Raw genomic sequence first — 112,656 nt, 5'->3', positions numbered from 1 at the left:
CGTGGCGAGCACCCGAGCCAGACTCACCGACGCCTCCGAACGGCGCTGTCGGCTCGTCGTTGATGGTCTGGTCGTTGATGTGCACCGACCCCGTGGGGACCCGGTCGGCCAGGTCGAGCGCCGCCATGACGTCGCGCGTGATGATGCCGAGCGACAGCCCATAGGACGAGTCAGCGGCGAGTGCGGCGGCCTCGTCCACGTCGGCGAAGGACACGACGGGCGCCACCGGGCCGAACACCTCCTGCGCGTAGGCAGGCGCCTGCAGGGGCACCGAGGAGAGCACCGTGGGGCGGTAGAAGAGGTCCTCGAACGTGCCACCGGCGAGCAGAGAGGCCCCGGCCTCCACCGACTGAGTCACGATGCTGTGGACCCGGTCGCGCTGCCCGGCGTCGATGAGAGGGCCGTAGCCGACACCCGGACCGAGAGGGTCTCCCACGGTGGTCGCCGCGGCGATCCGCGTCAGCTCGGAGAGGTAGTCATCCACGACGGACTCGTGGACGAGGTGCCGACCGCTCGCCATGCAGATCTGTCCGGCGTGGCGGAACGACCCGAAGGCCCCGGCGGCAGCTGCCTTCGACACGTCCGCATCGCCCATGACGACGAGAGCCGAGTTGCCACCGAGCTCCAGATGAACGCGTTTGAGCTGGTCGGCGCAGGCGCGGGCGATCGCCCGGCCGGCCGGCGTCGACCCCGTGAACGAGATGACCGGCACCTGTGGGTGTGCCACCACGGCCTGGCCGACGTCTGCTCCCCCGGGGAGCACGTGCAGCAGCCCCTCGGGCAGCCCGGCCTCCTCGAAGACCCGGGCGATGAGCACGCCGCCGCTCACGGCGGTCCGCGGATCGGGTTTGAGCACGACGGCGTTGCCCAGGGCGAGGGCGGGCGCGACCGCTCGGATCGCGAGCAGCAACGGTGCGTTGAAGGGCGCGATGACGCCCACGACGCCGACCGGCCTGCGCCGGGCGAACGACAGGCGGGGTGCGCTCGACCGGAGGAGCTCACCATACGGTGCGCTCGCGAGGCCGGCTGCCTCGTAGCACTCCTGCGCCGCGACGCCCTGGGCGCGGCAGGCCATGGCCAACGGCGCCCCCGACTCCCGGGCCGTCCACTCGGCCGCCTCGTCAGCATGGTGCTCGAAGAGCGACCCGGCGCGCCGCAGGACCGCGGCGCGCGCGTCGTAGCCGAGTGACGCCCATCGTCGCTGCGCGACCACAGCCGCGTCGACGGCCCGCTCCACCGCCACGGCGTCAGCGACGCCGACGGTCTCGAGTCGGGTCCCGGTGGCCTTCTCGGTGACGGCCGCCTGCGACACCCCCGGCCGCCAACCGGCGCTGAAGTAGCGCCCCGACCATCGGGTGGCGTCCAGCAGCACTGAGCTCATGCCGGCGTCCCGACGGTGGTCGCAGCGGAACCGACCACGCCGTCCGCCAGCATCCGCTCGACCTCGTCGGCGCTGAAACCGAGACTGTGGAGCACCTCGTCGCTGTGCTGCCCGAGCTCCGGCGGAGGGCACTGGTGCGGCAGGTACGCCCCGTCGAAGGTCACCGGCAGGTGCACGACCTCGAGCCCCGGCACGTTGGGGTGCGGCAGCGGCGTCACGAGGCCCACGGCGCGCACCTGGGGATCGTCGGCCACCTCGTGCACGGGCCGCACGGGAGCGCTCGGGACGCCCGCCGCCGCGAGGCGTTCGAGCAGCTCGTCGCTCGCGAACGCCCGCGTCGCGGCAGAGACGGCCTCGTTGACCTCAGCACGGCGTTCGGCGCGCTCCGGATTGGACGCGAAGCCGGGCCGCTCCAGCAGCTCGGTGGCCCCCAGTGCCTCGACGAGCCGGGTCCACAGCGTCTGGTTGCCGGCAGAGATGAAGACATGGCCGTCCGCGACGGGGAACGCACCGTAGGGCACGACGCCCGGGTGGCCCGATCCCAGGTTGCGCGGCGCCGGGTTGCCGGCGCGCGCCCCCATCACCTTCTGGTCCACCCAGGACACCGCGGTCTGCAGAAGCGACACCTCCACGTGACTGCCCTCCCCGGACAGGTCACGACGGCGGAGGGCATCGAGGATTCCGATGACCGCCCACATCCCGGTCCCCTTGTCGAGGATCGACAGGGGCACCCGCATCGGCGGGCCGTCGCCCGTGTCCAGCATGCTGACGATCCCCGAATACGCCTGCAGGAGAGGGTCGTACGCGGGTTCACTGGCTCGTGGGCCAACCGAGCCGAAGCCGCTCATCTCGCAGTAGACCAGACGGCGGTTGAGCTCGCGCAGGCGCTCCGCGTCGAAGCCGGCCTTCGCGAGCGCACCGGGACGCAGGTTCTGGACCAGGACGTCGGCGCCGGCGAGGAGCCGTTCGAGCACCTGCACGCCCCGACCGTCCTTGAAGTCCAGCGCCAGGCTCTTCTTGTTGCGGTTCAGGCCGAGGAACGCCATCGGCTCGCTCCCCCAGTACGGGGGCGCCCAGCCGCGAGTGTCGTCGCCGGCGCCCACGCGCTCGACCTTGATGACCTCGGCGCCGAGGTCACCGAGGATCTGGCCGGTCGTGGGTCCGGCAACGCTGGTTCCCAGCTCGACCACCCGAAGGCCGACCAGCGACCCGGGTGCGGTCCCGGTGGGGATCTGGCTGTCCATCGTCGACTCCGTCGTTGTCATGGCACGTCCCTCCGTGCACGTCGCTCAGGGCCGCTGGCGCAGCGGACCCCGTCGATCTCGTCTCGCGCCGGCGAGGTGATCGGCTGTCTCCACGGACTGGGGCACCCGGCATACGTGGAGGGCCCGAGACGGAAGTGCTGCGCCTGATCCTCGGTCTCGACGAGCGGCATGTCCATCGGGTAGAGCGCCTCGGCGCCCGGCCTGGGTCCGGCCTTGCTGACCTTGCCGTAGAGCGGGTGGCCGACGACCTCCTCGGCCAGGTGAGCGGCCTCGACGAGACTCGCGAGGTCGATGCCCGTGTCGATGCCCTCGGTCTCGAGCAGGTCCACGAGGTCCTCGGTGGGGATCATCTTGGTCGCGCGTCCGTTCCCGCAGTACGGGCACCCGCCCATCCCGCCGATCGAGGCGTCGAGGACCAGCGTGTGCTCCGTCGAGAGCGACCTCAGCGCTGCGTACGCCGATGTCAGGGCACTGCCGCGGCCGTCGTGCAGGTGCAGGTGGAAGGTGTGCACCTGGGGCCACTCCTGGCGGATGGCCTGGAGTTGGTGCTCCACGGCACGAGGGGAGTTCCAGCTCATCGGGTCGCCGATCCACACGGTCTGCGGCGTGATCCCGGCCGCCTCCCAGGCGTCCATCTGCAGCCGGATCAGATCCTGACGCCGCTCCTGGGAGAACTGTCCCAGCCAGTTCGAGCCCCACGCGGCGTTGATCGCCACGACGGCCTCGGTCACGCCCCGTTCGACCGCAGCCTCGACCGTGGCGGGCACGGCGGAGATCTCCTGGGCCTGGGTCCGCGCCGTGTTGCGCTGGACGAAGACGTCGCAGAGGTGGACCGTCGTCCGGGCAGCCGCCTCCTGGGGCGCCAGCGGCGGCACGTGCCGGGCGCGACGCTCGGCACCCTTCTGGTTGAGCGCCAGGGCGGTGTAGCGGACGCCCGGCACGGGCGTGAAGCCCGCGATCACCTGCTCGATGTGCTCCATCTGCGGCACCCACCTGGGGCTGACGAACGACCCGACCTGGATGGTGCGCAGCCCGGTGCGCGAGAGGGCGTCGAGAAGGCGGATCTTGGCCTCGACCGGGATGTCGGCGCTCTCGATCTGCATGCCCTCACGCATGCCTTCCTCGATGATCTCCACACGTGGCAGGCCACTCATGAGTCCGCCCTCCGGCCGTGAGCCGGAGTCGTCACCGGGCGACCGGCGAGCACGTCCTGGAGGCCGGTCAGGTCACCACCTCGCCAGAGGGAGGTCACCTCGGAGAGGAGGGCTCGGGTCCGTTCGGAGGTCCAGCCGACGGAGGCGCAGGCGTCGATCGCCTTGTCCTCCAGCTCCCCCGGGGTCAGCGGGTTGCGGGAGTCCCCTCGGCTGATGTCGACCCGACGCGTCTGCGTGCCACCGTCGCGGGTCCGCACCGTGAGCACCGTGAACGGCTCGGTCGACGCCGGGTCGTCCGGGTCGGCGGCCTCGCGCACGACGGCGGCGTCCATCAGGGAGCGGACTGCCGGGTCGAGGACTGCATCGTCGGAGAAGTCGTCCAGCCGCACGAGTCCCGTTCGCAGAGCCCGAGCCACGGTGTAGGGCAGGCTGAACTTGCCCTCCAGTCCACTGCCGGGAAGGTGCGGCAGAAGTGGCTTCAGCCCTCCGCGGTGCACGATGACCTCGACCGACGAGATCTTTGTGAGGTCGAGCCCCGGGCGCAGGTCGAGCACCGCGTCGATGGCACGGTGTGTCGCGTAGCACGACGGGTAGCGCTTGACGGCCCAGTCGTCGCTCCACCCGTCCTCCCAGCGGCTGAGACGTTCGGGGAGCTGCGACAGCGTCGCCGCGTCCGTCTCACCGAAGAGCGCGAAGAAGCCGCCGGGCGCCTCGAGCTGGGTGACCCGGGAGGTGAGCCCGCGCTCGGCCAGCGCCACGGCGGTGACCGCGTCGCGGGCGGCCAGCCCCGCGTGCAGGGGCTTGGTCATGGTGCCGAAGTTGGCCCGGCTGCCTGAGGCCGTCGAGGCAGCCAGTCCGATGGCGTGTCGCGTCGTCTCGACGTCGAGCCCCGCCAAGGTGGCCACCGCGGCCGTGGCCGCGAGGCGGCCGGTCGTCGAGGTGTTGTGCCAGCCGCGGCCGTAGTGGACGTCGAGCGGCAGCACCTCCGAGACGGCGCGGAAGACCGCCGAACCGACGGCGTACGCCGACACGAACCGGTCGGTGGTCACCGGAACCAGGCCGGCCCGTGCGACCAGGGCCGGCAGGAGCACCGCCCCGGGGTGCATGGGCATGGTCGGCGAGGCGTCGTCCCAGTCCAGCGCGTGGGCTGCGGTGCCGTTGACCAGTGCCGCAGTCGACGGACCGACGCACAGGTCCGAGCCCCAGATGCTGCAGTCCCCTGGGGCCGGCTCGGCGTCCAGCAGACCGAGCAGGGCGCCCACCGCTGGCGTGCCGCCACCGGCGACGGCCACGGCCACCGTGTCGACGAGGGCTGTGAGCACCGCGTCGGCGCGCGCCCTGCCCGCGTGCCGCGCCGCCGCCTCGGCGGCGAACGACGCGACCGCATACGTGGCCCCCCTGTCGGCGTCAGGGCCCAAGTCGGGGCCTCTCTTCCGGGAAGGCGGGGCGGGACGCGCTGAGACGGGAGCGGTCATGGCTCAGAAGCTCTTCGGCATGCCGAGGTCCCGGTGCGCGATACCCGCGAGAACGAGGTTGGTGGAGATCGGGGCGATGAGCGGACCACGAGCAGCGCGGAACTTCTGCTCGATGCCGTACTCGGAAGCCAGCCCTGCCCCACCGAAGGTGTCCATCGCCGCGTTCGCAGCGTTCCACAGCGCCTTCGACGAGAGCAGCTTGGCGGTGTTGGCGTAGAAGCCGTCCCGGCTCCCCTCCTGGAAGACCTTGGCCGCGTGCCAACGCATGAGGCTCGCCGCACGCAGCTCGGTGAAGGCAGTGGCCAGCGGGAACTGGATGCCCTGGTTCATGCCGATCGGGCGGCCGAACACCTCGCGCTCCTTGGAGTACTGCACGGCGCGGTCGAGGAAGTAGAGGCCCGAGCCGATGTACTCGCTGGAGACGAGCAGGCGCTCGGAGTTCATCCCGGAGAGGATCACCCGGAACCCCTTGCCCTCCTCGCCGATCCGGTTCTCGACGGGCACGCGCAGGTTGGTGATCGTCAGCTGGTTCGTGTGGTGGCCCGACATCACCTTGATCGGGCGGTACTCGATCTGGCCGTTCTGCTTGGCCTCTCGCACGTCGACGAGCAGGACGGTGATGCCATCGGTCTTCTTCTCGACGTCCTCGTACTTCTCCGTGCGCACGAGCAGGAGCATGAGGTCGGTCTGGTGGAAGCGAGACGTGTAGATCTTGCCGCCGTTGACGACGTACTCGTCGCCCTCCCGACGCGCGAACGTGCGGATGCGGGTGGTGTCCGTGCCGGCGTCGGGCTCGGTGATGCCGAACGACTGCAGGCGCAGCCCGTCGTTGGCGATCTGCGGGAGCCACTGCTGCTTCTGCGCGTCCGTGCCGTGCCGGAGGATGGCTCCCATCTGGTACATCTGCGCGTGAATCGCTCCGGCGTTGCCGCCCCACCGGTTCAGCGTCTCGAGGAACAGTGCCGCGTCGGGGATGGTCCCGCCTCCGCCGCCGTACTCCTCGGGGATGAGCAGGGAGAGCCACCCACCGTCGGTCAGCTCCTTGACCCACTCGGTGGGATAGCGACCCGACTCCTCCACCTCGATCCAGTACTGCATGTCGTACTTCCGGCCGATGTCCGACACCGTGTCGCGCAACGCCTCCTGGTCCTCGGTGAGGATGTCCTCGGCAAGCCAGTCCTGGGCCATGGCGGCCTCCTTCTCGTTCTCGGGGGATTGCGCAGGGTTCGTTCCGCCCGCGCGCGGGTGATCAGGCAGTCGCCTCCACGGCGACCTCGAGCAGCAGGGGTTCGGTCCTCTCCCGCAAGGTGGGAAGGATGCGGTCGAGCTCGTCGACCAGCTCCTCGTGGGTGGTGACTCGCCTCGTGGCGCAACCGAACCCGGTGGCGATGGTGGACACGCTCACGTCATCGAAGTGCGGCCATGGCGGCTTGCCGCCGTGGGCTGCGGCCAGCCGGTCCATCACGGCATACCCCCCGTTGGACAGGACGATGAACAGGGTGCCGACGCGGTAGTGCTGCGCACTCCAGAGCCCCTGCACGTTGTAGAGCGAGGCACCGTCGCCGAGCAGGGCCACGACGGGCCGGTCGGGCTGCGCCATCCGCACGCCGATGCTCGCCGGGAGGGCGAAGCCGAGGCCGCCCTGCGCCACGGTGACGAAGCCGAACGGCCGTCGCGCGGGGATGAGATCGAGCATGAGACGGCGGGTCGAAGGGCTCTCCTCGAAGACCGTCGCGTCCTCCGGCAGGCGCTCGGCCAGGGCGGCGTACACGTGCTCGGCCCGCAGGGTGCCGTCCTCCGGGATCGTCACCGGCCGGCCAGGGGTGGGCGGCGCGGTGGCCGCCCTCGAGGCGACGCGTGCGGCCAGGCCGCTGACGACCGCGGCCACGTCACCGAGCACGGCCAGGTCTGCTGCGCTGTAGGTCGCCTCTTCCGGGTCCGACGTGACGACGACGACGGACGTGCCCGCCTCGACGAACGGCCCAGGCTCCCAGGTCCCCTGGCGAAAGGCGGGGCCTCCGACGACGAGCACGAGGTCGTGGCCCGCCAGGGTCTCTCGCAGGGCCCCGCGCGTGGGCGGCAGGTGGCCCCGGAAACGCGGCGAGTCCTGGGGGAAGCCGGACTGCGAGCCGTGGGCCTCCTGCCAGACCGAGCAGGCCAGACGTTCGGCGAGGGCCGTCAGGCCGCTCCACGCCTCCGCTGAGTCGGCGCCTGGGCCCACGACGAGGGCCGGCCTTTCGGCAGCGTCGACGAGCGCGGTCAGCTCGGTGGCCAGCTGCTCGTCCACCCCGCCCGCGACGCGCAGGCGGGCCGGAGCGGGCAGTGCGATCGTCTCGTCGGCCGGCTCGGACCAGTCGCTCATCGGCACCACGACGACGGCGGGGCCCCGCTGCAGGGCCGCCTCGTGAACGGCCCTGGCGATGGCAGCCGGCACGTCGGCCGGCCGGGCGGGCTGACGGAGGGAGACGGGGTAGCTGCCGGCCAGGCCCTCGAGACGTCCGGCCAGGAAGGGGTCGGAGGCCAGATGGCGACGATCCTGCTGGCCGACGAGGATGACGAGCGGAGCCTTGTTGGTGCGGGCGGTCGCGATGGCCCCGACCGCGTTGCCGAAGCCGGCCGTGGTGTGCAGCAGCACGAGCGACGGAGACCCGGTGGCGAGGGCATGGCCCGAGGCCATCCCGACGACCGACCCCTCGTGGAGGCCGAGCACGAACTCGAAGTCGTCCGGCAGGTCGGTGAGCAGGGCGACCTCGGTCGAGCCCGGGTTGGCGAACATCCGGGTCATCCCGAAGTGGCGCAGCACCTCGAACGCTGCATCGCGCACGGTCGTCACGTCCTGCTCCTCTCTGCTGGAGACCGGGGCTGGTGACGCCCCGGACTCCGCCATCGTCAGGGGACGCCCCAGCCGGTGGCAGACGTTGTCGCACCCAGCGGAAGAGCCGCCCGGCAGAGGGTCCTTCCTCTCACTGGGTGAGGCGGTGTCTGACCGTCCGGAACCGAGCCCCCTAACGTCGCCGACGTCCCGCTCGAGCAGGAGGAACCATGTCAATGACCACGGGCACGCCGTCACCGTCGACAGCCGGCGCCGCGTCGAACACCGCTCCGGATCCCGACCGGGGCGCCGCCCTCGACGACATCCGAGTCCTCGACATCGCGACCCTCTTCGCCGGACCGTCGGCGGCCACCGTCCTCGCGGACTTCGGCGCCGACGTCATCAAGGTCGAGCACCCACGCAAGCCGGACCCGGCACGGACGCACGGCCAGAGCAAGAACGGGATCGGCCTGTGGTGGAAGATCCTCGGCCGCAACAAGAGCGCGGTCACCCTCGACCTGTCGCATCCCGAGGGTCAGGAGGTCTTCCTCGAGCTGGTCCGCACCGCGGACGTCGTCATCGAGAACTTCAGGCCCGGGACGCTCGAGCGGTGGGGCCTGGGCTACGGCCGGCTCCGCAGCGTGAACCCCCGCATCATCCTCACCCGAGTCACCGGGTTCGGGCAGACCGGACCTCGAGCCACCGAGCCCGCCTTCGGCACCATCGCCGAGGCGATGAGCGGCTTCGCCCACTCCACCGGCCAGCCGGACGGGCCGCCGACCCTGCCGCCGCTGGCCCTCGCGGACAACATCAGCGGCCTGGCGGCCGCGGTGGCCACCCTGACGGCCCTGCACCGTCGTGAACGCACGGGCGAGGGTCAGGTCATCGACCTCGCGATCATCGAGCCGATCCTCGCGATGCTCGGTGCGCAGGTGACCGTCTACGACCAGCTCGGGATCGTCACACAGCGGCGGGGCAACCGGTCGGAGAACAACGCGCCGCGCAACACCTACCGCACCGGGGACGGCGACTGGGTCGCGATCTCGACGAGCGCTCACTCGATCGCCGAGCGGGTGATGGAGCTCGTCGGCCGCCCGGACCTCGTGCGGGAGCCGTGGTTCCACGACGGCTTCCAGCGGGCCCAGCACGCCGACGTGCTGGACGAGGCGGTGGGCTCATGGATCGCCCAGCGACCCACGTGTGAGGTCGTCACGGAGTTCGCCCGTGCGGACGCGGCGCTCGCCGTCGTCAACGACGTGTCCCAGGTGGTCGCGGACGAGCAGTACGCCGCGATCGGCGCCATCGCCACCGTGGAGGACCAGGACCTCGGGCCGGTGCGGATGCCCAACGTGCTCTTCCGCATGTCGGAGTCCCCCGGGACGATCCGACACACCGGGCGTGGCCACGGTGCCGACACCGACCGGGTCCTCGCAGAGCTCGGAGTCGACGACGAGCGCCTCGCTCGGCTGCGCCACGCGGGCGTGGTCTGAGTGCTCGCCGAGATCGCCACTTGGCTGTACGTGCCCGGTGGTCGGCTGTCCGAGCTGCTGCCCAAGGCCGCCCGGACGGCCGACGGCATCGTCATCGACCTCGAGGACGCCGTCCACCCATCGGCCCGTCCCGGCGTGCGCACGATGCTGCCGGCCGCTCTGGCTGCACTGGCCACCGGCGCCGGCGGGGGTGGACCAGCCGCACGTGAGGGAGCGGAGGTCCCGGTCGTGGTGCGTGTCAACCCGGTGTCCTCAGCCGACTTCGGGGCGGACCTCGCAGCGGTCGGTCCCCTTCTCGCCGACGGACGGATCCAGGGCATCCGCCTGCCCAAGGTGGAGTCGCCGACAGACGTGCGCAGGGCGTATGCCGTCTCGCGTCGGTTCCTGGACCTGCCTCACCTCGTCCCCCTCATCGAGTCGGCCCTCGGCCTGCGCCACGCTCCCGAGATCGCGGCCGAGACCGGGGTGCACTCCATCACCCTGGGCGAGAGCGACCTGCGCGCCGACCTCGGGCTGCCGCGCGACGGGAGCGACGGCGGCCTGCTGCTCGCCCGTCTCACCGTCGTGCAGGCCGCACGAGCGGCCGGCCTTCCTTCTCCCGTCGCGAGCGTCCACCCCCACGTGACCGACCTGGACGGCCTGCGCCGGTCGTGCGAGAGGCTGCGTCAGCTCGGGTTCTACGGCCGATCGGTCATCCACCCCCGCCAGGTTCCCGTCGTGCGCAGCGCCTTCGCCCCCCGCACCGAAGAGCTGCGGTGGGCCAGCGAAGTGATCGAGAGAGCCGTCGCGATGGAGCACGCGGGGTCAGCCGCTACCACCCTGGACGACGGGAGCTTCGTCGACCCGGCGATCCTGCGGCAGGCCCAGCTCATCCACGAGCGGGCCCACGCGTGAGCACCGGACTCACGGCAGACGGGGCGACGGTTCGCGTCGTCGACCTCGCCCAGCCGCTGCATGCAGCCATCCCCACCTCCCCCAACCACCCGGGCTTCCGCCATGCCCTCCTGCGCAGGCACGGCGACGCGGTCCGGGTCGACGGCACGTCGGGAGCCAACGACCTGCTCGTCATGGGCACCCACACCGGCACCCATCTCGACGCCCTCGCCCACATCAGCCACGAGGGCCTCTTGCACGGTGGCACCTCCGCCGCCGAGGCGCAGACGGGCGGCCGGTTCCTCGACCACGGCGTCCACACCGTGGAGCCCATCGTGTGCGTCGGGCACCTGCTCGACGTGCCGGCCGCGCTCGGACTCCCACGGCTCGACCCCGGCCATGCTGTCACGGCCGACGAGCTGGCCCGCGCCCTCGGCGACCGCCGCCCCGCGCCCGGCTCGGCGCTCCTCGTGCGGACCGGCTGGGCGCAGCTGTGGGACGACCACACTGCCTTCCTCGACCACGAGGGCGGGGTGCCCGGACCCGATGAGGACGCCGTCGCCTGGTTGGCCACACACCGGCCCCGGGTCGTCGGATCCGACACCACCGCCTTCGAACACATTCCGGCGGGACGCGGCCACGCGCGCCTGCCCGGCCACCGGATCCTGCTGGTGGAGAAGGGAATCCCCATCATCGAGATGCTGAATTTGGAGGAGCTGGCCGGTCTGGCCCCCACGGCCTTCACCGTCGTGGCTGCACCTCTGCGCCTGGTCGGTGCGACGGGGTCACCCCTGCGCCCGCTGGCACTCGTCAACTGAGCGTCCCAACCCACCCCGGAGGGCCGCCCACAGGGCCGAGCGCTCCACCCTCGATCGTCCGGAGGACACATGGCCGCCGCTGGCACCACACCCATGGAGGGCACCGCGGTTGCCCGGCTCGCAGAGTTCGCCGCTGCCGTGGCGGCTCGACCGCCGGAGGGGGCGCTCGACGATGCCCGTCAGCGGCTGCTCGACGTCGTCGGGATCTCCGTCGCGGCATCGGACACCACCCCGGCGCAGGTGGCCCGGACGCTCGCTCGCCGCTGGGGCGGGCAGCCGACGGCGGCGGCGATCGGCCTGGACCTCGACGTCCCTGCGCCGTCGGCCGCCCTCGTCAACGGGACGCTGGCACACGCCCTGGACTTCGACGACACCCACGTGCCCTCGATCCTGCACCCGAGCGCCTCCGTCGTGCCGGCAGCTCTGGCCGCGGCCGAGGAGGCCGGAGCCACGGGTCGGGTTCTCCTGGCCGCCATCGCAGCCGGGAACGAGATCACGATCCGCCTCGGCAACGCCGGCTACGATCCCGCGATCAACAACTCCGTCTTCTTCGACCGTGGCCTGCACGCCACGTCGATCTGCGGGGCGGTCGGTGCCGCTGCTGCTGCCGGCGTGGCCATGGGGCTGGACACCGAACGCCTCGCCCACGCGATGGCGATCGCCTGCAGCATGGGGGCCGGGCTGCTCGAGGCCAACCGCGCCGGAGGCTCGGTCAAGCGGATGCACTGTGGCTGGGCCGCACACAGCGGCGTGGCCGCCGCCCAGGCGGCGGAGGCCGGGCTCACCGGCCCCCCGACGGTCCTCGAGGGGCGGTTCGGGTTCTTCCGCGCCTACTGTGGCGACGTCTACGACGAGGGCTCCCTGCTCGAAGGGCTCGGCACCGAGTGGGAGACGGCCTCGTGCTTCGTCAAGCCGTATCCGACGAACGTCTTCACCCACACCGGGATCGACGCCGCTGTCGGGCTCCGCGAACGGGGGCTGCGTCCCGAGCAGGTCGAGTCGGTCCGCATCGGGGTGGCGGGGGCGACGCTGCGCACGATCGCCCAGCCGCGCGAGGCGAAGATCCGCCCCGAGTCGGGCTATCACGCGCAGTTCAGCGGTCCGTTCACGTTCGCGCTCGCACTGCGAGGTGGCGGCGGGTTGGGGGTGTATCTCGACGACTTCACCGACGCGGCGGTGCGCGATCCGCTCAACCTCGCCGTGGCCGCTCGGGTGGAGCACGGCTCGGACCCGCGGTGTGAGGCGATCTACCCGCGGCACTTCCCGTCCGTCGTCGAGGTCCGCACCGTCGACGGGCGGATCCTGCGCGAAGAGGTGCTGACCAATCGCGGCACGGCCGAGCGTCCGCTCAGCGATGCCGAGGTCCAGGTGAAGTACGACCTCAACGCCCGTCGGCTCGGGGCCGGGGCCGACGTCCTCGCGGAGCGCATCGCGCGCGTGCTCGACCGCCCCTCCGTGGCCGGCCTGCTCACCCTGTGAGCGGTGCTGCAGGCCGGCGCACGGCGCGTCGGGTCCTCAGATCGAGGCCGTCACCGCGTCGTAGGAGTAGAGCCAGTCGTAGCGGTCGGCGATCGGCTCGTCGCTCCACTCCCGCTCGAGGTAGGCCTGCGCACTCTCATCGGTCGCGAGCTCGCGGCTGTGGAACCGGTCGGTGTTGGCCGTCGCGCCGCGGACCATCCGGCTCGTGCGGCCGATTCGTGCCTCCTCGTAGCGCTTGAGGGCGACCACTGGGTCGTCGCCGAAGGCGTCGAGAGCGCGGGCGAGCACGACACCGTCCTCGATGGAGTGGACGGCCCCCTGGGCGAGGAAGGGCAGCGTCGCGTGGGCGGCGTCTCCGAGCAGGCTGATCCGTCCCGACGTCCAGGAGGGAATGGGATCACGGCTGACGAGCGCCCACTTGAGCAGACGGGGCGAGGTCGTGATGAGGGTCTGGATGTCCTCGTGCCAACCCTCGAAGTCGGCGAGGCACTCGTCGACCGTGCCCGGCTCGTTGCCCCCGGCCGCGGTCCACGTCTTGCCCTCGATCGTGGCGACGAAGTTCATCAGCGAACCGCCGTGCAAGGCATACGTGACGGCGTGGCCGCCCGGCCCGATCCACGTCGATCCGACGGGTGCCTGCAGGTGCCTCGGGAGGTCGCCCATCGGGATGAGACCGCGCCAGGCCACCATGCCCGAGAACTGCGGGTCGGTCGGGCCCCAGACGGTGTTGCGCACGACCGAGCGCACTCCGTCGGCCCCGATGACGACGTCACCGGTCACCCGGCTCCCGTCTGCGAGAACGACGCTCGCGCTCGACGCGTCCTGCTCGACACCCACGACCCGGGAACCGAGCCGGATGACCTGCTCCCCGGCATCTCGCACACCGTCCTCGAGCGCCTTGAGCAGGTCCGGGCGGTACACCGTGAGGTACGGATAGCCGTAGCGCTCCACCGCCATCGGGCCGAGGTCGAACATCGGCCACGGACGTCCGGAGTTCCACAGCCGGAACTCCTTGCGCTCCGGGTCGCACGAGCGCGCCCGCAAGGCCTCGAAGACGCCCAGGTGATCCAGCGCCCGGTTGCCGTTGGGGCTGATCTGGATCCCCGCGCCGACCTCGGTCAGCTCCCGCGCCTGCTCCAGGACCGTGACCTGCACCCCGCGCTGCAAGAGCGCCAGTGCGGCCGTCATTCCACCGACTCCACCGCCGGCCAGGACAACGTGCATCTGCTTCTCCTTCAGAGTTTCTCGGTGCGCAGCAACCCGAGTGCGGCCAGGACCGGCTCGTCGCTCGATCGCACGAGCCGGGCGGACTGGGACACCAGGTGCTGGTAGGGCCTCCATGCGGGAACAGCCACGATGTCGCCGCGCTCCCACGCGAGTGTCTCGCCGTCGACGACCGTGTGACCGGCCCCCTCGACGACGGTGAAGATCGAGTTCGCCGTCGTGCGCTGCCGGGCAGAGGTGAAGCCGGCACCGAGCTCCTGCACGTGCAGTGCGACCGTCGGCATCGCCGGGCCCCCCAGCTCGATCTCACGGTCGGCCATGCCGTGCCAGGGCGCCTCCGTCTCTTCTGCGAGACGTGCGAGCGAGTCCTCCCAGCGGAACGCGATGGGCGACGTCTCGACATCGCGGGGCTGTGCCTGGACGCCGTCGGGATGCTTCTCGAAGAACATCGGCTCGAGGAGGTGGACGAGCGGCACGTCGAGGATGTCGACCCAGTAGCAGTCGTCGGGGCCGCTGGCGGAGTGCTCGTGCCAGGCCCAGCTGGGCGTGAGGAGCACGTCACCCGGGCGCATCTCGACCCGGTCGCCGTCGACGACGGTGTAGGTGCCGCAGCCGTCGAGGATGATCCGGAGGGCCGCGGGGGTGTGGTGGTGCGCGAGCGCGACCTCGCCGGGCTTGATCAGCTGGTATGCCGCCACGAGGGTCCGCACGGTGGCGTAGAGGTTGCCCTCGACGGGGTTCGTCAGGGTCAGGTTGCGGCGGTCGGCCATCTGGTGGTCGACGAGGCGGCCGGCCACCTCGAGGACGGCCTTGACCTCGGCATACCGCCAGAGGTGCGGCAGGAAGTTCCGTCGTGGCTCCGGCCAGAGCGCCGGAGCGCGACGGTGCCAGCCGCCCTCGACGCTCAGGTCGTCGAACACGGCATACAGGTCGTCGAGGTTGTCGATGTCCTCCACGGACGTGGAAGGGGTCGAGGTCATGTCGGGCTCCTCAGTGCTGCTTGACGATGGGTGGGTCGTAGGGGCGGGCGAACACCTCGGTGCGCCCGTTGGTGCCCTGGACCACGTCGACGCTCATCTCGCCGACGCGCTCGATGCTGATCCGGATGGTGTCGCCGTCGGTGACGGGTCCGACCCCGGCGGGGGTGCCGGTCGCGATGATGTCCCCTGGGTGCAGGGTCATGACCGCCGAGGCCATCTCGACCATCCCGGGGATGTCGAGGACGAGGTCACGGGTGTTCGCGTTCTGCCGGAGCTCGTCCCCCACCCAGAGCCGCATCCCGAGCTGCGTGGGGTCGCCCACCTCGTCCGCCGTCGTGATCCACGGGCCGACGGGGCAGAAGCTGTCGTACGCCTTGCGGAAGACCCGTTCCTCTCGCCCGCGCACCACCATGTCGAGCAGGCAGGCGTAGCCGAAGACGTGCGCCTGCCAGTCGGCCCGCGGGATGTCCCGGCCTCCCGCGCCGATGATGACGGCCAGCTCGGACTCGTGATGGACCTCGCGGCGGGTCACGGCGGGCAGGACGACGGGCTCGCCGGCTCCGGAGAGCGACGACGGCGGCTTGAGGAAGAACCCCTGCACGTCGGCGCGGTACTGCGCCTGCATCTCGCGGCCGTGGTCGTGGTAGTTGACCGGGAATGCGATCACCTTGTTGGGCCAAGGCACCGGGGTCCGCAGGGTGACCTCGGACAGTGGGCGGGCGGGTCCCCGGGCAGCCGCCCGGGCCAGCACCGGGCGGACGGCCGGGAAGTCGCGGATCAGCCGGTTCATCGCGACTGGCGGCCACTCCCCCGCGCTGAGCTCCAGCGCGTCCGTCACGTCGACGATGCCTTCCCCGACGACCACACCGATGCGGTCATCGTCGAAACGGGCGATCCTCATGGCGCTCCTTCGGACTAGGCAGATGGTTCCTGCCCATCCTGCGAGCGCGGCTGTTCCCCCGTCAGACGTCCTCGCACCTACCGGAACACCCCGTCAGACGGGTCGCTCCGCACGGCCGCCGACCGCTGCCCCGATCTCGTTCGCGATGGTGAACACGTCGTCCTTGACCTCGGAGTACCGCTGCAGCGTCAGGCGGGTGGAGGATCCCGAGATGCTGAGCGCGGCAACCACCTCGCCGTCACCGCCACGGATGGAGGTCGCGGCGCCGCTCAGTCCCTTCTCGCGCTCGTCGATGGAGACCGACCAGTGTGTATCGCGGATCCTGGCCAGCTCCTCGTCGTCAGAGATCGAGCTCTTGCTCTTCCTGGCGGCGGCACGGACCTCCTCGAGCACCGTCCTCGGCGCGAAGGCCAGGAGCAGCTTGCCGGAGGACCCGATCCCGAGCGGCTGCAGTCCACCCGTGGGCACGACGGGCCGCAGGGCCGCCCGACCCTCGACAGAGGCGAGGCAGACGCGATGGGAGCCGTGCCGGATGTAGAGGTGCACGCTCTCGCCCGTGGAGTCCCTCAGCCGGTGCATCCACGGCTCGGCGACCCCGCGGATCACGAAGGAGTCGGCTGCGCTGGCGCCCCAGGAGAGGAGTCGCGGGCCCAGGGCGAACAAGCCCTCGGGGGTACGACGGGCGATCCGCAGCTCCGTCAGCTCCGTCAGGAGTCGGTGGACCGACGACTTGGGCAGTCCGAGGTCCTCGGCCACCTCGGCAAGACGCATCGGGCGACCGGCCCGAGCGAGACTGTCGATCGCCTGGGTCGTCTTGACCAGCACGGACATCGATGATGCTCCTTCTCTCGAGGTGCCGCCGACCGCAGGCCCCTGCCGCCCGCTGTGAGGACGGAGCCGCGGCGCCGTCCCGTGCCGGCGGTCAAGGGTATGCGGCAGCGGCGCCCGCAGGGGACTTGACGCGTCAGGCGTAGCGACGCACCGGGGGCAGGCCGACACGACGACCCAGGCCGCGGTGCCCGAGGCCACGGGAGGTCAGCAGGGCGGCCTCGACGACCACACGGGCCAGCGCTGCTGCGTTCAGAGGTTCCTGGGACAGCCTGACCGACACGGCGGCACGGACCTGACCGTCCTCGTCGAAGATCGGGGCAGCGATGAGCATGCCGTCCCCAGGCACGCTGGATCGACTCACGGCATACCCGTGACGGCGGACGTCGCCCAGGCGCTGGCGCAACACGAAGTCCCCGCTGTCGTCCAGCTGCCGACCAGGCTCGCCGGCCAGCTCATCGAGTGGAAGGTGCGCGAGCATCGCGACGCCGCCCGCACCCTGCGCCAACGGGACTCGTCGCTCGGGCTGCCAGGAGCCCGAGGCCTGGTGGCCGCAGATGAGGTCGCTGAGGATGGCGTGGTCGCGATCACGCGACCACAGCGCGACGGGCGCCCCGGTGGCCGAGTAGAGGTCGACGAGGAAGGGCCGTGCCACGTCTCGAAGACGGCGCACCTCGGGCACTCCCCAGCCGAGCCGCCAGAGGCGGCGACCGAGCCGGTAGCGCCCGCGGGACGCGCGCTCGACGGCTCCCCACTCGACGAGGTGCGCCAGCATCCGGTGGACCGTCGCCGGCGGGAGACCGGTCCGGGTGCACACCCCGGCGATGGTCTGCTCTGGGGTCTCGGCGCCGAAGCAGTCGAGGATGTCAAAGGCTCGGCCCAGGACAGAGCGCTTGTGGTCGCCTTCGAGCAGGTTGCCGGACTCCATCGTCACTCCCATTATTCGGAACATGATTCCAATATGCTGAACGGTAGGACGCGCGGCGTCTCGTGTCAACGGCTGGGGAGCATTCCTGACCACGACTGTCGAGTGCCACGGAACCCCGCGCGAACCCGGGGATGGCCGGTCAGCGGGTGTCGCGCTGGGCGCGGAGGAAGCCCACGAGCAAGGCGTTGAACTCGTCCGTGCGCTCGAACGGAACCCACAGGCCGGTGCGGCCGTACAGGTGCACCTGGACGTCCGGGATCCGGCTCAGCAGGAACAATGCGTTGTCGTAGCCCTGGACGCGGTTGTCTCGGCCCCAGACGACGAGCGTGCGTGCCCGGATGCGGTCGACGTCGCGCCACACCTCTTCGGTGACCGGGCGGTTCTGCGTGCCCCGCCCCTCTGGAGCGCTCGTCATGAACTCCGGCTCGATGCTCGCCCGGTAGCGCTCCTCGACCAGGTCGTCAGTGATCGACGACGTGTCGAACATCATCATCTCGAGGTACGACCGCATCTTGGTCCGTGAGGGGCCGTCACCGCCGTAGTAGGACTGGATGACCTTCTGGCCCTCGGACGGCATCGGCGTGAACAACGGGAGCCCCCCGGCCGAGCTGACGAGGACGAGGTCGTCGACGACCTGCGGGTGCTCGATGGCCAGCATCATGGCCGCGGCGCCACCGGTGGCCATGCCGAGAATGTGGGCCGAGTCGATCTCGAGGGCGGCCAGCATGTCGGCGAAGACCTTCGCGTAGAAGGCGTAGCGGCCCGCACTGATCTCGGGCTTGTCGGAACGGCCGTACCCCGGCAGGTCGACGACGAGGACCCTGAAGTGCTCGGCGAGGCCGGGCACGTTGGCCCCGAAGTTGCCCCAGCCGTACGCCCCTGGGGCGCCGCCGTGGACGCAGAGCAGCACGGGACCCGACCCGGCCTCGTGGTAGTGCACCCGGACACCTCCGGCGTCGACGAAGCGGCTCGTCGACTCCGCGGTGATCGGCACGGTCGCTGTCGCGTTCGGCAGACTCTTGGACATCAGATCTTCACGTGGGCGGGGATCGGGTGGCCGAAGAGGTTGAGACCGTAGGCCTGGAAGATGGGCCCGGCCCCGTTCTGGACGTGGTGCAGCGCGGCCTGGGTGTCACGCCACCGACGCTGGAGGGCGCCGCTCTGGTGCAGTGACCCTCCCCCGCTGAGCCGGAAGACGCTGTCCGCAGCCGCAGCCGCACGCTGGCTCGCCTGGACCTGGTTGCGACGCACCTCTGCGCGCAGCTCGAGCGGCACGACCTCTCCGCGCGAGACCATCTCGAAGACGCGTTCGACGTCCCACAGCACGTGACGCACGCTCGCGTCGATGTCTGCGGCCGCCGCACCCATCGCCGAGAGCTGGAACGGGTCGAGGGCTGCCCGGCCGCCACGCCCCTGCCGCGAACGGGTCATCGCGACGTACGCGGCCAGGGCGCCCTTGGCCATCGCCAGGGTTGCCGTCGTGATGGCTCCCGAGAACATGACGTTGCGGGGCATCCGGAACAGCGGCACCGACTCGCGGCTGGGATCCTTGCCCCCCGTTCCGTCGGTCACGCCCTTCGTCTCGATCGTGCGGTAGTCAGGGACGAAGGCATCCCGCACCACGAGGTCCTTGCTGCCGGTGCCCCGCAGTCCCATGACGTCCCAGGAGTCCTCGACGATCTGGTAGTCCGACCGTGGGAGGAGGAAGTGGACGGCGTCCGGCTCGGCGACGTTGCCGTCCTGGTCGGTCACGAGGCCACCGATCATGACCCACTGGCAGTGGTCGGTCCCGGACGAGAAGTTCCAGCGTCCGTTGAAGACGTAGCCGCCCTCCACCGGCCTGGCCCGACCCATGGGCGCGTAGGGCGAGGCGACCCAGGTGTCCGGGTCGTCGCCCCAGACCTCCTGCTGCACCCGACGGTCACCGTGGGCCAGCTCGTGGGGGTGGACGCCCACGACCCCGGCAACCCACCCCGCACTGGGGTCGTGCGACCCGATCTCGAGGACAGCACGGAAGAAGTCCACGGGGTGCGACTCCAGGCCCCCGAAGTCCTTGGGCTGGAGCATGCGCATCACGCCCGACGCCCGCAGGGCCGAGGCCGTCTCGTCGGTGAGCCGCCCGAGCTGCTCTGCTGCTGCTGCGTTGGTCTCGAGCAGGTCTGCGATCTGTTCGATGTGGTCCAGGACGGCCATGGCCGCTCCTCTCGTTGATCCGGTCACGGGGTGCGGTGGTGTCCCCAGTAGTGGGCCACGTCGTAGCGCGTGGGAAGCCAGGTCTCGTCATCGATGAGGATGCCGTCGATGCCGTACTCGATCCCGAAGCCGGAGGGTGACCGGACGTAGAAGGAGATCATCTTGTCGTTCGTGTGCTTCCCGAAGGTCGACAGGATCGGGGCCGCTCCGGCGAGGACCTTGTCGTAGTTGCGGCCGAGGACGTCGAGGTCGTCGATCTCGAACATGAGGTGGCCGACACCAATGGGCCGGCTGGGCGCCGCCGCGAACGCGAACGAGTGGTGCCTCGGGTTGCAGTGCGTGAAGACGCCGGTGACACCCCCCGGCATGTCGATGTGGTCGCTGAGGCGGAAGCCGAGCAGGTCGAAGTACAGCCGACGGTAGGTCTCCTCGTCACGTACGACCTGGAAGGCGTGTCCGAGCCCGAGCTCGCGTGCCACGAAGGACGCACCGATCGGGGACACGAATGTCTCGGTGGCGTTGCGAAGCCCCCAGAACAGCTCGACGTCGTAGTTGTCGTCGGGGTCGCGGAAGCTGGCCAGCCCGTCGACGCCTCGGTCGGCCGCCGCCTGGGCGTCACGCTGGGTCACCTCGTAGCCCGCCGCCCCGAGTCGTTGCGAGATCTCCTCGAGCGCGCACTGGCTGCCCACGTCCCACCCGAGGGCTATGACGCCGTCGTTGTCGGCGCGGCGGATGTCGACCCGGTGGACGTACTGGTCCATCCGCAGGGTGAGCCGGTCCTCGCTGCGCTGGGCGACCTGGAGGCCGAGCAGCTCGGCGCCGAAGCGCTCCCAGGCCTCGAGGTCGGTTGCCGACACCACGGCATACCCGAGGGCCTTGACGCGTGCATTCATCGTTGGTCCTTTCTTCGACGTTGTCTGGTCGTCATGCTGCGTCCTGGACGCGGGTCCGACCAGCGGACCGTGCCAGATGGCGGAATGTCTTCGACGACAGTCGAAGTCACCGGCACAGCCTCGCGGCCGCCGAGGCCGCAGCCCGGGACAGCGCCTCGACCCACTCCTGCACCTGACCGGTCGTGGCGCCGGCCGGGAGCCCGGACATCCGCATGGCGATGGGCGGCGTGTCGTCCGGCCCCGGGACCGGCACGACGATCGAGTGCAGGTGGTAGGTCTCGCCCGGGTCGAGGTCAGGCTCGTAGAGGGCTGCCGTGTCGGCGATCATCTGCTTCATCAGCCGCTCGTGCTTCGGCAGTCGATCCGTCGAGGAGTAGTCCGACATCAACGAGATGCGGTCCACCGACGGGTCCGGCATGAGCGACAGCGAGAAGCCGCGCTCGCGGACTCGGTCGAGGTTGCGTCGGAACGTCTCGACGGTGGCGACCCCTTGTCCCGGCGCGCGGGCGAGCCACTCCTGCACCTCCGCCTCTGAGGCGTCACGCAGGAACACCGACCCGAGCGGCGGGATGAGTGGCACCCGGTGCCCGACGGAGGGCGTGGTCCGCTCCTCCGACTGGTTCGAGGTGAGGACGAACACGACGTCACCCCCCACCTTGGCGAGCACCGCGCAGTCGACGCCGTGGGCCGCGCTCAGCTGTTCGATGTCGTGCCGCGCCAGCTCTGCCAGCCGCACCGCGTGGATGAGGTCGGGGTGCGACGGCGCGACGAGCGACGGAGGGGCGAAGCGCCCGTAGCCCCCCTGGAAGAAGAGCAGTGGCAACGAGGGCCTGGCCACCGAGAGGTGGCGGACACGGCCGACGACGATGTAGTGGTCCCCGCCCTCGAGGACGTCCTGGTAGGTGCACTCGATCCACGAGACCGCTCCGTCCAGGATGGGCGCCCCGCCGGGGGCCGGCGTCCACGCGATGTCCTCGAACTTGTCCTCTGCACGCGAGGCGAACCGGCGACAGGTCTGCTCCTGGTCAGAGGCAAGAACGTTGACGCAGAAGGTCTTTCCGGTGCGCAGCCGGGCGAAGCTGCCCGACTCTCGTGTCGGGAGGAATGCCACGAGGGGCGGGTCCAGCGAGACCGAGGTGAACGAGCCGACGACCATGCCTGCCGGTGTGCCGTCCTCGGCGATCCCCGTGACCACGGCCACGCCGGTCGGGTAGTGCCCGAGGGTCTCGCGGAACAGTGCTGGGTCGATGTCCTCGTCACCCACAGTCACCGTCGTGTCGAGCTGGGTCATCGGTGCCTCCTCGTGTGTCGGACCACCTTCTGGCGGCCGCGACTCAGTCTCGCCGTCCGGGCGAGCGCTACCTAGGCTCCTGTCCCGTCGGGCGGGACGTTTGCCGGAGGCCCTCCCTCGGGGCGTGCGAGAGCCGACAAAGCGGCAGTCGCGAGCTCGACGTCCTGGTCCGGAGTGGCGCCGCTGACCCCGAGTCCTCCGACGAGACGGTCGCCCAGGTGCACGGGCAAGCCGCCGGGTAGGGGCGTGGGACTGAACGGCAGTCCCTCGCCGAGCAGGACGAAGAGGTCCGGATGAGCCGCACGCAGCTCGAGAAGGCTCTCCGATGGCCGAGCGAAGGCTGCCGCGGTCCGGGCGGCAGTCAGGACGTCGTCGCGGGAGACCGTCACCCTCCCGTGCCCGCGCTGACCGGCGCCACGTCGCGCTCGTCGTCCGGCTGCTCGGCACCCGCAGAGGCGGGCTTGCGGATCAGGGTGTAGACCCGGCTGCGCAGCTCGGCGAAACCGGGAAGCGCCTTGGTGGCCAGCTGATCCCGAGGGGCGGGCAGCTCGACCGGGATGAGCGCTGCGACGCTCGCCGGCTTGCCCGACAGGACCAGGACGGTGTCGGCCAGATAGACGGCCTCGTCGATGTCGTGGGTGACGAGTACCACCGTGATGCCGAGGCGCTCCTTGAGCCGGATGACGAGGTCCTCCAGGTCGGCACGCGTCTGGGCGTCGACCGAGGCGAACGGCTCGTCCATGACGATGGCGTGGGGTCGGAAGGCGAGCGCGCGTGCGATGGCGACGCGCTGCTGCATGCCTCCCGAGAGCTGCCACGGGTACGCGTGGGTGGAGTCGGCGAGCCCGACCTCGGCCAGCGCCGCGCGTGCCTGCTCGAGCCGCTCGCCCTTCGGGACGCCGGCCGAACGAAGCGGTAGGGCGACGTTGTCGATGACACGCAGCCAGGGCATGAGGGAACGGCTGTAGTCCTGGAAGACCACGGCCATGCCGCGTGGGGTGTCGCGGACCACCTCGCCCTCGAAGACGACCCGGCCCTCCGTCGGCTTGCGCAGGCCGGTCAGGCACTGGAGCAAGGTCGTCTTGCCCGCGCCGGAGGGCCCGACGATGCAGAGGAACTCCCCCTTGGCCACACTGAAGTCGAGTCCCTGCAGGACCGTGTGCGTCCCGTAGGAGTGACCGAGTCCGGTCACCTCCAGGACAGTGCTGTGCGCTGCGCTCCGGTCATCGGTCTCGTTCATGAGCCGCCTCCTTCGTGGTGGGCCATCATGCCCTTGTGCCAGCTCAGGACCCGGTTCTCCACGAGGCCGAAGAGCTTGTTGAGCAGGTAACCGACGATGCCGAGGGCGATGATGCCCGTCCACATCGCGGGGATGTCGAACTCGCGCTGCGAGTTGAGGATGAAGTAGCCGATGCCGCCCGGGGTGCCGACCATCTCCGAGATCACCATCGCGACCACCCCGATCGCCAGCGCCGTCCGCGCCCCGGCGAAGACCTGGGGCATCGCCGTGGGAAGGATGATGTGGCGGATCCGGTCCCAGGACGAGAGCCGGTAGCTCCTCGACACGTCCCGGAGCACCGGCTCCACGGAGCGGACGCCGTCGATGGTGTTGAGCAGGACCGGCCACGCACTGACGAGCGCGATGATGGCGATCTTCATCGGGGTCCCGATGCCGAGCAGCAGCATCATGATGGGCAGCACGGCCACGCCCGGGGTGGCCCGGAGGAACTCGATGATCGGGCGAACCGCCTCCTCGAGCGCGCGGACCGAGCCGAGCAGCAGACCGAGGGCGACACCACCGACGACGGCGATGGCGAAGCCGGCGCCGAGCCGGGCAACGCTCGGCCCGATCTCCGTCGGGACGTTCTGGAAGATCCAGAGCGCCTTGAACTCGGTGAGGATCGTGTCGAGTGGCGGGAAGTAGAACGACGTGCTGTTCGCGCTGGCGAACCACCAGATGACGAGGAGCAGGACGGGGAGCCAGATCTCCCAGAGGACCTTCGAGCGCAGCGACTTCATGTCAGCCTCTCTCTCGCTGCGAGGGGTGCCACCACAGGATCCGACGTTGGGCGGCGAGCAGGATGAGGTTGAGCGCGACCCCGAGCATGGACGCCGTGAAGGCGTACACGAACATCTCGTCGGGGTTGTTGACCGTGAGGGCGTTGAACAGGTTGCGCCCGAGGCCGTCCGTCCCGCCGAGGAACTCGGCCGAGATCGCCAGGAGCAGGCTGATCGTCGCGGCGATCCGCAGCCCGGTGGTGAGAAAGGGCATGGCGCTCGGCAGGTAGACGGTGCGGATCCGGTCCTTGAGGCTCAGATGGAACGCCGCGCTGACCTGTCGCAGCTGCGGCGACACCTGCTGCACGGCATACGTGGCCTGCACGAGCATGGGCCAGACGGCGCCGAACATCACCAGGATCAGGGCCATCGCGCGGGTGCCGCCGAAGAGCAGCAGGACCAGCGGCAGGATGGCCACTCCCGGGATGGTCCGGCCGAAGTCGACGACGAACTGGGAGCTGAGGGCGACCTTGCGGCTCGACCCGTTGAAGAGGCCGAGCGGCACGCCGACCACGATGGACAGCAGGAGCCCGAGGTTCGCGGTGAGCAGCGTGTTGCCGACGGCGGTCCAGTAGTCGCCCGTCCGGGCCATCTCCAATGCCGTCGTCACGGTGCGCCACGGCGTCGGGACGTCTGCCGCCCGACCCGGTCCGACGGCGAACAGGTGCCAGATGACGAGGGCGATGATGATCGCCGCCGTCTGCCGGGCCAGGCGCCCGCCTGCGCTCCCGCGCTGGGGTTCCGATCGCGCCATCGCGAGTCTCCTTCCTTCCCGGGTCGCGGCAGCAGTGGCTGCCGCGACCCGTGCGGCTGCGATCTACTTGCCCGCGACGAGCAGGTCGGCCGCCTTGGGGGCCTTGGCCTGGTCGAGCAGGCCGTACTTGACCAGCCGGGCGAGGGCCGTCTGCACCGAGGACGGGCTGATCGCCTCCGTGCCGAACTCCGGGTAGTGCGCCTTCTCGAGCAACGCCTTGGGCGCCTTGACGTAGGTCGAGGCGACCCGCACGCGCGTGGCCTGGTCGGCGTTCACCGCGGAGTTGGCCTTGAGGATGGATTGCTCGAACGCCTTGACGGTGTTCGGGTTCTGCTTGGCGAACTCCTGCGTGGTGACGTAGGCGTAGGCAAGGTCGGCGCCGGCGGCGGTGTAGCCGGCCAAGCGGTGGATCGAGCTGTCGTCGAGGGCCGCGGTTCCGGCAGGTTCTGAGGTCGTGGTGACGTCGACGTTGCCGGCCTTGAGGGCCGAAAGGGTGTTGGGCACCTCGACGAACTTGATCTTCGACGAGTCACCGCCCGCCTCGTCCACCGCCGAGCGGATGTCCACCCAGATCTGGCTGTTGATCTGCGGGATGCCGAACGTTGCGTTCTGGACGTCCTGCATGGTCTTGATGGGGCTTCCGGCCCTCACCCAGAGGTTGCCGACTCCGAACCCGTCCTTCGGGGGCGTGCCCTTGGCGCCCGGTGCCACGAGCACGAGCGGCACACCCTTGCTGCGGGCCACAGCCGGGACCGTCATGTCCATGAGAGCGAACTGGACCTTGCCGCCGAGCAGCTGGGGCATGCCCTCGGCCGGCGTCGCGACCTTGGTCAGCGTCACGTTGAGGCCCGCGGCCTTGAAGGTGCCGTCAGCGTTGGCCGCCTGGGCGCCCAGGGCGTTGAAGCTCGGGAACACCGCGACGGAGATGTCCGCCTTCTCGACGCCGCCCCCGCCACCGGTAGCGGCCTGGGAGTCGGAACCGCACGCGCTGGCGAGGCTGACGGAGGTGATCGCGACCAGCGCGACGACTGCCCGGCGGGTTCTGCCTGATGTGACCATGTTCGTTTCCTTACTCGGCGCCCGCTGGGCCCGGTGTCATCTCGTCTGCGTTGACGTCGGCAGGTCGGCGACCTCGCCGCTGCCATGATCGCCACGCCTGCGGCAAAGATGGGTGCGTCTCGTGCCGCCCTCCGGAACATGACGGTGACACGGCCCCGCGCCCCCGTAACCGGCTTGCCTCACCCTGCGGAATACCGCTCCATGATCGGCGAGAGTTCCGCATAATGGGACGCACGTCCCACACAGCCGAACGTTGGGGCAATGTGTTGACCAGCGCATCTCGAGGATGAGGTGGCGTGGCGAAGGAGAGCCGATGACCGTTTCCGCCCGAAGCCCGCACGTCGTGCGTGACCCAGCGCAGCAGCCGGACGGGGTGCTCCCGCAGCGCGTGCCGCGACCGGGAGGCACGCTGCAGGACGCCTCGTCGGAGTGCGAAGACCGGCAGATGACGTCGGTGGGCAAAGCGCTCGAGCTGCTGGCCGCCTTCCGAGGCACCATCCCCGAACTGGGTGTCAGTGAGCTGGCTCGCCGCGCCGGCATGCCGAAGTCCACGGCCTTCCGCCTGCTCGGCGACCTCGAGCGGGCCGGCTTCGTCGCGCGTTCGGGTGCCAAGTACCGGCTTGGCCTCTCCTTGTTCGAGCTCGGCAGCAGGGTCGGCTTCTGTCGGCCGCACGGCCTGCGTGACGTGGCGATCCACGACCTGAGCGAGCTGCACATCAACACCGGCCTCACGGCGCACCTTGCGATCCTCGAGGGAACGGACGTCGTCTACGTCGAGAAGGTGCACGCCGGCAACCCCGTGCGGCTCGTCACCGTGCCCGGCGCCCGGCTGCCGGCGTCGTGCACCGGGCTGGGCAAGGCGATGCTGGCCTTCAGTGACGGCGCGACCGTCCGCGCGGTCGTGGAGGCCGGACTGCCCCGCCGCACCCGCAACTCCATCACCGAGCCCGGCCGGTTCGTGCGCGAGCTGCGCCGCATCCGCGAGGCCGGGGTGGCCTACGACCGCGAGGAGGGCACCCTGGGTCTCACCTGCGTCGCCGCCCCGGTGATCGTCGAGGGACGGGTCGTCGCAGCCATCTCTGCGTCGGGCCCTCCCCACGGGACGAGCTGGCCGCGCATCGAGTCGCACGTTCGCCATGCCGCGAGCGGCGTGAGCAGGGCGTACGCGCTCAACGTGTCCCAGGTGTCCTGACGCGCCGGGCCCGACGGGACTCGGAGCGGCAGCACACCGCGAGGGACGAAGAGCTGGTCCGGGCCTGAGGCCCGGACCAGCTCTTCGTCACCATCGACCGGATGTCGACGGGCACGTTCAGAGGCGAGTGCCCGGGGGAAGGTCGTGCCCGTACAGGTTGAGGCCGTAGACCGCGTAGACGGGGTCGGCCACGTTGGAGGCGTGGGCCAGCCCGGTGTGCGCGTCGCGCCAGAACCGCTGGATCGGGTTGTCCAGACGCATGGCGTGCCCGCCCGCGTGGGCCACGATCCGGTCCACGGCATCGACCGCGCGCCGCACTGCGCGCACCTGGTTCCGCCTGATCTCTGCCCGCACCGCCACGTCGATGGGGACGTTGCGTTGGGCGAGGTCCGAGAGCCGCTCCATGTCGGAGAGGAACTGCACCCGGCTCGCCTGGATGTCCGAGGCCGCTCCCCCGAGAGCGGCCAGCTGGTGCGGGTCCTGGCTGACCTGGTGCCCGGCCCTGCTCACCCGGGATCGGCTGTGCGAGATGAAGGCCGCGAGCGCACCCTCCGCCAGGGCGAGGGTCGCGCACGCGATCGTTCCGCTGAACATCGTGTGGAACGGCATCCGGTAGAGGGGCACGTCCGCGCGCCCAGCCTGTTCCGCTGCAGCCCCGGTCTCGAGGTCGATGGGGTCGATCACACGGTGGTTTGGGACGAACGCGTCCTTGATGATGACGTCCTTGCTGCCCGTCCCACGCAGGCCGACGACCTGCCACGAGTCGGGGACGATCTCGTAGTCGGGGCGCGGCAGGATGAAGTGCCGGATCGGGTTGGGCTCGGTGACCTGCCCCTGCTGGTCGGTGACCATGCCACCCAGCACGACCCAGTCGCACAGGTCCGTGCCGGAGGAGAACGGCCAGCGTCCGCTGAAGACGAAGCCCCCGTCGACGGGACGGGCCCGGCCGAAGGGCGCGTAGGGCGAGGCCACCCAGGTGTCCGGGTCGTCACCCCAGATCTCCTGCTGCATCTGCCGCGTGCCGACCGCCAGCTCGAACGGGTGCACCCCGACCACGCCGGCGACCCACCCGGAGGACCCGTGCCGCGAGCCGATCGCCAGGACGGTCTCGAAGAACTCCACCGGGGAGCTCTCGAGCCCGCCGAAGTCCTTCGGCTGCAGCATGCGGACGACGCCGGTCTCCTCCAGGCGCTTGCGCGTCTCGTCTGGCAGGCGACCGAGGTCGTCGGCCTCCTCCGCCTGGTCCTCCAGGTACACGGCCAGCTCCTCGACGCGCTCGAGCACGGTGTTCATCGCTGTGTCCTTCTCCTCGTGGCTGCGGTCCGGTCAGCTGTTCGCGACGAAGTCGGCGACGAGCCGGTTGAACTCGTCGGCGTGCTCGAGCTGTGCCCAGTGGCCGCACCGGTTGAAGAGCACGAGCCGCGAGTTCTTGATGAGTGCCACGAGCTTGAGGCTGTGCTCGTAGCCGACGACCCGGTCGTCGCGGCCGTGCACGATGAGGGCCGGTGCGGAGATGCTCGCCAGCTCCTCGTCGGTGGCCGTGCCGCGGCGGGGCTTGCCGATGCCCGCAGCGAAGTTCTCCAGGTGCACGCGGTTGGCGGTGGCGTTGTCGTAGCGCTGCTGTGCCAGCGCCTCACTCTTGCTGCCGCTGTCGAAGGTCATGATGTCGACGAGCTTGGCCATGACCTCGACCGACGGCTCGACGTAGCCCTGGTGGAGGATCTTCAGCCCCTCTGACGGACCGTCGGCCGGGGAGAAGAGGCGGACGCCGCCGGCGCCGGCTCCCATCGTGACCAGGTGGGACACGCGCTCGGGGTGCACGGCCGCGAACTTCAGCGTCGTCGCGCCGCCCATCGAGTTGCCCACCACGGCCGCCTTCTCGATGCCGAGCGCATCGAGCAGGTCCCGCACGGCAGTCACGTGGTCTCGGTTCTCGTACGTGACGGGCGATGACTTGCCCCAGCCGGGCATGTCCGCTGCGATGACCCGGAACTGCCTGCTCAGCGCCTTGAGGTTGGGACCGAAGTTGCTCCAGCCGGTGGCACCCGGACCGCTGCCGTGCAGAAGGAGCAGCGGATGTCCGTCCCCCGCCTCGTTGTAGTGGATCGTGCCGCTGGGCGTCTCGACCGTGCGGCTGGTGCTCTGCTCGGTCAGTTCCACAGTCGTGGTGGTCATCGGCCAACTCCTCGTAGCGGTGTGAGGGCCGGAGTCAGGCTCGACACCGGCGTTCAGAAGCAGCATTGCGCAGGCGTCTGCGGTTAACGAGCCGGCCGTGCCACCTCATGGAACGCCCAGCCGTGCCATCCGCTTCAGTCGTGCGGCGCGCCGGCCCGTTCCGCTACGGCGGCGCACACCCACGTCGCAGCGGTGGCCGCGATGAGGAGGTCGGTCATCGGGACCGGGGTGGCTCGCTCCCCGAGCCCGACCAGGGGCGCGACCGCGGCCCCGGCGACGAACTGCCCGAAGCCGATGACGGCGGAACCTGACCCGGCGGCATCGCGCGCGTGGCTGATCGCAAGGCCGATCGAGTTGCCGAAGATGAGGCCCATGCTGCCCACCAGCAGCACGAAGACGGGCACGAGCGCCTGCGGCGGCGCCGCCAGGAACACGACGAGCGACAGGGCGACGACCGCGGTCGTGAGCAGGGCCAGTCCCACACGCAGCATGCGGGCCGGACCTCGGGTGCGCACGAGTCGCGCGTTCACCGCATTGGCGCCGATCATCGCGAGCGAGTTCAGCGCGAACAGGGCCGCCCCTTCGAGCTCGCTGACGCCGACGTAGTCCTGGTAGATGAAGGGCGAGGCCGAGATGTAGCCCATGAGAACGGCGAAGCTGAACGTCTTCACGAGGGCGTATGCCGTGAAGCCGGGACGGCGCAGCACCGTCCCGAGGTGAGGGCTCCTCGCGACTCCCGCAGTCGGTGAGGCGAGTGCGGCACCCGGGGATGCCGCGTTGCCACGCCGCGCCGGCGCGGTCTCGCGGATGGCGAAAACCGCGACGAGGCTCATGACCACGGTGAGGCCTGCGAGCACTCCCAGCACCCCGCGCCACCCGACCGGACCGGCGAGCAGTCCCCCAGCGACCGGGGCCACGATCGGCGCGAGTCCGCCGAGCACAGCGAGCACGCTGAAGATGCTCGCCGCCTCGGCTCCACTGAACAGGTCTGCGACGATGGCGCGCGCGATCACGATCCCGGCGGCGCCTCCGAGCCCCTGGAAGAAGCGGGCGGCAAGCAGGACCTCGATGGTCGGTGCGTGGACCGCGACGAACGAGGCGACGACGCACACCAGGGAACCCGCGACCAGTGGTCGCTTGCGCCCACGGCGGTCCGACAACGGGCCGAAGAAGAGCTGCCCCAGGGCCACGCCGACGAGAAACGTCGTGAGCGTGAGCTGAACGCCTGAGGGCGCTGTCGACAGGTCGTCGGCGATACGCGGGAAGGACGGCAGGTACATGTCTGTCGCGAACGGCGAGATCATCGACAGGAGCGACAACGACACGAGCAGGAGTGCGCGGGCGCCACCTCGGGGGGACGGCGCCGGGCCGGGGGTGACCGGCACGGGGGCACCCGCGGCCGGCGCGGCTACCGCGACGTCGATCGTCGTCCGACTCTCGCCCCGCACGGCGCCCACCATGCTGCTGCTCTCGCGTCTCATCAGTGCCTCTCGTCGTCGTCTGCTGCACGCGTCGAGCGCCCGCGCCCCAGCGTGCTGCGCCGGCGCAGGACGCACCATCACCGCGTGCCGTCGAGCGGAACGGACGTTCTCGCCGTCTGCTGAACGGAGCGGGCCCGGCCCGACGGTGCACACTCGCGGACGCCGCTCGCGCGCCGGGGCGCGTGGCGAGGCACCGGGCGCGGCTCCCCGCCAGCGGTCATTTGATCCGCTTCTCATCCAGGGGGGCTGAAGTCCAGGGCTGCGCATGGCGGTGCGACAGCGCGCCAGCAAGAACGGACCACGCGTCACGTCTCGTCGACGTGACGCGTGGTCCTTTCCATGCCTGGGGAGTCAGTCAGTGCGCCTCGCGGTTCAGGCTGAAGCGGGCTGCGACTCCGGAGATCAACAGGGCCCAGCCCGTGAGAACGAGCGCGGCGGTGGTCGGGCTCAACATCCCGTGTGCGGCCGTCCCGACGCTGGTGAGTGCGATGGCTGCCCCCGCCGGAAGCCATTGGGCCACAGCAGGAAGAGCACTGGCGAGGATGCCGGCCTCGATGATCATGACCCAGGCGATGGCACCGATGATGGCCACGACCGTGTTGCGGGTCAGGGCACCGAGTGCCACGCCGACCAGCCCGTAGAGGGCGGACGCGACCGTCGCGCCGACCCAGAGCTGCACGACGTCGACAGGGAGCGAGTGCACCCCGCGGGCGCCATAGATGACCACGGCCTCGGCGTACGCTACGCCGAAGGTTCCGGCGCCGAGCAGCGCCCCGAGACCGAGCACGGTGACGGCCTTGGCCGCGAGCACCCTTGCGCGACGGGGCTCGCCGAGGAAGGTCTGCATGATCGTGCGGTGACGGTACTCGCCGGCGACGACGAGAACGCCGATCGCCAGCATGACCATCGAGGTGAGGGCGGAGACCGACAGCGTGTGGTTGACGTGGTCGATGGAGCCGAAGGCCGGACCACCGGGGCTGGGGACGAGCGCGTTGGACGCGACTGACGCGGCACCCAGGACGAGCGTGACGGCCAGGCCGGCCCAGGCTGCGGGAGTGGTGCGGAGCTTGTAGAGCTCAAGGGAGACAAGGGTTTTCATGACCAGACTTCCTCGGTGTCGCTGGAGTGGATGAGGGTGTGGAAGACCGACTCGAGGTCGGTGTCGTCGGCGACGATGTCGTGGACCGGGCCTGCCGCGGCGAGTGCGCCGTGGTGGATGACGACGAGGTCGTCGGCGACGGCGGCCACCTCCGAGAGCAGGTGGCTGGAGAGGAAGACGGTGCCGCCACGGTCCGCGAAGGAGCGCAGGAAGCGCCGCATCTCGCGTATGCCGTCGGGGTCGAGGCCGTTGAGCGGCTCGTCGAGGACGAGCACCGACGGGTCCCCCACGAGGGCCGAGGCGAGGGCGAGGCGCTGGCGCATGCCGAGCGAGAACCCGCCGACGCGCCGGCCGGCCGCAGGCCCGAGCCCGAAGCGCTCGAGGAGGTGGTCGGCCGTGCGGGCAGGGACACCGGCCTGCATCGCGGTGAGCCGGATGTGGTTGCGGGCGGACCGGTTCGGGTGGAAGCCCTGGTCGAGCACCGCGCCCACGACACGGGTCGGGTGGGGCAGGTCGCGGTAGCGGACCCCGTCGACGGTGGCGGTCCCGCTGGTCGGGTCGGTCAGGCCGAGCAGGATCCGCATGCTCGTCGTCTTTCCCGCGCCGTTGACGCCGAGGAACGCGGTGACCCGGCCGGGCAGCGCCGTGGCGGTGAACCCGTCGAGGACGGTGACGGGGCCGTAGTGCTTGGTGAGCTGGTGGAACGAGAGGGTTGGCATGGTGCTGAGCTCCTGTGTCGGGAGGCCGGTTTGGCTGGCACCAACGATCCGGCCCGGACGGGGTGCGGGTCGTCGCCCTGGCGGCCGAACCCCGACGTGCGCCTGAGGGCGAGGCCGAGAGGTCTCAGCGCGGCGGCATACGCCTCCGGGAGTACGCCCCAAAGCCGATCCCGCAGGGCCCGACCCTCCCTACTGTTCAGGTATGGACACGTCGACGCGGCGACGCACGTGGCGGATCGACCCCCGCGTCACCGACGCGCTCGTCGCAGTCGCCCTCTTCGTGCTGCTGGTCCTCTCGTTCGGCGCCTCCGTCCGCGCCGGCCAGCGACCGGTCGACGCCGGGACTTGGGTGCTCGGCGTGCTCCTGACCGCGCCGTATGCCGTGCACCGACGAGCCCCGTGGCTCGCGCTCGCCGTGACGCTGGGCGCGTTGCTGGCCTTCTCGCTGCTGCACTACGCGCCCTACCCGGGGCTCAGCGCGTTCGCGCTGCTGTTCGGGCTCGCATTGCACGGCCGCCGCCGCGACTCGCTGCTGGCGCTCGGTGCGACGGCCGGCGCCTTCTGCATCGCGCTCGCCGCGCAGCCCGCCGGCGTCGTGGCCTTGAGTGACGTGATCTCGACGATGCTCGCCACCGCCGTTGCCTGGCTCGCCGGCGACAACCTCCGTCAGCGACGGCTGCGGTGGGCGGCCATGGAGGACCGGGCGCGGCTGCTCGAGCGGGAACGCGAGGACCGTGACCGCGCCGCGGTGACGGCGGAACGGCTGCGCATCGCCCGCGAGCTGCACGACGTCGTCGCCCACTCGATGTCGGTGATCGCGGTGCAGGCAGGGGTCGGCCGGCACGTCATCGAGACCGACACGGCCGCGGCCAGTGACGCGCTCGGCGTGATCGAGTCGACGAGCCGCGACACGCTCACCGAGATGCGGCGGATGCTCGGGGTGCTGCGTGACGGCGAGGCCGCCGCGTCGCACCCGATGCCCGGCCTCGCGGACGTCCGGGCCCTCGTGGCCGACACGCGCCGGGCAGGGCTCGGGGTGACGATGGACTCGACGGGCTCCTTGGCCGACCTTCCCGCCGGCGTCGACCTCGCGGCATACCGGGTCGTGCAGGAGGCGCTGACGAACGTCCTCAGGCACGGGGGCCCGGTGGCCCGCGTTCGCGTCGCATGCTCGGAGGGGCGCGTCGAGCTCGAGGTGGCCGACGACGGCCGGGCGGACCGCAGGCGGACGAGCCCGCGCGGCACCACGGTCGCACCCCTCATGCCGGGTGCGGGCCAGGGACTCATCGGCATGCGGGAGCGGGTCGAGCTCTACGGCGGCACGTTCGAGGCCGGTCCGCGACCCGGCGGCGGCTTCCGCGTCCACGCGACCCTGCCGTATGCCGCGGAGGCGCGATGAGCCAGCCGGTGCGGGTCGTCGTGGTGGACGACCAGGCGCTCATCCGGGGAGCCTTCCGCGTGCTCGTGGACTCCGCTCCCGACCTGGAGGTCGTGGGCGAGGGCGAGAACGGGGTCGAGGCCGTGGAACTCGTGCGCCGGCTCGAGCCGGACGTCGTGCTCATGGACATCCGGATGCCGGTGATGGACGGGCTCGAGGCGACCCGCGCCATCGCCGCGCTCGACTCCGGCACGCGGGTGCTCGTGCTGACGACGTTCGACCTCGACGAGTACGTCTTCGGGGCGTTGCGCGCCGGAGCGAGCGGCTTCCTGCTCAAGGACACTCCCCCGGTCCAGCTGCTCGACGGCATCCGCGTCATCGCCCGTGGCGAGTCGTTGTTGGCGCCGAGCGTCACGCGACAGCTGATCGAGGAGTTCGTGCGGCAGGAGCCGGCCGGAGCTGGCGGGAGGCCGGCCGCCCCCGCGTCCCTGACAGGGCTGACCGAGCGCGAGACGGAGGTGCTGGTGCTGGTCGCCCGCGGCCTCTCCAACCAGGAGATCGGGGCGCAGCTGTACGTGACGCCGGCGACGGCGAAGACCCACGTCGGCCGGCTGCTGATGAAGCTCGGGGCCCGCGACCGGACCCAGCTGGTCGTGATGGCGTACGAGACCGGCCTCGTCGAGCCACGATCGTCCTGAGCGGTCGGAGGTCAGCGGCTCGCCGTCGGCTGCTCCCTGGAGCGGATGCCCGGACATCCGCCGGATACGCACTCGTACGGGCCCGTCGTCCGTGTCGTCCAGCCCCCTCATGCTCGTGGTCCGGAGGTGAGCGTTTCCGGGCCACGGGCTCACCGTGCAAGTCCTACCCCGGGCCCGCCGCCCCCGTGGCGCTGCTGGGGGCGAGCACGTCGCGTGGCATCAGCTCCGCTGACGCCAGGACTTTCGGCATCGCAGTCACGCCTTCCTTCAGGCGATGATGGCGTGCCGGTCCTCGCTCTTGCTGGCGATGGAGATCTTGCGCGGCTCGGCCTGCTCGGCGACCGGGATCTGCGGGGTGAGTACGCCTCCGACATAGCTCGCGCTGATGTGTTGGGTGTCGAGGTTGTCGCCGAGGATCAGCTGGCGACTGAACACCCCCCGCGGACGCTCGGCGGCGAGCAGCTCGGCGTCGCTGGCGCGGGACGTCCTCTCTGCTCTGACGGTGACGACGTCGCGTTCGACGTCCAGGTCGATCGATCCGGGGTTCACGCCGGGAAGGTCGAACTCGACGTGGAACGTGTCCCCTTCGCGCCAGGCGTCCATCGGCATCACCGAGGGACCGGCCAAGGTGCCGGGGGTTCCGTTCCCGCCGACACCGCCAAGACCTACTCCCCCCACGAGAAGAGCATCCTGGTCCGCGCCATTGGATCGGCCGGCTTGTGATTTTCGAGCCCGCCCGCGTCCGGCCCGCTTCCGGTGGGTACTAACTACCTGCCGAGAGAGGGAGGGCCATGTCAGGGGACGCACGCGGCGCGCAGGTCGAGGACAGCGAGGCCAGCTCGTCGTGGGCAGCCGGCGACGTCGACTTGGAGACCACGTTGAGCGAGATGGGTCGCGCGGGACTCCATCGCGCGTCGGACGAGGAGATCGTGCATGCCATGAGGCGAATGGTGGCTCACGTCGAGTTCCCTTGTCTCGGAGCCAAGTCCGTCTTTCGCCAAGATGGCGTCACGTATGCCGTCCTGGGCCACATGGACGACCCCGACGTCCCAGCCGACCTCCTTCGAGGGCTCACCGCCTTCGCAGCGGACATCGAGGGCGACGACGGTTTCCACTCCTTCATCGCAGTGTTCCGTGCCCCGGTGCCGGCGGATGAGCAGACGTTCGAGGCGTCCCTGTTCTCCCTGCTCCAGCGGCTCCACGACGCAGACCGGCAGCCTTGGGCGCCGGGCGTGGACGCCGATCCGGCGAATCCGCACTTCGCGTTCAGCGTCGGCGGGACCGCATACTTCATCGTCGGACTGCACCCCACGGCCTCACGCGTCGCTCGCCGGGCCCCATTGGCGACACTGGTCTTCAACCCGCATGAGCAGTTCGAGACGCTGCGCGATGAGGGCCGGTACGACGGCATGCGCTCGACGATCCGCCGGCGCGACGTCGACCTGCAGGGATCGGTGAACCCCATGGTCGCCGACCACGGCGAGAGCACCGAGGCGCTGCAGTACTCGGGCCGACGACACGACGCCGGGTGGGCGCCGCCACTCGACACCGACGACGCCGTAGGAACGACCACCGAACACCCGGAGGGGGAACGAGCATGACCATGGCGAAGAACGTGCCGTCGCACACCGGCCAGCGCGGGCAAGCAGGCCAGGCCCCGCAGCTCGACGCCCGGCCAACTGGCGACATCCCCGGCCAGGCCAGCATCGGCGGACGATACTTCGGTCCCGGCGGCCCTGTGCCTCAGGTGGTTCGGGACCAGGAGGTCGTGGAGATGATCCGGCTCGCGCCCCAGACGGGAACCGCCTTCCTACTGGGAGCCGGACAACGCCTCCTCGTCGTCGACCCGACGGGTGGTCAGGTCAGCGACTTCTTCGCCGTCATGGCAGATGACCGCGACGAGTGGCTCAGCTCCGGCCGCACCATCGACTACGCCAGCTCGACCCTGGTCACGACCGGCACCGTGCTCTACAGCAACCGCAGCACACCCATGGCCACGGTCATCGAGGACACGTGCGGGCGCCACGACCTGCTGCTCACGCCGTGCAGCCAGCAGACGTTCGACCTCCTCTACCCCGACCTCGAGGGCGCTTACCACCCGAGCTGCTACGAGAACCTGTCGACACAGATGGCGCGCTTCGACGTCGACCCTGACCGCATCTCCACCACGCTCAACATCTTCATGAACGTGTGGGCCGAGCGGAACGGCGAGCTGCACATCGACCCGCCCACGTCACGGGCCGGGGACCGGTTCGTGCTGCGTGCCGAGGCAGACCTCATCGTCGGGCTGACCGCCTGCTCCGCCGAGAAGTCCAACGGCGGCGTCTGCAAACCCATCGAGTACGCCATCGAGTCGTGATCGGCGGTGCGGCTGGCCTCACCGGGTTCGACACCGATGCTCCGGCCGGCCGTCGATGTGGACCCTCACTCGAACTGCCGGCCTGGCCCCGACAGGTGCGCTTCGAGAAGTCTGGCCCTGGGCCACATCGACGCCGCCCGAGCCCTCCTGACTCAGGCCGATGCCCACAGTGAGCCGTCGTCCACCCTCGCCCACGACGACGCCTGCCCGAGGCGCACCTCCCGCCCGGTACCGAGCATGTGCTCGCGAACAGCCAGACCATCGGTGCAGCTATGGAGGGATGCGGTGGCGCTCGCTCGTGTCTGCGTCAGCAGCGGAGAACTCTCAGTCGATCGATCGCCAATTTCCGAGCGGCCGCCGCCCTCCCGTGTCAGGCTGATGGCACGTGTCAATCCGTCGGAGAGGTGTCCAAACAGCCGACGGCGACGTGAAACGGCGGGATCGATCCGCTCCCGAGATGACATGCGGCCCGTTGACCACGCACCTGCGCAGCGCTTGACTTGAGTCAACGAGGAGCCTGGGATGGACAGCCAGATCGAGCCGAGCGGCATTGCGTCAGACTTTGCCGCGCTCAGCTCGTATCTTTCCGACGGAACGGAACGTGACGTCGGGCTGCACCGGCTCGTGCAGCTGGCTGTCGGATCAGTCTCGGGTTGCGACTGGGGAGCCGTGACGGCGTGGCCGGCTCACGCCACTCCTCGCAGTCTGGCGTGCTCTGACCCAGTGGCGTTCTCCGTCGACGAGTTGCAGTACGCATTGGGCGAGGGCCCTTCCCTGGAGCCGGCGGCGAGCACCGCGCCAGTGTGGATACCCGATCTCGCGCGCGACGTGCGCTGGCCTCGGTTCTGCATGGCAGTGCAGGCCGAGACTCCCGTTCGGGGGCTGCTGTCGTTCGATCTCGACGACGATTCCGGTCGAGCGGCGCTCAACCTCTACAGCTCGCGGCCGGATGTGTTCGGCACGGAGGCGGCCACTCTCGCAGCCCTCTTCGCGACTCATGCCAAGTTCCTGCTCCTGCACGCCGAGCCCCCGGACGACGCCGATGGTGTCCAACGCGCACGCCTGACCAGTCGTCAGATCGGCATGGCGATAGGGATCCTGGTGGATGTGCACCAGGTGTCAGAAGAGAGCGCGTTGGCCATGCTCCGCGTCACGAGCCAGCATCTCAATCGGAAGCTGCGCGACGTCGCCGGAGACGTGGCTCGCACTGGACGGCTGCCGGCTCGGGACTCGCGGCCACGTGACCGGGCGCCGTGAGTCAGTCGCACAGGTCGTGCTCCCGCTCCCACACCACCTGGGCGAGGACGAGCCTGTCTGCCAGAGGCATCGTCCACAGGCCGTTCACGTACCCGTCGAACTCCCAGTAGTCGAAACTGCCTCGGTATCCCACGAAGTCGAGCCACAACGCCCGCACGGGCCAGCTGCCCTCGCGCACCGACCGGAGCAACCGTCCGCCGACGCTCGACGCGTCGTCACTCGTCAACCGAGCCGGGAGGTCGCACATGGGACCACTGACGTGGAGGTCCCGTCGCGCTTGCCGTTCGGCATGGACGAGACGCACTTGCCCGAGCCGTTGTTCCGCCGCGTGCGCACGCGACATCGCAATCGCAAGACGCTCCCGAGCTCTGCGGGCGTCGTGTTCGCTGACCTGCGTCACGGAACGAAGGCCCTCGAGCCGGTCGCGGCACTCGGCCGCGCGCACTTCTGCGGCGCAGGCGGCTAGGTGCAGTTCTGCGATGCGGCCGGTCAACCCCATGCTCCCAGTATGCCCGCGCGGTCATCAGGTGTCAGCGTGCTGATGGCGAACGAGACTAGGCTGGGTGGTTCAGAGGCGGAATGGTGCAGTGACGTCGTGGCCCCGTCCCGATGGACGACCTGAGGAGCATGATGGACGAGCGGCCTTCATCCCACTGCAGACGTGACGTCGTTGTCGTCGGTGCCTCCGCTGGCGGGGTGGAGGCACTGCGCGCGATGGTGGCGAGTCTTCCGCCTGACCTCCCTGCGACCGTGCTCGTCGTGCTGCACGTGCCGTCGTACGGAAGGAGTGTCCTGCCCGACATCCTCACGCGTTCCGGCTCGTTGCCGGCGCGGCACGTGACGCAGCTGCTCGAGCTCACACCCGGGCAGATCCTGGTGGCGCCGCCCGACCTGCACCTGGTGGTCGTCGACAACCACGTGGTCGCCACGCCCGGCCCCCGTGAGAACGGTCACCGTCCAGCCGTCGATGTGCTGTTCCGGTCAGCCGCACGAGCGCTGTCGCAGCGAGTCGTCGGCATCGAGCTCTCCGGTGCGCTCGACGACGGGGCCGCCGGCATGTGGGCGATCCGCAGTCGTGGCGGCTTGGTCGTCGTGCAGGACCCTGCCGACTGCCTCTACCCCGAGATGCCCCAAAGCGTCTTGGACACGGTGCGCCCTGACCACGTCGTGCGAGCATCTGAGATCGGCGCGTTGCTCGATTCCCTATGCCGGCAAGACGTTCCCGTGGTCTCGCTGCCGCCGCCATCGCCGTTGATGGTGGCGGAGACCGATATGGCTCACATGGAGGAAACCGTCATGGATGCTGCAGATCGTCCCGGCGAACCTGCTGGCTTCTCGTGCCCCGACTGCGGCGGCACGCTTTTCTATGTGCGCGAGGGCACCATGTCGCGCTACCGGTGCCGGGTGGGCCACGCTTGGACGACACGAGGCCTGATCGGTGAGCAGTCGGTTCAGGTCGACAACGCGCTGTGGGTTGCCTTGCGCGCGCTCGAGGAGAAGGCTGCCCTGGCCGAGCAGCTGGCGGATCGCGCTGCCGAGCAGGGGAGCCTCCTGAGCTCCGCACGCTTTCGCGGCCAGGCGGCCGATAGCCGTGAGGCAGCGGGGCAGGTGCGCCAGCTCATCGAGGCTCGGCCTGCCATAACGGCGGACCTCGCCGATGAGTGAGGACCCGGTGCGGACATCGGAAGAGGGCGAGGACGTCGACACTGTCGACGCGGCTGAGTTCGAGGCCTTCGAGAGCCTCCTCGTCTATCTCAGGGAGTCGCGCGCCTTCGACTTCACCGGCTACAAGCGACCGAGCCTCCTGAGACGGGTGCGACATCGAATGCAGGGTGTCGGATTCCAGTCCTTCGATGGTTACCAGGACTACCTCGAGGCCAACCCCGACGAGTTCGTCGCGCTCTTCAACACCATCCTCATCAACGTCACGAGCTTCTTCCGTGACCGTGACTCCTGGGAGCACCTGAGCAGCCGCGTGCTTCCTGAGATGCTCGAGGGTTCTCACCGGGAGATCCGGGTGTGGAGTGCCGGCTGCGCGGGTGGACAGGAGGCCTACTCCCTCGCCATGGTCCTGACGGAGGCCATGGGTCCTGACCAGTTCCGCGAACGCGTCAAGATCTATGCGACCGACGTCGACGAGGAAGCTCTCGCCTACGCACGTGCCGCCACGTACACGGAACGCGAGATGAGCAGCGTGCCGGAGGAGCTGCGGCACAAGTACTTCGAGTCCGGGATGCAGGGCATGGTGTTCCGCCAGGACTTGCGTCGAAGCGTCATCTTCGGGCGCAACGACCTGACACGCGACGCCCCGATCTCACGCATCGACCTGCTGTCGTGCCGCAACACCCTGATGTATTTCAACGCCGAGACACAGTCGCGCATCCTGTCCCGACTGGCGTTCGCCCTCAAGCCAGAAGGCACCCTCCTGCTCGGCAAGGCGGAGATGCTGCTCAACCACTCCGACAGCTTCACCCCGCTCGACCTCAAGCGTCGGCTCTTCCGCCGGACCACTGTGTCCTCGGTCGACCCAGGCATGGTGAGCCGCCACCCAGCGCCGGTCATGCGCTTTGCCGTGCCCGACGCCCTGCACAGCCTGCGCACCGACACCTTCGCCGCAGCACCCCTCGCGCAGCTTGTGGTCGACGCTCACGGCACGCTGGCGATGATCAACGAGGCGGGCAAGCTGCTGACCCGGCTCGCCGACTCGGACATCGGCCGCCGGTTCGTGGACCTTGACCTGTCCTATCGGCCCATCGAGCTACGCCCAGCGCTCCAGGAGACGCGCGAGACTCGTCAACAGCGTCAAGTCCGCGATGTGGCATGGCCGCGCTCCGAGACCCCCTTCTTCGTCGACATCGACCTCATCCCGCTGGTCGACGACCACGATGGTTATGCCGGGACGCTGATCGCGCTCACCGATGCGACGCGCTACCACCAGGTGCACCAAGAGCTCGAGCAGACGACGAAGCAGTTGCAGGCCGCCTCGGAGGAGCTGCAGTCGACGAATGAGGAGCTCGAGACCACCAACGAAGAGCTCCAGTCGACCGTCGAGGAGCTCGAGACCACCAACGAAGAGCTCCAGTCGACGAACGAGGAGCTCGAGACGATGAACGAGGAGCTCCAGTCGATGAACGACGAGCTCCAGGGTGCCAACGAGGAGCTCCGCGAGCGCAGCTCGCAGGTGGCCGAGCTGAACGACTTCATGGAGTCGATCCTCGGGAGCATGAGGTCGGCCGTGATCGTGCTCGACCGGCAGCTGACCATCCAGACCTGGAACAAGAACGCCCAGGACCTGTGGGGGGTGCGTGCCGACGAAGCAGTCGGCACGCACCTGCTCACCCTCGACATCGGGCTACCGACCGAGGCCCTCAAACCCCTGCTTCACTCGGTCCTGTCCGACGTCACCGACGCGCAGCAGCTCGTCCTGGATGCCATCAACCGTCGCGGCAGACGGGTGCGGCTCAACATCACGGTGGCAGCGCTCATGTCACCCGGTTCGGAACCAACCGGTCTCCTGCTGGTGATGGACGCGACGCCGCTCGACTAGGCGGTCGCAGGGCAGGGAGCTGCCGCTTCGGTCAGGCCTCCTCGGCCGTCCGCCGGTCTTTTTCGGCGGCGTCCCAGTCCAGAGCGGCTGCATCACGGTGGATCCTCGCGTCTTGCCGCAACCGCGCGGCTGCGACGTCATTCCCGTTGCGCGCCGCCAACGCCTCCATGGCGGAAGCGACATGTTCGTGGGCGAGCGCGGCACGCTCATGAGCGAGGCTCGAGCGCGAGTGGGCCAGCTTGGCGCGGCGAAGCGCCTCTGCGGCGAACCTCTCGGCGTCTCGGACGTCGTCCTGGCTGGACGGCGCGCCGGCGAGCAGACGCTGCCGCCGCGCCACCAGCTCCTCGACGCGCCTGGCTGCGGCCGCTGCGGCCGCTGCGGCGAATGGAACCGGCTCGTCCACCCAACCATTCTAGCCGTGACCTCAAGGCACCGTACGAGTGTCGAGACCCTCTCGACCGGAGGATCAAGGCGCCGTCCTCGGGGCAGGCCAGCGACCGCGCCGGCGAGACCGCCACAGGGACCGTTCCCCCCGTGTGCCCATCGCAGGCTCAATCGATCACCGGGGCACCGCGGTTCAGCGGCATCCCGTCTCGCCCCCGCCCGGCGACCTCGCGCGACCTGTGACCACTCCCAGTCCTCCCCCCGTTCCTGATCCCAGCGCTGGGCGTGGCCCCTGCCGCGTTCGACCTCACGGTCGTCCAGCAGTTGCGGAGCAGACGAAGCGCCGATGCCGCTACGCTCTCGGCCGCTTAGTCGCCGAGCGGGCCACATCGCCGACGAGCTGACCAGCACCCGCGGCCATTCGCGACTGATGGACGAGTGCAGACTCGCATCTGGCGCCGCTTCCTCTTGAGGTGGAATGCTGGCCAGGTGGCGACCTGCTTAGGCGGGCGATCGGGAATGGGGCCCGGCTATGCGAGACGAGACAAGCAGGGGGCATCTGGCCATCGAGTCCGGCCTCGAGTCAACCCGGAAGATGCCGGGCCCGTGCAGCTGACCAGGGCGGACACCGGTGTGTGCGCGGTGTTGCACATCCGCGGATCGGTCCGCCCCACTGACGCTTCGAGGTTGAGCGAGGCGGTGACCAAGGCGATGGTCGAGAACCCGACGTGCGTGCTGTGCGAGATGTCGGAGGTGACCTGGCTCGATCCGGCGTGTGTTGCCATCTGGGTCGGGGCGCAGTGGTCGGTGCCCTGGCCGGGGCCGGTGGTGTGGCTCGTCGGTGCGCAGGACCAACCGGCAGACGCCCTCCGCGCGGTGGGCGCCGCCCTGTTCCTCTCGCTCGCCGACTCGGCTGAGCTCGCCCTGGCGCAGATGCCGGCCCAGCCCCCGAACCGACGTGAACGGCTGATCTTGGCGCCCGTGCCCATTGCCGCGCGCCGGGCACGATGGTTCACCACCGAGGTCTTGGGTCTTTGGGGGCTGGCAGCGCTGATCGGAGACGCCACGCTGATCGTCAGTGAACTGGTGACCAACGGAATAGAGCACGCCGGCTCGGACCTCGAGCTACGGCTGGAGCAGAGCCATGACCTACTGCACATCGCGGTACGCGACCGCGGAAGCCCCAGCGCTCGTCCACCGACGAGCGACGCAGCCACCTCCGCTGTAAGCAAGGGTGCCGGGATACAGGAGCGCGGTCGCGGACTGGAGATCGTGCGAAGTCTGGCCCTGGCGAGTGGCCGCACGCGCCGTCCCGCGGGGGGCAGCGTCTACTGGGCGACGCTGCCCACCGGCGACAGAGCCACGCCGGTCCCCGGCACCGCGGGCTTGATCGGGTGACCACTCCGCACCGGACGGGCAGTCACGGTTTGCCCATGTAGTGCGGCGCAGCGGCCCGGGGCAAGCTACCAGCTGCGGAGGGTGAAGGCTCTCCTCGCGCGCCTACGGCCGGCCCGGGGTGAAACTGGGGCGACCGTAGGCTCCGACACCTGGCGGCGACGCGCCGGTGCGGTTCGGATCCGCTGACCGGGGGGCGGATAAGGCGGATCCGCAGTCCCATTGTCCCAGCGGCATCCCGTCACCGGTCCCCCCATCTGGGGGTGAGAGCCCACCAGACCGCGCCAGGTGGACTGCCGGTTGTTCCAGCCTGGTTCGGGCCATCACCCCCGAGCAGGAGGAGTTGGACCAACTTCGTCATGCCTTGTGCTGTCGCGCAGAAGGTCCGCGATCTGGAGTGTGCGCTCGAGCGCATCCGCGACGTCGGCGCAGCCATAGGGATCCTCATGGCAGGGCACGAGGTGACGGGCAAATGAGCCTTCGAGATCTTGCATCGGAGCAGTCATCACCAGAACCGAAGGGTGCGTGACATCGCTTTGGACGCGGCCCCTGCGGCCCGACGGCGGAGACAGGGACGCCCCCTCCGGCGCCACACTCACCGGCTGGCGCGAGCCAAGGGCGTCCCATCCAGGGCGTACCGAAAGGCCACCAGCGAGTCGAAGACCTGCAGGACGCCCGCCTCCTGAAGTTCACCAACCGAGAAGCCCCCGGTGCGGACCCCGAGGGTCGGGATGTTGAGCTTGGCCGCCGCCTGCGCGTCGTAGATCGAGTCGCCCACCATGATGGCGCTGGCGCCCCCGACCTTGGCCAGCGCCGCCGACACGATGTCCGGCTCGGGTTTGCTCTTCTCCACATCGTCCGAGGTCGTCCAGGCATCGGCGAGGGACTTGCCGTCGATGAGGTCCAGGAAGGCCTCGACGTGCTGGGTCTTGCCCGAGCTCGCAAGAACCAGCCGGAAACCCCGCTCCTTGACCTCGGCCAGCAGCTCGTGCGCGCCCTCGAAAGGCTGGATCTCGCCGATGAGCTCGTCGAACTCCTCTGCCCACGCCTCGCGCAGATCGTCCCCATGCGCTTCCTCGACCTGGCGACCTGCGACCGCCGAGACGAACAGGTCCCCACCCATCCCGATGCCGCGGTGGATGCGCCACATCGGCCGGGTGATGTCATAGCGGCGCAGGGCGCGGAACCACGCCAGCGCATGCTGGTAGTTGGTGTCCACGAGGGTGCCGTCGACATCGAAGATCGCCGTATCCGCCATGGCATCTTCATACCCCAGGGGGCGACCATCACTAGCCTCGCACCCGCACTGGTCCATACGCGATACGTCGCCGTGAGGTGACCTCGACGACAGGTCGCTGCAGTCGCCCGGGGAGGAAGGCCGCCGGCGCACGCCGACAGCCTTCCCCAGCCGTCGTGGACGGCCTCGTGGAATCCATCGAGATCCCGGCCACCGAGGACCTGCAGCCCGTCGACGGGTGGCAGGCCTTTCTCCAAGTGCTCGGTCACAACGTGCGTCGCGTGGCTGTCGAGCACCCTGCCGCCTTTCCCCTCATCGCGACCCGTCACCCCGCAGCGCCGTGGCTCCGTCCGCCGCTGCGCAGCCTCCGAATGGTCGAGGCGTTCCTCACCGGCCTCCAGGCCCGCGGCTTCTCGGAGATACAGGCGGTTGGTGCTTACCGATCCTTCACCAGCTTCCTGCTGGGCCACCTGCTCCTCGAGGCAGCCATGCAAGGTGCCCCGCTCGCGCCCGCGGAGGAGCCCTTGGACGAAGGCGACGCGACCCTGCCCGACCGTGACGCCGAGCTGGACGTGCGCGAGTTCCCCACCGTGGCGCGACTACGTCAGCCCCTGCCCGGAGCCCGACGCGGGCATGAGCGAGGGCGTCGCCGGCATCCGACAGCAACCCACCCACGTGGTCACGCAGCTGCACGCCTGCCTCGGTCGGCGGGTCGACCTTGCCGAAGCTGTCTCGACCGGCCGACCAAGGCGCCCCCGCCGTCCGGCGATCATCGGCGTCATCCAACGGGGAACTACGCGAGCACTGCGAGAGCCACCGCGAACGGCGGCCAGCCGGAGCCCAGCGCGACCCCGCAGTCATGCCATTACGTACCAGCAGCCGAGGTTCTTGCTCCGAGGAATAGGACACGCGGAACCATCAGGGCCGACCGCATGTGCCGCCATTGCCTAGCGAGTCTCCCAACCGCCAGCACGTGTCGCCCTAGGGGCTGAGCATGGTGGGCTTGGTGGGCATGGTCGTACGCACGAATGACGGCGTCCCGGGTGAGACCCCCTCCACGAGGCAGCGCCCGGGACACCGGCATGACCGTACCCACTCGCCGCTTCTGATCGTCAGGGCGAGCGCTTTCTGCACCCGACGCCCAGAGCTGCGGCCTCGACACATTGTCCCGAGAATGAGTTGCGGATTGCGTTATGCGAGGAGAACCGCGGCAACCAACGCCACCGTCGTGAGAACCATGAGCGCCATGGGGCCTGACGGGCGTAGGTGCCCCCGTCCCGATGTCGCGACGGTGCCTGCGTCCGTCGCGATTGCATACCCCTCCCCCGCCGTCAGCGCAGGTCATGCACCCAAGCGCGGCGGACCGACCCTTCGTGCACCCCGGATTTCCCCACGATTTCTCCACAGCGCGGGGATCCTGTCAGGTTTGCGCAGGTCATCGGGTCGCAGCAACGCCTTCGGAATCCGCGCCGGCGGATACCCCGTCCCCGTACATGCAAGAGGCCCTGACCGGCGTTTCCGCTGGTCAGGGCCTCTCGGCGCACTGGGTGGCAGGTGAAGGATTCGAACCTTCGTAGCTCTCGCGACGGATTTACAGTCCGTTTCCATTGGCCGCTCGGACAACCTGCCTTGGTGCGTCTGGAAGGATAGCAAGAGATCGGGCGCGGTCCGAATCGGGATCTCGACGACGCTTTCGGCGTGTCCGCAGGTCCCCGGCCTCCGCATCCGACAGACCAGCCACCAGCACGCGGAAGGACCCAACACCGATGGCCGACTCCTCCTTCGACATCGTCAGCAAGTTCGACAAGCAGGAGATCGCAAACGCGGTCAACAGCGCCAGCAAGGAGATCGCGACACGCTACGACTTCAAGAACGTGGGCGCCTCCGTCGACCTCGCCGGCGAGGTCATCAAGATGAAGGCGAACACCGAGGAGCGTTGCCTCGCCGTCCTCGACGTCGTCCAGACGCACCTCGTCAAGCGCAAGGTCAGCCTCAAGCACCTCGACGTGCCCGAGCCCGGCCCGCGCATCTCCGGCAAGGAGTACCACCTCGACGCGCCCCTCAAGGAGGGCATCTCGCAGGAGAACGCGAAGAAGATCAACAAGCTGATCCGCGACGAGGGCCCCAAGGGCGTCAAGAGCCAGATCCAGGGCGACGAGCTGCGCGTCTCGAGCAAGAGCCGCGACGACCTCCAGGCCGTCCAGCGGATGCTGCGCGAGGCCGACCTCGACGTCGCACTCACCTTCACCAACCAGCGCTGACCAGCCGGGCTCGCCTGCGCTGCAGACGAACCCACCGCGTCAGATCACGTATGCCGTCCACCTCGGTGGGCGGCATACGTGCGTCTCAGACGGGGCGGGCCAGACCGCGCAGGTCGGGGAACACCTCGACCGCCAGCGGCCACCAGAAGAGGTGCCCGCACAGCTCGGCGTACTCCTCCGGCGTCACCCACCGGGTCTCGTGGATGCCGTCGTCGCCGTCGTGGATCGCGGGCCGCACATCGTCGAGGCGCGCGCGGAACACCTGGAGGAACGGCTTGTCGCGGCCGAACACGTTGTCGTCGGTGCGGGGCGTGAACCGTTCGTAGCCACAAGGGACCACGTCCGAGTGACGCAGGCTCAGGCCGGTCTCCTCGAACGTCTCGCGAACGGCGTTCTCGACCGGGGTCTCGTCCTCCTCACGCCAACCGCCGGGCGAGCCCCACTGGTCCCGGCGGACGCTGTGCACGACGACGAAGTCTCCCCTGCGGTCGCGGACGAAGACCATGGCGGCGAGCACCCTTGCGGGGTCCATCGGTTCGTCGGAGGCGACGAGGTCGACGTCACTCGCGCCGTTGGGGAACGACACGTCGAGGATGCGCCGCACGCCGCGGTCACGCTTGCGCTTGCGCAGCCGGAGGCCGGACGCGTTGAGCCGACGAGCCAGGTCGACCCCCGTGGTGGGCGTGGCCCCGGCGTCAACGGCGGACTGCCACCGCCCCTCGGGCACGTCGTAGTGGTCGCCGTCGAACGAGCGCGGGTGCAGCTGCGCGGTGCGGGCGACGGCGTGCAGCTCGTCGTAGGACGTGTCGCTGACGAGGTGTGCGAAGAGTCGACCGTGGGCGGGCCAGATGGGCTCATCGATCCACACGGTCATGGGTCCGAGCCTAGGCCAGCACAGCCGGGCAGCCTGCGACCCCAGCCCCTGTGGATGACGCCCGCGCCGCAGCTGCCCCCCGACCTAGCCTCGAACGAACGCGGCCACCACCGGGTCGGCCACCGATCGAGGAGTAGACACATGTCCCGTTCCGTCGTTGACACCGAACGCATCGCCGCCGCAGCAGGCGACATCCACCGCCTGGCCGACACCATCACGTCGAGCACCGCCGAGCTGCGCGGTCGCCTCGCCGGCATGGGCGCCGACTGGCAGGGGCCGGCCAAGGTCGAGTTCGAGCGCGTCATGCACGACTACCAGCGCATCCAGGCGCAGATGACCGAGGCCCTCGCCGACGTCGGCCGACTGACCCTCAAGGCCTCGAGCGCCTACGCCGAGCACGAGAACGCGACCCGGGCCCTCTTCGCCCGGTGACCGCCATCGCCTGACCACCATCGTCTGACGTCTCGGCTGGCCCCTTCCGGACGGACCTCTCCCGACTCGGTCCCTGCTCCATCCCGACTCCCCCGACGACCCGGCGCTCGACCCCCTGGCGGCGCCGGGTCCGCGCCGGAGGCCGCGCTCCCCTGGCCGGGTCGAGCGCGCCTCCGGCGCACACCTGAGCCGATGACGGCACGGGTACGCCGAAGGGCGGCTCCCCAGCAGGGGAACCGCCCTTCGGACGTGACTGTGTCGCGTGAGCGGCGGGGCTCAGAAGCCCATGCCGCCCATGCCGCCCATGTCGTCGCCACCGGGCATGGCCGGCGCGTTCTTCTCGGGCTTGTCGGCGATGACGGCCTCGGTCGTGAGGAACAGCGCGGCGATCGACGCGGCGTTCTGCAGCGCCGAGCGCGTCACCTTGACCGGGTCGATGATGCCGGCGGCCAGCAGGTCGCCGTACTCGCCGGAGGCCGCGTTGAGACCGTGGCCGGCCTCGAGACCGCGCACCTTCTCCGCGACGACGCCACCCTCGAGACCGGCGTTGATCGCGATCTGCTTGAGCGGGGCCTCGGTCGCGACGCGCACGATGTTGGCACCGGTCGCCTCGTCACCCTCGAGCGTGAGCTCGTCGAGCGCCTTGGCGGCCTGGATGAGGGCCACGCCACCACCGGCGACGATGCCCTCCTCGACGGCAGCCTTCGCGTTGCGGACGGCGTCCTCGATGCGGTGCTTGCGCTCCTTGAGCTCGACCTCGGTGGCCGCGCCCGCCTTGATGACGGCGACGCCGCCGGCGAGCTTGGCGAGGCGCTCCTGGAGCTTCTCGCGGTCGTAGTCGGAGTCCGACTTCTCGATCTCGGCCTTGATCTGGGCGATGCGGCCCTCGATCTGCGAGCGGTCCTCGGCATCTTCGACGATGGTCGTCTCGTCCTTGGTGACGACGACCTTGCGAGCGCGGCCGAGCAGGTCGAGGGTGGCGTTCTCGAGCTTGAGACCGACCTCCTCGGAGATGACCTGGCCACCGGTGAGGATGGCGATGTCGGTGAGCATGGCCTTGCGGCGGTCGCCGAAGCCCGGAGCCTTGACGGCGACGGACTTGAAGGTGCCCTTGATCTTGTTCACGACGAGCGTCGCGAGGGCCTCACCCTCGATGTCCTCGGCGATGATCAGCAGCGGCTTGCCGGACTGCATGACCTTCTCGAGCAGCGGGACGAGGTCCTTGATGCTGCCGATCTTGGAGTTCGCGACGAGCACGTAGGCGTCGTCGAGGACGGCCTCCATGCGCTCGGTGTCGGTGACGAAGTAGGCGGAGATGTAGCCCTTGTCGAAGCGCATACCCTCCGTCATCTCCAGCTCGAGGCCCATGGTGTTGGAGTCCTCGACGGTGATGACACCTTCCTTGCCGACCTTGTCCATCGCCTCGGCGATGAGGGCACCGATCTCCTCGTCGGCCGCCGAGATGCTGGCGGTCGAGGCGATCTGCTCCTTGGTCTCGATCTCCTTGGCCTGTTCGAGCAGGCGGGCGGTGACGGCCTCGACGGCCTTCTCGATGCCGCGCTTGAGCGCCATCGGGTTGGCGCCGGCGGCCACGTTGCGCAGGCCTTCCTTCACCATCGCCTGGGCGAGCACGGTGGCCGTCGTCGTGCCGTCACCGGCGACGTCGTCGGTCTTCTTGGCAACTTCCTTGACGAGCTCCGCGCCGATCTTCTCGTACGGGTCGTCGAGCTCGATCTCCTTGGCGATCGAGACGCCGTCGTTGGTGATCGTGGGGGCGCCCCACTTCTTCTCCAGGACGACGTTGCGGCCCTTCGGGCCGAGGGTCACGCGGACGGCGTCGGCGAGGATGTTCATGCCCCGCTCGAGACCGCGGCGTGCCTCTTCGTCAAAAGCAATGGTCTTGGCCATTCGGGTGGTTCCTCCCACACGAAACGTTGGTGGTGGACCGCACGACGCCCGCGACGGACGGGACCGGTCTCCCCAGCTTCATGTCGCTGCGGACCCGACCCCTCGGCATACGGCCCATTTCTGTCACTCCCCGAGGGAGAGTGCTAACGCCATTATTGGCACTCTCGGGGTGAGAGTGCAAACAAAACGAGGGACCGGCCCTCTCTTCGCACCGCGCCCTCCCCAGGAGGTATGCCGTCCGCCCACCCGGGCGCACGGCATACGCCCTCAGTCGCCCAGCCGCGGCGGGGTCTGGCAGGTGGCGTCAGGCGGCCGGCTCGAGTGCGGCGACGAGGCGGGCGGCATACCCTGCGGACTCCTGGGCAGAGGCGTACGTCGTGCGCGGCCAGAAGAAGCCGCGCAGGCCGTCGCCCTTGGTCCGCGGCACGACGTGCACGTGCAGGTGCGGCACCGACTGGCTGACGACGTTGTTCATCGCGACGAACGAGCCCTGCGCCCCCAGGCCGGTCACGGCCGCGGCTGCGAGACGGCGTGCGGCGCCGAGCAGGCCCGCGTGCAGGTCGTCGGGCAGGTCGAGCAACGTGTCGACGTGCACCCGCGGCACGAGCAGGACGTGGCCCTTGAACACCGGCCGCCGGTCGAGGAACCCGACGAAGTCCGGCTCGTCGAGCACCCGGTCACTGGGCAGGTCGCCGGCGACGACGGAGCAGAAGACGCAGTCCATGGCCACAGGCTGCCACGCAGCGTGGCCCCCGTCGCGCAGGCGTCGACGGGGGCCATCACTTCGGGTGCGTCGGGGTCAGCAGATGATGAGCAGGAAGCAGCCGCCGTCGGAGGGCGTCGGAGAGCTCGTGGGCGTCGGCCGCGGCGAGGTCGGCATGGGCTTCGGCCCGCCCTTGGTCGGCGACGGGCTGGGCGCGGCGGTCGACGACGACGGGCCCGGCGTCGTCGGCGCGGGGACCGGCGGGGGCGCCACGGTCGAGGTGGTGGTCGCGTCGGGAGCCGGGGCGCGGGTCGTGGGGACCTGCGACGTGGCGTCGGAGGCCGGCTCGACGACGGCGGTCGCGGCAGGCTGCGTCGAGGACGTGCCGGGGAGCGGCGCGGCGGTGCTCGACGTGCCGGGCGCGTCCGAGGTGCCTGCAGAAGTGCCTGGGGAGGTGCCCCAGCCATCCTCCGACGGCGTCTCGGCGAAGTCCGAGCCAGGGACGTTCGGGAAGACGCCGGCGCTCATCGCCTCGTCACGCCAGCTGTCGCCCGACCAGAGCACGACGGCTCCGGTGGCGAGGAGAGCGAACGCCGCGAGGGCGGCCACGATGACGGCTCGGCGGCGACGACGGCGGCCCGGGGTGGGCTGGAAGTCGGTGGAGGGCTCGAAGGACATGGCTCACAAACGTAGAGGAACTGGGCTTCGACCGCCTGTCCGGAGCGTCGCCGCTGCCCGGCTACTACGGTGGGACGGTGCGCGAGGAGACATGGATCACATCGAGGTCCCGCTCATGACCGGCAAGCCCGGCTTCGCGGCGGCCACCACGGCGTCCGCCGGAACGGGGCCCCAGCCCCACGGCTTCGTCGAGATCGCCGACCGGGTGTTCGTGGCGCGCTACCGACAGTGGGACGTCAACGTGGGCCTCGTGCTGGGCCGCGACGGCGCCGTCGTCATCGACACCCGGGCCAGCGACGTCCAGGGCAACCAGGTGCTCGATGACGTGCGCCGCCTCGGGCGCGACATCGAGGTGCGCCACGTCGTCAACACCCACGTCCACTTCGACCACACCTTTGGCAACGCGGCGTTCGACGCGGCCACGGTGCATGCCCACGACAACGTCGGCCGCACGCTCGCCGGCTCCTCGGAGCGCATCAAGGAGGCCCTGCGCGCCGACCCCGTGGCCGCGCCGGAGTTCGGCTACACGGAGCGCGACGCCGCCGAGGTGCTGGCCACTCCGGTGCGCGGGCCCGACTGCACCTTCGGCTCCAACGCGACCATCGACCTCGGTGACCGCGTCGTCACGATGACGTATGCCGGCCGCGGCCACACCGACGGAGACGTGGCCGTCGTCGTGCCTGACACCGACGCGATCTTCCTCGGCGACCTCGTCGAGGAGAGCGCCCACCCCTCGTTCGGCGGCGACTGCTGGCCGCTCGAATGGGCCGACACCCTCACCTCGCACCTGGTCCAGGCCGACGAGGGCGCCGTCGTGGTGCCGGGCCATGGACGACCCGTCGACGTGGGATTCGTGACCCGACAGCGAGACGACATCGCCGCGGTCGCGGCCGTGATCCGCGAGCGCCGGCTCGGCGGCGACTCGCTAGAGCAGGCCCTGCATGAACTCGACCCGCGCCTGCCCTATCCGCTCGCCGACCTGGAGTCCGCGATCCGCAGAGGCTGGGAGCACCTCGCACCGCCCACCCCCTGACCAGGGACGGCAGGCCGACTCCCGGTCAGCTGGCCTGAGACCGCGGTGGATCAGCGGCGCCTGGTGCCCACGATCCACCGCGCTCTGCAGCAGCGGGTCGCACGAGGTCGACGTGCGCCACGGAACCGACCGGGCAGGTGACGTGCGACCGGCTGAGCCGAACGGTGGTCTCGCCCGAAATGGCGGCGTCGATGTCACGTTCCAGGTCCTGCCACCGGGGCTCGGCCGTGGCGTGGACGAGGCGCCCGTCCAGCTCGACCACCGTTCGCTGCTGGCGGTACTCGACGTCGCGGTGCGTGGGGCCTCGGCTGGTCACGACGCGCCGCTGGCGACGACCGGCAACCGGCTGAGACCATGGACCCGAAGTGCCGAAGGTCCCGCCAACGCTGCCGGCTCGAGGGCGAGCAGCGCCGCCCACGCGCGCTGTCGCCAGGGCAGAGGCCCGGTGTGGGCGACATAGACACCCGGGTGGACCACAGCCCACTCGCGGCGCCGGAGAAGGCGCTCGATGTCGTTGTCGGTCAACGCGCATGACAGCGCCTGGCGTCGCGAGATGACGCCGGCTTGCGAGCGCAGCAGCGGGTCGAGGGCGGGCACGTCCACCCGTCCAAGGTGGCACCCACCGCGTCCACCACGAGGCCGGGTCCCGGCCCTGTGGACGACGCTCGAACCCTGCTCGGGGGTGTGGACGCATGCGCACCGAGGCCGACCCCGCATGACTGCGGTGGATCTCCGGCACCAGGTGCCCACAATCCACCGCGCTCGCCGGATCCGGCAGTTGCGCTTGCGGCCGCTCGGCCGTCCGCAGTCGGCGATGAGCTCGGTCAGCGGTCGAGGGCGGAAGGGAAGGCGTCGGACCACGACCGCAGGGCGACGCCGCCGTCGGCGGTGCGGTCGACAGAGGTCGCGGCGAGCAGCGCGTGCACGATGGCCCGCGCGACGCAGTCGGCCCCGGCCTCCATCAGGACCGTCAGCTCGATCTGGTCGGGCGCCGGCCGCGCGCCGGTCGCCAGGGCGAACAGCGTGTCGCCGTCGAAGAGCGTGTGGACCGGCTTGAGGGCACGGGCATAACCGTCGTGCGCGACCCCGGCAGTCTTCTGGCACTGGGCTTTCGAGAGGGTGACGTCGGTCGCGACGACACCGATCGTGGTCGCGAGACCTGGCAGCCCGGCCGCCCGGCCGGGCGCCGCCTCAACCCGCGTGCGGGCGTCGTCGAGCTCGGCTGCGCTCGGCGGCTCGAGGTGGCCGAGCTCGTCACCGATGGCGAGCCCGACGGCATACGGAAGCCCCGTCACGGGGTCGACGGCCGAGCCGACGGCGTTGACGGCAACGAGGGCTGCGACCGTGGCGCCCGACTCGAGCACGACGCTCGCGGAGCCGATGCCGCCCTTGAAGCCGCCGACCTTGGCCCCCGTGCCGGCGCCGACACACCCCTGCGCCACCGCGTCGGACGAGGCGCTCGCGTATGCCGCCCTGCCGTCCTCCGCGCCCGGAGTGTGGCGCCAGGTGCCGCTGCGGCCCAGGTCGAAGAGGATCGCGGCGGGAACGATGGGAACGCGCTGGCCCGGCTCGGCAGTGGGCCAGCCCAGGCCGTCGTCGGCGAGCGCGGCCATGACCCCGTCGGCCGCCGCGAGCCCGAAGGCGGAGCCGCCGCCGAGGACGACCGCGTTGACCCGGTCGACGAGGTTGCGTGGGTCGAGCAGGTCGGTCTCACGGGTGCCGGGCCCACCGCCGCGCACGTCGACGCCGGCCACGACCCCGCCCTCGGGCGCGACGACCACGGTGACGCCGGTCAGCCAGCCCGGCTCGTCGCGGGTGCAGTGGCCGACTCGGAGGCCGCCCACGTCGACGAGGGAGTTGGTCGGCCCGGGTGGGGGAACGGGCACCGGGTCGGCAGCGGTCACTGCGGGTCTCGCAGGTCGAACTCCATGAGGCGGCCCGGCGAGCTGAAGCCGAGCCGCTCGTAGAACTCCTGCGCGCGGTCGTCGGGGGCGTTGAGCCGGATCCACTTCACGTCGGTGGTGCGCGACCACTCGATCATGGCCTCGGTGAGGGCGCGACCGACCCCACGGTCGCGGCACCCGGGGGCGACGAAGAGGCCGCCGACGTGCAGCCACGACACGTCGCGACGGCCGGGCCACGGCAGGGCGCGGATGCGGCGCGTCTCGAGGATGCCGGCGTGCTCGCCGCGGCTCTCGGCGATCCAGGTCGGGCGGTCGGGCCGCTCGGCCAGCCAAGCGTCGACGAAGCGGTCGAGGTAGCCGGCCTCGGACGGCATACCGAGCTCGCGGGCGAACTGGAGGTGCAGTGCCGCCACGATGAGCGCGTCGTCGGCCGACGCGCGACGGATCGTCACCTCAGCCATGAGGGAAGTGAACCACGCAGTCGGTACAACGGCACCCAACCCGGGCGACTCCGGCGATCCGGCCGAGGCGGCGGGTTCGCACGACGCTCGGCAGCCGCTGGGTCACGTTGGCTGCCGTCGTCGTCGGGTCAGACGTTGATGCCCAGGCGGCGGGTGGTGCGCGCCCGCTGGCGGCTCGCCCGCATGCGGCGCAGCCGCTTGATGAGCATCGGGTCGGCCTCGAGGGCGAGCGGGCTGTCGAGCAGCGCGTTCAGCACCTGGTAGTAGCGCGTGGAACTCATGTCGAAGAGCTCCTTGATGGCCTGCTCCTTCGAGCCGGCGTACTTCCACCACTGGCGCTCGAACGCCAGGATCTCGAGGTCGCGCGCGCTGAGGCCGTCCTCGGACTCGGGGCGGTGGGGCTGCGCCGTGGCGTGGTCTGTGCTCATGGTCCCGTCTCAGTGCGGTCGTACGCGGTCGTGCGTTGGCTCCGGTCTTCACCCTAGGGGCAAATGACAGGCATGTCATTCAGGTCGGGCGTGTTGCCCACATGTCGACGGAAGGCTCCCGCGGGGGCGTGGAACACCCGTCCCAGGGGCCACGCAGGCCCCATCCGTGACGCCTCACCGGTGCGCCTCGTCGCGTCGTCCGGCCGCTCCCCGAGCCACACGCGTACGCGATCGGCCGCGGGCTCTGGGAGCCGTCAGGCCATCGTGTCGAGGATGGCGTTGACGTCCTCCTTGGTCGTGTGGGGGTTGACGATGGCGAAGCGGGTCAGGGTCTCGCCGCGGAAGGTCGTGGGCACGACGAAGGCGAACTCCTGAGCCAGCAGCCGGTCGGTCCACGCCTGGTAGTCCTCGGGGGACCAGCCCAGCCGACGGAAGACGACCACCGAGAGGTCCGGCTCGCGGACCGCCTCGAGGTAGGGGCGACGCCCGATCTCGTCGGCCGCGAAGCGCGTCACCTCGACGGTGCTCTCGATGGCCTCGACGTAGGCGTCGGTGCCGTGGACGGCGAGGGAGTACCAGAGCGGCAGGCCCCGGGCCCGTCGCGTCAGGCCGATGGAGTAGTCGGTCGGGTTCCACTCGGCCGACTTCGTGATCACGTCGAGGTAGCCGGCCTCCTGCGTGTGTGCCAGCCGGGCCAGCTCCGGTTCGCGGTAGATGAGGGCGCAGCAGTCGAAGGGCGCGAAGAGCCACTTGTGCGGGTCGACGATGAACGAGTCGGCGTGCTCGATACCGGCGAAGAGGTGCCGCACCGACGGAGCGGCGAGCCCGGCGCCGCCGTAGGCCCCGTCGACGTGCAGCCACAGGCCGAACTCGCGGCACACCTCGGCGACGGAGGCGAGGTCGTCGACGACCCCGAAGTTGGTGGTGCCGCTCGTGGCCACCACCGCGAAGAACGTCTCGGGGCCGTTCTCCACCAACGTCTTTCGCAGCTCGGCGCCGGTCATCCGCAGCTTGTCGTCGACCGAGACGCCGCACACCTCCGCGTCCATGACCGCGGCCATCGAGACCACGGACGAGTGCGCGTTGTCGGTGGCTGCCACGCGGTAGGGGCGGACGCCGCTGCCGCTCTCCTTGGCCCGGGCCCGTGCGGTGTGCCGCGCCACGACGAGGGCGGAGAGGTTACCGACCGTGCCACCGGGCACGAAGACCCCGCCGGCCGACTCGGGCAGCCCGGCGAGGTCGCTGATCCAGCGCAGGGCCTGGTTCTCGGCGTAGACCGCGCCCGCACCCTCCATCCATGAACCGCCGTAGATCGACGAGGCGCCGACGACGACGTCGAAGGCCGCGGCCTCGCGGGTCGGCGCGCACGGGATGAAGGAGAGGTAGCGCGGGTGGTCGGTCGACAGGCAGGCCGGCGCGAGGGTGTGCTCGAAGAGCTCCATCGCCCGGATCGAGCCGAGCCCGGCCGGCGTGATGGTCTGGCCGGCCGCCGACTGGAGGTAGTCCTGGGTCTGGGCACCGTCGAGCGGGATGGGGTCCATGAGGAGCCGCTCGCGGGCGTAGCTGAGGACCTTGTCGACGGCGATGTGGTCGGCGTCCTTGTCGAAGCTGTGCACGCACAGATGCTAGGCCCTGCGGGGGGCCCGCCCCGACCGCGAAATGTCGGGGCCCTCGGCGTCAGCCGATGAGCGTGGAGCGCAGCTCGTCGGCGTTCGAGACGACCGCCGAGGGCCGCACCGACTCGAGCGGCTCGGGCAGGCCGGCGCCCCACGTGACCGCGACCGTGTCCATGCCCGCAGCCTTGCCCGCGAGCACGTCGACGACGGCGTCGCCGACGTAGACGGCGCCGTTCGCGCTGCGGCCCATCCGGTCGAGGGCGAGCAGGAGCGGTGTCGGGTCGGGCTTGTGGCGCTCGGTGTCCTCCATCGCCACGAGCACCTCGACGTGCTCGGTGATGCCGAGGATGTCCATGGCCTGCTGGGCCGACTCGCGACGCTTCGAGGTGGCTACGCCGACACCCACCCCCGCCGCCCGCAGGTCGGCGAGCACGGCGACGACGCCGTCGTAGCCGCGGATGAGCCGTTCGGTGTTGTCGGAGTTCCACTGCAGGTAGGTCGCGTAGAGCTCGTCGGCATGCTCGGGCGAATGGTCGCGGAAGGCGCCGATGAGCGGGCGCCCGATCCACGAGCGGATGACCTCCGGGTCCTCCTCCCGACCGATCACGGTGCGGAACGCGTACTGGTACGACTCGACGATGAGGTTGATCGTGTCGGCGAGCGTGCCGTCGAGGTCGAAGACGGCAGTGGACCAGCGGGGAGACGTCACCGGCCGAGCCTAGGGCAGCCGTGTGGCGACGGGACGGGGCGGCCGCATACCGGGCGGATGGTGCTCGAAGGCGGGTGATTCGTACATTCCCGGCTGTCCTCTGCCCATCCACCGCCAAGGACCGGCAACATGCATCCCATGACTGAAGCCACCGCCGTCGACTGGTCCGCCATGACGCAGCGTTCGCTCGACGAGCTGCGCGACACGGACGCCCTCTACCGCCCCACGAGCTTCTGGGGTCCGGGCCTCGACGCCCTGCTGTCCGACATGGAGACCCGCGGTCTCGAGTCGTTCAAGTCGTGGCCGACGGCCGCCTGGTGGTTCTACCCCCGCTACGGCGTCGGCTTCACGTATGCCGTCATCGACAAGGTGCTAGCCACGGTCCAGACCGCGCTCCCCGACGCCCAGCCCGGCTGGATCCGCTCGGCGCTCGCCGCCACGCACGAGGCCCGGCGCGACTTCGACGCGGTGCGCCTGGCCTGGAACCAGGCGAGCTGGCCGTGCGACCTCAACGGTCTCGGCGAGTCGAAGGTGGGCACGCCGTTCCAGTACTACCGCTTCACGAACGCCGAGCACGGCTGGACCCGGCCCTACCTCAACTACGCCCTCTGCATGGCGGCCCTGTCGATGCACGTCGACGCACCACCGAAGCGTTTCCTCGAGATCGGCGGCGGCTTCGGCGTGCTCGGCGAGTTCCTCATGTCACGCGACCCCGACGCGGTCTACGTCAACGTCGACATCCCGCCCCTGCTCACCGTCGCGTCCTGGTACCTGCGCGAGCTGTTCGGCGACCGGGTCGCCGTCTACGACGAGAGGGTCGCGCCGAGCGGGCCCATCCAGCTCGAGGGCTCCGCCGTCCTGCCGAACTACCGTCTGCCCGACCTCACGGGAGAGTTCGACGTCTTCGTGAACTCCTTCTCCTTCCAGGAGATGGAGCCCGACGTCGTCGAGAACTACGTCGACCTCGTCGTCGCGCGCGGGGTCCGGTGGGCCGTGTCCCTCAACTCGCGGCTCGGCAAGCCGGTGAAGACCGGTGACGGCATCGGCGTCGTCGACCCCGTCACGTCCGCGCGCATCATCGCGATGTTCGAGCGTCGCGGCTTCGAGCTGATGGGCACCTACAACAGCCCGCTCATCCACTCTGCAGGCCAGCTCGCGGTGCTCCGGCGGCGCTGACGCTCAGGCCAGCCAGGCGCCCCGACGCATGACCTTGGTCGGGCGGGCCGCGTCGTCGACAACCACGACGTCAGCGCGCGACCCTACGGCGAGCGAGCCGCGGTCGGCCAGCCCGAGCGCGCGGGCCGGCGTGCGCGTGGCGGGGCGGACGGCATACGGCAGCGGGATGCCGGTGCCGACCGCGCGAGCGACGATGTCGCCGACGTGGCTGGTTCCGCCGGCGATCGAGCCGGGCGTGGTGCCGTCGGGGTCGCGGCGCAGGCGCGCGACGCCGCGGTCGACGACGACCGACAGACCACCGAGGACGTACGCGCCGTCCCCCACTCCCGCGGCCGCCATCGCGTCGGAGACGAAGGCGACGTGCTCGGCTCCGACGAGGTCGAGCACCGTGCGCACGGTGTCGTCGGACAGGTGGGCGCCGTCGGCGATGAGCTCGACCGTGACGTGACCCCGCGCAGCCGAACGCAGCAGTGCCGCAACGGCGCCCGGCTCGCGGTGGTGCCACGGGTCCATGCCGTTGAAGAGGTGGGTGGCGATGTCGGCACCGGCGTGGACGGCCTGTTCGACCGTCGCGTAGGAGGCGGTGGTGTGGCCGATGGCGGGGTGGACGCCGGCCGACGCGAGCCAGCGCACGAGGTCGAGCCCGTGGTCCCGTTCGGGGGCGAGGGTGACCTGCCGGATGTGCCCCCGGCCGAGCTCGAGGAGGCGCTCGACCTCGGCGAGCGACGGGTCGCGCAGGAGCGTCGGGTCGTGCGCACCGCAGCGCGCCTCGGCCAGCCACGGACCCTCGAGGTGGATGCCGTCGACCAGACCGTCGTCGCAGAGCTCGGCGAGCATCGCGACACCGCGCTCCAGCTCGCGGGGCGTCATGGTGACGAGGCTCGCGAGCAGACTCGTCGAGCCGTGGGCGTGGTGGTGCCGGGCCGCGGAGGCAGCCGCCTCGTCGCTGAGGTCGGTGAACGCCGCGCCGCCGCCGCCGTGGCAGTGGATGTCGACGTATGCCGGCAGCATCGTCCCGCTCACCCGCTCGGCCGCGTGGGCCTCGCCGGGCGGCTCCGTGCCGGGCTCGAGGGGAGTGACAGCGGCGACGCGCTCCCCCTCGACGCGCACGAGCACGTCGGGCAGCACGGCCTCGTCGACGAGGGCGGGTCCGCGCAGGGTGAGGTTCATCGGGGTCGATTCTGTCGCACGGACGGCGGGGGTAGCGTGTGGCCGTGCCGGTGAAACCCCTTTCCGAGCTCGTCCACCCGACGTGGGTGCCCGGCCTCGAGCCGGTTGCCGACACGATCACCGAGCTCGGTGAGTTCCTGCGCGCCGAGGTGGCCGCGGGCCGCGGCTACCTGCCCGCCGGCGACCACGTGCTGCGAGCCTTCTCGCTCCCGCTACCCGACGTCCGCGTCCTCGTCGTCGGCCAGGACCCCTACCCGACGACCGGCCACCCCGTCGGCCTCAGCTTCAGCGTCGCCCCCGACGTGCGCCCGGTCCCCCGCTCGCTGCAGAACATCTACCAGGAGCTGGGCACCGACCTCGGCGTCGCGACGCCGGCCAACGGCGACCTGACGCCGTGGTTCGACCGAGGAGTGATGCTTCTCAACAGGGTGCTCACCGTCCAGCCCGGGCGCTCCGCGAGCCACCAGGGCAAGGGCTGGGAAACCGTGACCGCACAAGCCATCTCGGCGCTGGTCGAGCGTGGCGGACCTCTCGTCGCGATCCTCTGGGGTCGGCAGGCGCAGTCGCTGGCACCGATGCTCGGCCCTGTGCCGCGCATCGAGTCGGCACACCCGTCGCCCCTGTCGGCCCGGTCGGGCTTCTTCGGTTCACGACCCTTCAGCCGCACCAACGACCTGCTCGCCCAGCAGGGCGCCACCCCCATCGACTGGAGGCTGACATGACCCAGCCCACGCCCGGAGGCTCCGGACCCACCGTCTGGACCCGCTTCGTCGCCATCGGCGACTCCTTCACCGAGGGCATGTGCGACGACGACCCGTCGTTCGGCCACGACGGCGAGTTCGCCGGCTGGGCAGACCGGCTCGCCGCGCACCTGTCGGAGATCGCCCACGCCGACGGGCTCGACTTCGGCTACGCCAACCTCGCGGTCCGCGGCCGCAAGCTCGCCGACGTCGTCGGGTCGCAGCTCGAGGACGCCCTGGCCCTGCAGCCAGACCTCGTCAGCATCGTCGGTGGCGGCAACGACATCCTCCGGCCCAAGGCCGACCTCGACGGGCTCGCAGCCCGGCTCGAGGCGGCCGTCGCCCGCGTCCGGGCGACTGGGGCCGACGTGCTGATGGCAACGCCCGTCGATCCCGCAGATGCCCCGCTGGTCAAGGCAACCCGCGGCCGGGCCGCCATCCACACCGCCAACATCTGGAGCATCGCGCGGCGCAACGGCGCGCATGTCATCGACCAGTGGGGGCTGCCTGCACTGCGCGACTGGCGCATGTGGGCCGAGGACCGCATCCACATGACCACCGAGGGGCACCGACGGGTCTCGCTGGCGGCGCTCGAGGCACTCGGGCACACGCCGGCCGAGACCGACTGGGCCACCCCGCTCGACCCCGCTCCCCCGATCGGACGCCGGGAGACGCTCCAGGCCAACGCACAGTGGGCCAAGGAGTACGTCGGGCCGTGGGTGCACCGCCGGCTGACCGGCCGCTCCTCAGGTGACCACCGACAGGCCAAGCGCCCAGACGTCACGCCGCTGGACTGACCGCGCGGCACCACCCGAGGCGCCCACCTGTCCAGCGGGCTCCCCTGCGCTCACAGACCAGGGCGGGGGTCCTGCCGCCGCCCCCGGCCCATACCGCCGGTCCTTCGGAACATGTCCGGAACGTCCTGAGGATTTGCTGAATTTTTACGATTCCACCTCTGGTGCGAGGTAGGTCGCAGGTGATTAGGTCTCCCTCGGGCCGTGCGCGGGGGCGCCGGCCGCCCATCTCACACCCAGCGTGCGGCTCCCGATCGGGGCCGCACGTGTGTGCGCACTGACGGCCACCCGTGCCGTCGAAACAAGGAGGTTTCGTGCGTAGGACATCTTTGGGGCTGCTCAGCCTCGCCCTGGCCGCAGGGATGGGGGTGTCCATCGGAGCCCCGATGGTCGGCGCCCTTCCCACCGCCAGCCCGAACAACGTGCACGTCGGCGACGCCCCGGCGACCAAGGGGAGGGACGATCTGCCGAACCCCCAGGAGGACAAGCGCCGCGCACTCAAGGACGAGGCGATCAAGCAGGTCCTCAGCGGCACGGCCACGCCGGTCCAGAAGGGCAAGAGCACGGTCGTCAAGGTCAAGGGCAAGGGGAAGGGGAAGGGCCCCGTCGACCAGTACGTCGAGCTGGGCCGCCAGGGCACCGACAAGATCTTCGTGATCCTCGCCGAGTTCGGCAACGACCGCAGCGCGGCCTACCCCGACATCGACTCGGACCCGGCCACGCCCGGCCCGACGACGTGGGAGGGCCCGCTGCACAACGCGATCCCCGCGCCCGACCGTTCGCTCGACAACTCGACGAACTGGCAGCCGAACTACACTCGCGACTACTTCCAGAACCTCTACTTCGGTGCCGGCGGCCCCATCGGCCAAGGCGGCGCCCAGGAGAGCGTCAAGCAGTGGTACGAGCGCCAGAGCTCGGGCCGCTACAGCATCGACGGTGAGGTCTCCGACTGGGTCAAGGTCAAGTACAACGAGGCCCGCTACGGCCGCGACGTCTGCGGCTCGCACGTCTGCAACAACACGTGGTCCCTCGTGCGCGACGCCGTCAACCAGTGGGTCGCCGACCAGAAGGCCGCGGGCAAGACGCTCGACCAGATCAAGGCGGACCTGGCGCAGTACGACCAGTGGGACCGCTACGACGTCGATGGCGACGGCAACTTCAACGAGCCCGACGGCTTCATCGACCACTTCCAGATCGTGCACGCAGGTGGCGACCAGGCCGACGGTGACCCGATCCAGGGCGAGGACGCCATCTGGTCGCACCGCTGGTACGCGGCTACGAGCGCCGACGGCCCCGGCGGGCAGGTCGGCACTCCCATCGCCGACACCGGCATGTGGGTCGGTGACTACACGATCCAGCCCGAGAACGGCGGCATGTCCGTCTTCACCCACGAGTACGGCCACGACCTCGGCCTGCCCGACCTCTACGACACCGCCACCGGCGCCGACAACGGCGTCAACTGGTGGTCGATGATGAGCCAGAGCCGCCAGGCCGGACCGAACGACCAGTCCATCGGCTCGCGCGGCTCCGACTTCGGCGCGTGGGAGAAGCTCTTCCTCGGCTGGCTCGACTACAAGACCGTCACGCCCACCGCCAAGGGCACCAAGGTCATGCTCGGCCCGCACGAGTACAACACCGACAAGACGCAGGCCGTCGTCGTGCCCCTCCCGAAGAAGAACGTCGTGTCGTCCCTTGTGGCCCCCAAGTCGGGTTCGAAGGACTTCTACGGCGGTCGCACCAGCGCCACCGAGGCGACGCTGGCCCGCTCGGTCACCCTCGGCGCGGGCACCTCGACGCTCTCCTTCGCGACGAACTACGCGATCGAGGACTGCGGCTGCGACTACGGCTACGTGGAGGTCAACGACGGCTCCGGCTGGACGGCGATCCCCGGCACGGACACCCGCGCCGGCGAGGGCAACGGCATCACCGGCTGGAGCGGTCCCGCCGAGGGCCAGATGGGCTGGAAGGACGCCTCGTTCGACCTCTCCGCCTACGCGGGCAAGACGGTCCAGCTGCGCTTCCGCTACCACACCGACCCGGCCTACACCGAGCTCGGCTGGTTCGTCGACGACGTCAAGGTCGTCTCCAACGGTGCCACGCTCGTGGACACCGGGGCCGAGGGTGGCCTGGAGGGCTGGACGGCGAGCGGCTGGTCGTCGGTCGGCGCCACGACCTCGTGGGCGTACGACAACTACTACATCGCCTCCTACCGGAACTACGCGTCGTTCGACAGCTACCTGCAGAGCGGCCCGTACAACTTCGGCTGGCTCAACACCAACGGCGACAAGGTGGAGCACTTCCCCTACCAGGACGGCCTGCTCATCAGCTACTGGGACACCTCGCAGGCTGACAACAACACCGGGGTCCACCCCGGTGAGGGCCTCATCCTCCCGGTCGACGCCAACCCCGAGCCACGGGCCCTGTCCGACGGCACGGTGCTCCGTCCGCGCATCGCCGGCTACGACGCGCCGTTCTCGACGCAGCAGTCCGACACGTTCACCTTCCACAAGAACGGCGCGCCGTTCCTGGTGAAGGGGGCTGCGGCCAAGCCGGTCTTCAACGACGGCGGCACCTTCTGGTACTCCCAGACGGCGACCACTGGCGTGAAGGTCCCGAACAACGGCGTCAACATCGGCATCGAGAACCAGTTCGGCACCTCGATGCAGATCAAGGTCTGGAAGCGCTGACGCCTCCCCCCTTGTGACGCAGTGAGGCCCGCCCCCTTCGTGGGGGCGGGCCTCTCCGCTTGTCACCTTCTACGGCGTGCGGTTCCGTTGCGCTGGAAGGGAACCGGGCGGCATACGCCCTCGGGGTCGTTGTGCCTCAGACGGACTCGGCGAACGCCTTCTCGAAGATGTCGAGGCCCTCGGAGAGCAGCTCGTCGCTCGCGGCGAGGGGCGGCAGGAACCGGAAGACGTTGCCGTAGGTGCCGCACGTCAGCGTGACGAGGCCGGCAGCGTGGCAGGCCTTGTTGACGGCCCCGGTGAGCGCGGCATTCGGGGTGAGGTCGCCCTCGCCGTTGACGAGCTCGATCGCGAGCATCGCGCCGCGGCCACGGATGTCGCCGATCTGCGGGTACTGCGCGGCCAGGGCCTCGAGGCGCGGCACGAAGAGCGCCTCGACCTGCTTGGCGCGGCCACAGAGGTCGTCGGCCTTCATCGTCTCGATGGCGCCGAGCGCCGACGCGCACGCGACCGGGTTGCCGCCGTAGGTGCCGCCGAGGCCGCCGCCGTGGACGGCGTCCATGATCTCGGCACGCCCAGTGACGCCGGCCAGCGGGAGGCCGCCGGCCATGCCCTTGGCCGTCGTGATGATGTCGGGCACGACGTCCTCGTGCTCGCTGGCGAACCAGTCGCCCGTGCGGCAGAAGCCGGTCTGCACCTCGTCGGCGATGAACACGATCCCGTTGTCGCGGCACCAGTCGGCGACCTGCTTGACGAATCCCGGTGCGGGCACGATGAACCCGCCCTCGCCCTGGATCGGCTCGAGGATGACAGCGGCGAGGTTGTCCTCCCCCACCTGCGCGTGCACCTGCTGGACGAAGACGTCGAAGCTCTCCTTCGCGCAGTCGGCGGGGCCGCCCGGCCAGCGGAACGGATAGCTCATCGGGGCGCGGTAGACCTCCCCGGCGAACGGCCCGAACCGGTGCTTGTAGGGCATGTTCTTCGCGGTGAGCGCCATCGTCAGGTTGGTGCGGCCGTGGTAGGCGTGGTCGAAGGCGACGACGGCGTTGCGGCCCGTGTGGTGGCGCGCGACCTTGACGGCGTTCTCGACGGCCTCGGCGCCCGAGTTGAACAGGGCGGTGCGCTTCTCGTGGTCACCGGGGGTGAGGTCGTTGAGGGCCTCGGCGACCTCGAGGTACTCCTCGTAGGGGGTCACCATGAAGCAGGTGTGCGTGAAGTCCTGGACCTGCGCGGTGACGCGCTCGACGACACGCGGCGCCGCGTTGCCGACGGTCGTGACGGCGATGCCGGAGCCGAAGTCGATGAGCTGGTTGCCGTCGACGTCGACGAGGATGCCGCCGCCCGCCCGCTCGATGTAGACGGGCAGGCCGGTCGAGACACCGGCGGACACGGCGGCGGTCTTGCGCTGCTGGAGCTCGGAAGACCTCGGGCCGGGGATCGCGGTCCGGAGGACGCGCTGCTGGGGGACGCTGCTCATGCGCGTCAGTATGCCGCCGGGTGGCCATCGAACGGAACCCGGCCTTCGCGCCCCGGGCGCGCATTCCGCACGCGAACGCCGCGTTCGACGACGAACTCCGCGGTAGAGCAGGGCGTTAGCCACCGAACTCGGCGTTCGGAGCTGCCGGCGAGTTCCCGAGGAGCCCGTGCACGGAAGTGGGCACTCGACCTGAAGGTCCAGTCGAGTGCTCACTTCCCGACACCCCCGGTCGGCGGCACGCCCTGTCGTCGTGCCGCCGACCCCGTCGCCTACAGCTCGACGCCCTCGCCGAACCGGCCGCGGTGGTCGGCCGGGATCAACGGCTTGTCGGCGCGAGCCTTGATCTGCTGGACGGCCCACGTGTTGCCGTCGGGGTCGCCGAACCCGAAGAACGTGCCGCCGTCGCGGGGGTCGATGGTCTGGACCTCGGAGCACTCGACGCCGCGACCGACGAGCTCGGCACGCGCGGCCCTCGGCGTCGGCGACGACGAGCTGCACGCCCTTGAGCGAGCCTGGAGCCATCTCCTGCTGGGCCGGGATGTCGCCCACCACGATCGAGCAGCCTGATCCGCGCGGCGTCAGCTGGGCGACGTGCATGTGCTCGTTCTTCGTGTCGTGGTCGAGGTCGAACCCGACCTGGTCGCGATAGAAGGCGATGGCGGCGTCGAGGTCGCTGACCGGGACGATGACGACCTCGAGGGTCCAGTCCATGGCGCTCAGGCCTGCGCCGACGAGGAAGCCGCGGTCGACGATTCCGCGGCGCCGAGCAGCTCCTCGAGCTGCTCGTAGCTGTCGACCATGCCCTTCTCCATGCCGCTCTCGACCATCATGTCGCGGCCCTCGACGCTCGGGCCGACGCTGTGGCCCTCGAGCCGGCAGCGGCCGTCGCCGAGGTCGACGAAACGCATGAACTCGATGGCGACCTCGTCGGGCGCGCCCTCGAACTCGAAGGTCTGGATCGCGAGGTCGTTGTCGCGGACGGTGTGGAACGTGCCCCGGAAGCCGTAGACGTTGTCGCCGTCGCGGTGCGTGTAGCGGTAGCTGCCGCCGGAGGTGAAGTTCCAGTGGTCGATGACCATCTCGTAGCCCCGCGGGCCGAGCCACTGGCGGACGAGCTCGGGGTCACGGTGGGCGTTGAAGACGGCCTCGACGGGGGCGTCGAACTCGCGCGTGAAGTCGATCCACGGCTTGCCGGCGGGGGCGTCGATGTTCAGTGGGTTGCTCATGACTGGTGCTCCTTGTTCGTGTCGTGCGTGCTGGTGCGAGGTGCTTCCTGCGTGGTGGTGCGCTCGAGAAGGGCGTCGAGACTGCGGAACCGCTGCTCGGAGAGGAGGCGGTAGCGGTCGATCCAGGCCGTCAGGGCCTCGAGGCGGGCGGCCTCGAGGTGGACCGGTCGGCGCTGGGCGTCGCGGGTGCGGCTCACGAGGCCGGCCAGCTCGAGCACCTGGATGTGCTTGCTGACGGCCTGCTTGCTGATCTCGAACGGTTCGGCGAGCTCGTTGACGGTGGCCGGGCCTCGGCTGAGCCGGGCGATGATCGCGCGCCGGACGGGGTCGGCCAGGGCCGCGAACGCGCGGTCGAGGTCGGCGTCCGACACCGGCGAGAGAATCATTGTCAACCAACTCCTTGATCAATCGATAGATTGATTACACGCCGACTCAACCCCGATGTCAACCCCCCAACCCCATCGAGAAAGCGTTTCGTCCGGACGGATCGCTTTCTCGATGGTGTCTGGGCTCGTGTGCGTCGAGCGCGCGCGAGCGGCCGAGCGATCCGGCATACAACCGCAGATGCGTGTGTAGAGTGGCCGTCATGCCGCAACTGCGCATCACCGAGGCCGCTGCGCTGCTCGGCATCTCCGACGACACCGTTCGTCGGATGGTCGACTCCGGCCGGCTCGACGGCGCCTACGACGAGGCCGGTCGCCGCACCGTCGACGGGGCCCAGCTGGCCGCCGTCGCCCAGGAGCTGGCCCACCCGGCCGCGGTCGGGGCCATCGGCGGAGCCTCCGCCCGCAACCGGATGCGAGGCATCGTCACGGCCATCACGAAGGACACCGTGATGGCCAAGGTCGAGTTGCAGTGCGGCCCGTTCCGCATYGTCTCGCTCCTCTCCAGCGAGTCGGTCGACGACCTCGGCCTCGAGGTCGGCTCGGTCGCCGTCGCCAGCGTCAAGTCGACCCACGTGGTCGTGGAGGTCCCCGTATGAGCACGAGCACGCCGGCACGTCACCGCCGCTCCCTCACCGCCGGCGCCGCTGCTGCGCTCGCGACGCTGGTGCTGGCCGCGTGCGGCAGCACCAGCCCCACCAGCTCCGCCGACGGCACCGGACAGCCGGGGAAGTCCGGTGCCTCGGCGGCCCAGACGCAGGGCCTCCAGGGCACCGTCACCGTGCTTGCCGCCGCCTCGCTCACCGAGTCCTTCGACCAGCTGAAGAAGGACTTCGACGCGGCCAACCCCGGCGTGACCGTCGAGACGTCCTACGGCTCGAGCAGCACGCTCGTGCAGCAGGTCAACAACGGCGCCCCCGCACAGGTCATCGCCCTCGCCGGCACCGCGGCGGCCGACCCGCTCGACAAGGGCCTCGTCAAGGACACGAAGAACTTCGCGACCAACCTGCTCGAGATCGCCGTGCCGCCGGACAACCCTGCCGCGGTCGCCTCGATCAACGACCTCGCCAAGCCCACGGTCAAGGTCGTCCTGTGCGCCGACACCGTGCCGTGCGGCAAGGCGGCGCAGGCGACGTTCACAAAGGCGCGCGTCGTGCCCAACGTCGTGAGCAAGGAGGTCGACGTGAAGGCCACGCTGGCCAAGGTCAAGCTCGGCGAGGCCGACGCCGCCGTCGTCTACCACTCCGACGTCGTGGCGGCGAAGGACGCCGTCAAGGGCGTCGAGATCGCCGCCGACGTCAACACCACGCTGTCCTACCCGGTCATCACGCTCGCCGACGACGCGGCCACCAAGGCCTTCGTCGCCTACCTGCTCAGTTCCAAGGGGCTGGCCACGGTGCAGTCGTTCGGCCTCGGCGCGCCCTGAGCCCCACGGGCCTCGGCGCCCGGAAGGATGCCGTGACATGAGGTATGCCGGCCGCTGGCGCACGAGGGTCGCCCTCGGCGTCCCGGCGGGGCTGGCGCTGCTGCTGCTCGTCGTGCCGCTGGTCGCCCTGCTGCTGCGCGCAGACTGGGCACGCATGCCAGCCGACCTCGCCGGACCGAGCGTCCTTCCGGCACTGCGGCTCTCGCTCACCACGACGACCTCCACGGCGGTGCTGTGCCTGCTGCTCGGCACACCCCTGGCGTGGTTCCTCGCCCGCTCCGACCACCGGGCGACGAGCTGGGTGCGGGCCCTGCTCACGGTGCCGCTCGTGCTGCCACCCGTCGTCGGCGGCGTCGCCCTGCTCATGACGTGGGGCCGCAACGGCCTGCTCGGCCAGCACCTCACGCCGTTCGGGATCCAGATCCCCTTCACGACAGTGGCCGTCGTGCTCGCCGAGACGTTCGTCGCGATGCCCTACTACGTGCTCGCCGTCGAGGGTGCGATGCGAGGCCTCGACCCGCGCCTCGAGTCGGTTGCGCGCACGCTCGGGGCGACCGACCTGCGCTACCTGCGCACGGTGGGGATCCCTCTCGTGCTGCCGGGCATCGCGAGCGGGCTCGCCCTCGCGTGGGCCCGGGCGCTCGGCGAGTTCGGCGCGACGATCACCTTCGCCGGCAACTTCCAGGGCCGCACGCAGACCCTGCCGCTCCTCGTCTACGTCGAGCTCGAGCGCGACCCGCAGGTGGCGATCTCGATCTCCATCATGCTGCTGGCCGTCAGCGTGCTCGTGCTCGGCGTCCTTCGCGGGCGGTGGCTGCGATGAGCCTCGACGCGCGAGTCCGGCTGTCCCGCGGGACGATCGAGGTCGACGTGGAGCTGCGGGCCGAGCCCGGTCAGGTCATCGGCGTGCTCGGCCCCAACGGCGGCGGCAAGACGACGGCCGTGCTCGCCCTCGCCGGCGTGCTGGCCGTCGCCGAGGGCCACGTCCGCGTGGATGGGCAGCTCTGGGACGACGGGCGCCGTGCCCTGCCGCCCGAGCAGCGCGCCGTCGGGCTGATGCTCGCCGACAGCCTCCTGTTCCCACACCTCTCCGCGCTCGACAACGTCGCCTACGGTCCGCGCAGCCGCGGCGTCGACCGCCGGAGGGCGCGCCAGCGGGCCAGCGCTGAGCTCGACCGGGTCGGCCTGGCAGACCGCGGAACTTCACGTCCGCGTGAGCTGTCCTCCGGCCAGCAGGCCCGCGTCGCCCTGGCCCGCGCGCTCGCGACCGACCCCTCGCTTCTCCTGCTCGACGAGCCGCTCGCCGCTCTCGACCCCGACACGAGGGCACGCACCCGCAGCGACCTCGCGACCCGCCTGACGGCATACGGCGGCGTCACGGTGCTCGTGACCCACGACCCCCTCGACGCCCTCACCCTCGCCGACCACCTCGTCTTCGTCGAGGACGGCCGCGTCACCCAGTCAGGCACGCCGGCCGACGTGCTCAGCGAACCACGCAGCCCCTACGTCGCCACCGTCGTGGGACTGAACCTGTATGCGGGAGAAGGTGACTCGCGCGGTCACGTCACCACCGACGACGGTGGGGTCGTCGTCACCACGAGCCCGACCGAGGGGCGCGTCTGGGCCACGATCCCGCCCAGCGCGGTGTCGGTGCACCTCCACGAGCCCGAGGGCTCACCGCGCAACACGTGGCACCTGCGGGTGGCGTCGGTGACGGTGCAGGGCCAGTCGGCGCGTGTCGGCCTCGTCGGCGCCCTCTCCCTCACGGCCGAGGTGACCCTCGAGTCCGTGACCGCACTCGGCCTGCAGGTCGGCCAGCAGGTGTGGGCCGCGGTGAAGGCCACCGAGGTGCGCACCTACCCCCGCTGAAGCTCCGCGGGGTCGACCGCCGCGTCGGGCCGGCCGGCCACGCGCCGCACGCGGAAGAAGGCTGCGACCGACGGGAGCTGGACGGCTGCCGCGACGACGAGGGCGACGGGGATCGAGGTCCGCGCCGCGAGAGCGCCCAGCGGAGGACCTCCTGCGACCTGCCCGATCGCGTTGGCCTGGCTGTTCATCGAGAGCACCGTGGCACGCGTGGACGAGTCGAGGTTGCGGTTGAGCCAGGTCGCCTCGATCGGGCCGGCGAAGGCGCGGCTCGCGTTGTGGAGCCACAGTGCGGCAAGCACCAGCCACAGGCTCCCGAGGAGGGCGACGCCGACGACGGCCAGCACCTGCGCGACGGCGGCGAGGGCGACCGGCAGGCCGGGGTTTTCGTCAACCACGCGTCGGGGCAGCCAGCGACTGCTCGCGAAGGAGGCCGCGAGCGAGACGAGGGATCCAACCAGGGCGAAGGCCGTGAAGGCCACGGCCTCGTCGCCGCCGAACACCTCCGGCATGGCGAACGTGTCGAGCACCCGCACCTGCCACAACCGGTCGAAGACCTCGCTCGACAGCCCCACGAGCAGACTGACGAACAGGAACACGCGAACCACCCTGCGGCCACGGGCGATCCGCGCACCGGCCACCAGCTGGTCTCGCATGTGCCCGAAGGTCTCGCGCTCTCCACGCGGGGTGGGGTGGAAGTTGCGCTCGGGCATCGTGAGCAGCAGGCCGATGGCCAGGAGCATGAGCGTGACGCCGGCGACGACGATCGGCACCCGGAGGGAGATGAGACCGAGCGCGCCGGCGGCCAGCGTGCCGACGAAACCGAACGCCAGGTCCAGCTGCGTCTCGCGGGTGAACACCTCCGACACGGCCTCCTCCCCCACCTCGTCGGTGATCCACGCCTGCAGCGCGCCCGACGTGAAGGTGTAGCCGATGCCCCAGATGACGTTGCCGACGAGCGCCGCGGCGAACGTGGCGAGCACGCCCTCGACGGCGAAGCCCGCCCCGACGAGCAGGAAGCCGATGATGACCGACACGCGCCGGCTCCACAGGTCCGCGACGATGCCGGTCGGCACCTCGAAGACGAAGCAGGTCGCCTCGAGCACGGTGCCGACGAGCACCATCTGGAACGGGTCGAGCCCGACCACGCGGTACTGGAAGACGAGGTTCAGGGTGAAGCAGGCGGCATACGCGAAGGCCGCGACCGCGGTCAGCACGTAGAAGGTCGGCCTCGCCGGGGTCTCGCGCAGCGGGTGCCGCAGCAGCGTGAGCACGGCTCGACAGTACGGCCGCGGCGGTGTCCCCGTCCTGCGGTTTCCGAGGAGGTATGCCGCCCGGTGGGCTCGGGCGACCGCGCTCGGCCGCGCTCGAGTGACCGCTCTCGACAGCGGCGAGCGCCGCCGGCGAGCGGCGACGCCTGTCTCACACTTTGGACGAAATGCTCGGACGTCCTAGTATCTAGGCCATGCCAGCGACGAGGCTGATGCCGACCGACGAAGCCACCGACCTCATCGAGCTGACCCGCGAGATCTGCCGCAAGGACCTCGCGCCGAGGGTCGACGACGCCGAACGCGCCCGCGCCTTCCCCGAGGAGACGTTCCGCACCCTCGGCCGCGCCGGGCTGCTGTCGCTGCCCTACCCCGAGGAGTTCGGCGGCGCGGACCAGCCCTACGAGGTCTACCTCCAGGTCGTCGAGGAGATCGCGTCGGTCTGGATGAGCGTCGCGGTGGGCGTCAGCGTGCACGGCCTCACGGCATACCCCGTGGCGACGTTCGGCACGCCCGAGCAGCAGCAGGCCCTGCTGCCCGGCATGCTCTCCGGCGATCAGCTCGGGGCCTACTGCCTGTCCGAGCCGCTCGCAGGCTCCGACATCGCCTCGATGACGACCCGCGCGACGCGCACCGACGCCGGGTGGTCGCTGAAGGGCACCAAGGCCTGGATCTCGCACGCGGGCCACGCCGACTACTACACGACCTTCGCCCGCACCTCCGACGAGGGCGGCAAGGGGCTGTCGACCTTCGTCGTGCCGGCCGACTCCCCGGGCCTCACCTTCGCCGAGCCGGAGAAGAAGATGGGCTTGCACTGCGACCCCGTCTCACAGGTCATGTTCGACGCCGTTCCCGTCGACGGCGCCCGGCTCATCGGCAACAAGGGCGACGGCATGAAGATGGCCCTCTCAGCCCTTGATGCGGGTCGCCTCGGCATCGCCGCAGCGGCCACCGGACTCGCGCAGGCAGCGCTCGACGCCGCCGCCGAGTACGCGTCGGAGCGCCAGCAGTTCGGCCGCCGCATCGGCGAGTTCCAGGGACTCGCGTTCCTGCTCGCCGACATGGAGGCGGCCGTCACCTCGGCCCGCGCCACCTACCTCCACGCCGCCCGCCTCAAGGACGCCGGCCGCGGCTTCAGCAAGGAGGCCGCCGTCGCCAAGCTCGTCGCCACCGACGCCTCGATGAAGGTGACGACCGACGCCGTCCAGGTGCTCGGCGGAGCCGGCTACACCGAGGACTTCCCGCTCGAGCGCTACATGCGCGAGGCCAAGGTGACCCAGATCTTCGAGGGCACCAACCAGATCCAGCGGCTCGTCATCTCGCGCCACCTTCTCGCCCGCTGACCTCCCAGACATCCCCCCAAATCCAGCGAAAGGCCCTGCCATGCAGCTGAACTCGTCCACAGTCGCCGTCATCACCGGGGGCGGCTCCGGTCTCGGTGGGGCCACCGCCCGCAGACTCGTCGCCGACGGCGCCACCGTCGTCATCATCGACCTCGAGGGCTCCACGGCCCCGGCTCTCGTCGAGGAGCTCTCGGCCCAGCGCGCCGGCAGCGCCCACTTCGTCGCCGCCGACGTGCGCGACGAGGCGCAGGTCCAGGCCGCGATCGACAAGGCGACGTCGCTCGGCGAGCTGCGCATTGCCGTCAGCTGTGCCGGCATCGCGACTCCGGGCCGGGTCATCGGCCGCGGCGGCCCGCTCGCGCTCGACACCTTCAAGACCGTCATCGACATCAACCTCGTCGGGTCGTTCAACGTCATGCGTCTCGCGGCCGCCGCGATGCTCGGCAACGAGCCAGTCGACGGCGACCGCGGCGTCATCATCAACACCGCCAGCATCGCCGCCTTCGACGGTCAGATCGGGCAGGCCGCGTATGCCGCGAGCAAGGGCGGCATCGTCGGCCTCACGCTGTCGGCCGCACGGGACCTGGCAGACAAGGCGATCCGCGTCATGACGATCGCGCCCGGCACGTTCGAGACGCCGATGCTCGCCGGCCTGCCGGGCGAGGTCAAGGAGATCCTCGAGAAGCAGGTGCCGCACCCGTCGCGTCTCGGCAACCCGGTCGAGTACGCCTCGCTGGTGCGCCACATCGTCGACAACCCGATGCTCAACGGTGAGGTCATCCGCCTCGACGGCGCCCTCCGCATGCCGCCCCGCTGACCATCGGTCGGGGAAACCACGCACTCCCCCCATCGAGTGCCCACTTCCCGACACGGAACCCCCGTCGAGTGCCCACTTCCCGACACGCAAACCTCCGTCGAGTGCCCACTTCCCGACACGGCGTCGCGCAGATGATCGTGCGTGAGATCGGGCGTCCCGTGCGCTCTGGCGACCCGAGCTGCGCGATCTCGCGCGCGATCATGGGGCCTGTCTCGGCACAATGAGACCGTGAACGAGCCCGGCGGAGACCTGGTGATCGCGCCCGGCCCCGGCCTGCGGCGCGGGCTCGTCATCCCCGCAGTCGAGCTCGTCGAACGGTTCAGCCGCTCCTCGGGGCCTGGTGGCCAGGGCGTCAACACCACGGACAGCCGGGTCGAGCTCGTCTACGAACCGGGATCCTCGACGGCCCTCACCGACGCCCAGCGCGAGCGTGCGCTGGGCGCCCTCGGCCAGCGCCTCGTCGGAGGTCGCGTCACGGTCGTGGCGAGCGAGCACCGGTCCCAGTTGCGCAACCGGGCAGCCGCCCGCGAACGGCTGGCTGACCTCCTGCGTGCGGCCCTCGCCCCGCCACCGGCAACACGCCGAGCAACCCGGCCGACACGTGGCTCCCAGCAACGGCGGCTCGACGGCAAGAAGCGGCGAGGCGATGTGAAGTCCGGTCGTGGTCGCATACGGCCGGAATGACATCACTCGTCGGGAAGTGAGCACTCGACGGGGGGTGGGCGTCGCGAAGTGAGCGCTCGACGCACGAACCAGCCGGCATACGTTGGCCTCTCGACGCGCGCGAGGCGGCAAACATTGGCCTCTCGACGGTTGGGAGGCGGCAAACATTGGCCTCTCGACGGTTGAGGGGTCAGGTGTTGTGGGGTGGGGCGAGGGTGGTCGTCTCGACGACGGCATCGACGTCGATCGGGCCGTAGACGTGCGGGAACGTCTCGCCGGTGGCCGGGTCGCCGACCTCGTGGACGACCTTCGAGGTGAGGCGGGACTCGTCGATGTGCAACAGCACGAGCGGCTCTGCCACATCGGCGTAGAAACGTGACCGCACGACCGGCCACTGCTCCTCGGACGACGCGTGGATGAAGCCCTCCTCGGCGAGCGAGACCCCGCGCGTCGACCGGGTGTAGCTGCCGTCGCGGCGGGCCTGCTGCCAGTCGGCCTCTTCGGCCAAGTGGTAGATCATCCGCCAAGCCTGCACCCTCAGGGCCCCGTCGCAGGACACTGGGAGGAGATCGTCCGGCAGACGACAACCTCGGCGCGCACTCACCGCGTTGAGAGTGCGTCCATCCACGCCGGCCCAGGGGGTGTCCAGTGGGAACCATCGATCGCGAAGCGGACTTCTCGTCCTACGTGAGGGCGCGCCAGAAGTCCTTCGCCCGCTTCGCCTACCTGCTCACGGGCGACCCATATGCCGCCGAGGACCTCGTCCAGTCGGCCCTCGCGAAGGCGTACGCCAGGTGGGACCGCATCAGCGTCCTCGAGTCACCCGACGCGTACGTCCGCAAGATCATGGTCAACGAGCACACCTCGTGGTGGCGGCGGGCCTGGCGCCACCGGGAGCGCACCGACAGCGAGCTGATCCGCGTCATCGACCCGGCAGGGATCGATGCGCCGTCGCACGACAGCGAGCTGTGGGCGCACGTGCGCTCCCTCGCGCCCCAGCAGCGGGCCGCCGTCGTCCTGCGCTTCTACGAGGACCTCAGCGAGGCCCAGACCGCGGAGATCCTCGGATGCTCCGTCGGCACCGTCAAGAGCCACACGAGCCGCGCGATCCGGTCGCTGCGCAGCACGATGAAGGAGGTCACGCCGTGAACACCCACGACCAGGAGCACGAGCTCCAGACCCTGCTGCGGCAGGAGGCGGACCGCGTCGAGGTGCCCGGCGACTTCGCCCCCGTCGCGATCGCCAAGCGCCGCCGTGACCAGCGCAACCGCGCCGTCGTCGCCGCCACCGTCGCGGTGGCCGCCATCGCCATCGCCGTGCCGACTCTGTGGTCGGGGCGTGGCACGCTGCCGGCACCGGCACTCACGACGACCTCGGTTCCCTCACCCACCGGGTCGCTGCCGTCGCAGACGCCGACACCCACCCCGCCTCCGACGAGCGGAGCCCCGGTCGGATCTGTCGCGACCCGCTCCAACACGTATGCCGTCGACGACACCATCCGTGTCGGCGGCACCGTCATCCACCTCGAGAAGGGCACCGTCGTCGAGAGCTTCGCCGTGCTGTCCAACGGCGGTTTCGTGCTCCTGTCACACCTCTCGACGCCCAACGCGCAGTCCGAGCTCGAGATCCTCTCACCGACCGGCAGGACGCTCCGCGCCCTCGGCCTGGGCGGCTCGTACGTCGTCTCGCCGGACGGATCCACGGTCCTCGCCAAGAGCGGCACGTCGAACACGATCTCGGCCTACGCCCCCGACGGGTCGGTGCTCGGGCAACGCCAGGACCAGCGCGAGGCGGGTGCCGTCGTGGGCGACCTCGCCTACCTGAACGGTGACGAGAGCCAGGGATCGCTCGAGTGGAACCTCACCACCGGAGCCACCCGCAAGCTCCCCGCGCACGTCGTCGCGGTCTCGGCCGACCGGACGCGCGCAGCCCTGTCGTGGACCACCGCGACCGCCACCTTCGAGGACTTCTGCTGGGCCGTCGTCGACCTCACCCGGCCGGGCTTCCCGAAGACGGTCGAGCGCTGCGGGCAGAGCGGCAACCCCACGATGTTCCAGCCGACGGCCTTCTCCAGCCAGGGCACCTACCTGGTCGGGTCGCACTACGTCGACGGTGGCTTCTGGTTCAGCGCGGGCGTCGTGCGGGTCAGCGACGGCAGCGTGGTGGTGGGCGGCGACGGTGCCCACCTCGTGTCGGCCTGGAGCTGGCACCTCGAGGCGGACGAGTCGACCTTCGTCGTCTCGCGCAACACCTCGACGCCGGTCACCCCCGCGACGCGGAACACGCTGCAGCGCTGCACGCTCGAGATGAGCTGCACCCAGGCGCAGCCCGCGCTGGCGATCAAGGACCCCAACGGCTTCAGCGAACCGCGCTACGTGGTCCCCCGCTGACGATCGTGCCTCCCGCGCCGACTCGGCCGTCGGGAACTGAGCACTCGACGTGAGTCGCCCGCCGGGAAACTGAGCACTCGACGTGAGTCGCCCGTCGGGAACTGAGCAGTCGACGTGACTGGCCCGTCGGGAACTGGGCACTCGACGTGAACTTTTGCCTTGAGTGCCCAGACCGTCAAAGAGGACGTATGCCGTCCGCCCAGCAGGGCGGACGGCATACGCCACGCTGTCGGCGCGTCAGGCGGTGGCGCGGCGCTCGCGCATCCCGACGAGGGTGAAGGCGAGGGCGCCGAGCGCGACGAGGCAGAGCAGTGCCAGACCGAACCCGTAGCCGCTGAAGACCTTCTGGTAGGTCGCGCCCATGACGAGCGGCGGGAAGTAGCCGCCGAGACCGCCGGCGGCGCCGACGAGTCCGGTCACGGTGCCGACGCGCTCCGGGGGGGCGAGCCGGGCCACCCACGCGAACACGCCGCCCGTGCCGAGGCCCAGGAAGAAGGCGATGGCAACGAACGAGATGCCGGCCGGCCACTCGAGGGGCGGCTGGAGGGCGAGCACGACGGCCAGCGCAGCCGTGCCGGCGAGCGAGACGGCGAGCACGGTGCGCGGGCCGATGCGGTCGCTGAGGATGCCGCCGAGCGGGCGCGCCACGACCGCCGCGATGGCGAAGCCAGCCGTGCGCGTGCCGGCTGCCGTGAGGTCGAAGGAGTAGACGTCTTTGAGGTAGGTCGGCAGGTAGGTGGAGAAGGCGACGAACCCGCCGAAGGCGACGGCATAGAGGAACGACATCCGCCAGGTCACCGGCAGCTTCAGGGCGGCAGCGAGCTTCGGCACGACCGGGTCGGTGTTGGGCCGCCACGTCGGTGAGTTGCGCATGCCGAACCAGCAGATCGCCGCCGTCGCGACGAGGGCGAGGGCCATGATGACGTGCGTCGCCGTGTAGCCGAACCACGTGACGAAGCGCGGGGTGAAGAAGGCCGACAGGGCCGTGCCGCCCATGCCCGCGCCGAAGACCCCGGTGGCGAAGCCGCGCCGTGCCGGGGCGAACCACGCGTTGACGAAGGGGATGCCCACGGCGAAGGTCGTGCCGGCGATCCCGAGGAAGAAGCCGAAGACGAGCAGCAGCGCGAACGACTTCATGTTGCCGGCCAGCGCGACGAGCAGCACGAACGGCACCGAGAGCAGGGTGAGGGCGGGGAACATCAGGCGTCCGCCGAACCTGTCGGTGAGCGCTCCGACGGGGATGCGGCCCAGTGACCCGACGAGCACGGGCGTCGCGACGAGCAGGGCCTTCTGGCTGCCCGACAGCTGCAGCTGCTGGGTGTAGCGCACGCCGAGCGGGCCGATGAGGTTCCACGCCCAGAACGTCACCGCGAAGGCGAACGTGGCCAGGGCGAGGTTGCGGGTGTGGCCTACCAACGGCGCCGTTGTCGTCGACGCGGTCGTGGTGCTGGCACTCATGAGTTCTCCTGTGAGCGGTGTTTCGAGGTGGTCATCAGCGGTCCCGGTCGCTCGTGCCCACGCCGGACCAGCCGGGGCGGCTCGAGCGCGAGCCGGTGCCCCGGACGTCACGCGACCGGTAGACGATGTAGGGCCGGAACAGGTAGTGGAGCGGGGCCGTGAAGGCGTGGACGAGCCGCGTGAACGGCCAGAGCGCGAAGAGCAGCATGCCGACGATCGCGTGCACGTGGAACTGGATCGGCGCCTCCTCCATGGCCGCGACGTCGGGCTGGAGGAGGAAGACCGACCGGAACCAGGGCGACACCGTCTCGCGGTAGTTGTGGGCCTCGCTGCCCGCCCCGACGCTGACGAGCGTCGTCCAGAGGCCGAGCACGATGGCGGCCACGAGGAAGACGTACATCAGCTTGTCGTTCTTCGTCGTCGCCATGAAGACGGGACCGGTGCGGCGCCGGCGGTAGACGAGGATGAGGATGCCGACGAGGGTGCACAACCCGGCGAGACCGCCGAAGAGCAGCGCGTTGAAGTGGTAGAGCCCCTCGCTGACGCCGACCGCCTCGGTCCACGACTCGGGGATGACAAGGCCACCGACGTGCCCGATGAAGACGAGCAGGATGCCGAAGTGGAAGAGCGGCGAGCCGATGCGCAGCAGACGCGACTCGTAGAGCTGCGACGAACGCGTGGTCCAGCCGAACTTGTCGTAGCGGTAGCGCCAGATCGTGCCGCCGACGAGGCTCGCGATGCAGAGGTAGGGCAGCACGCCCCAGAGGAAGGTGCTCATGGCCGTGCCTCCACGGGTGCGCTCGACGAGACCGGTTGCAGCGGAAGGAGTCTCGGGTCGTAGGGCTCGAGACCGACGCTCTCGGCCGGTTGCGGGCCGGTCATCCCGACCATCACCATGACGGCTGCACGATCGACCGGCGACTCCCCAGGAAGGGTCGCGCACACGGCGACGGTGGCCGCGGCATACGGACTCTGCTTCTCCTGCAACGCGATCCGCAGCAGCTCGAGGCTCGCACGGTACTCCTGCAGCAGGGTGGTCCCGGCCTCTGCGTCGGCGCACGCAGCGAACTCGAGCACCATCGGGAGGTAGTCGGGCAGCTCGCCGTGCGTGTCGACGAGGAAGCCACTGCGCCGGTATGCCGTCTTGAAGCGTCCCAGCACCTCGCCGCGTCGGCGGGTGTCGCCGTCGGTCCAGTAGGACAGGTAGAGCGCGTGCTTGCGGCTGAGGTCGAAAGTGTCGACGTAGGCGCGCTGCAGAACCTCGAGCGGCTGCGACCCGAGGTGCTGGACGAGGGACTCCAGCTCGACCGCCCCGGCCGAGCCCGCCTGCTCCGCAAGGGCGTCCGTCAGCATCGGCAGGGCGGCGACGAGGTCGGCGTCGGGGTAGTCGAGGCAGCGGCCGGCGACGAGGTGCACGACACGGTGGTCGTCGTGCGCGCGGCGTTGCTCGTCACGGCGCGCCCGGGTGCGCAGGCCGATCACGGCTGCACCTCCCGCGCGGCGGCCCGCTCGCCCTCGGGGAACAGTCCCGGCGGCGTGCCGTTGCCGTCCCAGTTGAGCAGGTTGACGCGTCCGCGCAGCTCCTCCGCCGAGGTCGCCGAGTCGGTGGTCTGGCGCTGCTTGAGCGCGTTGAACGTCTCGACCGCCACCGGCGCCGGGCGGCCGCTGGCCTCGCCGAACGGACCCGACTCGTACATGCCCGGACCCTCGTCGTAGTCGAGCGAGCAGCCGAGCTCCTCGAGCTCGTGGGCGCGCTCGACGTGCGCGGTGGGGATGACGTAGCGCTCGTCGTACTTGGCGATCGCCATGAGGCGGTACATCTCGTAGAGGGTCTCCTCGTCGAGCCCGACCGCGGCCGGGATCGACGGGTCGCCGTCGCGGCCCAGTGACACGTCGCGCATGTAGGCGCGCATGGCGGCGAGCTTGCGCAGCACGCCGATGACGATGTCGGTGCGCCCCGCCGTGAAGAGCTCGGCGAGGTACTCGACGGGGATGCGCAGCGACTCGATGGCCCCGAACAGGACGTCGCGGCTCTCGGCGTCATGGCCTTGTGTCGCAAGCAGGTCCACGACCGGTGACAGCGGCGGGACGTACCAGACCATCGGCATGGTGCGGTACTCCGGGTGCAGCGGGAGGGCGAGGCGGTACTTCTTCGCCAGCGCGTAGACGGGGCTTCGCCGGGCGGCGTCCATCCAGTCGTCGGGTATGCCGTCGCGCCGGGCGGCGGCGACGACCTCGGGGTCGCTGGGGTCGAGCAGCAGGTCGAGCTGGGCCTCGTAGAGGTCGCCCTCGTCGGGAGTCGCCGCGGCCGCCGTCACCCGGTCGGCGTCGTAGAGGAAGAGCCCGAGGTAACGCAGCCGCCCCACGCAGGTCTCGGAGCAGACCGTCGGCAGGCCCACCTCGATGCGCGGGTAGCAGAAGGTGCACTTCTCGGCCTTGCCGCTCTTGTGGTTGAAGTAGATCTTCTTGTACGGGCAGCCGGTGATGCACTGGCGCCAGCCGCGACAGCGGTCCTGGTCGACGAGGACGATGCCGTCCTCCTCGCGCTTGTAGATCGCACCGGAGGGGCATGACGCCATGCAGGACGGGTTGAGGCAGTGCTCGCAGATGCGCGGCAGGTAGAACATGAAGGTCTGCTCGAGCTCGAAGCGGATCTTGTCCTCGGACTCGCGACGCACCTTCTCGACGATGGGGTCGAGGTGCCCCATCTGGCTCGCGCCGCCGAGGTTGTCGTCCCAGTTCGCCGACCACGTGACCTTGGTGTTCTCGCCGGTGATGAGCGACTTCGGCCGCGCCACGGGGAAGTCGTCGCCGAGCGGCGCCTCGACGAGGGTCTGGTAGTCGTAGGTCCACGGCTCGTAGTAGTCGGCGAGCTTGGGCTGCACTGGACTCGCGAAGATGCCGAGCAGCTTCTGCACCCGGCCGCCGGCCTTGAGCTTCAGGTTGCCGCGGCTCGTCAGGGTCCAGCCGCCCTTCCAGGTCTCCTGGTCCTCGTAGCGACGCGGATACCCCTGTCCGGGACGGGTCTCGACGTTGTTGAACCAGACGTACTCGGTGCCGGCGCGGTTGGTCCACGCCTGCTTGCACGTGACCGAGCACGTGTGGCAGCCGATGCACTTGTCGAGGTTCATCACCATGCCCATCTGGGCCATGACACGCATCAGTACGTCACCTCCTGCGAGCGCTTGCGCACGGTCGAGACCATGTCACGTTGGTTGCCTGTCGGGCCGAGGTAGTTGAACGTGTAGGACAGCTGGGCGTAGCCGCCGATGAGGTGGGTCGGCTTGACCAACAGACGAGTCACCGAGTTGTGGATGCCGCCGCGTCGCCCTGTCGCCTCGGACTTGGGGACGTCGATGGTGCGCTCCTGCGCGTGGTGCACGTAGACCACACCCTCCGGCATACGGTGGCTGACGATGGCCCGCGCCACGAGGACGCCGTTCGCGTTCGTGCACTCGACCCAGTCGTTGTCGCTGACGTCGATGGAGCCGGCGTCCTGGGGGCTCATCCACACCGTCGGCCCGCCTCGCGAGAGCGAGAGCATGAGCAGGTTGTCCTGGTACTCCGAGTGGATCGACCACTTGCTGTGCGGGGTCAGGTAGCGCACCGTCACCTGCTTCGCACCGTCGGGGCCGAGCTTCGGCTCGCCGAAGAGCCGGTGCATGTCGAGCGGCGGGCGGTAGGTCGGTAGCGCCTCCCCGACGTCCTGCATCCAGTCGTGGTCGAGGTAGAAGTGCATACGCCCCGTGAGGGTGTGGAACGGCTTGAGCCGCTCGATGTTGACCGTGAACGGCGCATACCGTCGCCCGCCGGTCTCGGAACCGGACCACTCCGGCGAGGTGATGACCGGCACGGGCTGGACCTGGGTGTCGGCGAAGGAGACCCGTTTCTCCTCCGCCCCTTCGGCGAGGTCGACGAGCTTCTTCCCGACCCGCTCCTCGAGCGTGCGGAAACCCTGGACCGCGAGGTGACCGTTGGTCGTGCCCGAGAAGGTGAGGATCGCCTCGGCGAGCTTCTCGTCGGTGTCGATCGCGGGCCTGCCGTCGCCGGCGCCACCGAGCATGACGCCGTTCTTCCTCGCCAGGCGCTGGGCCTCCTCCGCCACGTTGAACGTGACGTTCTTGACCGTGAAGCCCAGCGTGTCGGCCAGCGGGCCCACCGTCGCGAGCTTCTCGGCGATGGCCGTGTAGTCGCGCTCGACCACCTGGAAGACCGGCATCGTGCGGCCCGGGGTGCCGGGACTGCCGGTGGTGCGCCAGTCGACGACCCGACCACCCGGCTGGGCGGTCTCGCCGACGGTGTCGTGCTGCAGCGGGACGCTCACGAGGTCCTTGACGACGCCGAGGTGCGGCTTCGCGAGGTCCGAGAACCGTTGCGCCAGAAGGTGGAACAGGTCGAAGTCGCTCTTCGCCTCCCACGGCGGGTCGATGGCCGGGGTGAACGCGTGCACGAACGGGTGCATGTCGGTGGAACTGAGGTCGTGCTTCTCGTACCACGTCGCGGCGGGAAGCACGATGTCCGAGAGGAGCGTCGTCGACGTCATGCGGAAGTCGGCGGAGAGCAGCAGGTCGAGCTTGCCCTGCGGCGCCTCGTCGTGCCACTTCACGTCGGACGGCCTCGGCGTCTCGGGATTCTCGCTGCCCATGACGTTCGAGTGGGTGCCGAGCAGGTGCTTGAGGAAGTACTCATTGCCCTTGGCCGAGCTGCCCATCAGATTGCTGCGCCACAGCACGAGCGTGCGGGGCCAGTTCTCGGGGGCGTCGACGTCCTCGATCGAGGCCTTGAGACTCCCGTCGTGCAGGGCCCCGGCGACGTATGCCGCCGCGCTGGGGGCGCTGCCCGCCTCGACGGCGGCCTCGGCATCCTGCGCCACCTGGAGGGGGTTGGTGGCGAACTGGGGGTAGAAGGGCATCCAGCCGAGGCGGGCCGACTCGGCGATGGTGTCGGCCGTGTGCTTGCCCTTGAGGTGCCCCTTGGCCAGCGGAGAGCTCAGCGCGTCGGCGGAGTAGCCGTCGTTGCGCCACTGGTCGGTGTGCATGTACCAGTACGCCGTGCCGATCATCGTCCGCGGAGGGCGTGACCAGTCGAGGGCGTTGGCCAGGCTGATCCACCCGGTGATCGGACGGCACTTCTCCTGGCCGACGTAGTGGGCCCAGCCGCCACCGTTGCGGCCCATGCAGCCGGTGAGGACGAGGAGCGAGAGGATCGCGCGGTAGGTGGCGTCGCCGTGGAACCACTGGCAGATGCCGGCGCCCATGATGATCATCGAGCGGCCTTGCGACTGCTCGGAGTTCGTGGCGAACTCGCGGGCGATGCGGATGCACTGCTCGGCCGGCACACCCGTGACCTCGGCCTGCCAGGCGGGCGTGTAGGGCGACTCGACGTCGTCGTAGCCGCTCGGCCACTCCCCCGGCAGCCCGTCACGCGCGACGCCGTACTGCGCGAGCATGAGGTCGAAGACCGTCGTCACGAGGTGGCCCGCGACCCGGCGGGCGGGGACCCCTCGCCGCAGCACCGAGCCCGACCCGTCGGGCTCGAGGAAGGCGGGCAGCAGCACCTCGACCTGCTCGGCACCTGGAGCGGCCATGGTGAGCGCCGGTCTGACGCCCTCGAGGTCGAGGTTCCAGCGGCCCTTCCCGGAGTCGGCGTAGCGGAACCCCATGGAGCCGTTCGGCACCACCGGCTGGCCGCTCGACTCGTCGAGCAGTACTGTCTTCCAGGCGTCCTCGTCGGGCGCGTCGGCTCCTGCACCGCCCTTGGCGGCGAGACCGGACAGGTCGGCCGCCATGAGGAACTTGCCGGGCACACACGGTCCCGCGGACGCCCCACCCGGCGCGGCGGCATACGCCCCCTCGGCGGGGTCGAGGCGGATCAGGAAGGGCAGGTCGGTGTAGGTGCGCACGTAGTCGGTGAAGAAGTCGACCTCGCGGTCGACGAAGAACTCCTTGAGCAGCACGTGCCCCATCGCCATCGCGAGCGCCGCATCGGTGCCGGCCTGGGCAGGCATCCATTCGTCGGCGAACTTCGTGTTGTCGGCGTAGTCGGGGCTGACCGTGACGACCTTCGTGCCGCGGTAGCGGACCTCGGCCATCCAGTGGGCGTCGGGCGTGCGGGTGACGGGGACGTTCGAGCCCCACATCATGAGGTAGGTCGCGTCCCACCAGTCGCCCGACTCGGGCACGTCTGTCTGGTCGCCGAAGACCTGCGGGCTCGCGACAGGCAGGTCGGCGTACCAGTCGTAGAAGCTCGTCATGACGCCGCCGACGAGCTGGATGAAGCGGGTGCCCACGCAGTGCGACACCATCGACATGGCCGGGATCGGCGAGAAGCCGGCGACGCGGTCGGGGCCGTACTCCTTGATGGTGTGCACGTGTGCCGCTGCGGCGATCTCGACGGCCTCGCCCCACGAGGCGCGCACGAGACCGCCCTTGCCGCGGGCGCTCTGGTAGCGCCGGCGCTTGTCTGGGTCGGTCGTGATCTCGTGCCACGCGGCCACCGGGTCGCCGAGGCGGGCCTTGGCCTCGCGGTACATCTCGAGCAGCACACCGCGCACGTACGGGTAGCGCACCCGCGTCGGCGAGTAGGTGTACCAGGAGAAGGCCGCACCTCGCGGGCAGCCGCGCGGCTCGTACTCGGGCCGGTCAGGGCCGACGGACGGGTAGTCGGTCTGCTGCGTCTCCCACGTGATGATCCCGTCCTTGACGTAGACCTTCCACGAGCACGAGCCGGTACAGTTGACGCCGTGGGTCGACCGCACGACCTTGTCATGGCTCCAGCGGTCGCGGTAGAAGACGTCGCCCGCGCGACCACCCTCCCTGAAAACTGCTCTGCCGTCGGCTGACTCGTCCCATCGGGTGAAGAACCGGCCGGCCTTCAGCAGAGCCGATGAGGCGGGCCCGTCGAGACCGGGACTCGCGGGCCCGGACAGGCTGGCGCTGCCTCGGTTCACCTTGGACGTTCTCTCAGACACAGGTCGCGCTCCCTTGCGCTCCGTTGCTGGAACAGGCAGCCGCGAGGGCTGCCGTCGGTTGCACCTTGGCACGGGTGTGGCCTGTGTGACTAGGGCTACGACCCGATGTAGTTCTCACCTGATACTCCTCCTCCGGATGGGGTGAACGTGTCGACTTCGTCCCACTCGGGGCCGCCGAGATGGATCGCCGCAGCGGGGAAGAGCCCGTTGTCCTCACGGTCGATGTGCTCGCGCAGGAGATGCTCGAAGCGCACGAAGAGGTCCACCTGCCCGTCGCCGATGCGGGCGAGCAGGTCGTCGAGCTCGTGGTGCTCGGCGCACAGACCCTTGATGTGGTCGGTGAAGAGCTCGTCGCGGGCCATCACGGTGAAGAGTCCCGCCTCCTCGGCCGCGACGTGCGGGTCGAGGTGGGCGGCGAGCGCCTCCACCGCTGCGCGCCGTCCGGACTCGTCGTCGATCGAACGACGCAGCTCGCCGAGGTGGTTGACGATGTGCTCGTGCTCGGCCATGAACCGTCCGATGACCTCGAGGTCGGCGCATCCGCAGTAGCTGCACATCATCGGCTCCTGTTGCTGGTGGTCACGGGCGCACCTGCACGATCCCGTGCGCGCCTCGTTCGGCGTCGGCCATGACGTGGCTGACGAAGGGGTAGCGCCCGGGCTCTGTGAAGACGGTCTCGACGAAGCCGCCCTGGCTCGGTCCGAGCGACAGCGACTGGCTGCCGCCGGAGGCGCCGCGCTGCAGCAGCCACGCTCCCTCGGCGTATGCCGTGTCGAACTGGGCGCCGACGACGTGGAAGCTCGTGGGTCGATTGGGCCCGGCGTCCAGCACCCAGAAGCGAACTCGCTCGCCGACCCGTGCCGGCAGGGGCGACGCGTCGTACTGGTCGGCCACGCCGTTGAAGGCGAGGAGGTCCGGGGCGTCTGCCCGGGCCTTCGTGGCGTCGACCTCGTCGGCCGAGCCTCTGGACGTGCTGGCTCCGAGGTAGATCTCCGACTGCACGATCACGTAGGAGCGGTCGACGGCCGGCAGGGCGGGCGGTTCGATCACGACCGCCCCGACGAGGCCGGCGGCGAGGTGGGCCGACATCGGCATCGTCGAGCAGTGGTACATCCAGACCCCGGCCCGGGTCGCGGTGAAGCGGTAGACGAGCTTCCCGCCCGGAGGGACCGTGCGCATCACCTCGTCGGGCGCCCGCGAGCCGGCGTGGAAGTCGACCGAGTGACCGATCGTGGCGTGGTTGACGAGCGTGATCTCGAAGACGTCACCGACCCGCCCGTGGAGCGTCGGGCCGGGCGAGCTGTCGTTGAACGTCCAGCGTCGCTGCCACCGGCCTGGCGCGACCTCCTGCTCCGCCTCCCCGACGGTGAGGGTCACCCGATGGGTGCGCTCGGCCGTCAGCGGTGGCAGTGCCGCCCCGGCCGGCGTGGCGGCAGTAGCCACCGCTTCGTGACCGGCGTGGGTCATGCCGTCAGGCCCCGGCACCGGCCCGGCCGCCGTGGCGGCTCCGCCTGCCGGGGCGCCCGGGGTGCCCGTGGCGCGGATGTGCAGCACCATGCCCATCTGTCGGTGCCCGACCACGGAGCACCAGCCGTCCATCGAAACCCGGACGACCGCGACCTCGACGGCGGCCGTGGCGCCCGGCGCGAGACGGGGCGCGCGTGTCCCGTCGGCGAGGACGAGGTCGTGGGTGGTCGTGTGGTCCTCGTTGACCAGGTGGATGACGAGTCGGTCACCGCGCGGGACCTCCACCGTGTCCGGCGTGAAGTGCATCCCCTCCGCCACCACCTGGACGGTGGTCGTGTGACCCGTGGAAGGCACAGCGCCGGCGGCGTCGCCCGCGGCTGCTCCGCCCAGACCGAGGCTGAGGACGACCACCAGTGCCATGCACGAGACGGTTGCCGGCAGCTGGGCCGATGACCAGAAGGGCTTCTCCTGCTTGCGGATTCGGGTGATCGGCGACTCAGGGCCGGCCGCCTCTATCGCCTTGCGCGCCCGGACGGACGCCAGCACCGCCAGCACCGTGAGGGGCAGGAAGGCCGCGACGCAGAGACCGACGACGACGGCAGCGGCAGCCCGAGTCGCGTCGGGGAGCGGCAGGAGGAAGAGCAGCAGACCGAGGTTGTGGCCGACCACCCGGGTCGGCGCTCCCCGTTCGAACCGTGCGAGGCCGGCACGCACCGCCGACGGGCCGCCACCGAGGACGCTCGGGACGAGATGGCTGAGGGCGGCCAGCACGAGCTGGAGCGCGAAGCCGACCGCCAGGGCGACCGCAACCGACTCGTAACGGCCGCCGACACTCGTCCAGTCGGGCTGCAGCGCCACCAGGGTCGCCACCCCGACGATGCTCGCGACGAACCAGGTGAGCGCGCACGCTGCGGAGACCGTGGCGAAGCGACGGGGCACGCTGCGACGGGCGGGAGCGATGAGGGCACGAGCCCACCAGCCGAGCCCAGCGGCATACGCAAGGAGTCCGATGACGGCGAGCGGGCGCAGGTCGGCAAGAGCGCCGGCCACCGCAGCGACGAGGCCGGCCAAGAGGCCCGGAAGTGCCTGGCGAGCAAAGGTTTCGGCGCGGCCGTCCATCCTCGCCCGCAACATCGTCGGCCACAGCGTGACGAGCGTGCCCGTCACGACGAGGCCGAGCCAACCCAGCGCCATCGTCACCGAGTGGGCGACGAGGAGCCGCGAGTGCCACGGGTCTGCCGGGTGCCGGGCCAGCAGCACACCGAAGGTGGCGCCGACCGGCATGCAGGCCGCGGCGGCGAGGTAGTAGCGGATGGTCACGCGGAAGCGGCCGGGAAGGGCGGAACGGAGGCGGCGCCAGAGCGCGATGCCGTGCCAGGTCACGGCAGCCGCCGCGAAGGTCGCGCCGCCGAGCGTCACGGGCCACACGCCCACCGGCACCCCCACGAGCACGAGGGACGACCCGAGCAGGAGCAGGGCGAGCCGGCGCCGCTGCTGGCGTCGGTCGTCGACCCCGGGAGGCGTCTTGAGCAGCGCCTGGGCGAAGTGGGTGCTCCACACCATGACCGCGTGGGTCACGGCTCCGAGCAGCACGAGGTGGATGACGAGCCAGTCGGCTGCAGGGAGACCTCGACCGAACGCCGCCACGACGAGGGCGGCGTTCAGCCACAGGGTCGTGGGGTGGTCGCGCAGGGCCCACGCCCCGCGGCCGGGCAGGTCGGCAGCCACCGGGCGTGGCGCCGGTGGGGCGCTCGTCTGCTGGTCGCCGAGGGACATGGGCCGAGGGATCGAGGCGGTCGGCAGCTCAGGCGCGGCGGGTCAACCGGAGCGTCCACGCCTCCGGGCCGCGCACGAGGTAGGTGACCTCGATGCCGGGCCCCTCGCGCTCCGCGATCTGGGCCAGCAGCGGCTTCGGGTCGTGCGGCGCCACCAGGCGCATCGAACCACCGGCCGACACGGCGCCCAGGGCGCCGAAGACCGTCGCGTGACGCAGGGCGTGCGGGATCGGGCGGACGTCGAGCTCGGGCTCGCCGCTGTCGACGCAGCCGCACGCGCACCCGGGCTGGCTGACGTCGGAGACGGGAAGGGGGGTGGGTACGGTCACGAGAGCTCCTTGGAGATGCGGGCGGGACGACTATTTAATACACTGCCCATGTGAAAAATAGCCGACGCAACGCGACCGCGCCAGTCAGGGTGCCCTTGCCTGCTCGCGCACACCCCGACGCGGCACCCGATCGCAGCGGCCCGGTGCCCCTTCCCGAGCTCTCACCGGCACGCGAGAAGGTGCTGTCGGCGCTGGCGACGCACGAGGCCACCGGCGGCCCGGCCACCATCGCCGAGCTCGCCGAGGTGCTCGGCGGCCATCCGAACTCCACGCGTGCACAGTTGGGCAACCTCGTCGACGCGGGCCTCGTCGAGCGGGTCGAGAACGAGAGCGGGGCGCGCGGACGCCCGGCCCACGGCCACCGCCTGACCGAGCGGGGGCGCCTCGTCGTGGACGCGGTCCACGTCGCCCGCCCCGTGTCCACCGACGAGCTCGTCCTCGCCATGGCCGAGCACCTGGCGACGACACCCGACGCGGAGGTGCACGCCCGAGCCATCGGACGCCACTGGGCCGCGCAGCTGGCCGACGTGCCGCCGGCCCGTGGACGGAGCGCCGACGCGGCGACGCTTCCGGTCGACCAGGTCGTCTCGGTGCTGACGACGGCCGGCTTCTCACCCCAGGTCGACCCGACCGGCGACATCGCACTGCGCACGTGCCCCGTGCTCCGCTCCGCCCGCCAGCACCCGGAGGTCGTGTGCACGATGCACGCCGAGATGCTGCGGGCCACGCTCGAGCAGTCGGGAGCCGACGACGTCGAGGTGGGACTCGTTCCCTTCGCCCGCGAGGGTGCCTGCCTCGTCCATCTCACGAGAGCGGGTGGCCGGTAAGAACCAGCGCGCGCACTGCCGCCAACATGTCGTGGCCGCGTCGGTCACCTGACAGGAGGAACGACATGACTCGCACGAGAACGCTTCGGCGACAGATGGTCTCGCTGGTGGCCCTCGTTCTGGGGGCTCTACTGGGCGTCGTGTTGGCGTCGGGCATGGTGTCGGCGCAGGCTGGCGACACCCCGACGGCCGCACATGCCCATGCGGCCGTCGCCACGACCCAGAAGACGGTCCGCGCCACCTTCCACGACCAGATGCGCAAGCTCTGGGAGGACCACGTCACCTGGACCCGCCTGGCGATCGTGACCTTCGCCGACGGGTCAGCAGGCTTCGACGCCACCGCCGCCCGGCTGCTCAAGAACCAGAGCGACATCGGGAACGCCATCGCGCCGTTCTACGGGGTGGCGGCCGGCAACCGGCTGACCGCCCTGCTGCACGACCACATCACCATCGCGGTCGAGGTGCTCCAGGCCGCCAAGGCCGGCAACACGGCTGCGTTCACCGCTGCCAACGCCCGGTGGTACGCCAACGCCAACGACATCGCCGACTTCCTCGCCAGGGCCAACCCGCGGGCGTGGCCCCGGCAGGTCATGCGCGCCGACATGAAGACACACCTCGACCAGACCCTCGCCGAGGCGGCTCACGAGCTCGGTAGCCAGTACGCCGCGAGCGTCACCGACTACGAGGCCGTGCACGCCCACATCCTGATGATGGCCGACCAGCTGAGCGCCGGCATCATCGCGCAGTTCCCGTCCCGGTTCCGCTGAGCCGGGCAGGCTACCCCACCCATCGAGAAAGCAGTCCGTCCGCGGCCGGATTGCTTTCTCGATGCGCGCTGGACGTCAGGGGGTGAGGTCGACGATGCGGAGCTGGTGCCTGAGGATGGCCAGCCGGGGCTCGACGCGCGCCAGGCGCACCTTCGACCAGGCGTGCAGCAGCGCCATGAGCAGGTCGGCACGGTAGCCCTCGGGAGAGGCCGCGAGAGCGGTGACCCCGATGTCGCGCAGCCTCGTGCGCCACCGCCCCCTTGTCGCCCTGGTGCGTCTTCGCGACGACGGGGTTCGGGAGCCTGCTCGACGTCGGGTCGTAGGTGAGGTCGTAGAGGATCGTGCACCGGCTGCCGGGCTTGTCACGCGCCACCCGCGGACGACTGGAGGCGACGATGGCCCCGGGACGCACGCCCGACCGGAGCACCCGCTCGATGAGCCGGGCCGACTCGTCGGGGTCGGACAGCACCCCGAGGCTCGGCAGCCCCGGGTCCTCGTGCTCGGTGTGCAGATGGACCCGAAGGTCGGGAAGGAAGACCTCGTAGCCCGGCTCACCGAACCCGGCGCCGGGCGACACGGCCGGGTCGGGACGCGACGGTGGGTAGAGCTCACCCGCGAGCACGACCTCGACAGGGTCAGCCCGCTCACCCAGGGCCTCTTCAGCCTCGTCGGTGCTGGCTGCGACGACCGCCCGGCAGCGAACCAACCAGCTCGCGTCCTTGGCGCGCAGCTGGTCAGCCCGGCACTCGAGGAGCCTGAGCCGCCCGTCGCGAAGCTCGGGGACGTTCGCGCGCAGCGAGGAGTCGAGGCGGCCCGGCACCATGCGCGCGGCCAGCCAGTCGGGCAGCTGGGCGAACGGCGTGAGGGCGTCGACGGCCTCGTCGCGGCGGCGACGTTTGCGGCGATGCTCGATCGCCACCTGCTCGCTCACTGCGTCGGCCGCCGGGGCTGGGACCGCGCCGGTCCATCGCCGTGGCTCGACGAGCTGGTCGCGCCACGCGTGCGCGTGTTGGTCGACCCCGGCCGGCGGGGCGCATGTCATGCTCCTGCTGCATGCCCGTCGGGCCCCCTGGCTTGACGGGCACGCTCGCGCTCCGGCGCAACCCCCCTCCGCCGGAGCCCTCGGCGCAGCCCGTCCCACCCCACCCGGACGGGCTGCGCCACTTCTCGCGCTGAGGTCGGGGGCGCTACAGCGTCGGCTGCCCGGTGGCGACCACGAGAAGGATCTCCTCGTGGATGCCGAGCTTCTGCGCGAGAGGTGCACTCCAGTACGCCTGGAGGAGCTCGTCGACGGCCTCCTGCACCGTGACCGAGTTCGCAGGCGCTCGGGGCGGCGGCTCCGGTGCAGGTGAGGCGCCGGCCGAGCCGGCCGGAAGGGCCAGCGCCCCGACGGCAGCGACGGTGAACAGTGCTCGGCGGAGGGGCCTGGCGGTGGACTGGCGGATGTGGTGAGTCATCCCCCCACGGTCACGCGATCCGGCCCGTCCCGAAATCCGGCCTTCGGCGCACGACGTTCGCCGTACGCGTTTCTGCGCATTCCGACATGACGCCGCCGGGCCTAGCCTTGGCATATGGAACCGACTGCGACTGGTGGTGCCATGACGACGAGCCACTGGACGTTGACCGACCAGGACGTCCGGAACTTGCTCGACGTCCTCGAGCCCGCGCCCGCAGCGTACGGCGACGACATCTTCTACGCCGACGTGCTGGCCGGGCTGCAGCGACTCATCCCCTGCGACGATCTCACCTTCCAGCTCATGGACGTCCGGGACCAGCACATCCGCCTGCTGACCGTGTCGGACGACGGTGTCGAACGCGAGGAGAGCTTCGGCACCGAGGACGACGAGTTCACGCAGGTCTTCTGGCAGGAGTTCTGGAAGTTCGACGGCTGCGCGGGTCCGTTGCTGACCAACGACTACACGACCGTGCAGCGCCGGTCGGACCTCTGGACCAGCCGTGACTACGCCAACACCCCGCTCGGCTCCTTCTTCGTCAACGCGCTCGGGATCACGCAAGAGGTCCTCCTCCCCCTGACACCCCAGGGCGGCCCTGACCGCCGAGTGCTGTTGTTCCGCAACGGCGGTCCCGACTTCACCGAGCGTGAGCTGATGATGCTCCGGCTCGTGCGTCCGCACCTTGCGGAGCTCCACGCCCGCCGAGACCGCGAGCTGCGCGGCGAGCCGAACCTGACACCACGCCAGTGGGAGATCCTGCGGCAGGTCGCCACCGGCGCGAGCAACGCGCGCATCGCCTCGAACCTGCTGCTCTCCGAGGGGACCGTGCGCAAGCACCTGGAGAACATCTTCCTGCGGCTGAACGTGCTGAGCCGCACCGAGGCGCTGGCGCGGGTCCGCCCGTTCCTCGACGCCGCCTGAGCCGCCCCCCCAGGAGCTCCCGGCATCGGTGCGCCTCGTCACCCGCCGCGAGCGACCGCGCGGGCAGGGTGGTCTCGACGTCGACCAGTCCGAAATGCGCATTTTCGCCAATCCGCTGCCGTCGGCCGCGCCGGAGGTTACGTTTCGGATCGGCCCGTTGCTGTCCTGCGCGGGTGAGTTCTTCCCGCCTGCGCTCGGCATCCGAGCACGGTGGGCTGTCAAGGGGGTTCCATGGGCGTGCTGCGCCGCCGTTCCGTCATGTCTGCCGTGGTGGCACTCGGGTTGGTCGTGCCACCCGCCACCGCCGCCCTCGCCACGGGGGACGACAACCCGCCGGTGACCAAGCAGGAGCGGCTCAGCCAGCTGCACTCCCAGCCGGCGACGACGCCTGCTCCGGCGGCGAAGGGCTCCGCCGGCCACCTGCGCGGGCTAGCCGTCCAGCACGGCTCGGGCAAGGTAGTGCTCTCGGTCAAGGTGCGCAAGGGCACGCAGGCCGGCACAGCCCTGGGCGACGTCGCTCGCTCGGCGAAAGCCCAGGGCGGTGCACAGCGCCGCGTGCTCCGCCAGCTCGACACCGTGTCGGTGGAGGTCCCTGCGGCCGTTGCCCCCCGGTTCGCCGCCACGCTGCGGGGCCGCCACGACGTCACGCGGGTCGACGTCGTGGGCCGCAAGACGTTCTCCTTCGTTCCCAACGACCCTGACTACTCGGCGACCACGCCCTACCTGGAGTCGGTCACCGCCCCGGCCGCGTGGGACGTGCAGCGCGGCGACGCAGCCGTGCGCATCGCGGTCGTCGACAGCGGTGTCGACGTCTCACACCCGGACCTCGCCGGTCGGGTCACCGACACCTACAACGCCGTCGACGGCTCCACCGACGTCACCGACGCCGTCGGCCACGGCACCTTCGTGGCGGGCGTCGCCGCGGCCACTGCCGACAACGGCATCGGCATCGCCGGCGCCTCGGCGGGCGCCAGCGTGATGGCCGTCAAGGTCGCCGACCCGGCCGGCGACGTGTTCGCCGACAAGGAGGCAGCCGGCATCATCTGGGCCGCCGACCACGGCGCCAACGTCATCAACCTCAGCCTCGGCAGCACCTCCCCCGACCAGGTCGAGTCCGACGCCGTCGCGTACGCGGTCGGCAAGGGAGTGCTCGTCGTCGCGGCTGCGGGCAACAGCGGCAGCACCTCCCCGAGCTACCCGGCCGCCTACCCCAAGGTGGTCGCCGTGGGCGCGACCGATGCCACCGGCAGCCGGGCGTCCTTCTCCCAGTACGGCCCGTGGGTGACCCTTGCCGCGCCCGGCACCTCCATCCGGAGCACCACCCCCACGGCCGGCAGCGACTTCTTCCCGGACACGAGCGGCTACGCCAGCGGCGACGGCACCTCCTTCTCGACACCGCTGGTCGCGGCCGAGGCCGCGCTCCTGTGGTCCCATCGTCGAGGGGCGAGCGCCGACGACGTGCGTGCGGCCATCGTCGCCTCGGCGCACGGCTACGCGGGTCTCGGTCTCGGTGCGGGCCAGGTCGACTTCCGGCTCGCCTTCGACGCCCTGCGACCCGACACCGTCCCGGCACTCACGACCCCGTCCAGCGGCGCCGCCGTCTCCGGGCCCGTCACCCTGACCGCCGCCTCCGCAGCAGCCAAGGTCCGTTTCCTCGTGGACGGGGCAGCGGTCGGATCTCCCGTCGCCGTCAACAACGGCACGGCATCCGCCGTCTGGTCCACGTGGGGCCGGCCGAACGGCGCTCACACGCTCAGCGCCGTCGACTGCAGCGTCAAGGACCTGTGCAGCTCCGCCTCGACCCAGGTGACGGTCAGCCTGTCCAACGCGGCGCCCGTGATCACGTCACCCAAGCCGTCGCAGACGGTCTCGGGCAGCGCCACGTTCTCCGCGACCGCGCCCGGTGGCGCCGTGGCCTTCGTCATCGACGGCGTCCAGCGCGGTCTCGACTCCAGCGCCCCGTTCTCGCTGACCTACCCGGTCAGCGCCTTGAGCGACGGCACGCACTCCGTCAAGGCCGTGAGCTGCTCGACGGCCGGCGCCTGCGCCGGCCCGTCCTCGGCCGCCGTGAGCTTCAAGAACCAGTCGCTCCACCCCCGGATCGTCAGTGTCAGCCCGGTCGTCTTCAGCCCCAACGCCGACGGCCGCTCGGACTCCACGAAGGTCACCTACTCCCTGCCCGACACCGAGACCGTCGTCTACGTCGTGCGCAACTCGGCGGGCACGGCCGTGCGGGGCCCCTCGGGGCTGGGCACGTTCCCGGCCGGAACCCGCAGCTTCGTCTGGAACGGCCTGCTGAACGGCGGCGCCCGGGCCACGAGCGGCACCTACCGGATCGAGCTCGTGACCTCCCGCGCCATCAGCGGCGGCACCCTCAAGGGGTCAGCCGTCAGCTACGCCCGCGTGGACCAGGCTGCGCCGACCATGTCGTCCGTCACGGGCAGCGGGTCGACGTTCTACCCGTATCCGGACAGCTACCGCGACACCTTCTCACCGGTCTTCACGCTCAACGAGTCGGCCGGCGTCACCCTGACCGTGCGCAACGGCAGCGGAGCCGTCGTGCGCACCGTCACCGGCAGCCGGACGGCCGCACGCACCAGCCTGACGTGGAACGGTCGCAACACCGCCGGCGCCCTCGTCGCGGCGGGGACCTACTACTGGACGCTCACCGCGCAGGACGGTGCCGGCAACCGGCGCACGAGCGCCAAGTACTCCGTCGCGGTGAGCAGCAAGCGCCTGGTCACCAAGACCGCGACGCTGAGCCGGACCGGGGCTCAGCTGACCTCCGCCGGGGGCAGCGATCCGTACTGTTCCGGTGCGGACAAGAACAGCTCGTACTTCTATCCGACTGGCGTGTGGCTGGCCAACGTCTGCGACGCCGGTCTCGAGATCGCGGCAGCCACCTACCGCTTCACCGTGCCGGCCGCCGTGAGCTACAGCTCGCTCAAGATCGAGGCATACGGCTTCTCGCTCGACCCGTCGCGACTCGGTGCGGGCTTCACGAGGTGGGGCACCGTCGACTACACGTTCACGCCGGAGATCCTGACCGGCACGAGCCCGACGTGGCGCACCATCGGGTCGGTCTCGCCCGCCGCCCTCGTGAACGCGTCCCGCCTGGTGGAGGCCACGGTCTACGTCCCGAACACCTACTACGACAACGACTACGACATCGGCCAGGTCCGGCTCACCGTCACCTACAAGGTGCTCGCCTGACGTCACCCGAAGCCGTACGCGCAACGCCCGCCTGTCGTGACAGGCGGGCGTTGCGCGTTGTTCGTGCGAGTGGTCGCGTTGGTCAGCCGGCGGTCGAGCCGGCGACCTCCGCGCGGTGCTTGGCCAGCCGCGTCCACGTCTCGACGACAGTGTCGGGGTTGAGCGACATCGACTCGATGCCCTGGTCGAGCAGCCACTCGGCGAGGTCGGGGTGGTCGGACGGACCCTGCCCGCAGATGCCGACGTACTTGCCTCGGTCGCGGCACGCCTTGATGGCCATGGCGAGCATCTTCTTGACCGCGGGGTCGCGCTCGTCGAACGAGCCGGCGACGAGGGCGCTGTCGCGGTCGAGGCCGAGCGTCAGCTGCGTCATGTCGTTGGAGCCGATGGAGAAGCCGTCGAAGTGGTCGAGGAACTCGTCGGCGTTGACGGCGTTGCTCGGCACCTCGCACATCATCACGACCTGCAGGTCGTTCTCGCCGCGGACCAGGCCGTGCGAGGCGAGCAGGTCGATGACGCCCTCGCCCTCGGCGACGGTGCGCACGAACGGGATCATGATCTTGACGTTGGTCAGGCCCATGTCGTCGCGCACGTGCTTGAGCGCCTCGCACTCCATCGCGAAGCACTCGGCGAAGTCGGCCGAGAGGTAGCGCGCCGCGCCCCGGTAGCCGATCATCGGGTTCTCCTCGTGCGGCTCGTAGCGCTCGCCGCCGATGAGCCCGGCGTACTCGTTGGACTTGAAGTCCGACATGCGCACGATGACCGGCTCGGGTGCGAAGGCCGCGGCGATCGTGGCGATCCCCTCGGCGACGCGCTGCACGAAGAACTCGCGCGGACCGGCATACGCGGCGATGTGCGCCTCGATCTCCGCCTTGAGCGCGGGCTCCTGGTCGTCGAGCTCGAGCAGCGCCTTCGGGTGGATCCCGATCTGGCGGTTGATGATGAACTCGAGGCGGGCGAGCCCGACGCCCTTGTTGGGCAGGCGCGAGAACTCGAAGGCCTGCTCGGGGGTGCCGACGTTCATCATGATCTTGACCGGCACCTCGGGCATCTCGTCGAGCGCCGTCTCGGTGACGGTGAACTCGCGGATCCCCTCGTAGACGAAACCGGTGTCACCCTCGGCGCACGAGACCGTGACGTCCTGGCCCTCGGCGAGCGCCGAGGTCGCCGACCCGGTGCCGACGACGGCCGGGATGCCGAGCTCGCGGGCGATGATCGCGGCGTGGCAGGTGCGGCCGCCACGGTTGGTGACGATGGCACTGGCGCGCTTCATGATCGGCTCCCAGTCGGGGTCGGTCATGTCGGCGACGAGCACCTCGCCGGGCTGGAAGTCGTGCATCGCGTCGATGGTCTTGAGCACGCGTACGGCACCGGCGCCGATCTTCTGGCCGATGGCGCGGCCCTCGACGACGACGGGCCCGCGCTCGTCCATGCGGAAGCGGCGCATCGTCGAACCCGTCTGGCGCGACTGCACCGTCTCGGGGCGCGCCTGGAGGATGTAGAGGCCGCCATCGACGCCGTCCTTGCCCCACTCGATGTCCATCGGGCGGCCGTAGTGCTCCTCGATGCGCAGCGCGTGCGTGGCGAGCTCGGTGACGTCGGCGTCGGTGATCGACAGCAGCGGGCGCTGCTCCTCGGGCACCGGCACGAACTCGATGGTGCGCCCGACACTCGCGTCGGACGTGTAGACCATCTTCGTCGCCTTGCCGCCGACGCCGCGCTTGAGGATGGCCGGGCGACCCTCGCGCAGCGCCGGCTTGTAGACGTAGAACTCGTCCGGGTTGACGGCGCCCTGCACGACCGCCTCGCCGAGGCCGTAGCTGCTCGTGATGAAGACGGCGTCGCGGAAGCCGGACTCGGTGTCCATGGTGAACATGACGCCCGACGCGCCCACGTCGGAGCGGACCATCCGCTGCACGCCGGCCGACAACGCCACGACCGAGTGGTCGAAGTCGCTGTGCACGCGGTAGGCGATGGCGCGGTCGTTGTAGAGGGAGGCGAAGACGAGCTTGATGGCGTGCAGCACGTTGTCGATGCCGCGCACGTTGAGGAAGGTCTCCTGCTGCCCCGCGAAGGACGCGTCCGGCAGGTCCTCGGCGGTGGCGCTCGAGCGCACCGCGAAGCTGACCTCGTCACCGCCCTCCGCTGCCGCGCCCTGCTCACTCACGAGCCGGTCGAACGACTCACGAATGTCGCGCTCGAGGTCCGCCGGGAACGCCTGCTGCTCGACCTGCTCGCGGATGCTGGCGCCCACCTCCGTGAGCTTGCGGGTGTCGTCCACGTCGAGGTCGGACAGCAGCGCGTTGATGCGGTCGGCGAGGCCGTCCTCGGCGAGGAAGCGACGGTACGCGTCGGCGGTCGTCGCGAAGCCGTCGGGCACCGTGACCCCGGCCTTTGACAGGTGCTGGACCATCTCACCGAGGGAGGCGTTCTTGCCCCCGACCAGCTCCACATCGCCCAGTCCGAGGTCGGCGAACCTCATCACGTTCTCGGTCACAGCAGGTCCTTCCGGTAGGTGGTGCGGTCGTGCGACTCAGTGGTCGGGGGTGATTGTGGCTGCGCTCAGCCGTTGCCGAGCCGTCGGCTCTGCATGATGACGGCCGCGATCTCCTCGACCGACATCGCGGAGGAGTTGACGACGGGAACCTTGTGGGCGCGGTACATCGCCTCGGCGCGGCGCAGCTCGTAGCTGCACTGCGCGAGGCTCGCGTAGCGCGAGCCCGGTCGGCGCTCGCCGCGCACCTGGCTCAGGCGGGCGGCGGTCGACAGGAGACCGAAGCACTTGGCGGCATACGGCCGGACGGGCCGCGGGAGGTCGCTCGAGTCGAAGTCCTCCTCGACGAGCGGGTAGTTCGCGACCTTGATGCCGTGCTGCAGCGCGAGATAGATGGACGTCGGCGTCTTGCCGCAGCGCGAGGGGGCGATGAGGATCAGCTGCGCCTGCTCGAGGTTGCGCATGCTCTGGCCGTCGTCGTGCTCCATGGCGTACTCGACCGCCCGCATGCGCGCCTCGTAGCGGCCGACGTCGCCGACGCCGTGCAGGGCGCCGACGCTGTGGACGGCGTTGACGTGGAGCACGTGCTCGACCGTCGCGAGGTGCGAGCCGAACAGGTCGATGAAGGCGCAGCGGGTCTGCTGCAGCTCAGCGCGGATCTCCTCGTCGGACACCGTCGAGAAGACGAGCGGCGTCACGGTGTCGGTCATGGCCGCGTCGAGCTCGGTGACGACCTGGCGCGCCTGCTCGACCGTCGTGATGAACGGGATCTTGCGCCGCGTGAAGGCCACCGACGGGAACTGCTGGAGCATCATGTTGCCCAGCGTCTCCGCAGAGATGCCGGTGCCGCCGGCGAGGAAGAACGTCGGGGTCGGCGGGGGCGAGGGCACAGGCGTCGTCGATGAGGCCACGAGAGGAACTGTGGCACATCGTGATGTACGACTCGTCCCGCCCGAGCCGCCGATGTGACCCACGACTCAGTCGACATCCAGCCGTCGAGACCGAGGAGGGCTGGGCCGGGACCAGGGACGCGGCAGAAGAGCCGGCGGGCGCCCGCGGCGCCTGCCGGCTCTCCCCCTATGAGTCTGCGTCGCCGTCAGATGATGCCGACGCCGTTGTCGATGAGGTGGAGCTCGTTCTGCAGGGCCTGCTTGAGGTGCAGGAGCTTGGCTTCGCGCGCCTCTGCCTTGAGCTCGTTCTCGAGGACGGCACGGCTGACCGGGCCCCTGCACACCGGCGGCATGTACGTGTCGTTGTAGTAGCCCTCTCCTCCGGGCTCATTGGCGTGAGCCACGGTCCCGCCGAGCGCGACAGCGGCGATGACGGCGGCGAAAGCGGTGGTGATGCGACGTGCGTTCATGATTCCTTCTTCGATCGTTGTCCTGGGTTGGCCCCGCCCCTTGCGGGAACAGAGCCCACAGTCCGCCGGGCCGGTATCGACCCAGTCATGCCGGCGGTATCAACGGGTTCGCCCTGGCCCGATACCGGTGCGTGCGCGATCCGCCGATGCGCGCGATCGGCGCCGGTGCGGCGCCGATCGCCCTACAGTCGAAGGGTGCGGATCGCGGTGCTGGGTCCCCTTTGCGTCGACGGCGATGCCAGCCGACTGTCACGGCGTGACCGCGTGGTGCTCTCGGTGCTGGCCATCCGCCGGCCCGCTTTCGTCGGCGCCGCGGAGCTCGCTGACGCGCTCTGGCCCGTTCACCCGCCTTCGTCCTGGGCCAAGGTGATCCAAGGCTGTGTGGTGCGGCTTCGACGCGAGCTCGGCGCCGACGCCATCGGCACCACACCGACCGGCTACCGGCTCGCCGTGGAGGATGATGACGTCGACGCGGCCTTCTTCGAGAGCACCGTCGAGCGCGCGCGACGGCTCATGGACGGTGACGACCCCGCACACGCCCACTCGCTGCTCGAGGGCGTTGTCGCCCTCTGGCGCGGGCCGGCGCTCGCCGACCTGGCAGGCTGGCCGCCGGGCGAGATCGAGGCGAGCCGTCTCGAGGTCATCGGCGCGGAGGCGAGGGAGCTGCTCGTCGAGGCCGGGCTCGGCAGCGGCCGAGAAGCCTCGGTCCTTCCGGTGGCCCGACTGCTCACGGAGGAGCTTCCCCTCTCGGAACGCCGCGCCATGCTGCTCGCGCGCGCCTACTACCTGTGCGGGGAGCAGTCCGAGGCACTGGCGACGCTGCGCAGGCTCCGCCGGAACCTCCGTGACGAGGGCCTGGACCCGGCTCCGCCGGTGGGCGAGCTCGAGCGCGCGATCCTGTCGCACGACCCCGACCTCGGCAACCGCTCGGCGCTGGGCCACCCGGCCGGGCTGTGGAAACAGCCGCCGCTGCCCAGCCGATGGGGCTCGGAGGCCCCCACCTTCGTGGGCCGACAGCGGGACATCCACGCGATGCACGAGGCCTGGGAGGCCGTCGCCGTGGGCGCACGCCGGGTCCTCCTCGTCGGTGGTGACGCCGGCGCCGGCAAGTCCCGCCTCGTCGCCGAGATGGGTGTCACCAGGTATGCCGTCGGGGCCGTCGTGCTGCTCGGCCAGTGCTCACCAGAGCTCGAGAGGCCCTACCAGCCCTTCGTCGAGCCGGTACGCGTGCTCCTCGACGCCGCCGCGACCGGCGATCTCGTCCTTCCGGCGAGCACGCGAGCCCAGACGATCGAACGAGCCGGCCACGTCGTCGGCGCCCGCGCGCATCCGTTCGGTTCGCCGGCAGAGCGTGGGGCAGGGTCGTTGGCCGGCGACCAGCTCTCCGACGCCGTCGTCGACCTCGTCCGCGCGGCTGCCCGGGTCCGCCCGGTCGTGCTCATCCTCGAGGACCTCCACTGGGCCGGGCCCGCGACGCTGGAGCTGCTGGAGCACCTCGTGGCCGAGACGCCCGACGAGCGCCTCCTCGTCCTCGCGACCCACCGCAACAGCCTGCCCGACCGGTCGCCCGCCCTCGTCGCGGCGATGGCGCGGCTCGCTAGGGCGGACGGCGTTGAGGCGCTCGACCTCGAGCCGTTGACGGCATACGACATCGGGGCCTACGTGACGCGAGAGCTGGGGGCGAGCCCGACGGAGGCCCGTCGTGCCGGCGTCGTCCTGCGCGAGCAGTCGGCGGGCAACGCGTTCTTCCTGCGCGAGATCGTGCGCGACCTCGCCCGCAACGGGGGGCTGTCCGCCCTCGGGTCCAGGTCGCATGTCGCACCAGCCGTGCTCCGGGACAGCTATGAGCTCCGGCTGGCCCAGCTCACTCCGCAGGACCGTCGCTGCCTCGAGATCGCCGCCGTCATCGGTCAGGAGTTCGACGTCGACGTCGCAGCGGCCGCGGCTGCGACCACCCCGGTCGACATCCTGGGCGCTGTCGACGCCGGCGCCGCCCTGGGCATCATCGACTCCCGGCCGAGCGTGGACGGACGCCTGGCTTTCGTCCACGAGATCGCGCGGCAGGCGGTGCAGCAGCTCATGCGTCCGGGCAGCCTCATGGCCACGCACCTCAGCGTGGCCGAAGCACTCGAGGCCGGGTTCCCCGACGCCCCCGACATCACGGAGCGACTCGCGCACCACTACGCGGCAGCCCACTCGATGGGCCAGCGGACCGCGGCCCAGAAGTACCTTCGGGAAGCGGCCCGGCTGGCCACGGACCGACTCGCCCATGGAGATGCGGCCGCCTTCCTCGAACGGGCGATCGAGATCTCCCGCGACCGAGCCGAGACCGACGAGCTCAGGCTCGAGGCGTCGGCCGCCCGCCGTCATGCCGGCGACTACGGTGCAGCCGCCGAGCACGCCACGGCGGCGCTCGCCTCCCCCGACCCCCGCACGCAGCTCCGGGCTGCGATCGCCTACGAGGAGGCCGCCTTCCGCGGCGGCATGCCGGCCGAGGAGACAATCGGGCAGCTTCAGATCGCGATGGCTGCAGCAAAGACGATGGAACCGCCTCTGGCACAAGATGATCCGCTCGCGATCCGGGCCATGATCAACCTCGCGCGGACGCTCGGGCAGGGCATCCGGCTCGACGAGCACGCCCCAGTGCTGGAGGAGCCGCTCAGCATGGCGCGGGACAGCGGCGACGAGGCGCTCCTGGCCCGGGCGCTCGAGGCAACGGTCGTGCGACCACCACCGGCCGGTGCCGCGCGGGCCGAGGTGCGCCTCGCCCGGGCTCGAGAGCTCACCGAGGTGGCCCGGCGGGTCGGTGACAACGAGGCTCTGGCGTGGTCGGCCATGTCGCGAGCCGTCGCGGCGTACTCCCTCGGCCTCCCCGCCGAGGTGTTGGAGGCGAAGTCGTTGGCCCATGAGGCGGCCCGGGCGTCCGGCACCGCAACGGCCGACCAGATCTTTCTCTCGCAGGGTTTCGCCCGGGCGATGGAGGTCGGTGACCTCGACCGTGCAGAGCGCGTGGCGCAGCAGGTCGGGACTGTCAGCCGGCTGCAAGGCCGCTTCGAGGGCGCCGGCGCCACCCAGCGGTTCCTCATCGACCGCGAACGGCTGGCTCTCGAGCGGATGAGGATGATCGTCACCGGAGCCGAGCGATCCACGGACGTCTGGGCTCCGGGCATGTTGGCCCTCTACCGCGAGCTGGGGATGCGCGAGTCGGCCCGGCGCCTGCTGGGCGAGGCCATGTCGCGGGGTCTCGACCCATGGCGCTCGTCAGGCACGTGGGAGCTGACGCTGGTCTTCTTCGTCGAGTGCATCCTCTGGCTCGCCGACCCCGACCTCGCACGCGACGTCGAGCCGCATCTCGAGCTGCTGTCGGGCCGGAGCATCGTGCTCGGTCCCATGATCGCGACCTTCGGCGCCGCCGACCGCTACCTCGGGTCGATCGAGGCGCTGCTCGGACGTCCACGCGCAGGCGTCCTGCTGGAGGCCGCGGTCGAGCTCGACCGGTCCATGGATGCGCCGCTGCACGAGGGCTACAGCCTCGTGGCCCGGCTGGCGGCCGGCAGCGGACGGCGGCAGGCCCGTGATGCCGCCCTGCGAGCGCAAGCAGTCGAGCTCGCCCACGACCTGGCCGTGCCGAGGCTGTCTGCAGCAGTCCGTCAGGTCAGCGGCGCCGCGCTGACCTGACAAGGCACCGCCGGCATACCTCGTCAGGGACGCTCGACGAGCGGTCTCGTCGACCCGTCCGGGAAGTTCCTGGCCCCGACCTCGATGATGCGGTCAGCCGGTATACCGGCGTGACGGGCAGCCTCGCGCACGGCGTCGGCAGACCCTGCCTCATAGAGGCAGAACGTGCGCAGCCGGTCCAGCGACAGGAAGGAGTAGATCCACCGGACCGACTCCTCGTCGTTGATCTCCTGGATCCGCGCGGCCAGCTCAGGGGTGTTCTCGAGTTGCTCAGCGAACTCGCGCTCGATGATGAAGTACGCCATGACGGCCTCCCTCTGCCACCGACCATTGTCGCCCCGAAGGCACCGAGCCGTCCGTCGATTGAGGTCACACCTCGATGTCACAGCGCGATGTCACAACTCGAGCGCTTGCGGCGTCTCGATGTCGAAACCCGACATCGAACCGACATCCAGGAGGACGACATGACCGCATCGACCCGCATCCCCGCCGCTGAGATCACCGGCTTCAAGGGGGCGGTGGTCAAGCGCTTCGCGAAGAAGGCGCTGGGCCAGGTGCCGAGCTCGCTCGGGGTCTACTGGCACAACCAGAAGGTGCTGATGGGCATGACCGCCGTCGGCGGCAAGGTGCAGAAGTGGGACGCGTGCGACGAGCAGCTGAAGTCCTTCGCGCACATGGCGGTCGCCTCGCAGGTCGGCTGCAGCTGGTGCCTCGACTTCAACTACTTCGAGGCCCACAACAAGCACCTAAGCCTCTCCAAGGCCCACGAGATCCCACGGTGGCGCGAGTCGGACGCGTTCTCGGCGCTCGAGCGCGAGGTGCTGGCCTACGCCGAGGCGATGACCGAGACCGAGCCGACGGTGACGGACGAGATGGTGGCGTCGCTCCGGTCCGAGCTCGGTGACGCGGCACTCGTCGAGCTCACCGCCGTGGTCGCCTTCGCCAACTTCACGACCCGCGCGAACGTCGCCCTCGGCATCGAGTCCGACGGCTTCGCTGCGGCGTGCGGGCTCAAACCGCTCGCGGCGCGATCGGCCGTAGGGTCGACGGCGTGAGGCCGACCGACGACCCGTTCATCACCAACCGAGGGCTGCTCTTCACCGTCGCCTACGAGATGCTCGGCTCTGCGGCCGACGCCGAGGACGTCGTGCAAGAGACCTGGCTGCGGTGGGACGCCATCGGCGTCCGGGGGCGCGCCGACGTGCACCATCCGCGGGCGTTCCTCGTGCGGATGGTGACTCGCAAGGCGCTCGACCGGCTGCGTTCGAACGCCCGACGACGCGAGGAGTACGTCGGCACCTGGCTCCCCGAGCCGCTGCTGACCGCACCGGACCTGGCTGAGGACGCCGAGCTCGCCGAGAGCGTGTCGATGGCGATGCTCACGGTGCTCGAGACGTTGACGCCCACCGAGCGAGCCGTGTTCGTGCTGCGGGAGGTCTTCGACACCCCGTATGACGAGATCGCTGACGCCGTGGGCAAGTCCGCCGCCGCGGTCCGGCAGATCGGGCACCGCGCACGTGAGCACGTCGCAGCGCGCAGGCCACGCATGGACGTGGGTCGACGCGAGCAGCAGGAGGTAGTCGAGCGCTTCCTGGCGGCCGTGACTGGCGGCGAGCTGCAGGCGCTGCTCGACGTGTTGGCTCCCGACGTCGTGCTCGTCGCCGACGGCGGCGGAGTCGTGCAAGCGGTCGTCAACCCGGTGGTCGGGGCGAAGAAGGTCGCCAACCTGCTGCGACCGTTCGGCACGCTGGCACCCGGAGCCCGGATCCTGCCGATGCTGCTCAACGGGGCCGTCGGGGCTCGCATCGTGGGCACCGACGACGGATACGACACGGCGATCAGCTTCGTCGTCGAGGCCGGCCGGATCAGTCGCATCTTCGCCGTGCGCAACCCGGCCAAGCTCGGCCAGATCGACGTCGAGGCCCCGATCAGCCGGTGACGGGCCGGGTGGGCGTGCCCTCGCCCGCGGACGCGAGTGCTTTGATGACGGACATGGAGCACGTCGACGCCAAGACCGAGACCGACCCCTCCGCCAGCGGTGCAGCCGTGACCGACCCGGAGGACCAGGCCGAGCGCGACCCGGCCGAGCGCGACCCGGCCGAGATCAGCTACTCCGAGCACTTCTTCGCCGCCCGCCCACAGCTGCTGCGTCCCCGCGCGCGCCTGCGCGGCCAGGGCGCCCCCGATCCCGGCGAGCGCGTGGGTGAGCCCGTCGGCACCAACCCGGACTACGTCGCCTGGCTCCGGCGCGAGTCCATGCTCGCGGACGCCAACACGATCGCCACCCAGTTCTCCGGCCAGGGGTCGATGTGGCAGAACCCCTACGCCCGCCCCAACCCGGTTGCAGCCGTCCAGGCCGCCCCGGTGTGGTTCACGGCATACCCGATCTCGATGGTGACCAAGGCCGGCTCCTCGTTCCTCGGCACCCTCGCCGACCCGGACCTGTGGGAGGTCTTCGCGCGGATCGGCATCCGCGCCGTGCACACGGGTCCGGTCAAGCGTGCGGGCGGTCTTTCCGGATGGGACCCGACGCCCAGCGTGGACGGGCACTTCGACCGGATCTCGACCCAGATCGACGCCGCGTTCGGCAGCGAGGACGAGTACCGCTCCATGTGCGACGTCGCCGCCGCCCACGGCGGCACGATCATCGACGACATCGTCCCGGGCCACACCGGAAAGGGACCCGACTTCCGGCTCGCGGAGATGAACGTCGGCGACTACCCCGGCATCTTCCACATGGTGCTGATCGACCCCGGCGACTGGCACCTGCTCCCCGACGTGCGTCCCGGGCGTGACTCGGCCAACCTCGACGGGGCAGCCGAGGCCGCTCTGGAGAAGGCGGGCTACATCATCGGCCGGCTGCAGCGCGTCATCTTCTACGCTCCCGGCGTCAAGGAGACGAACTGGTCCGCGACGGGCGAGGTCGTGGGCGAGGACGGCGTCGCTCGTCGGTGGGTGTACCTGCACTACTTCAAGGAGGGTCAGCCCTCGATCAACTGGCTCGACCCCACCTTCGCCGGGATGCGGCTGGTCATCGGCGATGCGCTGCACTCGATGGGCGACCTCGGCTCGGGAGGGCTGCGGCTCGACGCGAACGGCTTCCTCGGCGTCGAGAAGTCCGGCGAGGGCGAGGCCGCGTGGTCCGAGGGCCACCCTCTCTCGGAGGCGGCCAACCAGCTGATCGGCTCCATGGTCCGCAAGGTCGGCGGCTTCAGCTTCCAGGAGCTGAACCTGACGGTCGACGACATCCGCGTCACGGCCGAGGCAGGCGCAGACCTGTCCTACGACTTCGTCAACCGGCCCGCCTACCACCATGCCCTGGCCACGGCCGACACCGAGTTCCTTCGACTCACCCTCAACATCTCGCTCGAGTCCGGCGTGCACCCGATCTCGCTGGTCCACGCCCTGCAGAACCATGACGAGCTCACCTACGAGCTGGTGCACTTCGAGACGCTGCACCGCGACGACCTCTTCACCTTCCACGGCGTCGAGGTCACGGGCGCGGCGCTGGCGGCGCACGTGCGTGGCCAGCTGGTCGACCACCTCACGGGCGAGGCCGGACCTTACAACGCGATCTTCACGACCAACGGGATCGCCTCGACGAGCGCAACCCTCATCGCCGCCGCGCTCGGCTACCGGGACCTGGACGTCGTCGACGGGCTCGACATCGACAACATCCGCCAGGCCCACCTGCTGCTGGCGATGTTCAACGCACTTCAACCCGGTGTGTTCGCCCTGTCGGGTTGGGACCTCGCTGGGATGACCACCGTCGACCGCGACGAGATCGGCCATCTCCTCGCCACTGGCGACACGCGGTGGCTGCACCGCGGCGCGTACGACCTGATGGACTACCGGCCAGACGTGTCGCAGTCAGCCTCCGGTATGCCGCGCGGCCGGTCGCTCTACGGACCGCTGCCTGCCCAGCTGGACGACCCGGACTCCTTCGCCTCACAGCTCGCCCACGTCCTCCGGGTCCGCGAGGCGTCGGGCATCGCCACCGCGACCCAGATCGAGGTGCCTGCGTGCAGCCACCCCGGTGTGCTCGTCATGGTCCACGACGACCTGCCCGGCACGCTGCGTCAGGCCACGGTGCTCAACTTCAGTGCCGACCCGGTCGACGTGCGCGTGTCGAGCAACCACTTCTCGCCCGGGTGGGGCGTGGTTGACCAGCTGACCGGCGACGACCTCGGCGGCGTCGACGAGCTGCACGGTGTCGAACTCACGCTCGAAGCCCACCAGGGCCGCTTTCTCACGTTCAGCGACGAGACCGCACGACCTGAGTGACGCAGCTCCATCGGTGGCCCTCCTTCCGCGACCCGCCTTACGTGCTCGCGGAATAGATCGGGCCCGGGTCGGTCCAGGTGACGCCCGTGTTGCGCCACAGGCAGAACGGGTGGCCGACCGGGTCGGTGAAGACAGCTCGTCGTCAGCATCGACCAGGGCAAGAGCTGGCCGGGGACTCGAACCCACAACCACCTACTTGTGTCGGGCGCTATTGCTGGCACTTGTTGACTGCGCGGAAGTCCTTGGCACTGAGCGTGTTCCGGGCAACAGTCCCTGTCATCGCCTCCTGGAGGTGCTGAACGCCTCGGCCCGAAAGTGGTGGGCAAGGTGGGCAGCGGTCCTCCGTGGGCCTGCGCCCGAGCGGCGACGGCCGGGGGCTCCCTCGTCCAGGCGCCTGAGTCCCGGCCGATCGCCGAAGCATCGTCTGCGAGCGGCGTCAACAGGTCGGACCCCGCCGTGGGCTCGTTTGCCATTATTACTGACTGCACTCATAATTGAGTGCAGTCAGTAAGGAGATGGTGGATGAACGGATATCAGGTTCACAAGTACAAGCAAGACCTCGTTCTGAGCGACCTCGGCGAGCCGTCCGTGGGCGCCGACGACGTGCTGGTCAGGATCGACGCTGCCGGCCTCAACCAGCTCGACGAGAAGATTCGGTTAGGGGAGTTCAGGTTGTTGCTGCCCTACAAGACCCCGTTCGTCCTCGGTCACGATGCAGCCGGAACCGTCCTCACGGTAGGGGCCAACGTCACTCGTTTCGCCGTGGGTGATGAGGTGTTCGCCCGCCCCAGCGACGGACGCATAGGAACGTTCGCTGAGCGGATCTCGATTGACCAGTCGGAGGTCGCGCTGAAGCCGACCACCATCACGACGCCGGAAGCGGCGTCCCTGCCGCTGGTTGCGCTCACTGCTTGGCAGGCTCTCGTCGAACGTGGTCAGCTCCGCGCCGGCCAGAAGGTACTGATCCACGCCGGTAGCGGCGGCGTCGGGACTCTCGCCATCCAGCTCGCCAAGCACCTCGGCGCCTATGTCGCCACCACTGCCAGCGCGCGCAACGCGGAGTTCCTGACCGCGCTCGGAGCGGACCTCGTCATCGACTACGCCACGGAACGCTTCGAGGACAAGGTGAGCGGCTACGACCTCGTCATCGACTCCCTCGGCCAGAACAGCGTCCTGCGCTCTGACCGTGCTCAAGCAAGGCGGCACCGTGATCGGCCTCACCGGGCCTCCCGACCCCGGCTTTGCGGCGTCAGCAGGTGCGAACCCTCTGGTGCGCACGGTCATCGCGGCGCTCAGCCGCAAGGTGCGGCGGACGGCGAAGCGTCTCGGGGTCACCTACGAGTTCCTCTTCATGCACGCCAGCGGAGAACAACTGAGGCAGATCGCGACCTTGGTCGACGACGGTCTCATCCGTCCCGTCGTGGGCAAGACCATCCCGTTTGGCGACCTGCCCCAGGCCTTGAGCCGAGTCGGCTCCGACGGCGTGCGCGGCAAGACGGTCACGACCGTCCCGTAGCCCGTCCTGTCCACATACCAAGGCGTCAACCCAAGCACAACGGAGGACCTCATGAGCAGTAGTAACAACCCCGACGGCAAGACCATCACGTCCTACACCAAAGCGCCCACCAAGACCGTCAACGTCGAGGGCACCTCGATCGCTTACCGCGAGCTAGGTCCCCGCGGCGGCATCCCCGTCGTCTTCTTCGTGCACCTGGCCGCGACGCTCGACAACTGGGACCCGCGCATCATCGACCCCATCGCGGCGAACCGGCACGTCATCACGTTCGACCAGCACGGTGTCGGCGCGTCCGGAGGAAAGGTCCGCACCACTCTTGAGGCGGCCGCGGACGACGCCTACGACTTCATCACGGCCCTCGGTTACGACGAGGTGGACGTCTTCTCGTTCTCCATGGGCGGGATGATCGCTCAAGATCTGGTGGTGAAGCACCCCACGCTCGTGCACAAGCTGGTCCTGACCGGGACCGGTCCTCGCGGGGGCAAGGACATGGACAAGGTCGACCGCGTCACGTACTACGACATCCTGCGCGCCACGCTGACTCGTTCGGACCCCAAGGAGTTCCTGTTCTTCAACCGCGACGCCGTCGGCAAGCGCGCCGGCAAGGCGTTCGTCAAGCGCTTGCAGGAGCGCACCGTCGACCGCGACAAGGGCATGAGCCCTCTCGGCTTCCAGACGCAGCTCTCGGCCATCAGGAAGTACGGCCGCTCAGCGCCATCAGACCTGTCCGTCGTGACCCAGCCGACGCTCATCGCGAACGGTGACCACGACCGCATGGTGCCTTCGGTCCTGTCCGAAGACCTCCACCGGCGCATCAAGGGTTCGGAGCTGATCATCTACCCCAACTCCGGCCACGGCGGCATCTTCCAGTACCACGAGCAGTTCGCACCGGTCGCCGTCGAATTCCTCGGCAGCGGCTCGACCACCCAGAGACAGACCACGTCATGAGCGCGGCGCCACAAGGCCTGGATGGCACCCAGCTACGCGGGTGCGCCAGGCTCCTCACGCTGGTACGACGTCGGCGACGACGCACGTAACACCGAAAACGCGACCGTCCTCCACCTTCGCCGACGCGAAGGGCCCGGGCAGACTCCGCAGCCAGACCTTCCTACCGTTGGGTGAAAGGATGTGGGACACCCCGACGTCGCGCACGACAACCCACAAGACCAGCGCTTCCACCCTCGATCATGCTGGCGTTCGTCGATGAGGTTGGCCCGTTTGGCCTTTAGACAAAGTCGCCTGGACTGAGCGACGTCATGTGACCAATGGTGTCCGCTGTGCACGCGAACGACGTCGAGACGACATTGACGTTCGTCAGGGGTGGCGAGGTGCTCACGGCGCCACGGGAGAGATGAGGAGCGGTGGATGACTGAGTCGACGACCACGGGACGACGCGAACGCAACAAGCGGGCCAAGCTCGAGCGCATTCTGGCCGCAGCCGACAGCCTGCTGTCCGCGCGCAGCATTGACGAGATCACGACGCAACAGGTGGCAGAGGCAGCTGACATCGCCACGGGCACGTTGTTCCTCTATGCCCGGACCAAGGGCGAGCTGCTGCTTATGGTGCAGAACGCCCGCTACCGCCAAGCCCTCGATCGTGGCATCGCTCGCGCAGCAACACGTGACCAACCACTTGAGGCTGTCATGTCGATCCTGCGCCCGATCATCGACTGCAACCGTGCCCAGCGCGAAAACGGCAGGGTGTACCTGCGAGAGATCACCTTCGGCGACTCGACTGAAGCACACCGCGCGGAGGCACTGTCGATCGTGCAGGAGACCGAGGTGGCCGTGGCAGCGGTGATCGAGCGCACCACGACGAGCGATGCGGACAGGGCCGCTGTGGTCGCCCACGTGATCAACGGGGCCATGATCCTGGCGCTGGCGGGCGCTGGCGACGCCGACAACGAGCACATCGATGCCGAAGTACGACGAGGCGTCCTCGCCCTGATTCGCTGACTCCCGGGGACCAAGACGTAGCGACAGTGCTGCGTTGAGGGCGTGGTGAGACGACGACGACCGTCCTCGACGAGATGGCGCAACGGCCGCATGCTCGCCGAGCAACGGCCCAAAAGGTCGGTAAGCCGATGGGTGAGGCCAGCGTCGGCAGGGTCCCGCATCGTTTCGACAGGTCAGAGAGCTGGCGGGGGGACTCGAACCCCCAACCACCTGTTTGTGTCTTGCCCTATGGGTGGCCCTTGTTGTCTGCGCGAAAGTCGTTGGCGCTGAGCGTGTTCGGGGCCTCATTCTCTGCCATCACTTCTCCGGGCTGCTGGTCACTTCGGCTCGAAAGAGGTGGGCAAAGCGGTGGGTGCCGCGAGTGGCTCCCCCAGCCAGGCGGGTCTGCGCATTGACCATCACCTGGCCGCTCGAGAAGCTGCCGCGCAGAAGGCGCTTGACCGACCCAGCCGGGCGGGCCGTAGTCGGCAAATCGTGCTCGAGGTGGGCAGCGGTCCTCCATGTAGCTCGGCCGAAGCAGCCACTGCTGGGGCTTCCCTCGTCCAGGCGCATGTGTCTCGACGACGGATCATCGAGCCTGCCGTCGGGAGTGGCCTCGACGGGGCGGGCGCCGCCCTGACTTCGTGAAAGCGTGGGGGCGGCGGGGTGCGCGAGGACGGCGCGCCAGCGCCGCCCGCAGCGCGGGGTCCCTGCCGCGGGTCCCCGCGCTTTTCTGCGCCGCAGGCGCAGCTTGAGCCAGTACAGAAACTCCTCACCGAATCGCCATGTCGACCTGTGTCCTGTCTCGGGTGATGCTTGACAGTTGTGTGTCAGCTGATGCTTGACGCCGGTCGTTGTCGGCCACGCTGTTTGTCGGTGCTCCGTGGGCACCGTCGAGGCAGGGAGGCCGGGATTGGCACTGGTAGTGATGTCGGTGGTCGAGCTGCGGCTGGACGCGGTGCGGGCGGTGCTGGCGGGGGCGAGGGTCACCGAGGTGGCCG

101 protein-coding genes, 1 tRNA gene and 2 pseudogenes (1 of these 104 only partly in view) are annotated in these 112,656 nt (G+C 70.3%); 42 read left to right on the top strand and 62 right to left on the bottom strand.

Annotated elements, in window-relative coordinates; translation table 11 throughout:
• From AC1DE0_RS00520 to AC1DE0_RS00495, 6 genes are all read right to left on the bottom strand, one after another.
• Window positions 1-1,381: the 5' portion of an aldehyde dehydrogenase family protein gene (locus AC1DE0_RS00520; protein ID WP_478096042.1), read on the bottom strand. Its footprint begins 83 nt before the window's first position; only the first 1,381 of its 1,464 coding nucleotides appear in the window; its start codon is at window positions 1,379-1,381; its stop codon lies off the left edge, out of view.
• On the bottom strand, window positions 1,378-2,646 hold the full coding sequence (locus AC1DE0_RS00515; RefSeq protein ID WP_478096041.1) for a CaiB/BaiF CoA transferase family protein: 1,269 nt from the start codon (window positions 2,644-2,646) through the stop codon (window positions 1,378-1,380). The genes AC1DE0_RS00520 and AC1DE0_RS00515 overlap by 4 nt, the downstream gene beginning before the upstream one ends.
• Window positions 2,643-3,800 carry a beta/alpha barrel domain-containing protein gene (locus tag AC1DE0_RS00510; RefSeq protein WP_478096040.1) on the bottom strand — a complete coding sequence of 386 codons (1,158 nt, stop codon included), beginning with the start codon at window positions 3,798-3,800 and terminating at the stop codon, window positions 2,643-2,645. Before AC1DE0_RS00510 ends, AC1DE0_RS00515 begins: the two co-directional genes overlap by 4 nt.
• Window positions 3,797-5,218, bottom strand: coding sequence for an MmgE/PrpD family protein (locus AC1DE0_RS00505; protein WP_478096039.1), 1,422 nt, complete (start codon window positions 5,216-5,218; stop codon window positions 3,797-3,799). The genes AC1DE0_RS00510 and AC1DE0_RS00505 overlap by 4 nt, the downstream gene beginning before the upstream one ends.
• Window positions 5,219-5,278: 60 nt before the next feature.
• The gene (locus AC1DE0_RS00500; RefSeq protein WP_478096038.1) at window positions 5,279-6,463 is read right to left on the bottom strand and encodes an acyl-CoA dehydrogenase family protein; all 1,185 of its coding nucleotides are present in this window, start codon (window positions 6,461-6,463) and stop codon (window positions 5,279-5,281) included.
• 61 nt (window positions 6,464-6,524) lie between these two features.
• Window positions 6,525-8,108, bottom strand: a complete 1,584-nt coding sequence (locus tag AC1DE0_RS00495; RefSeq protein WP_478096037.1) for a thiamine pyrophosphate-dependent enzyme — start codon at window positions 8,106-8,108, stop codon at window positions 6,525-6,527.
• Between the two features lie 209 nt (window positions 8,109-8,317).
• Here AC1DE0_RS00495 and AC1DE0_RS00490 point away from each other — a divergent pair, with 209 nt between their 5' ends.
• From AC1DE0_RS00490 to AC1DE0_RS00475, 4 genes are all read left to right on the top strand, one after another.
• Window positions 8,318-9,577 (top strand): CaiB/BaiF CoA transferase family protein, encoded by a 1,260-nt coding sequence (locus AC1DE0_RS00490; protein WP_478096036.1) that lies wholly within the window; start codon window positions 8,318-8,320, stop codon window positions 9,575-9,577.
• The gene (locus AC1DE0_RS00485) at window positions 9,578-10,471 is read left to right on the top strand and encodes an HpcH/HpaI aldolase/citrate lyase family protein (protein ID WP_478096035.1); all 894 of its coding nucleotides are present in this window, start codon (window positions 9,578-9,580) and stop codon (window positions 10,469-10,471) included.
• The gene (locus tag AC1DE0_RS00480; protein WP_478096034.1) at window positions 10,468-11,268 is read left to right on the top strand and encodes a cyclase family protein; all 801 of its coding nucleotides are present in this window, start codon (window positions 10,468-10,470) and stop codon (window positions 11,266-11,268) included. Before AC1DE0_RS00485 ends, AC1DE0_RS00480 begins: the two co-directional genes overlap by 4 nt.
• A gap of 69 nt (window positions 11,269-11,337) precedes the next feature.
• Window positions 11,338-12,747, top strand: a complete 1,410-nt coding sequence (locus AC1DE0_RS00475) for an MmgE/PrpD family protein (protein ID WP_478096033.1) — start codon at window positions 11,338-11,340, stop codon at window positions 12,745-12,747.
• A gap of 36 nt (window positions 12,748-12,783) precedes the next feature.
• Here AC1DE0_RS00475 and AC1DE0_RS00470 read toward each other — a convergent pair whose 3' ends face one another.
• The 14 genes from AC1DE0_RS00470 to AC1DE0_RS00405 form a co-directional block, all read right to left on the bottom strand.
• A complete protein-coding gene (locus tag AC1DE0_RS00470) occupies window positions 12,784-13,971 on the bottom strand; it encodes an FAD-dependent monooxygenase (protein WP_478096032.1) in 1,188 nt (395 codons plus the stop codon).
• Between the two features lie 11 nt (window positions 13,972-13,982).
• Window positions 13,983-14,951, bottom strand: coding sequence for a cupin domain-containing protein (locus tag AC1DE0_RS00465; protein WP_478096031.1), 969 nt, complete (start codon window positions 14,949-14,951; stop codon window positions 13,983-13,985).
• A 10-nt stretch (window positions 14,952-14,961) separates the two neighbouring features.
• On the bottom strand, window positions 14,962-15,852 hold the full coding sequence (locus AC1DE0_RS00460) for a fumarylacetoacetate hydrolase family protein (RefSeq protein ID WP_478096030.1): 891 nt from the start codon (window positions 15,850-15,852) through the stop codon (window positions 14,962-14,964).
• A gap of 93 nt (window positions 15,853-15,945) precedes the next feature.
• A complete protein-coding gene (locus tag AC1DE0_RS00455; RefSeq protein ID WP_478096029.1) occupies window positions 15,946-16,683 on the bottom strand; it encodes an IclR family transcriptional regulator in 738 nt (245 codons plus the stop codon).
• Window positions 16,684-16,816: 133 nt separating this feature from the next.
• Entirely contained in the window at window positions 16,817-17,620 is an 804-nt protein-coding gene (locus AC1DE0_RS00450; protein WP_478096028.1) for an IclR family transcriptional regulator, read from the bottom strand.
• 127 nt (window positions 17,621-17,747) lie between these two features.
• The gene (locus tag AC1DE0_RS00445) at window positions 17,748-18,635 is read right to left on the bottom strand and encodes an alpha/beta fold hydrolase (protein WP_478096027.1); all 888 of its coding nucleotides are present in this window, start codon (window positions 18,633-18,635) and stop codon (window positions 17,748-17,750) included.
• Window positions 18,635-19,801, bottom strand: a complete 1,167-nt coding sequence (locus AC1DE0_RS00440) for an acyl-CoA dehydrogenase family protein (protein ID WP_478096026.1) — start codon at window positions 19,799-19,801, stop codon at window positions 18,635-18,637. The genes AC1DE0_RS00445 and AC1DE0_RS00440 overlap by 1 nt, the downstream gene beginning before the upstream one ends.
• Window positions 19,802-19,824: 23 nt before the next feature.
• Window positions 19,825-20,694, bottom strand: a complete 870-nt coding sequence (locus AC1DE0_RS00435; RefSeq protein ID WP_478096025.1) for a VOC family protein — start codon at window positions 20,692-20,694, stop codon at window positions 19,825-19,827.
• 106 nt (window positions 20,695-20,800) lie between these two features.
• Window positions 20,801-21,985: a flavin reductase gene (locus AC1DE0_RS00430; RefSeq protein ID WP_478096024.1), complete on the bottom strand. Its 1,185-nt coding sequence runs from the start codon at window positions 21,983-21,985 to the stop codon at window positions 20,801-20,803.
• Window positions 21,986-22,056: 71 nt separating this feature from the next.
• On the bottom strand, window positions 22,057-22,374 hold the full coding sequence (locus tag AC1DE0_RS00425; protein ID WP_478096023.1) for a heme-binding protein: 318 nt from the start codon (window positions 22,372-22,374) through the stop codon (window positions 22,057-22,059).
• Window positions 22,371-23,225 carry an ABC transporter ATP-binding protein gene (locus AC1DE0_RS00420; RefSeq protein ID WP_478096022.1) on the bottom strand — a complete coding sequence of 285 codons (855 nt, stop codon included), beginning with the start codon at window positions 23,223-23,225 and terminating at the stop codon, window positions 22,371-22,373. Before AC1DE0_RS00420 ends, AC1DE0_RS00425 begins: the two co-directional genes overlap by 4 nt.
• The gene (locus AC1DE0_RS00415; protein WP_478096021.1) at window positions 23,222-24,004 is read right to left on the bottom strand and encodes an ABC transporter permease; all 783 of its coding nucleotides are present in this window, start codon (window positions 24,002-24,004) and stop codon (window positions 23,222-23,224) included. Before AC1DE0_RS00415 ends, AC1DE0_RS00420 begins: the two co-directional genes overlap by 4 nt.
• A gap of 1 nt (window position 24,005) precedes the next feature.
• Window positions 24,006-24,797: an ABC transporter permease gene (locus tag AC1DE0_RS00410; RefSeq protein ID WP_478096020.1), complete on the bottom strand. Its 792-nt coding sequence runs from the start codon at window positions 24,795-24,797 to the stop codon at window positions 24,006-24,008.
• 63 nt (window positions 24,798-24,860) lie between these two features.
• On the bottom strand, window positions 24,861-25,856 hold the full coding sequence (locus tag AC1DE0_RS00405; protein WP_478096019.1) for an ABC transporter substrate-binding protein: 996 nt from the start codon (window positions 25,854-25,856) through the stop codon (window positions 24,861-24,863).
• A 313-nt stretch (window positions 25,857-26,169) separates the two neighbouring features.
• Here AC1DE0_RS00405 and AC1DE0_RS00400 point away from each other — a divergent pair, with 313 nt between their 5' ends.
• The gene (locus AC1DE0_RS00400; RefSeq protein ID WP_478096018.1) at window positions 26,170-27,048 is read left to right on the top strand and encodes an IclR family transcriptional regulator; all 879 of its coding nucleotides are present in this window, start codon (window positions 26,170-26,172) and stop codon (window positions 27,046-27,048) included.
• A 117-nt stretch (window positions 27,049-27,165) separates the two neighbouring features.
• Here the strand turns inward: AC1DE0_RS00400 and AC1DE0_RS00395 are convergent, their stop codons facing one another.
• The 5 genes from AC1DE0_RS00395 to AC1DE0_RS00375 all read right to left on the bottom strand — a co-directional run bounded on the left by AC1DE0_RS00395 (window position 27,166) and on the right by AC1DE0_RS00375 (window position 32,522).
• Window positions 27,166-28,341 carry an acyl-CoA dehydrogenase family protein gene (locus AC1DE0_RS00395; RefSeq protein ID WP_478096017.1) on the bottom strand — a complete coding sequence of 392 codons (1,176 nt, stop codon included), beginning with the start codon at window positions 28,339-28,341 and terminating at the stop codon, window positions 27,166-27,168.
• Between the two features lie 33 nt (window positions 28,342-28,374).
• On the bottom strand, window positions 28,375-29,223 hold the full coding sequence (locus AC1DE0_RS00390; protein ID WP_478096016.1) for an alpha/beta fold hydrolase: 849 nt from the start codon (window positions 29,221-29,223) through the stop codon (window positions 28,375-28,377).
• A 134-nt stretch (window positions 29,224-29,357) separates the two neighbouring features.
• Window positions 29,358-30,704 (bottom strand): multidrug effflux MFS transporter, encoded by a 1,347-nt coding sequence (locus tag AC1DE0_RS00385; protein WP_478096015.1) that lies wholly within the window; start codon window positions 30,702-30,704, stop codon window positions 29,358-29,360.
• Window positions 30,705-31,059: 355 nt separating this feature from the next.
• Window positions 31,060-31,803 (bottom strand): ABC transporter permease, encoded by a 744-nt coding sequence (locus AC1DE0_RS00380; protein WP_478096014.1) that lies wholly within the window; start codon window positions 31,801-31,803, stop codon window positions 31,060-31,062.
• Window positions 31,800-32,522, bottom strand: coding sequence for an ABC transporter ATP-binding protein (locus AC1DE0_RS00375; protein ID WP_478096013.1), 723 nt, complete (start codon window positions 32,520-32,522; stop codon window positions 31,800-31,802). Before AC1DE0_RS00375 ends, AC1DE0_RS00380 begins: the two co-directional genes overlap by 4 nt.
• Before the next feature lie 202 nt (window positions 32,523-32,724).
• Here AC1DE0_RS00375 and AC1DE0_RS00370 point away from each other — a divergent pair, with 202 nt between their 5' ends.
• Window positions 32,725-33,921 (top strand): sensor histidine kinase, encoded by a 1,197-nt coding sequence (locus AC1DE0_RS00370; RefSeq protein WP_478096012.1) that lies wholly within the window; start codon window positions 32,725-32,727, stop codon window positions 33,919-33,921.
• Window positions 33,918-34,598 carry a response regulator gene (locus AC1DE0_RS00365; protein ID WP_478096011.1) on the top strand — a complete coding sequence of 227 codons (681 nt, stop codon included), beginning with the start codon at window positions 33,918-33,920 and terminating at the stop codon, window positions 34,596-34,598. Before AC1DE0_RS00370 ends, AC1DE0_RS00365 begins: the two co-directional genes overlap by 4 nt.
• A 267-nt stretch (window positions 34,599-34,865) precedes the next feature.
• Here AC1DE0_RS00365 and AC1DE0_RS00360 read toward each other — a convergent pair whose 3' ends face one another.
• Entirely contained in the window at window positions 34,866-35,276 is a 411-nt protein-coding gene (locus AC1DE0_RS00360; RefSeq protein ID WP_478096010.1) for an Hsp20/alpha crystallin family protein, read from the bottom strand.
• 113 nt (window positions 35,277-35,389) lie between these two features.
• On the opposite strand from AC1DE0_RS00360, the gene gntA reads away from it, so the two are divergent.
• The 3 genes from gntA (at window position 35,390) to AC1DE0_RS00345 (ending at window position 38,214) form a co-directional block, all read left to right on the top strand.
• On the top strand, window positions 35,390-36,199 hold the full coding sequence (gene gntA / locus AC1DE0_RS00355) for a guanitoxin biosynthesis heme-dependent pre-guanitoxin N-hydroxylase GntA (RefSeq protein ID WP_478096009.1): 810 nt from the start codon (window positions 35,390-35,392) through the stop codon (window positions 36,197-36,199).
• Complete coding sequence (locus AC1DE0_RS00350; protein ID WP_478096008.1) at window positions 36,196-36,957, top strand: DUF1989 domain-containing protein; 762 nt, start codon at window positions 36,196-36,198, stop codon at window positions 36,955-36,957. Before gntA ends, AC1DE0_RS00350 begins: the two co-directional genes overlap by 4 nt.
• Window positions 36,958-37,479: 522 nt before the next feature.
• Window positions 37,480-38,214 carry an ANTAR domain-containing protein gene (locus AC1DE0_RS00345; protein WP_478096007.1) on the top strand — a complete coding sequence of 245 codons (735 nt, stop codon included), beginning with the start codon at window positions 37,480-37,482 and terminating at the stop codon, window positions 38,212-38,214.
• Between the two features lies 1 nt (window position 38,215).
• Here the strand turns inward: AC1DE0_RS00345 and AC1DE0_RS00340 are convergent, their stop codons facing one another.
• Window positions 38,216-38,713 (bottom strand): hypothetical protein, encoded by a 498-nt coding sequence (locus AC1DE0_RS00340; protein ID WP_478096006.1) that lies wholly within the window; start codon window positions 38,711-38,713, stop codon window positions 38,216-38,218.
• Window positions 38,714-38,823: 110 nt separating this feature from the next.
• On the opposite strand from AC1DE0_RS00340, the gene AC1DE0_RS00335 reads away from it, so the two are divergent.
• Window positions 38,824-39,879: a chemotaxis protein CheB gene (locus tag AC1DE0_RS00335; protein ID WP_478096005.1), complete on the top strand. Its 1,056-nt coding sequence runs from the start codon at window positions 38,824-38,826 to the stop codon at window positions 39,877-39,879.
• Window positions 39,872-41,761 (top strand): CheR family methyltransferase, encoded by a 1,890-nt coding sequence (locus tag AC1DE0_RS00330; protein ID WP_478096004.1) that lies wholly within the window; start codon window positions 39,872-39,874, stop codon window positions 41,759-41,761. Before AC1DE0_RS00335 ends, AC1DE0_RS00330 begins: the two co-directional genes overlap by 8 nt.
• A 31-nt stretch (window positions 41,762-41,792) precedes the next feature.
• Here the strand turns inward: AC1DE0_RS00330 and AC1DE0_RS00325 are convergent, their stop codons facing one another.
• Complete coding sequence (locus AC1DE0_RS00325) at window positions 41,793-42,164, bottom strand: hypothetical protein (protein WP_478096003.1); 372 nt, start codon at window positions 42,162-42,164, stop codon at window positions 41,793-41,795.
• 668 nt (window positions 42,165-42,832) lie between these two features.
• Between AC1DE0_RS00325 and AC1DE0_RS00320 the strand changes: the two genes are divergently transcribed.
• Window positions 42,833-43,543, top strand: coding sequence for an ATP-binding protein (locus tag AC1DE0_RS00320; protein ID WP_478096002.1), 711 nt, complete (start codon window positions 42,833-42,835; stop codon window positions 43,541-43,543).
• Window positions 43,544-44,135: 592 nt separating this feature from the next.
• Here the strand turns inward: AC1DE0_RS00320 and AC1DE0_RS00315 are convergent.
• Window positions 44,136-44,798 carry an HAD family hydrolase gene (locus AC1DE0_RS00315; protein WP_478096001.1) on the bottom strand — a complete coding sequence of 221 codons (663 nt, stop codon included), beginning with the start codon at window positions 44,796-44,798 and terminating at the stop codon, window positions 44,136-44,138.
• A gap of 77 nt (window positions 44,799-44,875) precedes the next feature.
• Between AC1DE0_RS00315 and AC1DE0_RS00310 the strand changes: the two genes are divergently transcribed.
• Window positions 44,876-45,769: a TetR/AcrR family transcriptional regulator C-terminal domain-containing protein gene (locus AC1DE0_RS00310; protein ID WP_478096000.1), complete on the top strand. Its 894-nt coding sequence runs from the start codon at window positions 44,876-44,878 to the stop codon at window positions 45,767-45,769.
• Between the two features lie 556 nt (window positions 45,770-46,325).
• Here AC1DE0_RS00310 and AC1DE0_RS00305 read toward each other — a convergent pair.
• Window positions 46,326-46,406, bottom strand: a tRNA-Tyr gene (locus AC1DE0_RS00305).
• A 137-nt stretch (window positions 46,407-46,543) separates the two neighbouring features.
• On the opposite strand from AC1DE0_RS00305, the gene AC1DE0_RS00300 reads away from it, so the two are divergent.
• Window positions 46,544-47,038, top strand: a complete 495-nt coding sequence (locus tag AC1DE0_RS00300; RefSeq protein ID WP_478095999.1) for a YajQ family cyclic di-GMP-binding protein — start codon at window positions 46,544-46,546, stop codon at window positions 47,036-47,038.
• A gap of 85 nt (window positions 47,039-47,123) precedes the next feature.
• Here the strand turns inward: AC1DE0_RS00300 and AC1DE0_RS00295 are convergent, their stop codons facing one another.
• Window positions 47,124-47,912: a DUF4031 domain-containing protein gene (locus AC1DE0_RS00295; RefSeq protein ID WP_478095998.1), complete on the bottom strand. Its 789-nt coding sequence runs from the start codon at window positions 47,910-47,912 to the stop codon at window positions 47,124-47,126.
• Window positions 47,913-48,053: 141 nt separating this feature from the next.
• Here AC1DE0_RS00295 and AC1DE0_RS00290 point away from each other — a divergent pair, with 141 nt between their 5' ends.
• Window positions 48,054-48,344, top strand: a complete 291-nt coding sequence (locus AC1DE0_RS00290) for a WXG100 family type VII secretion target (RefSeq protein WP_020143387.1) — start codon at window positions 48,054-48,056, stop codon at window positions 48,342-48,344.
• 276 nt (window positions 48,345-48,620) lie between these two features.
• Here AC1DE0_RS00290 and groL read toward each other — a convergent pair whose 3' ends face one another.
• From groL to AC1DE0_RS00275, 3 genes are all read right to left on the bottom strand, one after another.
• A complete protein-coding gene (groL, locus tag AC1DE0_RS00285; protein ID WP_478095997.1) occupies window positions 48,621-50,252 on the bottom strand; it encodes a chaperonin GroEL in 1,632 nt (543 codons plus the stop codon).
• Between the two features lie 304 nt (window positions 50,253-50,556).
• Entirely contained in the window at window positions 50,557-50,976 is a 420-nt protein-coding gene (locus tag AC1DE0_RS00280; RefSeq protein WP_478095996.1) for an HIT family protein, read from the bottom strand.
• 75 nt (window positions 50,977-51,051) lie between these two features.
• Window positions 51,052-51,633 carry a hypothetical protein gene (locus AC1DE0_RS00275; RefSeq protein ID WP_478095995.1) on the bottom strand — a complete coding sequence of 194 codons (582 nt, stop codon included), beginning with the start codon at window positions 51,631-51,633 and terminating at the stop codon, window positions 51,052-51,054.
• 91 nt (window positions 51,634-51,724) lie between these two features.
• Here AC1DE0_RS00275 and AC1DE0_RS00270 point away from each other — a divergent pair, with 91 nt between their 5' ends.
• The gene (locus AC1DE0_RS00270; RefSeq protein ID WP_478095994.1) at window positions 51,725-52,666 is read left to right on the top strand and encodes an MBL fold metallo-hydrolase; all 942 of its coding nucleotides are present in this window, start codon (window positions 51,725-51,727) and stop codon (window positions 52,664-52,666) included.
• A gap of 25 nt (window positions 52,667-52,691) precedes the next feature.
• Here the strand turns inward: AC1DE0_RS00270 and AC1DE0_RS00265 are convergent, their stop codons facing one another.
• From AC1DE0_RS00265 to AC1DE0_RS00235, 7 genes are all read right to left on the bottom strand, one after another.
• The gene (locus tag AC1DE0_RS00265; RefSeq protein WP_478095993.1) at window positions 52,692-52,982 is read right to left on the bottom strand and encodes a hypothetical protein; all 291 of its coding nucleotides are present in this window, start codon (window positions 52,980-52,982) and stop codon (window positions 52,692-52,694) included.
• Window positions 52,979-53,269 carry a type IV toxin-antitoxin system AbiEi family antitoxin domain-containing protein gene (locus AC1DE0_RS00260; protein WP_478095992.1) on the bottom strand — a complete coding sequence of 97 codons (291 nt, stop codon included), beginning with the start codon at window positions 53,267-53,269 and terminating at the stop codon, window positions 52,979-52,981. The genes AC1DE0_RS00265 and AC1DE0_RS00260 overlap by 4 nt, the downstream gene beginning before the upstream one ends.
• A 221-nt stretch (window positions 53,270-53,490) precedes the next feature.
• Window positions 53,491-54,570 (bottom strand): P1 family peptidase, encoded by a 1,080-nt coding sequence (locus AC1DE0_RS00255; protein WP_478095991.1) that lies wholly within the window; start codon window positions 54,568-54,570, stop codon window positions 53,491-53,493.
• Entirely contained in the window at window positions 54,567-55,031 is a 465-nt protein-coding gene (locus AC1DE0_RS00250) for an N-acetyltransferase family protein (RefSeq protein WP_478095990.1), read from the bottom strand. The genes AC1DE0_RS00255 and AC1DE0_RS00250 overlap by 4 nt, the downstream gene beginning before the upstream one ends.
• Before the next feature lie 128 nt (window positions 55,032-55,159).
• Window positions 55,160-55,459 carry a DUF3263 domain-containing protein gene (locus AC1DE0_RS00245; protein WP_386054151.1) on the bottom strand — a complete coding sequence of 100 codons (300 nt, stop codon included), beginning with the start codon at window positions 55,457-55,459 and terminating at the stop codon, window positions 55,160-55,162.
• A 254-nt stretch (window positions 55,460-55,713) separates the two neighbouring features.
• Window positions 55,714-57,075, bottom strand: a complete 1,362-nt coding sequence (locus AC1DE0_RS00240; protein ID WP_478095989.1) for a pyridoxal phosphate-dependent decarboxylase family protein — start codon at window positions 57,073-57,075, stop codon at window positions 55,714-55,716.
• A gap of 61 nt (window positions 57,076-57,136) precedes the next feature.
• Window positions 57,137-57,784, bottom strand: a complete 648-nt coding sequence (locus tag AC1DE0_RS00235) for an HAD family hydrolase (protein WP_478095988.1) — start codon at window positions 57,782-57,784, stop codon at window positions 57,137-57,139.
• 138 nt (window positions 57,785-57,922) lie between these two features.
• Between AC1DE0_RS00235 and AC1DE0_RS00230 the strand changes: the two genes are divergently transcribed.
• The gene (locus AC1DE0_RS00230) at window positions 57,923-58,960 is read left to right on the top strand and encodes a putative sugar O-methyltransferase (protein ID WP_478095987.1); all 1,038 of its coding nucleotides are present in this window, start codon (window positions 57,923-57,925) and stop codon (window positions 58,958-58,960) included.
• A gap of 3 nt (window positions 58,961-58,963) precedes the next feature.
• Here the strand turns inward: AC1DE0_RS00230 and AC1DE0_RS00225 are convergent, their stop codons facing one another.
• Window positions 58,964-60,130, bottom strand: coding sequence for an N-acetylglucosamine-6-phosphate deacetylase (locus AC1DE0_RS00225; RefSeq protein ID WP_478095986.1), 1,167 nt, complete (start codon window positions 60,128-60,130; stop codon window positions 58,964-58,966).
• Between the two features lie 44 nt (window positions 60,131-60,174).
• On the opposite strand from AC1DE0_RS00225, the gene AC1DE0_RS00220 reads away from it, so the two are divergent.
• The 3 genes from AC1DE0_RS00220 to AC1DE0_RS00210 all read left to right on the top strand — a co-directional run bounded on the left by AC1DE0_RS00220 (window position 60,175) and on the right by AC1DE0_RS00210 (window position 64,351).
• The gene (locus AC1DE0_RS00220; RefSeq protein WP_478095985.1) at window positions 60,175-60,852 is read left to right on the top strand and encodes a uracil-DNA glycosylase; all 678 of its coding nucleotides are present in this window, start codon (window positions 60,175-60,177) and stop codon (window positions 60,850-60,852) included.
• Window positions 60,849-61,667 (top strand): SGNH/GDSL hydrolase family protein, encoded by an 819-nt coding sequence (locus tag AC1DE0_RS00215; protein WP_478095984.1) that lies wholly within the window; start codon window positions 60,849-60,851, stop codon window positions 61,665-61,667. The genes AC1DE0_RS00220 and AC1DE0_RS00215 overlap by 4 nt, the downstream gene beginning before the upstream one ends.
• A 311-nt stretch (window positions 61,668-61,978) precedes the next feature.
• Window positions 61,979-64,351, top strand: coding sequence for an immune inhibitor A domain-containing protein (locus AC1DE0_RS00210; protein ID WP_478095983.1), 2,373 nt, complete (start codon window positions 61,979-61,981; stop codon window positions 64,349-64,351).
• A gap of 136 nt (window positions 64,352-64,487) precedes the next feature.
• Here the strand turns inward: AC1DE0_RS00210 and gabT are convergent, their stop codons facing one another.
• From gabT to AC1DE0_RS00190, 4 genes and pseudogenes are all read right to left on the bottom strand, one after another.
• Window positions 64,488-65,825: a 4-aminobutyrate--2-oxoglutarate transaminase gene (gene gabT, locus AC1DE0_RS00205; protein WP_478097719.1), complete on the bottom strand. Its 1,338-nt coding sequence runs from the start codon at window positions 65,823-65,825 to the stop codon at window positions 64,488-64,490.
• Between the two features lie 474 nt (window positions 65,826-66,299).
• A pseudogene (locus tag AC1DE0_RS00200) lies at window positions 66,300-66,536 on the bottom strand (VOC family protein); the annotation flags it as partial.
• A gap of 5 nt (window positions 66,537-66,541) precedes the next feature.
• The gene (locus tag AC1DE0_RS00195; protein ID WP_478095982.1) at window positions 66,542-67,051 is read right to left on the bottom strand and encodes an SRPBCC family protein; all 510 of its coding nucleotides are present in this window, start codon (window positions 67,049-67,051) and stop codon (window positions 66,542-66,544) included.
• Window positions 67,048-67,437, bottom strand: coding sequence for an ArsR/SmtB family transcription factor (locus AC1DE0_RS00190; protein WP_478095981.1), 390 nt, complete (start codon window positions 67,435-67,437; stop codon window positions 67,048-67,050). Before AC1DE0_RS00190 ends, AC1DE0_RS00195 begins: the two co-directional genes overlap by 4 nt.
• Before the next feature lie 200 nt (window positions 67,438-67,637).
• On the opposite strand from AC1DE0_RS00190, the gene AC1DE0_RS00185 reads away from it, so the two are divergent.
• The 4 genes from AC1DE0_RS00185 to AC1DE0_RS00170 are packed head-to-tail and all read left to right on the top strand — an operon-like array spanning window position 67,638 to window position 70,729.
• Window positions 67,638-68,033 carry a TOBE domain-containing protein gene (locus AC1DE0_RS00185; protein WP_478095980.1) on the top strand — a complete coding sequence of 132 codons (396 nt, stop codon included), beginning with the start codon at window positions 67,638-67,640 and terminating at the stop codon, window positions 68,031-68,033.
• Window positions 68,030-68,860 (top strand): molybdate ABC transporter substrate-binding protein, encoded by an 831-nt coding sequence (gene modA, locus AC1DE0_RS00180; RefSeq protein ID WP_478095979.1) that lies wholly within the window; start codon window positions 68,030-68,032, stop codon window positions 68,858-68,860. The genes AC1DE0_RS00185 and modA overlap by 4 nt, the downstream gene beginning before the upstream one ends.
• A gap of 37 nt (window positions 68,861-68,897) precedes the next feature.
• On the top strand, window positions 68,898-69,683 hold the full coding sequence (locus tag AC1DE0_RS00175) for an ABC transporter permease (RefSeq protein ID WP_478095978.1): 786 nt from the start codon (window positions 68,898-68,900) through the stop codon (window positions 69,681-69,683).
• Window positions 69,680-70,729, top strand: a complete 1,050-nt coding sequence (locus AC1DE0_RS00170) for an ABC transporter ATP-binding protein (protein WP_478095977.1) — start codon at window positions 69,680-69,682, stop codon at window positions 70,727-70,729. The genes AC1DE0_RS00175 and AC1DE0_RS00170 overlap by 4 nt, the downstream gene beginning before the upstream one ends.
• On the opposite strand, the gene AC1DE0_RS00165 is transcribed toward AC1DE0_RS00170, so the two are convergent.
• The gene (locus AC1DE0_RS00165; protein ID WP_478095976.1) at window positions 70,717-72,000 is read right to left on the bottom strand and encodes an MFS transporter; all 1,284 of its coding nucleotides are present in this window, start codon (window positions 71,998-72,000) and stop codon (window positions 70,717-70,719) included. The two genes, AC1DE0_RS00170 and AC1DE0_RS00165, sit on opposite strands and share 13 nt — an antisense overlap.
• Before the next feature lie 191 nt (window positions 72,001-72,191).
• Here AC1DE0_RS00165 and AC1DE0_RS00160 point away from each other — a divergent pair, with 191 nt between their 5' ends.
• The 3 genes from AC1DE0_RS00160 (at window position 72,192) to arfB (ending at window position 74,838) form a co-directional block, all read left to right on the top strand.
• Complete coding sequence (locus AC1DE0_RS00160) at window positions 72,192-73,337, top strand: acyl-CoA dehydrogenase family protein (protein ID WP_478095975.1); 1,146 nt, start codon at window positions 72,192-72,194, stop codon at window positions 73,335-73,337.
• Between the two features lie 40 nt (window positions 73,338-73,377).
• Window positions 73,378-74,154, top strand: coding sequence for an SDR family NAD(P)-dependent oxidoreductase (locus tag AC1DE0_RS00155; RefSeq protein ID WP_478095974.1), 777 nt, complete (start codon window positions 73,378-73,380; stop codon window positions 74,152-74,154).
• A gap of 228 nt (window positions 74,155-74,382) precedes the next feature.
• Window positions 74,383-74,838 carry an alternative ribosome rescue aminoacyl-tRNA hydrolase ArfB gene (gene arfB / locus AC1DE0_RS00150; protein WP_478095973.1) on the top strand — a complete coding sequence of 152 codons (456 nt, stop codon included), beginning with the start codon at window positions 74,383-74,385 and terminating at the stop codon, window positions 74,836-74,838.
• Between the two features lie 169 nt (window positions 74,839-75,007).
• Here the strand turns inward: arfB and AC1DE0_RS00145 are convergent, their stop codons facing one another.
• Entirely contained in the window at window positions 75,008-75,337 is a 330-nt protein-coding gene (locus AC1DE0_RS00145) for a DUF952 domain-containing protein (protein ID WP_478095972.1), read from the bottom strand.
• Between the two features lie 128 nt (window positions 75,338-75,465).
• On the opposite strand from AC1DE0_RS00145, the gene AC1DE0_RS00140 reads away from it, so the two are divergent.
• Both AC1DE0_RS00140 and AC1DE0_RS00135 read left to right on the top strand, forming a co-directional pair.
• Window positions 75,466-75,966 (top strand): SigE family RNA polymerase sigma factor, encoded by a 501-nt coding sequence (locus AC1DE0_RS00140; RefSeq protein WP_478095971.1) that lies wholly within the window; start codon window positions 75,466-75,468, stop codon window positions 75,964-75,966.
• Window positions 75,963-77,207 carry a hypothetical protein gene (locus AC1DE0_RS00135; RefSeq protein ID WP_478095970.1) on the top strand — a complete coding sequence of 415 codons (1,245 nt, stop codon included), beginning with the start codon at window positions 75,963-75,965 and terminating at the stop codon, window positions 77,205-77,207. The genes AC1DE0_RS00140 and AC1DE0_RS00135 overlap by 4 nt, the downstream gene beginning before the upstream one ends.
• Before the next feature lie 237 nt (window positions 77,208-77,444).
• Here AC1DE0_RS00135 and AC1DE0_RS00130 read toward each other — a convergent pair whose 3' ends face one another.
• From AC1DE0_RS00130 to AC1DE0_RS00095, 8 genes are all read right to left on the bottom strand, one after another.
• Complete coding sequence (locus AC1DE0_RS00130) at window positions 77,445-78,665, bottom strand: nitrate/nitrite transporter (protein WP_478095969.1); 1,221 nt, start codon at window positions 78,663-78,665, stop codon at window positions 77,445-77,447.
• Window positions 78,666-78,699: 34 nt separating this feature from the next.
• Window positions 78,700-79,443: a respiratory nitrate reductase subunit gamma gene (narI, locus tag AC1DE0_RS00125; RefSeq protein WP_478095968.1), complete on the bottom strand. Its 744-nt coding sequence runs from the start codon at window positions 79,441-79,443 to the stop codon at window positions 78,700-78,702.
• A complete protein-coding gene (narJ, locus tag AC1DE0_RS00120) occupies window positions 79,440-80,147 on the bottom strand; it encodes a nitrate reductase molybdenum cofactor assembly chaperone (RefSeq protein WP_478095967.1) in 708 nt (235 codons plus the stop codon). Before narJ ends, narI begins: the two co-directional genes overlap by 4 nt.
• Complete coding sequence (gene narH, locus AC1DE0_RS00115) at window positions 80,144-81,826, bottom strand: nitrate reductase subunit beta (RefSeq protein ID WP_478095966.1); 1,683 nt, start codon at window positions 81,824-81,826, stop codon at window positions 80,144-80,146. The genes narJ and narH overlap by 4 nt, the downstream gene beginning before the upstream one ends.
• On the bottom strand, window positions 81,826-85,593 hold the full coding sequence (locus AC1DE0_RS00110; RefSeq protein ID WP_478097717.1) for a nitrate reductase subunit alpha: 3,768 nt from the start codon (window positions 85,591-85,593) through the stop codon (window positions 81,826-81,828). Before AC1DE0_RS00110 ends, narH begins: the two co-directional genes overlap by 1 nt.
• Before the next feature lie 137 nt (window positions 85,594-85,730).
• Window positions 85,731-86,192 (bottom strand): hemerythrin domain-containing protein, encoded by a 462-nt coding sequence (locus AC1DE0_RS00105; RefSeq protein WP_478095965.1) that lies wholly within the window; start codon window positions 86,190-86,192, stop codon window positions 85,731-85,733.
• A 22-nt stretch (window positions 86,193-86,214) separates the two neighbouring features.
• Complete coding sequence (locus AC1DE0_RS00100; protein WP_478095964.1) at window positions 86,215-88,878, bottom strand: multicopper oxidase domain-containing protein; 2,664 nt, start codon at window positions 88,876-88,878, stop codon at window positions 86,215-86,217.
• A gap of 28 nt (window positions 88,879-88,906) precedes the next feature.
• On the bottom strand, window positions 88,907-89,206 hold the full coding sequence (locus AC1DE0_RS00095; RefSeq protein WP_478095963.1) for a DUF2249 domain-containing protein: 300 nt from the start codon (window positions 89,204-89,206) through the stop codon (window positions 88,907-88,909).
• Between the two features lie 95 nt (window positions 89,207-89,301).
• On the opposite strand from AC1DE0_RS00095, the gene AC1DE0_RS00090 reads away from it, so the two are divergent.
• Together AC1DE0_RS00090 and AC1DE0_RS00085 are read left to right on the top strand one after the other, a co-directional pair.
• Window positions 89,302-90,033, top strand: a complete 732-nt coding sequence (locus AC1DE0_RS00090; protein ID WP_478095962.1) for a helix-turn-helix transcriptional regulator — start codon at window positions 89,302-89,304, stop codon at window positions 90,031-90,033.
• Between the two features lie 65 nt (window positions 90,034-90,098).
• Window positions 90,099-90,800: a hypothetical protein gene (locus tag AC1DE0_RS00085; protein ID WP_478095961.1), complete on the top strand. Its 702-nt coding sequence runs from the start codon at window positions 90,099-90,101 to the stop codon at window positions 90,798-90,800.
• A 10-nt stretch (window positions 90,801-90,810) separates the two neighbouring features.
• Here AC1DE0_RS00085 and AC1DE0_RS00080 read toward each other — a convergent pair whose 3' ends face one another.
• Together AC1DE0_RS00080 and AC1DE0_RS00075 are read right to left on the bottom strand one after the other, a co-directional pair.
• Window positions 90,811-91,731 (bottom strand): hypothetical protein, encoded by a 921-nt coding sequence (locus AC1DE0_RS00080; RefSeq protein WP_478095960.1) that lies wholly within the window; start codon window positions 91,729-91,731, stop codon window positions 90,811-90,813.
• A gap of 256 nt (window positions 91,732-91,987) precedes the next feature.
• The gene (locus AC1DE0_RS00075; RefSeq protein ID WP_478095959.1) at window positions 91,988-92,257 is read right to left on the bottom strand and encodes a hypothetical protein; all 270 of its coding nucleotides are present in this window, start codon (window positions 92,255-92,257) and stop codon (window positions 91,988-91,990) included.
• A 141-nt stretch (window positions 92,258-92,398) separates the two neighbouring features.
• Here AC1DE0_RS00075 and AC1DE0_RS00070 point away from each other — a divergent pair, with 141 nt between their 5' ends.
• A complete protein-coding gene (locus tag AC1DE0_RS00070; protein ID WP_478095958.1) occupies window positions 92,399-93,175 on the top strand; it encodes a helix-turn-helix transcriptional regulator in 777 nt (258 codons plus the stop codon).
• Between the two features lie 231 nt (window positions 93,176-93,406).
• Window positions 93,407-96,388 carry a S8 family serine peptidase gene (locus tag AC1DE0_RS00065; RefSeq protein ID WP_478095957.1) on the top strand — a complete coding sequence of 994 codons (2,982 nt, stop codon included), beginning with the start codon at window positions 93,407-93,409 and terminating at the stop codon, window positions 96,386-96,388.
• An 82-nt stretch (window positions 96,389-96,470) separates the two neighbouring features.
• On the opposite strand, the gene ppsA is transcribed toward AC1DE0_RS00065, so the two are convergent.
• From ppsA to AC1DE0_RS00050, 3 genes are all read right to left on the bottom strand, one after another.
• Window positions 96,471-98,870, bottom strand: a complete 2,400-nt coding sequence (gene ppsA / locus AC1DE0_RS00060) for a phosphoenolpyruvate synthase (protein WP_478097716.1) — start codon at window positions 98,868-98,870, stop codon at window positions 96,471-96,473.
• An 80-nt stretch (window positions 98,871-98,950) separates the two neighbouring features.
• On the bottom strand, window positions 98,951-99,793 hold the full coding sequence (locus AC1DE0_RS00055; protein ID WP_478095956.1) for a pyruvate, water dikinase regulatory protein: 843 nt from the start codon (window positions 99,791-99,793) through the stop codon (window positions 98,951-98,953).
• A gap of 185 nt (window positions 99,794-99,978) precedes the next feature.
• Window positions 99,979-100,242, bottom strand: coding sequence for a hypothetical protein (locus AC1DE0_RS00050; RefSeq protein WP_478095955.1), 264 nt, complete (start codon window positions 100,240-100,242; stop codon window positions 99,979-99,981).
• Between the two features lie 195 nt (window positions 100,243-100,437).
• Here AC1DE0_RS00050 and AC1DE0_RS00045 point away from each other — a divergent pair, with 195 nt between their 5' ends.
• Window positions 100,438-103,920: an ATP-binding protein gene (locus tag AC1DE0_RS00045; RefSeq protein WP_478095954.1), complete on the top strand. Its 3,483-nt coding sequence runs from the start codon at window positions 100,438-100,440 to the stop codon at window positions 103,918-103,920.
• 23 nt (window positions 103,921-103,943) lie between these two features.
• Here AC1DE0_RS00045 and AC1DE0_RS00040 read toward each other — a convergent pair whose 3' ends face one another.
• The gene (locus AC1DE0_RS00040) at window positions 103,944-104,225 is read right to left on the bottom strand and encodes a DUF4242 domain-containing protein (RefSeq protein ID WP_478095953.1); all 282 of its coding nucleotides are present in this window, start codon (window positions 104,223-104,225) and stop codon (window positions 103,944-103,946) included.
• Between the two features lie 159 nt (window positions 104,226-104,384).
• Between AC1DE0_RS00040 and AC1DE0_RS00035 the strand changes: the two genes are divergently transcribed.
• The 7 genes and pseudogenes from AC1DE0_RS00035 to AC1DE0_RS00005 all read left to right on the top strand — a co-directional run bounded on the left by AC1DE0_RS00035 (window position 104,385) and on the right by AC1DE0_RS00005 (window position 111,676).
• A complete protein-coding gene (locus tag AC1DE0_RS00035; RefSeq protein WP_478095952.1) occupies window positions 104,385-104,975 on the top strand; it encodes a carboxymuconolactone decarboxylase family protein in 591 nt (196 codons plus the stop codon).
• The gene (locus AC1DE0_RS00030; protein ID WP_478095951.1) at window positions 104,972-105,859 is read left to right on the top strand and encodes an RNA polymerase sigma-70 factor; all 888 of its coding nucleotides are present in this window, start codon (window positions 104,972-104,974) and stop codon (window positions 105,857-105,859) included. Before AC1DE0_RS00035 ends, AC1DE0_RS00030 begins: the two co-directional genes overlap by 4 nt.
• 53 nt (window positions 105,860-105,912) lie before the next feature.
• Window positions 105,913-108,204 carry a maltose alpha-D-glucosyltransferase gene (treS, locus tag AC1DE0_RS00025; protein ID WP_478095950.1) on the top strand — a complete coding sequence of 764 codons (2,292 nt, stop codon included), beginning with the start codon at window positions 105,913-105,915 and terminating at the stop codon, window positions 108,202-108,204.
• Window positions 108,205-108,726: 522 nt separating this feature from the next.
• Window positions 108,727-109,326, top strand: a pseudogene (locus AC1DE0_RS00020) (NADP-dependent oxidoreductase); the annotation flags it as partial.
• A gap of 64 nt (window positions 109,327-109,390) precedes the next feature.
• Window positions 109,391-109,720: a zinc-binding dehydrogenase gene (locus AC1DE0_RS00015; protein WP_478095949.1), complete on the top strand. Its 330-nt coding sequence runs from the start codon at window positions 109,391-109,393 to the stop codon at window positions 109,718-109,720.
• A gap of 51 nt (window positions 109,721-109,771) precedes the next feature.
• Window positions 109,772-110,668: an alpha/beta fold hydrolase gene (locus AC1DE0_RS00010; protein ID WP_478095948.1), complete on the top strand. Its 897-nt coding sequence runs from the start codon at window positions 109,772-109,774 to the stop codon at window positions 110,666-110,668.
• A gap of 417 nt (window positions 110,669-111,085) precedes the next feature.
• Complete coding sequence (locus AC1DE0_RS00005; RefSeq protein WP_478095947.1) at window positions 111,086-111,676, top strand: TetR/AcrR family transcriptional regulator; 591 nt, start codon at window positions 111,086-111,088, stop codon at window positions 111,674-111,676.
• The last annotated feature ends 980 nt before the right edge of the window (window positions 111,677-112,656 follow it).

This window comes from Terrabacter sp. 05T424, from assembly GCF_056396225.1.
This window is presented reverse-complemented; position numbering and strand designations above follow the sequence as displayed.

What these genes read in the sequence shown, in the direction of transcription:
- AC1DE0_RS00245 (WP_386054151.1), bottom strand. Translation starts at nt 55,459, where the DNA reads ATGAGCACAGACCACGCCACGGCGCAGCCCCACCGCCCCGAGTCCGAG.
- AC1DE0_RS00295 (WP_478095998.1), bottom strand. Translation starts at nt 47,912, where the DNA reads ATGACCGTGTGGATCGATGAGCCCATCTGGCCCGCCCACGGTCGACTC.
- AC1DE0_RS00275 (WP_478095995.1), bottom strand. Translation starts at nt 51,633, where the DNA reads ATGTCCTTCGAGCCCTCCACCGACTTCCAGCCCACCCCGGGCCGCCGT.
- AC1DE0_RS00430 (WP_478096024.1), bottom strand. Translation starts at nt 21,985, where the DNA reads ATGACCCAGCTCGACACGACGGTGACTGTGGGTGACGAGGACATCGAC.
- AC1DE0_RS00290 (WP_020143387.1), top strand. Translation starts at nt 48,054, where the DNA reads ATGTCCCGTTCCGTCGTTGACACCGAACGCATCGCCGCCGCAGCAGGC.
- AC1DE0_RS00470 (WP_478096032.1), bottom strand. Translation starts at nt 13,971, where the DNA reads ATGCACGTTGTCCTGGCCGGCGGTGGAGTCGGTGGAATGACGGCCGCA.
- AC1DE0_RS00160 (WP_478095975.1), top strand. Translation starts at nt 72,192, where the DNA reads ATGCCAGCGACGAGGCTGATGCCGACCGACGAAGCCACCGACCTCATC.
- AC1DE0_RS00050 (WP_478095955.1), bottom strand. Translation starts at nt 100,242, where the DNA reads ATGAACGCACGTCGCATCACCACCGCTTTCGCCGCCGTCATCGCCGCT.
- AC1DE0_RS00270 (WP_478095994.1), top strand. Translation starts at nt 51,725, where the DNA reads ATGGATCACATCGAGGTCCCGCTCATGACCGGCAAGCCCGGCTTCGCG.
- AC1DE0_RS00515 (WP_478096041.1), bottom strand. Translation starts at nt 2,646, where the DNA reads ATGACAACGACGGAGTCGACGATGGACAGCCAGATCCCCACCGGGACC.
- modA (WP_478095979.1), top strand. Translation starts at nt 68,030, where the DNA reads ATGAGCACGAGCACGCCGGCACGTCACCGCCGCTCCCTCACCGCCGGC.
- AC1DE0_RS00440 (WP_478096026.1), bottom strand. Translation starts at nt 19,801, where the DNA reads ATGGCCGTCCTGGACCACATCGAACAGATCGCAGACCTGCTCGAGACC.
- AC1DE0_RS00065 (WP_478095957.1), top strand. Translation starts at nt 93,407, where the DNA reads ATGGGCGTGCTGCGCCGCCGTTCCGTCATGTCTGCCGTGGTGGCACTC.
- groL (WP_478095997.1), bottom strand. Translation starts at nt 50,252, where the DNA reads ATGGCCAAGACCATTGCTTTTGACGAAGAGGCACGCCGCGGTCTCGAG.
- AC1DE0_RS00500 (WP_478096038.1), bottom strand. Translation starts at nt 6,463, where the DNA reads ATGGCCCAGGACTGGCTTGCCGAGGACATCCTCACCGAGGACCAGGAG.
- AC1DE0_RS00350 (WP_478096008.1), top strand. Translation starts at nt 36,196, where the DNA reads ATGACCATGGCGAAGAACGTGCCGTCGCACACCGGCCAGCGCGGGCAA.
- AC1DE0_RS00510 (WP_478096040.1), bottom strand. Translation starts at nt 3,800, where the DNA reads ATGAGTGGCCTGCCACGTGTGGAGATCATCGAGGAAGGCATGCGTGAG.
- AC1DE0_RS00375 (WP_478096013.1), bottom strand. Translation starts at nt 32,522, where the DNA reads ATGCCAACCCTCTCGTTCCACCAGCTCACCAAGCACTACGGCCCCGTC.
- AC1DE0_RS00170 (WP_478095977.1), top strand. Translation starts at nt 69,680, where the DNA reads ATGAGCCTCGACGCGCGAGTCCGGCTGTCCCGCGGGACGATCGAGGTC.
- AC1DE0_RS00315 (WP_478096001.1), bottom strand. Translation starts at nt 44,798, where the DNA reads ATGGCGGATACGGCGATCTTCGATGTCGACGGCACCCTCGTGGACACC.
- AC1DE0_RS00455 (WP_478096029.1), bottom strand. Translation starts at nt 16,683, where the DNA reads ATGTCCGTGCTGGTCAAGACGACCCAGGCGATCGACAGTCTCGCTCGG.
- AC1DE0_RS00460 (WP_478096030.1), bottom strand. Translation starts at nt 15,852, where the DNA reads ATGAGGATCGCCCGTTTCGACGATGACCGCATCGGTGTGGTCGTCGGG.
- AC1DE0_RS00085 (WP_478095961.1), top strand. Translation starts at nt 90,099, where the DNA reads ATGACTCGCACGAGAACGCTTCGGCGACAGATGGTCTCGCTGGTGGCC.
- AC1DE0_RS00155 (WP_478095974.1), top strand. Translation starts at nt 73,378, where the DNA reads ATGCAGCTGAACTCGTCCACAGTCGCCGTCATCACCGGGGGCGGCTCC.
- AC1DE0_RS00250 (WP_478095990.1), bottom strand. Translation starts at nt 55,031, where the DNA reads ATGGCTGAGGTGACGATCCGTCGCGCGTCGGCCGACGACGCGCTCATC.
- AC1DE0_RS00040 (WP_478095953.1), bottom strand. Translation starts at nt 104,225, where the DNA reads ATGGCGTACTTCATCATCGAGCGCGAGTTCGCTGAGCAACTCGAGAAC.
- AC1DE0_RS00190 (WP_478095981.1), bottom strand. Translation starts at nt 67,437, where the DNA reads ATGATTCTCTCGCCGGTGTCGGACGCCGACCTCGACCGCGCGTTCGCG.
- AC1DE0_RS00230 (WP_478095987.1), top strand. Translation starts at nt 57,923, where the DNA reads ATGACTGAAGCCACCGCCGTCGACTGGTCCGCCATGACGCAGCGTTCG.
- AC1DE0_RS00465 (WP_478096031.1), bottom strand. Translation starts at nt 14,951, where the DNA reads ATGACCTCGACCCCTTCCACGTCCGTGGAGGACATCGACAACCTCGAC.
- AC1DE0_RS00365 (WP_478096011.1), top strand. Translation starts at nt 33,918, where the DNA reads ATGAGCCAGCCGGTGCGGGTCGTCGTGGTGGACGACCAGGCGCTCATC.
- AC1DE0_RS00035 (WP_478095952.1), top strand. Translation starts at nt 104,385, where the DNA reads ATGACCGCATCGACCCGCATCCCCGCCGCTGAGATCACCGGCTTCAAG.
- AC1DE0_RS00340 (WP_478096006.1), bottom strand. Translation starts at nt 38,713, where the DNA reads ATGGGGTTGACCGGCCGCATCGCAGAACTGCACCTAGCCGCCTGCGCC.
- AC1DE0_RS00145 (WP_478095972.1), bottom strand. Translation starts at nt 75,337, where the DNA reads ATGATCTACCACTTGGCCGAAGAGGCCGACTGGCAGCAGGCCCGCCGC.
- AC1DE0_RS00435 (WP_478096025.1), bottom strand. Translation starts at nt 20,694, where the DNA reads ATGAATGCACGCGTCAAGGCCCTCGGGTATGCCGTGGTGTCGGCAACC.
- AC1DE0_RS00410 (WP_478096020.1), bottom strand. Translation starts at nt 24,797, where the DNA reads ATGGCGCGATCGGAACCCCAGCGCGGGAGCGCAGGCGGGCGCCTGGCC.
- AC1DE0_RS00100 (WP_478095964.1), bottom strand. Translation starts at nt 88,878, where the DNA reads ATGTCCCTCGGCGACCAGCAGACGAGCGCCCCACCGGCGCCACGCCCG.
- AC1DE0_RS00330 (WP_478096004.1), top strand. Translation starts at nt 39,872, where the DNA reads ATGAGTGAGGACCCGGTGCGGACATCGGAAGAGGGCGAGGACGTCGAC.
- AC1DE0_RS00215 (WP_478095984.1), top strand. Translation starts at nt 60,849, where the DNA reads ATGACCCAGCCCACGCCCGGAGGCTCCGGACCCACCGTCTGGACCCGC.
- AC1DE0_RS00005 (WP_478095947.1), top strand. Translation starts at nt 111,086, where the DNA reads ATGACTGAGTCGACGACCACGGGACGACGCGAACGCAACAAGCGGGCC.
- AC1DE0_RS00385 (WP_478096015.1), bottom strand. Translation starts at nt 30,704, where the DNA reads ATGAGACGCGAGAGCAGCAGCATGGTGGGCGCCGTGCGGGGCGAGAGT.
- narH (WP_478095966.1), bottom strand. Translation starts at nt 81,826, where the DNA reads ATGCGTGTCATGGCCCAGATGGGCATGGTGATGAACCTCGACAAGTGC.
- narI (WP_478095968.1), bottom strand. Translation starts at nt 79,443, where the DNA reads ATGAGCACCTTCCTCTGGGGCGTGCTGCCCTACCTCTGCATCGCGAGC.
- AC1DE0_RS00380 (WP_478096014.1), bottom strand. Translation starts at nt 31,803, where the DNA reads ATGAAAACCCTTGTCTCCCTTGAGCTCTACAAGCTCCGCACCACTCCC.
- AC1DE0_RS00335 (WP_478096005.1), top strand. Translation starts at nt 38,824, where the DNA reads ATGGACGACCTGAGGAGCATGATGGACGAGCGGCCTTCATCCCACTGC.
- AC1DE0_RS00010 (WP_478095948.1), top strand. Translation starts at nt 109,772, where the DNA reads ATGAGCAGTAGTAACAACCCCGACGGCAAGACCATCACGTCCTACACC.
- AC1DE0_RS00445 (WP_478096027.1), bottom strand. Translation starts at nt 18,635, where the DNA reads ATGTCCAAGAGTCTGCCGAACGCGACAGCGACCGTGCCGATCACCGCG.
- gabT (WP_478097719.1), bottom strand. Translation starts at nt 65,825, where the DNA reads ATGAGCAGCGTCCCCCAGCAGCGCGTCCTCCGGACCGCGATCCCCGGC.
- AC1DE0_RS00475 (WP_478096033.1), top strand. Translation starts at nt 11,338, where the DNA reads ATGGCCGCCGCTGGCACCACACCCATGGAGGGCACCGCGGTTGCCCGG.
- treS (WP_478095950.1), top strand. Translation starts at nt 105,913, where the DNA reads ATGGAGCACGTCGACGCCAAGACCGAGACCGACCCCTCCGCCAGCGGT.
- AC1DE0_RS00225 (WP_478095986.1), bottom strand. Translation starts at nt 60,130, where the DNA reads ATGAACCTCACCCTGCGCGGACCCGCCCTCGTCGACGAGGCCGTGCTG.
- AC1DE0_RS00415 (WP_478096021.1), bottom strand. Translation starts at nt 24,004, where the DNA reads ATGAAGTCGCTGCGCTCGAAGGTCCTCTGGGAGATCTGGCTCCCCGTC.
- AC1DE0_RS00105 (WP_478095965.1), bottom strand. Translation starts at nt 86,192, where the DNA reads ATGTGCAGCTACTGCGGATGCGCCGACCTCGAGGTCATCGGACGGTTC.
- AC1DE0_RS00130 (WP_478095969.1), bottom strand. Translation starts at nt 78,665, where the DNA reads ATGAGTGCCAGCACCACGACCGCGTCGACGACAACGGCGCCGTTGGTA.
- AC1DE0_RS00395 (WP_478096017.1), bottom strand. Translation starts at nt 28,341, where the DNA reads ATGAACACCGTGCTCGAGCGCGTCGAGGAGCTGGCCGTGTACCTGGAG.
- AC1DE0_RS00420 (WP_478096022.1), bottom strand. Translation starts at nt 23,225, where the DNA reads ATGAACGAGACCGATGACCGGAGCGCAGCGCACAGCACTGTCCTGGAG.
- AC1DE0_RS00280 (WP_478095996.1), bottom strand. Translation starts at nt 50,976, where the DNA reads ATGGACTGCGTCTTCTGCTCCGTCGTCGCCGGCGACCTGCCCAGTGAC.
- AC1DE0_RS00370 (WP_478096012.1), top strand. Translation starts at nt 32,725, where the DNA reads ATGGACACGTCGACGCGGCGACGCACGTGGCGGATCGACCCCCGCGTC.
- AC1DE0_RS00070 (WP_478095958.1), top strand. Translation starts at nt 92,399, where the DNA reads ATGACGACGAGCCACTGGACGTTGACCGACCAGGACGTCCGGAACTTG.
- AC1DE0_RS00195 (WP_478095982.1), bottom strand. Translation starts at nt 67,051, where the DNA reads ATGAGCAACCCACTGAACATCGACGCCCCCGCCGGCAAGCCGTGGATC.
- AC1DE0_RS00075 (WP_478095959.1), bottom strand. Translation starts at nt 92,257, where the DNA reads ATGACTCACCACATCCGCCAGTCCACCGCCAGGCCCCTCCGCCGAGCA.
- AC1DE0_RS00390 (WP_478096016.1), bottom strand. Translation starts at nt 29,223, where the DNA reads ATGACCACCACGACTGTGGAACTGACCGAGCAGAGCACCAGCCGCACG.
- ppsA (WP_478097716.1), bottom strand. Translation starts at nt 98,870, where the DNA reads ATGAGGTTCGCCGACCTCGGACTGGGCGATGTGGAGCTGGTCGGGGGC.
- AC1DE0_RS00450 (WP_478096028.1), bottom strand. Translation starts at nt 17,620, where the DNA reads ATGGGAGTGACGATGGAGTCCGGCAACCTGCTCGAAGGCGACCACAAG.
- AC1DE0_RS00490 (WP_478096036.1), top strand. Translation starts at nt 8,318, where the DNA reads ATGTCAATGACCACGGGCACGCCGTCACCGTCGACAGCCGGCGCCGCG.
- AC1DE0_RS00175 (WP_478095978.1), top strand. Translation starts at nt 68,898, where the DNA reads ATGAGGTATGCCGGCCGCTGGCGCACGAGGGTCGCCCTCGGCGTCCCG.
- gntA (WP_478096009.1), top strand. Translation starts at nt 35,390, where the DNA reads ATGTCAGGGGACGCACGCGGCGCGCAGGTCGAGGACAGCGAGGCCAGC.
- AC1DE0_RS00300 (WP_478095999.1), top strand. Translation starts at nt 46,544, where the DNA reads ATGGCCGACTCCTCCTTCGACATCGTCAGCAAGTTCGACAAGCAGGAG.
- AC1DE0_RS00345 (WP_478096007.1), top strand. Translation starts at nt 37,480, where the DNA reads ATGGACAGCCAGATCGAGCCGAGCGGCATTGCGTCAGACTTTGCCGCG.
- AC1DE0_RS00400 (WP_478096018.1), top strand. Translation starts at nt 26,170, where the DNA reads ATGACCGTTTCCGCCCGAAGCCCGCACGTCGTGCGTGACCCAGCGCAG.
- AC1DE0_RS00405 (WP_478096019.1), bottom strand. Translation starts at nt 25,856, where the DNA reads ATGGTCACATCAGGCAGAACCCGCCGGGCAGTCGTCGCGCTGGTCGCG.